The organism is Chloroflexota bacterium (genome assembly GCA_020850535.1).
GTDB lineage: Bacteria > Chloroflexota > UBA6077 > UBA6077 > JACCZL01 > JADZEM01.
The window spans coordinates 1-88,367 of the sequence record JADZEM010000190.1 but is presented as its reverse complement, the minus strand read 5'-3'; the positions used below and the strand labels follow the sequence as shown (position 1 = coordinate 88,367).

General features: G+C 69.3%; 65 protein-coding genes and 1 rRNA gene. 38 read left to right on the top strand and 28 right to left on the bottom strand.

The window, feature by feature from the left end; genetic code table 11:
- Positions 1-219 precede the first annotated feature (219 nt).
- Entirely contained in the window at positions 220-1,935 is a 1,716-nt protein-coding gene (locus IT306_27685) for a molybdopterin-dependent oxidoreductase (GenBank protein ID MCC7372228.1), read from the bottom strand.
- Positions 1,936-2,289: 354 nt separating this feature from the next.
- Here IT306_27685 and IT306_27680 point away from each other — a divergent pair, with 354 nt between their 5' ends.
- Complete coding sequence (locus tag IT306_27680) at positions 2,290-4,425, top strand: DEAD/DEAH box helicase (GenBank protein ID MCC7372227.1); 2,136 nt, start codon at positions 2,290-2,292, stop codon at positions 4,423-4,425.
- Positions 4,426-4,616: 191 nt separating this feature from the next.
- Positions 4,617-5,234 (top strand): MBL fold metallo-hydrolase, encoded by a 618-nt coding sequence (locus tag IT306_27675; protein ID MCC7372226.1) that lies wholly within the window; start codon positions 4,617-4,619, stop codon positions 5,232-5,234.
- Positions 5,235-5,316: 82 nt separating this feature from the next.
- On the opposite strand, the gene IT306_27670 is transcribed toward IT306_27675, so the two are convergent.
- The gene (locus IT306_27670) at positions 5,317-6,378 is read right to left on the bottom strand and encodes an Ldh family oxidoreductase (protein ID MCC7372225.1); all 1,062 of its coding nucleotides are present in this window, start codon (positions 6,376-6,378) and stop codon (positions 5,317-5,319) included.
- A gap of 418 nt (positions 6,379-6,796) precedes the next feature.
- Between IT306_27670 and IT306_27665 the strand changes: the two genes are divergently transcribed.
- The 3 genes from IT306_27665 (at position 6,797) to IT306_27655 (ending at position 11,727) form a co-directional block, all read left to right on the top strand.
- Positions 6,797-7,909 carry a copper oxidase gene (locus IT306_27665; GenBank protein ID MCC7372224.1) on the top strand — a complete coding sequence of 371 codons (1,113 nt, stop codon included), beginning with the start codon at positions 6,797-6,799 and terminating at the stop codon, positions 7,907-7,909.
- Between the two features lie 117 nt (positions 7,910-8,026).
- The gene (locus tag IT306_27660) at positions 8,027-9,376 is read left to right on the top strand and encodes a hypothetical protein (GenBank protein MCC7372223.1); all 1,350 of its coding nucleotides are present in this window, start codon (positions 8,027-8,029) and stop codon (positions 9,374-9,376) included.
- A 197-nt stretch (positions 9,377-9,573) separates the two neighbouring features.
- Complete coding sequence (locus IT306_27655) at positions 9,574-11,727, top strand: GAF domain-containing protein (GenBank protein ID MCC7372222.1); 2,154 nt, start codon at positions 9,574-9,576, stop codon at positions 11,725-11,727.
- A 542-nt stretch (positions 11,728-12,269) separates the two neighbouring features.
- Here IT306_27655 and IT306_27650 read toward each other — a convergent pair.
- Positions 12,270-13,265 (bottom strand): CoA ester lyase, encoded by a 996-nt coding sequence (locus IT306_27650; GenBank protein ID MCC7372221.1) that lies wholly within the window; start codon positions 13,263-13,265, stop codon positions 12,270-12,272.
- Between the two features lie 99 nt (positions 13,266-13,364).
- On the opposite strand from IT306_27650, the gene IT306_27645 reads away from it, so the two are divergent.
- The gene (locus IT306_27645; protein ID MCC7372220.1) at positions 13,365-13,784 is read left to right on the top strand and encodes a RidA family protein; all 420 of its coding nucleotides are present in this window, start codon (positions 13,365-13,367) and stop codon (positions 13,782-13,784) included.
- Between the two features lie 162 nt (positions 13,785-13,946).
- Here the strand turns inward: IT306_27645 and IT306_27640 are convergent, their stop codons facing one another.
- Positions 13,947-14,990, bottom strand: a complete 1,044-nt coding sequence (locus tag IT306_27640) for a kelch-like protein (protein MCC7372219.1) — start codon at positions 14,988-14,990, stop codon at positions 13,947-13,949.
- 387 nt (positions 14,991-15,377) lie between these two features.
- On the opposite strand from IT306_27640, the gene IT306_27635 reads away from it, so the two are divergent.
- From IT306_27635 to IT306_27620, 4 genes are all read left to right on the top strand, one after another.
- A complete protein-coding gene (locus tag IT306_27635; GenBank protein ID MCC7372218.1) occupies positions 15,378-16,466 on the top strand; it encodes an acetyl-CoA carboxylase carboxyltransferase subunit beta in 1,089 nt (362 codons plus the stop codon).
- 68 nt (positions 16,467-16,534) lie between these two features.
- The gene (locus IT306_27630) at positions 16,535-17,389 is read left to right on the top strand and encodes an acetyl-CoA carboxylase carboxyltransferase subunit alpha (protein MCC7372217.1); all 855 of its coding nucleotides are present in this window, start codon (positions 16,535-16,537) and stop codon (positions 17,387-17,389) included.
- Positions 17,390-17,392: 3 nt separating this feature from the next.
- Positions 17,393-18,787 (top strand): SH3 domain-containing protein, encoded by a 1,395-nt coding sequence (locus IT306_27625; GenBank protein MCC7372216.1) that lies wholly within the window; start codon positions 17,393-17,395, stop codon positions 18,785-18,787.
- Positions 18,788-18,959: 172 nt separating this feature from the next.
- Positions 18,960-19,463 carry a DUF4149 domain-containing protein gene (locus IT306_27620; protein MCC7372215.1) on the top strand — a complete coding sequence of 168 codons (504 nt, stop codon included), beginning with the start codon at positions 18,960-18,962 and terminating at the stop codon, positions 19,461-19,463.
- Between the two features lie 357 nt (positions 19,464-19,820).
- Here the strand turns inward: IT306_27620 and IT306_27615 are convergent, their stop codons facing one another.
- Positions 19,821-20,678: a GPP34 family phosphoprotein gene (locus tag IT306_27615; GenBank protein MCC7372214.1), complete on the bottom strand. Its 858-nt coding sequence runs from the start codon at positions 20,676-20,678 to the stop codon at positions 19,821-19,823.
- A gap of 192 nt (positions 20,679-20,870) precedes the next feature.
- On the opposite strand from IT306_27615, the gene IT306_27610 reads away from it, so the two are divergent.
- From IT306_27610 to IT306_27600, 3 genes are read left to right on the top strand one after another with little or no spacing between them, the layout of a single operon-like run.
- Complete coding sequence (locus IT306_27610) at positions 20,871-23,300, top strand: hypothetical protein (protein ID MCC7372213.1); 2,430 nt, start codon at positions 20,871-20,873, stop codon at positions 23,298-23,300.
- Entirely contained in the window at positions 23,300-24,385 is a 1,086-nt protein-coding gene (locus IT306_27605) for an ABC transporter ATP-binding protein (protein MCC7372212.1), read from the top strand. Before IT306_27610 ends, IT306_27605 begins: the two co-directional genes overlap by 1 nt.
- 51 nt (positions 24,386-24,436) lie before the next feature.
- Positions 24,437-25,450: an ABC transporter permease subunit gene (locus IT306_27600; protein ID MCC7372211.1), complete on the top strand. Its 1,014-nt coding sequence runs from the start codon at positions 24,437-24,439 to the stop codon at positions 25,448-25,450.
- Between the two features lie 142 nt (positions 25,451-25,592).
- On the opposite strand, the gene IT306_27595 is transcribed toward IT306_27600, so the two are convergent.
- The 3 genes from IT306_27595 to ltaE all read right to left on the bottom strand — a co-directional run bounded on the left by IT306_27595 (position 25,593) and on the right by ltaE (position 29,666).
- Positions 25,593-27,143, bottom strand: a complete 1,551-nt coding sequence (locus IT306_27595) for an SH3 domain-containing protein (GenBank protein MCC7372210.1) — start codon at positions 27,141-27,143, stop codon at positions 25,593-25,595.
- A 149-nt stretch (positions 27,144-27,292) separates the two neighbouring features.
- Complete coding sequence (locus IT306_27590; GenBank protein MCC7372209.1) at positions 27,293-28,306, bottom strand: D-2-hydroxyacid dehydrogenase family protein; 1,014 nt, start codon at positions 28,304-28,306, stop codon at positions 27,293-27,295.
- Positions 28,307-28,601: 295 nt separating this feature from the next.
- Complete coding sequence (gene ltaE, locus IT306_27585) at positions 28,602-29,666, bottom strand: low-specificity L-threonine aldolase (protein MCC7372208.1); 1,065 nt, start codon at positions 29,664-29,666, stop codon at positions 28,602-28,604.
- 247 nt (positions 29,667-29,913) lie between these two features.
- Here ltaE and IT306_27580 point away from each other — a divergent pair, with 247 nt between their 5' ends.
- The 7 genes from IT306_27580 to IT306_27550 all read left to right on the top strand — a co-directional run bounded on the left by IT306_27580 (position 29,914) and on the right by IT306_27550 (position 37,575).
- Positions 29,914-31,149 carry a LacI family DNA-binding transcriptional regulator gene (locus IT306_27580; GenBank protein MCC7372207.1) on the top strand — a complete coding sequence of 412 codons (1,236 nt, stop codon included), beginning with the start codon at positions 29,914-29,916 and terminating at the stop codon, positions 31,147-31,149.
- A gap of 73 nt (positions 31,150-31,222) precedes the next feature.
- A complete protein-coding gene (locus IT306_27575) occupies positions 31,223-32,782 on the top strand; it encodes a hypothetical protein (protein MCC7372206.1) in 1,560 nt (519 codons plus the stop codon).
- A gap of 149 nt (positions 32,783-32,931) precedes the next feature.
- Positions 32,932-33,897, top strand: coding sequence for a sugar ABC transporter permease (locus tag IT306_27570; GenBank protein MCC7372205.1), 966 nt, complete (start codon positions 32,932-32,934; stop codon positions 33,895-33,897).
- Between the two features lie 52 nt (positions 33,898-33,949).
- On the top strand, positions 33,950-34,852 hold the full coding sequence (locus IT306_27565; GenBank protein ID MCC7372204.1) for a carbohydrate ABC transporter permease: 903 nt from the start codon (positions 33,950-33,952) through the stop codon (positions 34,850-34,852).
- 144 nt (positions 34,853-34,996) lie between these two features.
- Positions 34,997-36,277, top strand: coding sequence for a flagellin lysine-N-methylase (gene fliB / locus IT306_27560; protein MCC7372203.1), 1,281 nt, complete (start codon positions 34,997-34,999; stop codon positions 36,275-36,277).
- 84 nt (positions 36,278-36,361) lie between these two features.
- Positions 36,362-36,922: a Uma2 family endonuclease gene (locus tag IT306_27555; protein MCC7372202.1), complete on the top strand. Its 561-nt coding sequence runs from the start codon at positions 36,362-36,364 to the stop codon at positions 36,920-36,922.
- A 41-nt stretch (positions 36,923-36,963) separates the two neighbouring features.
- Entirely contained in the window at positions 36,964-37,575 is a 612-nt protein-coding gene (locus IT306_27550) for a Uma2 family endonuclease (protein MCC7372201.1), read from the top strand.
- Between the two features lie 34 nt (positions 37,576-37,609).
- Here IT306_27550 and IT306_27545 read toward each other — a convergent pair whose 3' ends face one another.
- Complete coding sequence (locus IT306_27545; GenBank protein ID MCC7372200.1) at positions 37,610-38,467, bottom strand: PhzF family phenazine biosynthesis protein; 858 nt, start codon at positions 38,465-38,467, stop codon at positions 37,610-37,612.
- Between the two features lie 279 nt (positions 38,468-38,746).
- Between IT306_27545 and IT306_27540 the strand changes: the two genes are divergently transcribed.
- From IT306_27540 to IT306_27530, 3 genes are all read left to right on the top strand, one after another.
- Entirely contained in the window at positions 38,747-41,848 is a 3,102-nt protein-coding gene (locus IT306_27540; GenBank protein ID MCC7372199.1) for a GAF domain-containing protein, read from the top strand.
- Positions 41,835-42,203, top strand: coding sequence for a response regulator (locus IT306_27535; GenBank protein ID MCC7372198.1), 369 nt, complete (start codon positions 41,835-41,837; stop codon positions 42,201-42,203). The genes IT306_27540 and IT306_27535 overlap by 14 nt, the downstream gene beginning before the upstream one ends.
- A gap of 162 nt (positions 42,204-42,365) precedes the next feature.
- A complete protein-coding gene (locus tag IT306_27530; GenBank protein ID MCC7372197.1) occupies positions 42,366-42,593 on the top strand; it encodes a cold shock domain-containing protein in 228 nt (75 codons plus the stop codon).
- A 322-nt stretch (positions 42,594-42,915) separates the two neighbouring features.
- Here IT306_27530 and IT306_27525 read toward each other — a convergent pair whose 3' ends face one another.
- From IT306_27525 to IT306_27515, 3 genes are all read right to left on the bottom strand, one after another.
- A complete protein-coding gene (locus tag IT306_27525; protein MCC7372196.1) occupies positions 42,916-43,530 on the bottom strand; it encodes a bifunctional nuclease family protein in 615 nt (204 codons plus the stop codon).
- A gap of 175 nt (positions 43,531-43,705) precedes the next feature.
- Positions 43,706-45,184, bottom strand: coding sequence for a hypothetical protein (locus IT306_27520; GenBank protein ID MCC7372195.1), 1,479 nt, complete (start codon positions 45,182-45,184; stop codon positions 43,706-43,708).
- Positions 45,185-45,331: 147 nt separating this feature from the next.
- Positions 45,332-46,063 (bottom strand): class I SAM-dependent methyltransferase, encoded by a 732-nt coding sequence (locus IT306_27515; GenBank protein ID MCC7372194.1) that lies wholly within the window; start codon positions 46,061-46,063, stop codon positions 45,332-45,334.
- Positions 46,064-46,426: 363 nt separating this feature from the next.
- Between IT306_27515 and IT306_27510 the strand changes: the two genes are divergently transcribed.
- Positions 46,427-48,403, top strand: a complete 1,977-nt coding sequence (locus tag IT306_27510) for a TetM/TetW/TetO/TetS family tetracycline resistance ribosomal protection protein (GenBank protein MCC7372193.1) — start codon at positions 46,427-46,429, stop codon at positions 48,401-48,403.
- A gap of 431 nt (positions 48,404-48,834) precedes the next feature.
- Positions 48,835-50,607, top strand: a complete 1,773-nt coding sequence (locus IT306_27505; protein ID MCC7372192.1) for a threonine--tRNA ligase — start codon at positions 48,835-48,837, stop codon at positions 50,605-50,607.
- Between the two features lie 446 nt (positions 50,608-51,053).
- Here the strand turns inward: IT306_27505 and IT306_27500 are convergent, their stop codons facing one another.
- Positions 51,054-51,962 carry a GNAT family N-acetyltransferase gene (locus IT306_27500; GenBank protein MCC7372191.1) on the bottom strand — a complete coding sequence of 303 codons (909 nt, stop codon included), beginning with the start codon at positions 51,960-51,962 and terminating at the stop codon, positions 51,054-51,056.
- 142 nt (positions 51,963-52,104) lie between these two features.
- Entirely contained in the window at positions 52,105-52,632 is a 528-nt protein-coding gene (locus IT306_27495; protein ID MCC7372190.1) for a hypothetical protein, read from the bottom strand.
- Positions 52,633-52,947: 315 nt separating this feature from the next.
- Here IT306_27495 and IT306_27490 point away from each other — a divergent pair, with 315 nt between their 5' ends.
- The gene (locus tag IT306_27490; protein MCC7372189.1) at positions 52,948-53,382 is read left to right on the top strand and encodes a TIGR03668 family PPOX class F420-dependent oxidoreductase; all 435 of its coding nucleotides are present in this window, start codon (positions 52,948-52,950) and stop codon (positions 53,380-53,382) included.
- Between the two features lie 50 nt (positions 53,383-53,432).
- On the opposite strand, the gene IT306_27485 is transcribed toward IT306_27490, so the two are convergent.
- From IT306_27485 to IT306_27460, 6 genes are all read right to left on the bottom strand, one after another.
- Complete coding sequence (locus tag IT306_27485) at positions 53,433-54,392, bottom strand: ABC transporter permease (protein ID MCC7372188.1); 960 nt, start codon at positions 54,390-54,392, stop codon at positions 53,433-53,435.
- Positions 54,393-54,439: 47 nt separating this feature from the next.
- A complete protein-coding gene (locus IT306_27480) occupies positions 54,440-55,390 on the bottom strand; it encodes an ABC transporter permease (protein ID MCC7372187.1) in 951 nt (316 codons plus the stop codon).
- 341 nt (positions 55,391-55,731) lie between these two features.
- Positions 55,732-57,528: an ABC transporter substrate-binding protein gene (locus IT306_27475; GenBank protein MCC7372186.1), complete on the bottom strand. Its 1,797-nt coding sequence runs from the start codon at positions 57,526-57,528 to the stop codon at positions 55,732-55,734.
- A gap of 227 nt (positions 57,529-57,755) precedes the next feature.
- On the bottom strand, positions 57,756-59,522 hold the full coding sequence (locus IT306_27470) for an ABC transporter substrate-binding protein (GenBank protein ID MCC7372185.1): 1,767 nt from the start codon (positions 59,520-59,522) through the stop codon (positions 57,756-57,758).
- 203 nt (positions 59,523-59,725) lie between these two features.
- Positions 59,726-61,978 (bottom strand): ATP-binding protein, encoded by a 2,253-nt coding sequence (locus IT306_27465; GenBank protein MCC7372184.1) that lies wholly within the window; start codon positions 61,976-61,978, stop codon positions 59,726-59,728.
- A 20-nt stretch (positions 61,979-61,998) separates the two neighbouring features.
- Complete coding sequence (locus IT306_27460) at positions 61,999-62,814, bottom strand: response regulator transcription factor (protein MCC7372183.1); 816 nt, start codon at positions 62,812-62,814, stop codon at positions 61,999-62,001.
- Positions 62,815-62,970: 156 nt separating this feature from the next.
- On the opposite strand from IT306_27460, the gene IT306_27455 reads away from it, so the two are divergent.
- The 7 genes from IT306_27455 (at position 62,971) to IT306_27425 (ending at position 70,784) form a co-directional block, all read left to right on the top strand.
- Positions 62,971-64,968, top strand: coding sequence for a B12-binding domain-containing radical SAM protein (locus tag IT306_27455; GenBank protein ID MCC7372182.1), 1,998 nt, complete (start codon positions 62,971-62,973; stop codon positions 64,966-64,968).
- 124 nt (positions 64,969-65,092) lie between these two features.
- On the top strand, positions 65,093-65,887 hold the full coding sequence (locus IT306_27450; GenBank protein ID MCC7372181.1) for an alpha/beta hydrolase: 795 nt from the start codon (positions 65,093-65,095) through the stop codon (positions 65,885-65,887).
- 388 nt (positions 65,888-66,275) lie between these two features.
- Complete coding sequence (locus tag IT306_27445; protein MCC7372180.1) at positions 66,276-67,757, top strand: phage portal protein; 1,482 nt, start codon at positions 66,276-66,278, stop codon at positions 67,755-67,757.
- A complete protein-coding gene (locus IT306_27440) occupies positions 67,754-68,422 on the top strand; it encodes a hypothetical protein (GenBank protein ID MCC7372179.1) in 669 nt (222 codons plus the stop codon). The genes IT306_27445 and IT306_27440 overlap by 4 nt, the downstream gene beginning before the upstream one ends.
- 247 nt (positions 68,423-68,669) lie before the next feature.
- Positions 68,670-69,119, top strand: coding sequence for a hypothetical protein (locus IT306_27435; GenBank protein ID MCC7372178.1), 450 nt, complete (start codon positions 68,670-68,672; stop codon positions 69,117-69,119).
- Positions 69,120-69,508: 389 nt separating this feature from the next.
- Complete coding sequence (locus IT306_27430; GenBank protein ID MCC7372177.1) at positions 69,509-70,375, top strand: phage major capsid protein; 867 nt, start codon at positions 69,509-69,511, stop codon at positions 70,373-70,375.
- Positions 70,376-70,487: 112 nt separating this feature from the next.
- Positions 70,488-70,784 carry a hypothetical protein gene (locus tag IT306_27425; protein ID MCC7372176.1) on the top strand — a complete coding sequence of 99 codons (297 nt, stop codon included), beginning with the start codon at positions 70,488-70,490 and terminating at the stop codon, positions 70,782-70,784.
- A 132-nt stretch (positions 70,785-70,916) separates the two neighbouring features.
- Here IT306_27425 and IT306_27420 read toward each other — a convergent pair whose 3' ends face one another.
- Positions 70,917-72,104 carry a hypothetical protein gene (locus IT306_27420; GenBank protein MCC7372175.1) on the bottom strand — a complete coding sequence of 396 codons (1,188 nt, stop codon included), beginning with the start codon at positions 72,102-72,104 and terminating at the stop codon, positions 70,917-70,919.
- 486 nt (positions 72,105-72,590) lie between these two features.
- Here IT306_27420 and IT306_27415 point away from each other — a divergent pair, with 486 nt between their 5' ends.
- The gene (locus IT306_27415; GenBank protein ID MCC7372174.1) at positions 72,591-73,682 is read left to right on the top strand and encodes an LLM class flavin-dependent oxidoreductase; all 1,092 of its coding nucleotides are present in this window, start codon (positions 72,591-72,593) and stop codon (positions 73,680-73,682) included.
- Positions 73,683-73,743: 61 nt separating this feature from the next.
- Here IT306_27415 and IT306_27410 read toward each other — a convergent pair whose 3' ends face one another.
- The 5 genes from IT306_27410 to IT306_27390 all read right to left on the bottom strand — a co-directional run bounded on the left by IT306_27410 (position 73,744) and on the right by IT306_27390 (position 79,211).
- Positions 73,744-75,000: a DUF1501 domain-containing protein gene (locus tag IT306_27410; GenBank protein MCC7372173.1), complete on the bottom strand. Its 1,257-nt coding sequence runs from the start codon at positions 74,998-75,000 to the stop codon at positions 73,744-73,746.
- A 90-nt stretch (positions 75,001-75,090) separates the two neighbouring features.
- Positions 75,091-76,359: a DUF1800 domain-containing protein gene (locus tag IT306_27405; GenBank protein ID MCC7372172.1), complete on the bottom strand. Its 1,269-nt coding sequence runs from the start codon at positions 76,357-76,359 to the stop codon at positions 75,091-75,093.
- Positions 76,343-77,191 (bottom strand): hypothetical protein, encoded by an 849-nt coding sequence (locus IT306_27400; GenBank protein MCC7372171.1) that lies wholly within the window; start codon positions 77,189-77,191, stop codon positions 76,343-76,345. Before IT306_27400 ends, IT306_27405 begins: the two co-directional genes overlap by 17 nt.
- A 206-nt stretch (positions 77,192-77,397) precedes the next feature.
- Positions 77,398-77,835 carry an SH3 domain-containing protein gene (locus IT306_27395; protein MCC7372170.1) on the bottom strand — a complete coding sequence of 146 codons (438 nt, stop codon included), beginning with the start codon at positions 77,833-77,835 and terminating at the stop codon, positions 77,398-77,400.
- Positions 77,836-77,975: 140 nt separating this feature from the next.
- On the bottom strand, positions 77,976-79,211 hold the full coding sequence (locus tag IT306_27390) for an MFS transporter (protein ID MCC7372169.1): 1,236 nt from the start codon (positions 79,209-79,211) through the stop codon (positions 77,976-77,978).
- 292 nt (positions 79,212-79,503) lie between these two features.
- On the opposite strand from IT306_27390, the gene IT306_27385 reads away from it, so the two are divergent.
- Genes IT306_27385 through IT306_27375 form a run of 3 tightly spaced genes read left to right on the top strand, consistent with a single transcriptional unit; the run spans position 79,504 to position 83,680 of the window.
- Positions 79,504-80,688 carry a c-type cytochrome gene (locus IT306_27385; GenBank protein ID MCC7372168.1) on the top strand — a complete coding sequence of 395 codons (1,185 nt, stop codon included), beginning with the start codon at positions 79,504-79,506 and terminating at the stop codon, positions 80,686-80,688.
- Positions 80,685-83,276: a cbb3-type cytochrome c oxidase subunit I gene (locus IT306_27380; GenBank protein MCC7372167.1), complete on the top strand. Its 2,592-nt coding sequence runs from the start codon at positions 80,685-80,687 to the stop codon at positions 83,274-83,276. Before IT306_27385 ends, IT306_27380 begins: the two co-directional genes overlap by 4 nt.
- A 44-nt stretch (positions 83,277-83,320) precedes the next feature.
- Positions 83,321-83,680, top strand: a complete 360-nt coding sequence (locus IT306_27375; protein ID MCC7372166.1) for a hypothetical protein — start codon at positions 83,321-83,323, stop codon at positions 83,678-83,680.
- Positions 83,681-83,772: 92 nt separating this feature from the next.
- Here IT306_27375 and IT306_27370 read toward each other — a convergent pair whose 3' ends face one another.
- Together IT306_27370 and IT306_27365 are read right to left on the bottom strand one after the other, a co-directional pair.
- The gene (locus IT306_27370) at positions 83,773-85,647 is read right to left on the bottom strand and encodes an SH3 domain-containing protein (protein ID MCC7372165.1); all 1,875 of its coding nucleotides are present in this window, start codon (positions 85,645-85,647) and stop codon (positions 83,773-83,775) included.
- A 145-nt stretch (positions 85,648-85,792) separates the two neighbouring features.
- A complete protein-coding gene (locus tag IT306_27365; protein ID MCC7372164.1) occupies positions 85,793-86,875 on the bottom strand; it encodes a hypothetical protein in 1,083 nt (360 codons plus the stop codon).
- 555 nt (positions 86,876-87,430) lie between these two features.
- Here IT306_27365 and IT306_27360 point away from each other — a divergent pair.
- Positions 87,431-88,367: ribosomal RNA gene (locus IT306_27360) — 16S ribosomal RNA — on the top strand; the annotation flags it as partial.

Sequence of the window (88,367 nt, the reverse complement as noted above, 5' to 3'; positions counted from 1 at the left end):
TCAGGGCGATTGCATGACGAGCACGTCCTGCGACCTCGTCGGGGACTGAAGTCCCCGCCTACAGTCATTCCGTCGCTGCGCGACGGAGACCGGGAACAGCCGTCGTCCGGTGAGACTGGAGCGTCGCGCAGCGACTGCAGGATCGTAGGCGGGGCTTTCAAGCCCCGACGCGGGGGCACGACGACATCAACATGCAATCGCCCTGCGTGTGGACGGTCGTCAGCCGACGCGCAGCAGGATCGTGTGGTAGCCGGTCGAGCCGGAGGGGAACGGCTCGGCCTCGCTCTGGATCTGCGGCTCGCCAGTGCCGTCGATGGCGCGTGCCTTCACCGTGTAGGTGCCCGGACCAAGCTGCTTGCGGAAGATCCAGAGGTTCCAGGAGTTGAGCGCCAGGGCGGGCTTCACCTGGGCCTGTTCCCAGGTCTTGCCGTCGTCCAGGCTGATCTCGACCCTGTCCACGCCCCGGAAGCCGGCGAACGTCACCCCGCCGACGACCACGTCGCCGGGCGGCAGCTGCGCGCGGGTCGCCGGAAAGTCGATGCGCGTGGCCGTCTGATAGGGGGCACGGTCGTCCCAGCCCTGCTTCGCCCAGAACCCCTTGTAGTCGTTGTCCACCAGCTCGATGCGGGTGATCCACTTGACGTTCTTCATGCCGTAGATGCCGGGGATCAGCAAGCGGGCCGGGTAGCCATGCTCGCGCGGAAGCTGCTCGCCGTTCATCTCGTAGGCCAGGAGTGTGTCTGGGCGCGTCGCGACCTCCAGCGGGATGCTGTCGGTGTAGCCGTCGTCGGCATGGAAGACCACGTCTCGCACGCCCGGCTTGAGGGCCGCCCGGCTCAGGATCTCGACCAGCCGCACGCCCTTCCAGTGGGCGTTGCCCCAGAGGTCGCCGCCCACCGTGTCGCTGATGCAGTGGAGCGTGTAGTAGTCGCTGAACGCCGGCAACGCCTTGATGTCGGCGTAGAGGTAGGTGGCAGGGTTCTCCACCAGCCCGTCAACCTTCAGCGACCACGTGCTCATGTCTACCGTCGGATCGATCAGGTTCTTGGAGACGGTGTAGAACTCCTTCGCAGCCGTGACCTCGGGGCTGAGGTTTGGCACGTCGAAGGGGGCCGGGGCGGGCGTCTTCGGTTGGACCGTCATCGGGACGGGCGGCGCGTCCGGTCGGGGAGCCGCGCGGACCGGCGCGCTGCCAGCGGCGGCCGGCGCGGGCGGCTGCTCGGCCACGGCGGCCGGCGGGCTGGCGCTCGGCGCAGCGTCGACAGACTCTGATGCTGGCCCGCCCGGCGCGGCCGTCTCCGTCCCGACGGTGCTGGTCGGTGCGCGCCCACCCAGCAGCTGCCGCCAGGCTGTGCCCACCGCCGCCACGGCCATCAGGCCGGCCAGCATCCCGAGGATCGCGGCCCGGCGCTCGGCCATCACGACCCCCGGGCGCGTATCCGGCTCCAGCGCGCGCAGCAGGAGCAGCAGCGACCCGCCGAAGCTCCCGAACACGAGGGCAAGCTGCACGGCCATCGTGACGGTGCCCGCTCGGGGGTTGGTGCCGAAGACGCCGAGACCCAGCAGCGGCAGGACGGCCAGGCCGAAGATCGCCCAGATGGCGGTAGCGAGGGCCAGCGCCCGCCTCCAGGTCAGCGGGCCGTATGCGAAGCCCCGCCCCAGCAGCCCGCCGACCAGCAGCGTCCCGATCAGGATGCCGACGTAGAGCGTCGGCTTGGCGGCCGTACGCAGCGCTTCGAGAATGGCCGAGAAGACGGCTGCCGGCATCAGGCTGATGAACGCCTCGCCGATGACCTCCGGGAGGGAGGGAACCGCCGTTGCGACGCGCAGGACGACCATCGCCACGGTCATCGCGACGGCTGCGCCGACGCCGGCCAGGAAGCCGCGTCGCCGCCGCTGGCGTGGTTCGCGCCCAGCACCCATCTGCATGCTCATACGAAGGCTCCTACCGGCTGGATGCTCGGCGCACGGTTCAGGATGGTCGCAGCACGGTCCCTGCGCGCAAGCGTACCGCGCTGGGCATCCCGTTGTCTGAAGATTCCTACGTTCCTATGACGTGAGCAGATCGGTCGAATGTGCGCCAAACCCGTACGGAAACGGACCGGACTGCGCCATGCGGACCAGGGAGAGCAGGGATCGTGCAGGTCGCGGTATACTGGAAGCGACCTTGAAACGTTTGCAGAGAAGCTTGACAGAGAGCACGTCACGCGAGAGCGCCAGCAAGAGGGGCACGAAGCGATAGGGCTTCGTCGCCCCTTTTTCGTGTGCGCCGGAGGAAATGTCCGCACTATGCAGCTCGTAGAGACCCCACCAGATCCCGAGCAGGCGACGAAGCGCCGCCGCGCCAGCACGCGTGCGCAGGCCGTCGCCGTGCCCGCCGAGACCCCGGCGACCGAGATCGCCGCCCGCCCCGTGGCGGCCGCGCCGAAGCCGCGCCGCACCCGCAAGAGCACCGCCGCCGTCGCAGCAGAGGCCGAGGCCATTTCGGCGACGCCGGTGGCTCCCGCTGTTGAGGCGGTTGCGCCGCCTGTGGAAGCGGTGTCAACCCCTGAGGCGGCGGAAGCGGTGTCAACCCCTGAGGCGGCGCCGGAAACGCCCGGGAAGTCGCGCCGAACCCGCAAGTCAGGTACCGCGTCGGCAGCATCGTCCACGCCCGAAGCGACTCCCACATCAGCGGCTGCGCCCGAAGCCCCGGCTCCAAAGCCGCGCCGCACACGCAAGGCCGCTGCCACCGTCGAAGCTGTGCCCACTGCCGAGGCATCGTCTGCGCCTACTGCGGCCGACCTGACGACGTCGGCTATGACGGAGCCGGCGTCCGCGCCGGCGAAGCCGCGTCGCACTCGCAAGACCAGGGTGACCCCGGTCGCCGAGGCCGCGGCATCCGCGCCGGTCCAGCCTGCCCCCGCGCCGGTCCAGGTCGCCCCTGAGCCGGCGGCAGCCCCGGCAAAGCCGCGACGGACCCGTCAGGCGGCCCGCGAGGCGGCCGCCGCCCGTGCAGCCGAGGCGGCGGCCGCTGTGGCAATGCCTGCCGAAGCGGCAGCAGCTGCCGAGCCAGCCGTTGCGCCCGCGCCGGCCGCTGCGCCCGCGCTAGCCGCTGCGCCCGTGCCAGCCGTTGTCGACGACTGGGTGCCCACCGTCACCCGGGTCCGCATCGTGGATGGCCGCGAGGAGCGCTACGAGGTTCCCGTTGGCAGCGATGGCCCGCGCAAGCGCCGCAAGGTGCGCCGGGTCCGTCCTGCTGCCGAGGCTGACACCTACGCCGGCCCCACGCCGCTCGATCCTGGCCCGTCCCCCGACGAGCCGAAGGTGCTCGCGTTCGGCGGCGTCCTGATGACGGCCCAGACGGCCCGTTCGCTGGCCGACATGGGCTTCGTCAACCCGACCGAGATCCAGCAGAAGACGATTCCCCTCCTGCTGGAAGGCCAGGACGTGGTGGGGCAGGCCCAGACGGGCACTGGCAAGACCGCCGCGTTCGGCATCCCGCTGGTCGAGCGCATCGACCCCTCGATGCTGGTTGTGCAGGCGCTGGTCCTCGCGCCGACCCGCGAGCTTGCCAGCCAGATCTCCGACGAGCTGACGCGCATCGGGCGGTGGCGTGGCGTCCACGTCGCTGCGATCTACGGCGGCGCGAGCATGGGCAACCAGCTGCGCGACCTGAAGCGCGGCGCACAGGTGGTGGTCGGCACGCCCGGCCGCATCCTCGACCATCTCAAGCGGGGAACGCTCTCCTTCGAGAGCGTCTCGTACCTTGTGCTCGACGAGGCCGACCGGATGCTCGACATGGGCTTCATGCCCGACGTGGAGCGCATCCTCCGACGGACGCCGCGCAACCGCCAGACGGCGCTCTTCTCGGCCACGGTCCCGACGGTGGTGCGGATCATCTCGCGGCGGCACATGCGCGACGCCGTGACTGTCCAGTGCAAGCCGGAGCAGCCGACGGTCGCCGCCGTCGATCAGGTCTACTACGAGGTGGCCGAGCGCGACAAGCCCGAGGCGTTGCGGACTGTCCTGCTTGAAGAGCAGCCCGAGCGGGCGATGATCTTCTGCCGGACCCAGGTGGCCGTCGACCGGCTGACCCGGATCCTCCGTCGGGACGGCATCCCGGTCGAGGCGATCCACGGCAGTCTCGGTCAGAACCAGCGCGAGCGCGTCCTGGCGGACTTCCGCAGCGGGGCGATCACCCTGCTGATCGCCACGAACCTCGCGGCGCGCGGCCTCGACATCCCCGAAGTCAGCCACGTGATCAACTACGACATCCCCGAAGAGAGCGAGTCCTACGTCCACCGCATCGGGCGGACGGCGCGGATGGGCCGCGAGGGGAAGGCGATCACGTTCGTGGCTGAGTGGGACGAGAAGTCGCTGAGCGAGATCAAGAAGGTCACCAACGGCGCCCTGCGCGAGGAGCGGCTCAGCCTCTACGCGTAGGCGTGGGCCGTGGGCGTGGGCCGTAGATCGTCGGTGTTGGGGCGCCAGCGCCGACTGTCCGGCTGCTGCGGCCTTCGAGTGTGTAGAGTTGTAGGGGTGCGGTGGAGTGCGGTGGCTGCTCCACCCCCATGACCCACGATCTACGACTTACCACCTACGATCTACAACCTAACACCCACGCAGGAGGGCGCATGGCTGGCTGGCAGCGCGTCACGGCGAACGGCGCAGACTTCGAGCTGAAGACGCTCCAGGTCGGGACGTTCGAGAACGTCGTCTACATCGTCCGTGACCCCAACACCAAAGAGGGGTACGTCATCGACGCGGGCTGGGAGCCTGACAAGATCGCCGCGGCCGTCGAGGACACGAAGGTCAAGGCGATCCTGATCACGCACGGCCACTGGGACCACCACGATCAGCTCGACCCGCTTAAGGCGACGCTCGGCGTGCCGGCTGCCATCGGGGAGCTGGATCAGGGGATGTTGAAGTCGCCGCCAGAGCAGACGCTCGTGGACCGGCAGGAGCTGCCGTTCGGCAAGAACGTGCTGACGGCGATCCACACGCCCGGCCACACGCCCGGCAGCACCTGCTTCACGGTGGGCAACCTGCTGTTCAGCGGCGACACGCTCTTCCCGGGCGGCGTCGGCAACACCAAGAACGAGACCGGGCACTTCTACACGATCATCCGGAGCGTCGAGTACAAGCTGCTCTCGCTGCCCGACGACACCGTGATCTACCCTGGGCACGGCAAGTCCTCGACCATCGGAGCCGAGAAGCCGAGCCTGCAGGAGTGGAAGGATCGCGGCTGGTAGTGCCGGTCGAGAGCGGCCCTCACTTCCGACCGAGGGAGGGCCTCCCTCGGTCGGAAGTGAGCGCGTCTCTCTGCTCCCGTCTCTACGGGAAGCTGATGCCCAGCTCGGCCGCCGTCTCCTCGAACTCGCGGCGCACGCCGTCCGGGATCGGGATGCCCTCCACCAGCCGGTGGGCCTTCTTGGTGGCCTCGATCTCGCCGGGCGCGTAGATGGCCGTGGCGCCGGCCGCCAGTGGCGTCGCCTTGACCTCGCGGATCATCTGCGCCAGCCGCTCCTTGAAGCTCGGCAGCGGGATCATCTTGTCGATGTCCAGCACGCCGAACAGATGGCCGATGTCCTGCTTCGTGTCCAGCTTGCCGTAGAGCGGCCCGATGTGCGTTCCGAACGACGCGCCCGTCAGGGCGCCGCTCAGGATGTCGATCATCATCGAGATGACCGCGCCCTTGTAGCCGGCCATCGGCATCACGGTGCCGGCCAGGGCCTCCTGCGTGTCCGTCGTCGGGCGGCCCTCCTTGTCGAGCGCCCAGCCCGGCGGGATCGTCTTGTCGCCGCGCGTGGAGGCCAGCAGGATGTGGCCCCGCGCCACGACGCTGGTGGCCATGTCCATGATGACCGGCCCTTCCTCGCTCGGCACGGCGATCGAGAACGGGTTGGTGGACATGTACGCCTTCGCGCCGCCCCAGGGGGCCATCGCGGCCGGACCGTTGGTCATGCCCAGGCCGACCATGCCCGCCTCAGCCGCCATCGTCGTGAAGTACGCCGTGGCGCCGAAATGATTACTGTTGCGCACCCCGGCCCAGCAGGAGCCGGTCTCGCGGGCGCGCTTGATCGCCTCGCGCATGGCGTAGGTGGCCACCACCGAGCCGAGACCGTTGTCGCCATCCACCACGATGGCCGAAGGCGCATCCGAGACGACCTCGATCTTCGGGCGCGGGTTGGTGATGCCGACCTTCAGCCGCTTGACGTAGATCGCCAGCAGCCGGGTGATCCCATGGGTGTCAACGCCGCGCAGGTTTGCCTCGATCAGGTTGTCGGTGACAATCGCGGCGTCCTCGTCCGGCACGCCGGCGGTGGTGAAGGCGCGCAAGGTGAACGCGCGCAACTGTTCGACGGGGTAAAGGGTTCCCCCGGCATCCTCTGCCATGTGGACTCTCCCTGGTGGGTCTGGCCGGCCAGGTCTGGCCACCCTGGCCTGGCCGGCCGACGGCTGGCCGAATCGTCGTCGATCCTGCGAATCGCCTGCGGGAGAGTGTGACACCCCCGGCCGGGACAAACAAGCACCGCTGCTGAATATCGCACACAGGCGCTGACCAGGGGAGTATAGGCTGTTCAACCTACCCGCCAGGGTAGGCAGGCGGCGGCATGCTGTCCTACCCATTCACGGAACGCGCCCGCCATGTTTGGGACACCTGCCCCAGCCGCGACGGGGCGTCGCCCGTCGATGATTCTCTCTGTGGCGAGGCTGGCTGACTGCTCTGAGGCGGGGCGCTTGTGTGCTGCGCCCAGAGTTCCGATTCGGGTCTCGTGCTGCTGTGAGGATTTTTTCGGAGGACCCGTTTTCGATGCGTGGGATGTTCATTGCGCTGATGGTTATGGGGGCCGTCTGGACGGGCGGACTCGTCTGGTCGGTCCTTGGTGGCATGGTCCTGGTGCCCTCAGCAACCGTGATCAGTATCGGCAGCGGGCGGACGACCGCGCCGTCCGGACCGGCCGCGGCGGCCCCTGCGTCCGCACAGTCACAGGCGGCCAAGCCCGTTGGGACGGCCGCGGCACAGACACAGGCGGCGGCGCAGGCCGCGGCCAGCACCGCGCCGGCCTCCAGCCATGAGGGCCATGCGGTCTCGCATGCAGACATCGTCCCGACGTCCACCAAGGGCAATCAGGTCCTTGAGCCGCGCATCGTGGACGGCGTCAAGGTGTTCGACATCACGGCATCCGTGGTGAAGTGGGAGATCGCGCCGGGCGAGTTCATGGACGCCTGGGCTTACAACGGGATGGTGCCCGGCCCGCTGCTGCGCGCCACCGAAGGCGACCGCATCCGCATCAACCTGAAGAACGAGCTGCCCGAGCCGACGGTCATCCACGTCCACGGCCCGATGCTCCCGAACGCGATGGACGGCGTGCCGGACGTGACCCAGCCCGTCGTGCAGCCTGGCGACAGCTTCAGCTACGAGTTCGAGGCCAAGCCGTCGGGGACGTTCCTCTACCACACGCACCACAACTCGGTCTCGCAGAAGTCGAAGGGCCTGTTCGGGGTCATGCAGATCGACCCGAAGGGCTTCGTGCCGACCTTCGACCGCGAGTACTTCCAGGTGGTTGGCGAGCTGAACGGCTTCTTCGTCATCAACGGCAAGGCGTTCCCGGCCACCGAGCCGCTGGCGGCCAAGCTCGGCGAGCGCGTCCGCATCCACCTGGTCAACCTCGGCGAGATGATCCACCCGATGCACAGCCACGGCTTCGCGACGAAGATCGTGGGGACGGACGGCCACGTCGTGCCGGATGGCGCACAGATCACCAAGGACACGATCACGATCGGCCCTGGCGAGCGCTACGACCTGGACTTTGTGGCGGACAACCTCGGCAACTGGGTCTACCACTGCCACATCCTGAGCCACGTGCAGAACAAGGGCGTCGAGCCGGGCGGCATGATCTCGGTCATCGCGGTCACCGAGTAGGCGAGCGGCCACGCGCAAGACCTGAACGGGGGTGGCTCAGTACGGGCCGCCCCCGTTGGCATACTACAGAGGCAGAACACACGCTTTGAAGCAGACCGTATCGTTGGAGAGCGTGCGATGACGACGACGGCCCCTCCTCGTCTCTTTGTGCCGGCGCCCCCGTTTCCGCCCGCATACGGCCGCGCCGCGAGCATCGCGCTCGGACTGGGGCTGTTCGGCGGCTTCCTGACGGGGTTGTACGCGCTGGGCGCGCCGGCCTTCGGGTGGCCAGGGCAGGCGTACGCGCCGCTGGTGCAGGCGCACGGGCAGATCCAGACCCTCGGCTTCGCCGGGCTGCTGATCGTTGGCGTCGGCGGGCTGATCCTGCCGGGCTTCTGGCGCGCGAAGCTGGCGCACCCTGAGGCGCTCTCGGTGGCCGGCTGGCTGGTGGGCATCGGGTTGCTGGCGCAGCTTGTCGGGCAGCCGCTGCCGTCGAGCATCGTGCGCTCGGGGCTGCTGATCGTGGCGGCGCTGCTGCCGCCGCTGGGGTTCGCCTGGGCCGGGCGGCAGCTGGTGGCCGCGCGGCCAGCGTCGGCGGGGCGTCCTGCTCCCTGGGAGTGCCTGCTGCTGGTGGGAGCCTTTTCCCTGGTGGGCGCGCTGCTGGTGCGGGCAATCTCGCTGATCGGGCTGGCGCAAACGGGGATGCCGGCGGACTACGGCCTGCCGCATCAACTGCTGGTGCTGCTGGAGGTGGACGGCTTCCTGCTGGCGGCCACATCTGCCGTGCAGCTTCGGCTGCTGCCGCCGCTGGCGCGCGTCCGCCCCGTGAGTCAGGCTCTGCCGTGGCTCGGCATTGGCGGGCTGGCGCTGGCGTTGCTGGCGCGGGTGGCCGGTCTGGTGCTGGACGCCCCGCTGCTCGCGGTTCTCGGCATCTGGCTGAGCGCCCTGGCCGTCCTGGCGCTCTTCATCGCGCTGGGCCTCTGGCGGCCGGGCGTCCCGCCCACGGTCGAGGCCCCGGCCACGCTCCTGCCGGGCCGCACGCGCGTGGTGCTGCGTGTCTGCTGGGCGGGCTTGCTCATCAGTCAGTGGGGCCGTGCGCTTGGGGTGCTGCCGTCGGACGCCATCACCCACGCCTTCACGGCGGTCTATCTCGTGCCGCTGATCGTGGCGATCGGCATTCGGATGCTCCCGCGCGTCTCGGCCTACCCGATCCGGTTCCCGGGGCTGTCAGGGGCGCTGGTCTGGGCGGCGGTGGCCGGCGGCCTCCTGCGCGCGTTCGGGCTGGTGATCGGCGGGCTGCTGGCGGACGGCTCGGCAGGCGTGGCGCTGGGGGCGCAGCTTGGCTGGCTGGGCGGCGGGCTGCTCACGACGGTCATGGTGGTGTTCGTGGTGCTGGCGTGGTCGCCGTGGGGCGTTCCGACCGGGCCGCAGCGGTCGGAGATCATGCAGATCGAGGTGCCGGGCAAAGCGCCGCGCCGCGCCTGCTGACCGGGCTGCTGCCGTTATACTGGCACGCGAAGGCGGTGGCTGGCGCGCCGTGGCGGCGGGGCGTTGCAGTGCCTCTCCGGAGGGCTATCGCCGGGTGACACCCTGGCTGGGATGGCGAGCGGCTCATGGCAATTCCGAGCGAGCGAATTCGAAAGCCGAAACCCGTAGGCGCGCGCTCGCGCGTCTCTGAGACACTGGTGGCCTTGAGCGACGCGCTGGCAGTACTCGCTGCCGAGCGCTCGATCAACCGGGTGCTCCAGCGCATCGTCGATCTCGCCCGCGAAGTGCTGGGCGCGAAGTACGCTGCTCTGGGTCTGGCGGACGCCGATGGCCGCATTTTTGAGTTCATCACCAGCGGCCTGACCCCCCAGGAGCGCGCCGCGATCGGGCCGCTGCCGCGCGGGCACGGGCTGCTCGGCGTGCTGATCCGCGAGGGCCGTCCCGTCCGCACGAACAGTATCGGGCGTGACCCGCGCTCGTCCGGGTTCCCGCCGAACCACCCGCCCATGACCTCGCTGCTCGGCGTCCCCATCAAGCTGGGCGACCGGGTGCTTGGCGATCTCTACCTGACCGAGAAGATGAGCGGCGAGGAGCTGGACCCGGCCGGCTTCGACGAGACGGACGAGCAGCTCGCCCTGCTGCTGGCCCGCCATGCAGCCGTGGCGATCGAGAACGCCAACCTCAACGACGAGCTGGAGCGGCGGCTCAACCAGGTCTCGACGCTCCGCGAGCTGGGGCAGGTCATCGGGCAGGAGCTGGACATCGAGCGCGTGTTCCAGCTTGTCGTGGAGCGGTCGGCTGAGCTGCTGGGGGCCGCCCTCGTCGCCATCGCGCTGAAGGATCCCGTCAGCGACGTCTACACCTTCGAGGCAGCGGCCGGCCGGCGGGCCCGCCGGCTGCTTGGCCTGCGCGAGCTTGGCGGCGCGAGCATGATCGGCTGGGTGGCCGCCGCCGGCCACGGCGAGATCGTCGAGGACGTGGCGCACGACTCGCGCGTCAGCCTGCGCGTCCTCGAGGCCGTTGGCGGTCGCAGCGGCATCTGGGCGCCGCTGATGCGCGGCTCTCGCGTTGTCGGCTGCCTGATGGCGTTCGACCGGCAGGCCGGCGGCGTCTTCGGCGAGGCCGATCTCCGGCTGGCCGAGGCGCTCGGTCAGCAGGCGGCCGCGGCCATCGAGAACGCCCGCCTCTACGAGAGCGCCCGCCACGAGGCCAGCACCTCCCGAGCGCTCTTGCGTGTGACCCGGGCGATGAACGCCTCGATCCGCCTGGAGGAGATCCTCCAGTTGATCGTCGATTCGTTGTCGGAGCTGATCGGGACGCCGGCCGTCGCCGTGTCGCTGCTGGCGCCGGATGGCGTCCATTTCGAGCTGGCGGCGACGCGCGCCCTGGCGGCGACGGTGGACGAAGCCGGCGACGAGCTCGACCCGCGCGTGAGCAGCCTCGCGCCGCTGGTGCTCGGCGGCGAAGGCCCCAGCGTGGTCGCCGACACCCGTGACCGCCCAGACCTCGAGTTTCCGACTTTGCGAGATGGCACCGTGCCGCGCTCGGTGGCCGTCTCCCCGATCCGCCTCGGGGAGCGCATCCTCGGCGTGGTCGAAGCGTACTCCACCGAGCCGAACCACTTCAGCTCCGACGACACGACGCTGCTCTCGGCCTTCGCGGATCAGGCGGCGACGGCCATCGAGACGGCCCGCCTCTTCGGACAGACCCGCGAGCTGGCGCTGCTCCAGGAACGCGACCGCATCGCCAAGGAGCTGCACGACGGCATCATCCAGACCATCTACGCCGTGGGTCTGAATCTCGAATATTGCCGCCTTGCCGTGCACGAGAACCCCGCCGAGGTGGAGGCGCGCATCGGGGATGCCACCGCCGGCCTCAACCGGGCCATCTCCGACATCCGCAACTACGTGCTGGATCTGACCCACCGCGTCAGCGGCATCGCCGGCCTGCGGGAGACGGCCCTCGGGCTGGCCAACGAGTACGGGCAGCCCTCCGCGCCCGGCGAGATCGCCGTGGCGATCACCGTGGACATCACAGACGAGGCCTCCACGGTCGCGCCGCCCGAGCGCCGCTCCGAACTGGCCCAGGTGCTCCGCGAAGCGATCGCGAACGCGATGCGCCATGCCCGCGCCTCGAGCGTTGTGATCACCGGCGCGGTCGAGCACGGGCGGCTCGTGCTGACCGTGGCGGATAACGGCGTCGGGTTCGACGTGTCGGCCGGCTCGACGGAGGAGCACCACGGGCTGCGGAACATGGCGAACCGGGCGCGGATGCTGGACGCCAACCTGAACATCGACAGCACACGTGGGCGCGGCACGACGATCACGCTGTCGGTGCCGATCACCAGTTAGGGCAGCCACGTCAGCGGCGTACTCGTGCTCCGCGAGCAGAAGACTTTCGGTTCCCCGACCAGGACCGCATATTCTCGCGCCGAACGTTGCACTTGTTTCAGCGCGGCCGAATGAGATGCTTTGCGTGTCGGCCCGCGGTCCTCAGGAATCGGCCTGCTCGATCCTACTACGTTGAGGAGTCCCGACAGTCAGATCCCAGGTCGAGCCCTCGAAATACAACTCGGCGAGCGCTTCGACGACCGGAGGGCTCCTGTACCGTCGCCGTACGCTCATCATCGGTCACATCCTCGCCAGCCTGGCATGTTCATGCCGCCTGGCCCCCATGCCTGGCCCCCATGACGACTGATGCCACTGCACGGTCACCATGCTCCGATGCGGTCTTGACGACCATCGTCCCGCAGCATCTCAGCCCGTAAACCAGTGTAACGAGTTAGCCCGTAAGCCAGTGTAACGAGAAGAGCTCAGGTGCTGAACACTTCCATGCGCGTCAGCAGTCCACGCCCATGCTTATGGCTGCACCCAATCGTCCACACCGCCAACGGTCAGCTCTCGCCGGCGGCCGCCAGCGCCGCCCGAGTGCGCGCCTCGCGGGCCGCAATCGCCTCAGCGCGTGCCAGCAGCGTCTGCGCCCGCTCGACAATCGGGATGTCGATCATCTTGCCGTCCAGCGCGATGGAGGCCCGGCCGGACGCCTCAGCCTCGGCGTAAATCTCGATCACCCGACGAGCGTACAGGACCTCAGCCTCGCTCGGGCCGTAGCAACGGTTCAAGATCGCTACCTGCGTCGGGTGGATGCAGCTTGCGCCCCGGAAGCCGAGCGCCCGCGCCCGCGCTGCCGAGCGCTCCAGCCCGGCCAGATCGGCGTAGTCCGCCAGGGTGCTGCTCAGGCCGTGTGGCTGAATGCCGGCCAGCCGCGCCGCCACGATGACCATGCCCTTGCCGTAGGCCTGCTCCTCGCCCGCTGCCGAGGGGGAGACGCCGATGTCGCGGGTGAAATCCTCAGCGCCCAGGCTCAGCGCCACGACACGCGGGCTGGCACAGGCGATCTCGGCCATGTGCTGCACGCCGAGCGCCGACTCGACCAGCACCGAGACGTCGATGCCGCCGACGGGCAGGCCGCGCGCCAGCTCGCGCTCGGCGATCAGCCGGTCGACGATGTGGACCTCGATGGCCGACTCGACCTTCGGGAAGACGATGCCGGTCAGCCCGGGCCAGATCGCTGCGTCGAGGTCGGCAATCGCCAGCGCGAACGGCTTATTGATGCGGACCAGGACATCGGCGCCGCCCCGGCCGGCCAGGCCAATCGCTTCCTGCACCAGCGTGCGGGCTGCCGCCTTCTCGCTCGGTGGGATGCTGTCCTCCAGGTCGAGCACGATGGCGTCTGCGCGGCGCGTGTAGGCCCGCTCGACGAACCGGCGGACGTTGACGGGCAGGATCAGCGACGAGCGGCGCACGAGCGTGCCCGTCCGAGCCGCTTGCTGCTCCCGAGACGGCGTGACGAACCAGCCATCGGCGTTGGTGGTGTGGACGAAGCTCACCCTGGGCCTCCCGCTGCTGCATGCCGTCGGCACGGCGCAGGGGGAGGATACTGTGCCTGCGGCGCGGCCTTGCAGGGCCGCGCCCGGGAGAGCAGCATCATGGCCTTTGAGAGCGTCCCGTTCGGCCGGGCGGCCGGCCAGAACGCGATGGGTATGCCAGTCGCGTTCTGCAACGCCATCGCCTTTGACCTGACTGATGTTCGGCGGCTGGTCTACGTCTCGGGGCAGCTTGCCGTGGACGCGGACGACCAGTTGATCGGCGTCGGCGATGTCGGGGCGCAGACGGAGCAGGTGCTCAAGAACATCGAGCGCTCGCTGGCGCAGCTGGGCGGCTCGCTGGCGGATGTGGTGCAGGTGACGGTCTTCGTGAAGGAGATGACGGACCTGAAGGCGATCCACGAGGTGCGGCTGCGGATGTTCAGCCCGCCCTACCCGACCAGCACGCTGGTGGCGGTCTCGGCGTTCGTGCACCCTGACGCGCTGATCGAGATCAACGCGGTGGCAGCGCTGCGCGGCTGACGAGTGCCCCGTGCAGTCACTCCGATCATATCGTCGGTACCGGGAGATGACCCGGTGCGCTGCGCGGCTGACGAGCGCCCCGTGCAGTTACCCGGCGCGGCGGGAGCACATGGGCGCCCCGCCGTGCAGGCCGGCTGCCGTCAGCCGCGGTGCGCTCGGGGGTCAGCCGCAGCTACGTTCGACCGTCAGCGTTTGCAGCTTCAGCGTCACGTCCTGGCCGCTCACCCCACGTCGGGTCGCGCCGCCGGGCACGTAGATCAGGCCGTCCAGAAACGCCGCGCCCGTGATGCCGTGCATCGCCGTTGGGAGGGGCGGCAAGCTGTGCCAACTGTTGGTGGCAGGGTCGTACAGCTCGGCGCGGTCGAAGACGCCCATCGGGTGCGCGTCGTTGCCCTCGCCGCCGATCAGGTAGACGCAGCCGTTGGCCTCCACCGACGTGACGCCCGCGCGCGGGGCCAGCAGCGGCGCACCCTCCGACCAGCTGTTGGTGGCTGGATCGTAGATCTCCAGGCGATCCGTCATCTCGCTGCCGACGCCGCCGCCGAAGCGTCCGCCCGCCACGTACAGCTTGCCGTTGACGGCTACCACGCCCAGGTGGTTGCGCTGGGTGGGGATGTTCGGCAGCTCCGTCCAGGTATCCGACGCGGGATCGTAGACGGCGAGGTCGTGGCCGCGCGGCGGGCGTCCGCCGGCGACGTAGATCTTGCCGTCGATGACCGCCGAGCCGCCGCCGCTGCGGGCCGTCGGCATCGGCGCGCGGGCGATCCACTGCCCGGCCTGCTCGTCCAGCATGTAGACGCCGTTCTGGAAGACCGACTCGCCGGGCGTCGGGTTCCCGCCCTCGCCGCCGATGATGTAGAGCCGGTCGTTCACCACCGAGGCCATCGTGTGGTGCAGGGGGACCGGCAACGGCGGACCCAGCTCCCAGGTGTCCGTCTTCGTGTCGTAGACCTGGACCGAGTCCGACGTGATCCGCGCGCCCGGGTAGCCGCCCAGGAAGTAGACCTTGCCGTTCAGCTCCGCGACGGACGCTTCGGAGCGCGGCAGGAGCATCGGCGCGCGCTCGCCCCACGGGCTGGCGCTCTGGGCCTGGACGGCGGCCGGCAGCAGGCCCGTCGTCAGCAGGCCGGTTGCCAGCGCCGCCGCGAGCATGAGGCATTCGCGCACGAGCCGCTCGACGCGTGTATGCCTGGACAGGTGTCGCATGCTGACCCTCCTCACGCAGCAGGCATGGCCCTGGCGGCGTCTGCGGCGCAGGCCGGGCAGGGGCAGCAGTCTATACCACGTTGGTGTCGTGCGGTTCATGACTTTCCGGCACTGCTGTCGCGCGACCTCGACGGGCTGCTGACGAGAAATGTCACCCCGGGCACCCCCATCTGCTTGACCGTCCTCGGAGACGGCTGGTAGACTCCCACCAGCCCCGATGCCGTGGTCTTGTTGACGCGCGCCCGGTCGCCGCTGTGTCGGCCCGTTGGGGGTGGATCCGATGCCTCACCCGATCTGGCCCCGCAGGATGGTGGGGCTCCTTGCAGCAGACCACCAGCCGGTGGCCAGGCGCATGCAGCGTCGTCCAGGCGTCCTGTGTCGTCGGGTATGCGTGCAACTGGCCGCTCCTGCGAGCACCCGGCCGACGAACGACGCTATGGCCTGAAGGGCCGAGGGAAGAGACCGCCCGTGCCGATTCGTGACCTCTTTCGCCGCGAACACCGTGAAGACGGGCTTGCACCTGCCGAGGCCGCCCCGGTCACGGCGCCGGCCCCTGCGAACGGCGCGGTCGAGGCCGACGCGCCTCCTCCTCCACCGCCGCCGCCGCATCGGTCGCGGTTCTCGCCCCGCTCGTGGATCGGGCCGAAGGAGATTCCGGCCAACCTCTGGGTGCGCTGCGGCAACGACCGCTGCAAGGAGCTGATCTACACCCGCGAGTTCGAGAAGAATCTGCGGGTCTGCCAGAAGTGCCAGTTCCACGCCCGGCTCTCGGCGCGGCAGCGCATCGAGCAGCTGCTGGACGAAGGCTCGTTCCAGGAAGAGGACCGCACGTTGCGGCCGGGCGATCCGCTCGGCTTTGTGAGCGCCGGCCAGAAGTACCTGGATAAGCTCGAAGAGACCCAGGGGAAGACGGGCCTGAGCGAGGCGATCACCTGTGGCACGGGCGCTATCGAGGGGGCCAGTCTCCGGATCGCCGTGGCGGATTTCAGCTTCATGGGCGCGAGCATGGGCTCGGTCGTGGGCGAGAAGGTGACGCGGGCCATTGAGCGCTCGATCGAGGACCGGCAGCCGTTCCTGGCCGTCTGCTCGTCGGGCGGGGCGCGCATGCACGAGGGCATCTTCTCGTTGATGCAGATGGCGAAGACCTCGGCAGCCCTGGCCCGCCTGAGCGACGCCCGCGTGCCGTTCATCTGCCTGCTGACCGATCCGACGACGGGCGGCGTGACGGCGAGCTTCGCCGGCCTGGGCGACGTGATGCTGGCCGAGCCGGGCGCGCTGGTCGGGTTTGCCGGGCCGCGCGTCATCGAGCAGATCACCAAGCAGAAGCTGCCGCCCGGCACCCAGCGCGCCGAGTTTCAGCTCGAGCACGGCATGATCGACAAGGTGGTTTCACGGCGTGACCTGCGCCCGACCATCGCCCGCCTCGTGCGGCTCTACTCCGGCCTGCCGTCCGCGGCCGCCTGGAAGGGGGCCTGACCCTGGCAAGCACCGAGGAGCGCATCACCAACTTCGATCCCCTGAGCGAGCCGCCGGCGACGCCAGCGCTGGTCCCGGCCGACAGTGCGTCGGAGTCGGCGGCGCTGTCGGCGTGGCAGCGGGTCCAGCTGGCCCGCCATCCGCAGCGGCCGTACACCCTGGACTACGTCGGCGCGATCTTCGAGGAGCACATCGAGCTGCACGGCGACCGGCTCTTTGCCGACGACGCCGCGCTGGTGGCCGGCCCGGCCCGCCTGGATGGGCGGCCGGTCATGCTGATCGGCCACCAGAAGGGGCGCGACGCCAAGGAGAACGCCGTCCGCCGCTTCGGGATGCCGAAGCCGGAGGGGTATCGCAAAGCCCTGCGCCTGATGAAGCAGGCGGAGAAGTTCGGCCTGCCGATCATCACGCTGGTGGACACGCCCGGGGCCGATCCAACGCTGCCATCTGAGGAGCGCGGACAGGCCATCGCCATCGCCACGAATCTGCTGGAGATGGCCCGCCTGCGAACGCCGGTCATCAGCGCGATCATCGGCGAGGGTGGCAGCGGTGGCGCGCTGGCCATTGCGATGGCCGACCGTGTCTTAATGCTTGAGAACGCCGTCTACTCTGTCGTATCACCCGAGGGCTGCGCGTCGATTCTCTGGAACGATGCCGGCCTCGTGGCGGAGGCTGCGACCGCCATGAAGATCACGGCAGAGGACGTCTGGCGGTTCGGCATCGCCGATCAGATCGTCCCCGAGCCGGCGGGTGGCGCCCATACCGACCCGGTGGGGGCAGCAGCCGCGCTCGGAAACGCGCTCCGTGCGACCCTGAGCGACCTTGATCGTTGCTATGGGTACGGCGAGGCATTGGATGCTGATCGCCTGCTTCACGATCGGTTCGCGAAGTACCGACGTATCGGAGTCTTCGACGAGGCGTAGAACATGATCCGCCCACTGATGACCGCCTGGCGTGTGCTGACGCTGGCGATGGTGCTGACGCTCGGCATCAGCACGGTAGCAAACACCTTCTCGCCAGGGGTGGCGCTGGCGCAGAGCGACCTCTCGGTTGAGCCGAAGGCCGTCACCCCCGCCGCGAATGAGCTGCGGGGCGGCTTCCAGTTCGTCCCCGAGAAGAGCGAGCAGCGCGAGCCGGTGCCTGGCATCGTCGTGTACGAAGCGGACTTCGTGCGGGACCAGACGCCGAAGAATTTTGCTGACGGCCCCATCGAGATCAAGACGCTCGTCGCGAAGACGGCCAACGCCCAGCAGGCCGCCGAGCAGTTCACCTCCTCGCGGCAGGCGTTGACGACCGCGTCGCCGCCATGGGCCGAGTCGAAGGTCGCGAAGCTTGGCGACGAGGCGGCGGGCCTGACGATGGAGGGCCAGTCGGCGGATGGGCAGCCAGCCGTGGCTCACCTGTTCCTCTTCCGCCGCGGTGCGATGGTCGTCGGGATCACCGTCGCCGGCTTGACCAAGCCGACGCGGATGGCCGAGGCCGAGTCCATCGCGGCCATCGTCCTGCGGAAGATCGACCCTGGCTACAAGTCCCAGACGGCGCCGTCTGCGCCGCGCAATCTGAACACCCAGCGGCCGGGGCCCACGGTGTCCTCGGGCGCGGGTACCAGCGGCTCGACCCAGCCGATGAACGCCACGACGAACAGCGGCGGTCAGAAGGTGCGGGTGGCGAACACCGGCGGGACCGGCGTGCGGCTGCGCGCTGAGCCGTCCTTGAAGGGCGCGATCGCGGCGCGGCTGGCAGACGGCACGGTGCTGGAGATCGTGGGCGAGGATCGGAAGGCGGACGGCCTGACGTGGCGGAACGTCCGCGCGCCGGGCGACGGTCGTGGTTGGGTTGCGGCTGACTACCTGGTGTCGGTCTCGGGCGGCAGCACCCCGCCCGCCCAGGCGAGCGCCCCCGCTCCCGCTGCGCCACCCGCTCAGGCAAGTGCGTCTGCCGCGCCGGCTCCCTCCACGACCACGGCGCAGAGCCAGCCGACGACCGGCACGAGCAGCAATGCGTCTTCTGGGGCGGCGGCCAGCGGCGACTTCTTGAAGGTGGACGTCAGCGTCAAGCAGTCCAAGATCAAGGGCGACGAGCAGACCGTCAGCATCACGGTGACGAAGAACGGGCAGCCGGTCCAGGGCGCGACGGTGACGGTGAAGACCAGCCCGACCGGTGAGACGCCAGAGGCTCCCGCGACCGATGGCAGTGGCAAGTCCAGTGTGAGCTGGAAGCCGACAGGCAGCCCCGGGTTCATCGGGGTGGGCGTCAGCGCGCTGGCTCCTGATGGCAGCGCCGGCGTCGGCGGGGCGTCGTTCGAGATCGTCAAGCCGTAGCCTGACCTCGCAGCAGGGGACGTACCGGGGCCAGACTGTGACGGTCTGGCCCTTCTGGTTCCTGGCTCTTCTGGTTGCTCGGGGAATGCTCAAGCTGTCCCACGGGGCGCTCTGCGACAATGACCGGTGGTGTCCTGGCGCCCTTTTTCATCACACGCTGTCAGGTGTTCGCATGGTGCTGTATCAGCTCAGCGTCTTTCTCCACATCCTGAGTGCCATTATCTGGATCGGCGGGATGTTCTTTCTGGCCCTGGTGGTGGTGCCCGTCACGCGCCCGTTGCCCCAGCAGCAGCGGGCAATGCTGTTTGGGGCGGTCGGACGGCGCTTCCGCACGGTCGGCTGGGTCTGTATCGGGCTGCTGCTGGTGACGGGCACGATCAATGCTGTGTACCGTGGCGTCAGTTGGAGCAACCTGTTCAGCAGCGAGCTGTGGGGCAGCCCGTTCGGCACGACCCTCGCCCTGAAGCTGGGAGTCGTGGCGCTGATGCTGGCGCTGAGCTTCTACCACGACTTCGTGATGGGACCGCACAGCGTGCGCGTTGCGGAGGCCGGCGGCGCGCCCGCCGAGTCCGAGCGGCTGCGGAAGACGGCCTCGATGCTCGGGCGGCTGGAAGCGATCCTGGCGCTGGTGGTGGTGGCGCTGGCGATTATGCTGGTGCGGGGCATGCCGTTCTAGCTGGGCCGTGGAGCGAGGGCCGAGGGCCGAGGGCCGTGGGTCGTGGTGAAAGCATGCAAGCTGCAGTTGTCATCCTGAGCGCAGCGAAGGACCTCACCCGCTGACCGTCAACGCTCGTGCCACCCGCTGACCGTCAACGTTCGCGTCACCCGCTGACCGTCAATGTTCGCGTCAGCGGGTGAGGTCCTTCGCTGCGCTCAGGATGACATGGGGAGTTGCGTGTTTGCTACGACACAGCAGCGCGCGTCAGCAAGCATGCTTCCACGATCCACGATCCACGATCCACGATCCACGATCCACGATCCACGATCCACGATCCACGATCCACGATCCACGATCCACGATCCACGATCCACGCTAGTCGCTGCTGCCGCTGCTGTCTCCGCCGTCGCCGAAGTCGCTCCCGCCGGAGTCGCCGGGGCTGTCCCAACTGCTGTCGTCGTTCGACGAGGACGGATCGCTCCAGTTGGTGTCCCAGGTCATGGTGGTAGTGCTGCCTCCACTGTCCGATGCGAACGTGGTGAAGCTCCAGCCGTCGTCAAAGTCTGCGGGCTGGTTCATGGCGTGGTAGGTGTAGAGGATCGTCGAGCCGAGGAGGGTGGCCATCAGGGCGGCTTCGAGGCCAGATCCAAAGACGGTGCTCTGGGCAGCCTCTTCGCTGGTCAGCTCGGAGACGCGGCGGTTGGCGTGCGCGCGCTCGTGCGGGGCGAAGATCTCGTTGGTCAGGTTGCAGGCGCGGACCAGCCCGATGAGCGCGGAGGTGCGCTGGTCTGGCTGCGCGTCTTCGAGGATCACGGCGCGGATGCGGTCGCGGGCCTGCTGCTCGGCGGCGGCATCGGCCAGGGGGAAGCTGCGCGAGGGAAAGACCCAGAGGATGCGCCGCTCGCGCTGGTCCAGCACCCCGCGTGAGACCAGCCCTTCCAGGAGCCGATCTTTCAGGCGGGGCATGGTGCCGGCCAGCCGCCCGACCCAGTAGCTCGGCGCGCGCGGGCTGTCGGCGTCGGCCATGCGCCCAAGCACTTCGTCCAGCAGGAGGTCGCCGGTCGGGTGGGGGTCTACCAGCAGCATCCCATTCGCCTGCTGCTCCAGGCGACCCATCAGGGCCAGCTCCATCAGGATCGCGCCGATGAGCGCGCCATTGAGGGCCATCGCGGCGGCCGGAATGACCGAGCCTTTCTCGTCGTGCAGCGCGAGCAGCAACAGCGTATCAGGCAAACTGACCTGCATTGTGGTGTCCCCTTCAGGCCCCTCTACTTCTCGCCGGCCCAGAGTGCTGCGGCCAGTGTCTGCCTGTCTCTCGGAAAATGATGCGGGGGATTGCGTGCGCGGGCAAGGAAATCCAGGGTACATTCGCGGGTGGCGCTCGGCGTCGTGGAACGTTGTTGTGGTTGCAAGCCTCTGTACTGCATGGTGCTGAACCGCGTGCGCGCCCTCGCGCGGCTGGCAGGCCGCCGGGCTGGTCTGGCGTTGGTATTGACGTTGCTGGCGACGCTGGCCCTGCCGGCGCGGACGGGCGTCGCGGCGCTCGTGCTCCCGGCGGTCGCGGGCGAGCGCGGCCAGCAGCAGACGACGCAGCGCGGCGATCAGGGCGATCCGGCATTCTTGCCGGAGCTGTCGGCGGGGTTTGAGGGGATCTCGAAGGCTGGCCGCTGGTTGACGGTGCGGGCCGTGGTGGCGAACGAGGGGCCGCCCCTCGACGGCGAGCTGCGCCTCTCGATGCGGACCGGCGGCGAGACGGCCATCTACACCCAGCCCATCGAACTGGCGCAGCGCGCGCGCAAGCAGGCCGTCTTCCAGGTGCCCGGCTCGATCGGCCTGCCCGACCTGCGGCTGACCCTCCGCGCCGACGAGACCGAGATCGTCACCCGCGAGGTGCCGCTGCGGACGCTCAGCCCGAACGAGTTCCTGGTCGGCGTGCTCTCGGATGATGGCCTGACGCCGACCGGGCTGGCGTCCGTGCGGCGCGGCGGCAGCCCGGTCGTGGTGGCGCGGCTGACCCCGACCGACGTGCCGACCGATCCACTGCCGTTCCAGTCCCTGGATGCGCTGGTCGTGCGGCAGGCCTCGTCAGATCGGCTGACCGCCGAGCAGCGCGCCGCCTTGCAGACCTGGATCGAGCAGGGGGGACAGCTAATCGTGGCGGGCGGCCCGGGCTGGCGGCGCTCGGTGGAGGGGCTGGACGAGCTGCTGCCGGTGTTCGGACTGTGGACGCGCCCGGTCAAGCATCTGCGGTCGTTTGCGCGGTACGCGGGCGTGACGCCGCCAGACGGCGATGTGCTGGTGACGCTCGGCTCGCCGATCGAGGGTGCGCGGGTGATCCTGACCCAGGAGAGTATCCCGCTGCTGGTGGAGCGGTGGCTCGGACTCGGGCGGGTGACCTTCCTGGGCGTCGATCCGTCGATTGAGCCGTTCCGCTCGTGGCCGGCTGCCGAAAGCGTCTGGCAGCGGGTGCTGGTGGGCGGTCGGCCCGGCCTGCCGATCCTCAACGAGGCGTCCTCGGGGTTGTACCCGCTGCGCTCGGCCCTCGCCGACATGCTGAACCTGGGGCTGCCAGCGGCCGGCTGGGTGATCGGGTTTCTGGTCGCGTACCTGGTGGTGGCGGGACCGGGCCAGTACTTCCTGCTGCGGCGGCTCGACCGGCGCGAGTGGGGGTGGATCGGGTTTCCGAGCGTGGCGCTGCTGGCGGCAGGGGGGCTGATCGGCTCGGCCTGGTGGCTGCGCGGTCCGGACGTCCGGCTGGCGGCGATCTCGACGGTGCGGGTGGCCGTGGACGCGAAGACGGCCCCGGTTGACACGTATGTCGGGCTGGTTGCGCCGATACGTGGCAGTTACGATCTGACGTTTCCTGATGCGCCGGTCCCGCGCCCGCTCGGCTCGTCGGGCGTGCAGACGCCGACGGTGATCGCGGCCGGGCTGCCGGGGCTGATGCCGACGGCGTTGCCGGGGTTGCGGATGGAGGGGCGCTCGCCGCAGTTGTTGCAGTGGCGCACCGTGACGATGGCCCCGACGCCGATCCTCTCCGAGCTGAAGACGGCGAACGGCCGGCTGGAAGGGACGGTCCGGAACGTCGGGCCGGACCGGCTGGAGGACGTGTTCGTGCTGGCGGCCGGCGAGGGCGTGGGCCTGGGGGATCTCGGGCCGAACGAGACGCGGCCGGTGTCGATCTCGCTGCCGACGAGCCGGGCGGCCGGCGCGTGGCAGAACGGCCCGCCGCCGTGGTCGGCGTCGGCTGGGGGGCGCGGCGGCAGCGCCGTGGAGCGCCGGCGGGCGCTGATCGCGCAGTTGGAGCAGGCCGGGCGCGGCAACGACGGCGAGACGGGCGGGGGCGCGATGCTGCTGGCCTGGGTTGCGACCACCGCGCCGCGCCTGACGCTCGGGGAGGGCGCTGTCGAAGGGACGTCGCGGACGCTGATCGAGCAGGCGTTGCCGGTCGACTATGGCCGCGAGGACGTGACGATCCCGCCCGGGCTGCTGGCGCGCAGCGTGCTGGACGGTGCGGCCCTGACGCGCGGGAGCGGGCGCTCGTTCCTGGCGCGCGGCCCGATTGTCTTTCAGTTCGACCTGCCGCCCGGGCTGGAGCTGGCGCGCATCGACCGCCTGAGCGTCCACCTGGCGGTGCCGAGCGCCAACCGGAACGCCGGACCGCCGCGCGCGTCGCTGTACCGTTGGGCGGATCGGACGTGGATCGATGTGCCGCTGAGCGGGACCGGCGTGGCGAATATGCCGTTCGGGGCGTCGTTCGTGGACGGTGGGGCACTGCGTGTGCGCCTGGAACCGCCGGGGAACGAACTCACGGTGGAGCAGCTCGACCTGTCGCTGGACGGGGTGCGGGACTGATGAGCGACGAGCCGTTCGGGCTGCCGCCCGCTCAGGATGAGGACGCCCGCCCGCCCCAGGCCGGGGAGGCCCTCGCCCTCGCGGCGCGCGGTCTCTTCAAGCGCTTTGGCAGCACCATTGCCGTGCAGGATTTCACGCTCAGCGTGCAGCCGGGGGCCATCTACGGGCTGATCGGGCCGAACGGGGCCGGCAAGACGACCTCGATGCGGATGCTGGCGACGCTTCTGACGCCGGACGGCGGGGATGCCTGGGTGGGCGGGGCGTCGGTGCGGACGGACCAGGACGGCGTCCGGCGGCAGCTCGGCTACATGCCCGACTTCTTTGGCGTGTATCCCGAGCTGAAGGTCTCCGAGTACCTCGACTTCTACGCTGCCTGCCACGGTGTGCCGTCCGACCGGCGCGCTGGCGTGGCCGCCGACCTCCTGGCGCTGGTGGATCTGACCCACAAGCGCGACAGCTACGTGGCCGGTCTCTCACGGGGGATGCAGCAGCGGCTGGGGCTGGCGCGAGCGCTGGTGCACGATCCGGCCGTGTTGCTGCTGGACGAGCCGGCCTCCGGACTCGATCCGCGCGCCCGCCTCGAACTGCGGGAGATCGTGCGGGAGCTGGGCCGCATGGGCAAGGCCGTCCTGGTCTCGTCGCACATCCTGGCCGAGCTGTCGGACCTCTGCACCCACATCGCGATTGTGGACGGTGGGAAGGTGCTGGCGTCTGGGCCGGTGGACGAGGTCACGCGACGGCTGCACGGCGGGCGCTCGGTACGGGTCCAGGTGCTGGGGGCTGGTGCGGGCGTGCGGCTGCGGGGCGCGCTGCTGAACCGGCCCGGGGTGCACGCCGTGACGGTCGACACGGACGAGACGGCGGCGGATGGGGCGGAACCGGTCTCGACCGCGCGCTTCGTGCTGGATGGCGACGAGCATCAGTTGCGGACGCTGCTGGCCGATCTGGTGACGGCCGGCCTGCCGATCTTCAGCTTTGGACAGGATGTGGGCGGGCTTGAAGACCTCTTCCTGCGGGTGACGCGGCGGCTGGGTGAGGCGTCAGACCAGCTGGCCGAGAGCGGGACGCGCAGCAATGGCCGCTGACGGCACCGGGGGGCGTGACCGTGGCCGCTGACGGCACCGGGGGGCGTGACCGTGGCCGTTGACGCCGCCGGGCTGCGACCGCTTGCGCGGCGGGCGGGGCAGCGGGCGTTCGGCTGGCTGGCGAATCCGCTGGCTGGCAAGGAGCTGTTGGCCCGCATGCGTGGGCCGCGCACCTACGTCATCGCCATGCTGGAGCTGATCCCGCTGGCGGCCATCGCGGCGGGGCTCTACCTGATGGTGGCGAACGCCTCGGCCGCCGACAGCACGTCGAGCGCTCCGATTGGCCGCCTGTTCTTCGCGGCCATCACAGCCGTCGAGCTGGGGCTGATCTGCCTGCTCGCGCCGGCCCTGACCGCCGACCTGATCTCCGGCGAGCGCGAGCGCCAGACGCTCGACCTGCTCCTGGTGACGCCGCTCTCGCGCCGGCAGATCGTGATCGGGAAGCTGGTGGCGGCCCTTGGCTCGTTGCTGCTGCTGATCGTGCTGGCGTTGCCGATCCAGGCGGTGGCAGTGCTGATCGGCGGCGTGGGGCTGGAGGAGCTGGCGCTCGGGCAGATGATCCTGCTGCTCACGGCGACAACCTACGGCTGTGTGGGGTTGTACTGGTCAGCACGGCTGCACACCACCCGCGCTGCAATGCTGTTTTCCTACGTGACGATGCTGCTGGGAACGGGCGGGCTGCCGCTGCTGATCGTGCTGCTGGCGATTGCGGATGGGCTGTTCGGCCTGGACATGGACGAGACGATCTGGCCGCTGGTCTGGCTGATCAATGGGGCGGAATCGACGACGCGCCGCATGGTGGGCGATGGGCAGTCGGTTGATGCGGCGCTGCTGCATGCCGAGGCGGGGTTGGGGCAGCTCCTGGCGGCCAGCAATCCGCTGATCGCGGGGATCACCAGCGCGGCCGGGCAGATCGCCGGTCGTCCACTGGTGGCGTTCGAGCAGGTGGCCGGCGTTGAGCTGCTGTACGTCGCGCCGTGGCTGGTGTTCGCGGTGCTGCACCTGCTGGCCGCGCTGGTGCTGATCTGGCAGACCAGCCGCGTCCTGCGGCGCGCATCCGCCTGAGGTGCTCTCACAACCCGGGCCGGCTGGCCTCACCACGGGGCGGGCCGCATACTGGCCGCGCCGCGCTCGGGCAAGGATGGCGCGGGCGGTGGCGGCCCGCTGACCATCGACGAGGCGACCCCGGCAGCGGGGCCTCGGGGGGCTATTCGGGGCCGGGGGACGGTGACGGCGCGGCTGGCGGGTCCGCCGCGCGGTAGCCGGACGCCTGGGCGCGGCTGACGTTGTCGAAGCAGCGGACTCGCTGCCGCAGGCCGGCGTACTCCGGGTGGTCCGGCGGGTAGTAGACGCCGGTGCCGAAATCGCCCTTCAACTGGCCGGGGCGGCAGGGGGTGGCCGCTCGCTGCTCCTCGCTGAGCTCATCGTCGGGGAGGGATTCGTCCACGATGGGTGCGCCGATGCCCGGCGCGCCCGGCCGGGGGGTGGGCGTCGGGATGACGAGCGGCCGGACGGTCTCGACGGCCAGCCAGCCCTTCGTGCCGTCCTCCATCTGCACGTTGCGCCAGATGATGCCGTCGGCAACTTGATCCTCGCCGATGATGGTCAGCACCGCGCCGTCTGGAACGCTCCGCAGCACCGATCCGCTCCGGCCGGGGCGGGCGCGGAGGTTCGCGCCGGTGGTGCCGGTGTCGTAGACCTCGACGCGCTGTGGCTCGGGCGTCGGCTCCTCGGCAGGGGCATCTTCGGCCGGCGACGGCGCGCCCGCGCTGCTCGTGGTGGGCGTGCTGGCCGTGGGCGTGCCGATGGTCGGCGTGCTCGCGGCGGCGGGGGTGCTGCTGGCGGTCGATTCGGGAGGTGGGCTGATGGTTGGCGTGGCGCTCGTGGCCGCCGCTTCCTGGGCGCCTGGTGGGGCCGTTGGCGTGGGCGTGAGGGTGATGGCCGGCGTCGGCTCGGCCAGCGGCTGGGTCGAGTCGGCCGCCACCCAGCCGGTCGTGCCGCCCTGGCCGCGCACGTTGCGCCAGGTGCGCCCGCCGACCTCACGGTCTGGCCCGACGATGGTCAACTGGGTGCCGTCTGGGATGGTCTGGAGGATGCGGGCGCTGGTGCCCGGCTCGGCGCGGAGGTTCGCGCCGCCGCCACCGGTGCCGGTGATCTCGATACGCTCTGGCGCGGGCGTGCCGGCCGGCGTGGCGCTGCCGCCGCTGGTTGGCGAGGGGGTCGCGGCGGCTGCCGTCCCGGTCAGCTCACGGGTAGCGGTGGCGGCCGTCGTGGCCGTGGCGCTCGGCGTGACGGTGGCGCTCGGCGTGATAGTGGGCGTCGGCTGCGAGCGCAGGGCGGTCGAGACGATCCAGCCGACATCGTCGCCATCGCGGACGTTGCGCCAGATGCGCCCGTTCTCGTCACGATCCACCCCGGCGATCGTGACCTCGGCGCCGTCGCGCAGCGACTTGACCACGGGGGCGTTGGTGCCGGGCTCCCGCCGCATGTTGACGGCTGAGCCGTTCTCGCCGGAGACGCGCACGCGCTCGGGCTGCGGCGTGGGCGTCGGCGTTGTCGTGGAGGTTGGGGCCGGGGTGGCCGTGAGCGTGGCGGAGGGGGCCGGCGTCAGCGTCGGCTCGGCCGTGGGCGGCGAAGGGACAACAGTATCAACAGTATCCGTCGGCGACGGCTCCGGCTCGGCCTGTACGACGACCTGCGGCGGCGGCTGGGTGCAGGCGACGAGTAGGAGCAGCGTGAGGATGAGGATGCACCTCACCCCCCGCCGGCCTCGCCCACGCAGCGGGAGAGGCGGTGGCATGTCGGGGCGCCGGGATGTGCTCACCCTGGCCGCGCCGGAGCGCGGGCTGAGGGGGGCGTGTCGTGTGTGGGTGGGGGAAGGGGATACGGGAAGCAGCGGGGTACGCCTCAGCCGGATGAGCGCGCCTCGAGTACCTCGGGGTTCACCATCCGGGGGATCGGCTGGCCGTCGAGGTACGCGGTGACGTTCTCGACGATGCCCTCAAAGAATGCCATGTAGCTGTCCTCGGCGACCCATCCCACATGGGGGGTGAGCACGACATTCGGGAGCGAGAACAGGGGGTGATCGGCTGGCAGCGGCTCCTGCCCGAACACGTCGAGCGCCGCGCCCCAGAGCCGGCCCGTCTGGAGCCGTTCCAGCAACGCTGTCTCGTCTACGATCGGGCCGCGCGCCGTGTTGACGAGCAGAGCGGACGGCCTCATCATGGCCAGCCGCTCGCGGGTGATGAGGCCACGGCTCATCGGCGAGAGCTGCAGGTGGATCGAGAGCACGTCCACCTCGCTCATCATGGCGTCCAGTTCCATCGCCGTTACGTTGGCGGCGGCAGCGCGCTCGGGGGTGAGATTCGGGCTCCAGGCGACGACGTTCATGCCGATAGCCCTGGCGATCTGGGCGACCCGGCCGCCGATCCGCCCCAGCCCGACCACGCCGAGGGTGCGCCCGGCCAGCTCGCGCCCGACGAACTGGGACCAGCGACCAGCCCGGACCTCTGCATCACCGTAGGGGATGCGACGTGAGGCGGCGAGCATCAGCCCGATGGTCAGCTCGACCGTCGAGGCGGCAGCGTACGGGCTGGACCGGGCGTTCTTCGCGCCGCCGGTGCCGGCGATCAGGATGCCGTGGACGGTGGCGGCCGTCACGTCCAGGTGCGCGCCCCGCATGCCCGTCTGCGCGATGAGCTTGAGGGTCGGCACGCGGGTGAAGACCTCGGCGCTGAGTGGCGTGCGCTCCCGGTTGGCAACCACGATCTCGGCGTCTGCCAGCCTGGCGACCACATCATCGACCGAGCGGATCATGCCGGTGTGGATGGTGATGTCGCAGCGGCCCCGGAGCTGCGTGACAACGGGCGACGAGCTGTACTGATCGTTGTAGTCGTCTGGGATGACGAGCTTGACCCCCATGCGAGATCCCCTCCTCGTGGGTCGTGGGTCGTGGGTCGTGGGTCGTGGGAATAATGATGGGGTGAAAGCGTGCAAGCTGCCCATTGTCGTCCTGAGCGCAGCGAAGGACCTCACCCGCTGACCGTCAACGCTCGTGTCACGCGCCGACTATCGGCTTGTGCATCACCCGCTGACCGTCAGCGTCCGCGTCAGCGGGTGAGGTCCTTCGCTGCGCTCAGGACGACAATGGGCAGCTTGCACGTTTTCACCGACCGTTCCTTACTGCTTACTGCTTACTGCTTACTGCCTGCTGTCACTACGCTGTGACGGCGACCCCGGCCACGGCCGGCTGCGCCCCGAGCGCCTGCGCGAAGGCGTCAATGGCCCGGTCGATGTCGGCCCGCTCGATGCCGTAGTGCGTGACCAGCCGGATGATCGGGCTGCCGTCCTTCGCCGCGCCGCAGAGCACGCCCTTCTCCTTGACCCGGGCCGAAAGCTCCTTGGCGGAGGGAGCTGGATCGCTCAGGTGGATGAAGAACATGTTGGTGGTGACCTCGTCGCGGTCGATGGCGATGCCGGGGAGCCGCGCGAGGCCGGCCGCGAGCCGCTTTGCGTTGGCGTGGTCGTCGGCCAGACGCTCGATGTTGTTGTTGAGCGCGTAGAGGCCGCCCGCCGCGATGACGCCGGCCTGCCGCATCGCGCCGCCGATCAGCTTGCGGCCTCGGTAGGCCTTGGCGATGAACGCCTTCGAGCCGACGAGCGCCGAGCCGACGGGCGCGGCCAGCCCCTTGGAGAAGCAGAACATGACCGAATCGACATGCTTTGCGATCTCTGAGGCGTCCACGCCGAGCGCGATGGCCGCGTTGAAGATGCGCGCGCCGTCCATGTGGACGGGAATGTTGTGCTCGCGGGCGAGCCTGGAGATGGCGGCCAGCTCGTCGAGCGGCATCACCCAGCCGTTGCAGGGCTGCTCGACCCAGATCAGCGTGGTGCGCGGGAAGTGGGGATCGTCGCCGCGAATGGTGCGGCGGATGGCGTCGATGTCGAGGCTGGCGCGGTTCTGGGGGACGGTCCGCAGCTGGGTCTGAGCGACGCGGGCGGCGTTGGCCTGCTCGGAATTCAGGGTGTGGTGCTTCTCGCCGCAGATGACCTCGTCGCCGGCGTTGCACCACGCGATGTGCGCGATCAGGTTGCCCATGGTGCCGCTGGAGACGAAGAGGGCGGCCTCCTTGCCGAGCAGCTCGGCGGCCTTCTCCTGGAGGGCGTTGACGGTCGTGTCCTCGCCGTAGACGTCGTCGCCGACCTCCGCTTCGTTGATGAAGCGACGCATCTCAGGGGATGGCAGGGTGACAGTGTCGCTCCGCAGGTCGATGACGTTCATGCTGCCTCCAGGTGGCCCGGCTGTGTTCCCGGGAGTGTACGCGTGTCGTGCCGGCAGTCGCCAGAAGCTCGACTGCACGGCCAGTTCGGCTCGTCGCCTCCCGTGCGCGAGAGCGAGACCGCGGGGCAGCCAATGATCCCGGCGGATTGACGACCAGGAACGTAGCTGCTATTCTCAGCGCGCTAAACCGTTCCACGCAGATCGTTTCTGGGTCTGAACGGGATCACCACTGAGGATGCCCGGCGTGATGACGCGCCAACCTGTCCCCAAAAGCACGGCGCCGCTCGCTGACGGAGTGCACGCGGATGCACTTTCGGCCGCTGGCGTCCTGGCGCGGCCCTCCACCATCCTCGACGTTGCCCGGGAGGCTGGCGTCTCCAAGGCCACCGTGTCGCTTGTCCTCAACGGACGCAGCGGGACACTCCGCATCTCCGATGTCACCCGCGCCGCTGTCCTCGCCGCTGCTGTGCGCCTGAACTACACCCCGAATCACGCTGCCCGCAGCCTTCGCAGCCGGCGAACCGGTGCGATCATGCTCGTCGTTTCACGGATCGCGAACCCGTACTACGGTGAGATCGCCACGGCCGCGCTCAAGGCGGCCCGCGCCCGCGGCTACCAGCTGGACGTTGCCGAGGCCGGCACCGCGGACGACGAGGTGATTGCACTGGCGAATCTCCGGAGCGGCCGGGTGGACGGCGTGGTGGTAGCGACGGCCCGCCCGGCCGGCGACGGGGATCAGCAGCAGACCCTGCGGGTTGCCGCTCGTCGCGATCTCTCACAGCGTGGTCTGCCGATCGTCGTTCTCCTCAGCGGCAGTCCTGCTCCCACCATTCCGGCGATCCGGATCGACGATGAAGATGGCGCGTACCTCGCCACCCGCCACCTGCTGGATCTCGGCCACCGGCGAATCGGGCATGTCAGCTACGGCAAGCTCCCGCCATCGACCGCCGAGTACGCCGCCTCAGCCGACCGGTTCCGTGGCTACTTGCGAGCGCTCGACGAGCACGGCCTGCGGCCGGACGATTCGTGGCTGATCGGCGATGCACGCGCGATGCGTGGTGGCCGAGACGCCGCCTCCGAGTGGCTCGCGCGGCCGGGGCCGCGCCCGACCGCGATGTTTGCCGCGACAGACACCACCGCCATCGGCCTGCTTCGTGGGTTTCACGATCTCGGCGTCCGCGTGCCCGACGATGTCGCCATCGTCGGGTTTGACGGGGTCGAGGTCGGCGTGTACAGCGTGCCTGCACTCACGACCATCGAGCATCCGCGCGACGACCTCGGCCGGATCGGCGTTGAGGCGCTGCTCGATGCGATTGAGGGCGCTGCGGACGGTACGTCACCGGTGGCGGTTGAGCGGGTGCTGCCGGTCCGCCTCGTGGTCCGCGAATCGTGCGGAGCCGCGCCGCAGAAACCGGTTGCCAGCCCGCTCACGCCGCCGGTACCGCCATCCGGCCAGGGGGGATCGCCGCTCAGCGTCGAATGAGCGACCGCACGGTTTGTTGCCCCGCACGGAATCCGAACGTCCGAGCACTGGACAGAAGAGGGAGGATCTCGCAATGTCGCGTCTTGCACTGAGTCGACGTCGGCTCCTCGGTATGCTGAGTGTTACTGTTGCTGCGCCGGTGCTGGCGGCCTGTGGCGCGCCGCCGCCGCCGCCCGTTGCGCCAACACCCGCCGCAAAGGCGGCTGACAAGCCGGCCGCCGCCGCTCAGCCAGCAGCACCCGCCGCCCAGCCGGCTGCGCCTGCAGCCCAGGCAGCCGCGACGCAGGCCCCGGCGGCAGCCGCTGCGACGGCTACGCCGGCAACGGCCCAGGCGCCGGCCGCCCCGGCCCCAACGTCCACGCCGCCTCCGCCTCAACTGGCGGCCGGCCAGAAGCTCGTCACCTTCATGTACAACCGGACCGAGATCTCGGAGCAGGAGCAGGCCGCGTTCACCCAGAAGAACCCGAACATCCAGACCTACCTCGTGACCTCGGACCTCGTCGCACTGATGGCGATGACCGCTGCCGGTACGCCGCCAGACTTCTACCGGGTGCAGGCGCCTGATGTCCCGACCTTCATCCTCCGCAAGCTCGCGAAGGATCTGACCGACAGCTTCAAGGGCTCGTCCGTCATCAAGGTGGACGATCTGTCAGACGCCAACAAGAACTACATGTTCGACGAGAAGCTCAACGTCGGGACCGGCAAGATCTACGGCATGGTCAAGGACTGGTCTCCTGACCTCTCGCTGTTCTTGAACAAGAAGGCGTTCCAGGCTGCCGGTGTCGCCGTGCCCACCGATGACACGATCCTCTCCTACGAGCAAGTGATCGATCTGGCGCGCAAGACGCAGAAGAAGTCCGGCGACCGGGTCGAAGTGCTCGGCATCGGTGGCGCGATGAACAACTGGTTCGACCGCGTGGTCGAGGTCCAGCTGAACCAGGCCGGCACCAGCCTCTGGGATGCGGACTTTGGCAAGGTCAACTTGCAGACACCAGAGGCGAAGAAGGCGCTCCAGTTCTGGTACGACGCCTCCAAGGAGAACCTGACCTTCAGCCCGCTGAACCCGATCACCACCGGCTCGCCAAGCGACTACTTCGTGCGCGGTCAGATCGCCATTGCCCAGTACGGCTACTGGTTCAGCGGTCGGATCAACGGCACGGACGCTGTCCGCGACGATTGCATCATGCTCCAGGCGCCGAAGTGGGGCGACAAGTACATGTCGCCGACCGTCACGGCGACGGGCGCACTGATGCACACGGGCACCAAGGTCTTTGACGAAGCCTGGAAGATGTACGAGTGGTTCCACGGTGGTGAGCAGGCCGTCATCCGGGCGCGCAGCGGTTGGGGCGTCCCGGGCCTCAAGTCGCTGTACAAGGAGATGCCGACCACCACGCCGTTCCAGCAGCAGGTGCAGAAGATTCTGGCGAAGGAGCTGGCCATCTCCAGCACAACGGTTCGCTACAACCCGTACATCAACCAGAGTCAGCAGGTTGCCCTGAACAGCTTCACCGGCCCCTGGAACAAGTACCTGGAGCAGGTGATGCGGAACCAGATGACCTTCGATCAGCTGTTGACGAACCTCGAGAAGGACGTCAACACGGCGATCAAGGAAGGCAAGGAGCGCCTCAGCTAGATGCGTAGGCCGTAGGCGGTACGCGGCAGGCAGTGGAGCGAACGGCCTGGACACCTCGAAAGGCGCAGCCTGTTCTGATCGCTGCCCATCGCCCATCGCCCATCGCCTGCCGCCTACTGCCCTCTGCCTACGAGTGACGGGTGAGACCTATGACTTTCGCAGCGACCAGTGTGCCCCGCGCAACACCGAGGCGGCGCTTCCAGGGGCGGGCCTGGCGTGAGACCGTCTCGTTCTACCTCTTTATCTCGCCGTGGCTGCTGGGCTTCCTGGCGCTGAGTGTCGTACCGCTCGCGCTCGGGTTCGCCGCCTCGCTCACCAACTACGACGGCTACAACCTGGACAGCCTGCGCTTCCGCGGGTTCGACAACTACCTGCGTGCCTTCGACGATCCAGACGTCCTGCATTCGCTCTGGCGGACATTCGTGTTCTCGGTCATGAACGTCCCGCTCAGCATCGGGCTGGCGCTGTTCCTGGCCATCCTGCTGAACGGCGCGATCCCGGCGCGTGGGGTCTTCCGCACCCTCTTTTACCTGCCGCACATCGTGCCGATTGTGGCCGTGGTCTGGATCTGGCGCATCTTCGTCGATCAGAACTACGGCCTGGTCAACGGCATTCTCTCCTGGTTCTGGCCAGACACCGCGATTCGCTGGACGGTGGACTTCCCGACACAGGTGCTCACCGCACTGACCGTCTGGACGGGTATCGGCGGTGGCATGGTCATCTTCCTGGCCGGCCTCCAGGGCGTCCCCAACGAACTGAAGGACGCCGCGCGCATCGACGGCGCGACCACCCCGCAGCTGTACCGGGCCGTCATCATCCCACTGCTCACGCCGGTCATCTTCTTCGAGCTGGTCCTGACTATGATCCGCTCGCTCCAGACGCTCGTCGCGCCGATGCTGCTGGCGGGCGATCAGCTCGCCTCGATTCCGGTCCGCGACAACTATCTGTTTCTGGTGCACGCCTACCAGCAGGTGTTTGCGCAGCAGCGGTACGGGTACGGGCTGGCACTGATCTGGATGTTCCTGGTGGTCATCGTGGCGCTCACCTACGCCGTCTTCAAGACGTCGAAGTACTGGGTGTACTACGAGGTCGACCAGGACGGAGGGTCACGATGAGCCCGTCACTCCCTGCGAGGTCAGTATCGAGATCAGTATCGAGGTCAGCATCATGGCGATAGTCGACCGCTCGGCGGCCGCCCCGCCTGGCTCGTCGGCCGGCCGCCTGGCAGCCTCCAGGCCGCTGGCCGCCCGCCTCGACGGCGCCTGGACGCTTGCCGCCGTCGTCGGGCTGGCGATCCTCTTCTCGCTGCCCACCGTCTGGCTGGTGCTGATCTCCTTCAAGAAGGAGTCCGAGTGGGTCTCCTACCCGATCCAGATCCTGCCCTCGACGGCCGAGATCTACAACTACTACTTCGCGGTGACCATGTTCCCGTACCTGCGGTATTTCATGAACTCGGTCATCCTCTCCACGATGTACACGGCGCTGGTGGTGTTCTCCAGTGCAGCGGCCGGCTTCGGCTTTGCGCGGCATCCAGGCGCGCCCGGCCGGAGCTTCCTGTTCGGGCTGGTCATGGGCATGATGATGGTCCCGTGGCTGGTGACCGTCGTCCCGCAGTACATCGTGTTCTCGAAGCTGGGATTGCTGAACAGCTACTGGCCGTGGGTGCTGTGGGGCATCTCCGGAAGCCCGTTCCATATCTTCCTCTTCCGCCAGTTCTTCGCCAGCATCCCGCGAGACCTGGATGACGCGGCCGAGGTGGACGGCTGCGGCAGGTTCCGTCTGTTCTGGCAGATCTACCTGCCGAACTCGCTGCCGGCCGTCGCCGCATCCGCCATCTTCGCGTTCACCTGGGTCTGGGGCGACTGGCTCTTCCCGAAGCTGTTCCTCCACGACCAGATCACCACGCTGGCCGTGAAGCTCCAGACGGCGTACGTTGACCCGTACAACCAGCCGCTGATCACGATCACGATGGCCGGCGTGGTCTTGTACGTCCTGCCGATGATCCTGGTGTTCTTCGTGGCGCAGCGGCTGATCATCCAGGGCGTGGTGACGACGGGGCTGAAAGGCTGACGCTGGGTCGAGGGTCGAGGGTCGAGGGTCGAGGGTCGAGGGTCGAGGGCAACCCTTCCCCATGACCCACGACCCATGGCCCACGACCCATCACCCACGACCCAACGCCCCCGACTGGTATCCTCGGGGGGTGAGGGTGTCAGCGTGAGTTTGCCGCCGGTCCGGGCGCCGCGTTACCTCGGGCGCTTCCAGTGCATCGGCTCGGCTTGCGAGGATCACTGCTGCGGTGGCTGGGGCGGTATCGACGTGGACCCGCCGACGGCCGAGGCGTACCGCCAGTTGATCGCGGACGGGGACCGGCGGGTTGTCGAGCTGCGGATGGCCGAGACGCTCCAGCCGAATCCTGAGGCGTGGCCCGACGAAGGCTGGCCCGCCGCGTTGATCCCGCTGGAGACGGGCGCATCCTGCCCGTTCTTGAGCGCCGAGCACCTGTGCCGGGTGCAGGGGCTGCTGGGCGAGGGGCTGCTCTCCTCGACCTGCGACACGTTTCCGCGCCAGGCGACCCTGCTGGATGGGCAGATCGACCTGGCCGGGCGGCTCTCCTGTCCGGAGATCGCGCGGCTGGCCCTGCTGGCCGACGATGCGATGCTGCTGGAGACGGCGCCGGCCGACCGCCGTCTCAGCGAGCGCGGCCGGTTCTGGATCGATCGTCCGTGGACTGACCAGCCGGCGGAGGACGATCCGCGCCGCCACTATCATCTTGTCCGTGCCCGCACCATGGCCCTGGTGCAGCGTCGGGACGTTTCATTTGGGGCGCGGATGCTGACGCTGGGGCTGGCGCTCGGGACGCTCGACGGGACCGGGTTTCGGGCGGCGGAGGTGGAGGGCACCTTCGTGCAGGCCGAGGGGCAACTGGCAGCGGTGGCGGCCTGGCTGGACGAGAGCGGGTTGGGGACGCCAGACGGGCCGGCCGGGCCGCACCGGCTGCTGCTGCGGCGGCTGCGGCGGTGGATCGCGATGCCGGAGCTGCCGGGGCGGCTGCGCCGCTGTGTGGACCGCGTGAAGGTCGGACTGGGCCTCCCCGCCGACCCGTCGACGCCGCTGGAGGGGCCACTCGGCGAGCGCGTGTCAGCGGCGTATGGACGGGCGGTGTCGCGCCATCTCGGGCCGTACCTCGCGGGCAGGCCGTTCCTGCTGGAGAACCTGACGCTCAATCAGGTTTGGCTGGGGACGTTCCCGTACCACCCCGAGCGCTCGTTCGCGGACGAGCATGCGATCCTGGCGTTCCGGATCGGGCTGATGCGGCTGATGCTGGCCGGCGCGGCGGCGGCCGAGGGCGGCCTGACGGATGCGCTTGTCGTCGAGACGGTGCAGGCGTTCGACAAGTACGTGGATGGGCACCAGTTCTGGGATCGCACGATCAAGATGCTGCGCGGGGAGCACGCGCAGGATCCGCCGAGCATCGCGGCGCTGCTGCTGGCCTGACTCGGCGGCCGGATCGCTGGGGGTGTGATCCCGGTGCGGCGTGTGCGCGGTACACTGAGACATGGCCCGACGTGGAGGCTTCCGGTGGCAGTAACCAGACCGCTGACCCTCGACGAGTTCCTGCTCCGGCCGGAAGAGCAACCGGCGCTGGAGTACGAGCGGGGGGTGGTGACGCAGAAGATGTCGCCGATGGCGAAGCATGGAACCCTTGAGGGCGAGCTGTACTTCCGCTTTCGCATGCATCAGTATCCGCGCGTCGCCGTCAAGTCTATGACGGAGACGCGCGTGACCTGGCTGACCGAAGGCATCTCCTACGTCCCTGATGTGATTGCGTACCGTGTGGAGCGGGTGCCGTCTGGTGTGGATCGCGAAATCCTGGATCGGCTTGTCGTACCGCCCGATGTGGCGGTCGAGATCCCGTCGCCCGGGCAGACGCTGGATTCGCAGGTGGAGCGCTGCCGCTGGTACGTGCAGCATGGGGTGAAGGCGGCGTTGCTCGTTCACCCGGGGCGTAAGGCGGTCTGGGTGTTCCGTGCGGGCGCGGAGACCGGTCCCCTCACCGGCGACGCGGTGGTTGACCTTGGGGACGTGTTCGATGGGTTCTCGTTTGTCGTGGCAGAGCTCTTCGTGTCACTCCTGGTCTGAGGACTGGATCTGCTCACTGCGGGTGTGATCCGGGCGCGGGTGTGCGCGGCACACCGAGGCATGGCCCGACGTGGAGGCTTCCGGTGGCAGTAACCAGACCGCTGACCCTCGACGAGTTCCTGCTCCGGCCGGAAGAGCAACCGGCGCTGGAGTATGAGCGAGGGGCGATCACACAGAAGATGTCGCCGAAGATGCGCCATGGCGCCCTACAGATGGCGTTGTGCCTGCGGTTCGAATCGTCGGGCATGCCTGAACAGCATGCACGGGCGTTTCCCGAGACACGCGTCACCTGGCCGGCCGAGGGTGTGTCGTACGTGCCTGATGTCATTGCCTATCGTCTGGAACGCGTGCCGACCGATTCGTACGGCGATCTGCCTGACGACGTTCTCGTGCCGCCCGATGTTGCCGTCGAGACCCCCTCGCCAGGACAGGGGTTCGACGCTCAACGGGAACGATGCTGGTGGTATGTCAAGCACGGGGTGCGCGTGTCGTTGCTGGTACACGCCGACCGCCGGGTGGTCTGGGTGTTTCGCCCAGGGGCGGAGACCGGGCCGCTCACGGATCGCGCGGTCGTGGATCTCTCGGACGTACTCGACGGCTGCTCGTTCGTCGTTTCCGAGTTGTTCGAGGCGCTCCGCGCCCGTCCTTTGTGACCGCCTGCCAGATACCGGGCGAGCCACTCGGACCTCAGTCTGCTGGGGGTGGGACCAGGGAGCCGCTCATGACGGTGATGGCGCGGCCACAGAGGGTCACGCGGGGGCCGTTGACCTGGACCCGGACGGTGCCGCCGCGCGCTGAGGCCTGATAGCCGACCAGCGCGTCCCGGCCAAGCTTTCTTTGCCAGTACGGCCCGAGCAGGCAGTGCGCCGAGCCAGTCACGGCATCCTCGTCGATGCCGACGCGCGGCGCGAAGAACCGCGAGACGAAATCAACAGGCTGGCCATTCGGCGCATGGCCCATGGTGGGCTGGCTCAGGGTCTGCTGGCCGTCTGCTGCCGCTGTGACGATGATGCCCCGCGCATCGATCTGCCTGAGGCGGCTGAAGTCAGGCTGGATCGCCCTGACGGCTGCCTCCGACTCGACTTCTACCAGCAGATCGAACGTTCCCCGGGCGAGTGCCCGCGCCTCGACGCCGAGCGCCTCCAGCAGCCCGTCCGGCGGATCAAGCGGCTGGACCGGCTCAGCGGGGAAGTCCAGGGCGATGGCATCGGCATCGCGGCGGGCGGACAACAGGCCGCTGGCCGTCTGAAACTGGGCCGGCGCATCAGGCCAGAGCTGCCCGGCCTCCCAGAGGACATGCGCGGCGGCCAGCGTGCCGTGTCCGCACAACTGGAGCTCTCGGCCCGGCACAAACCAGCGGAGCCCAAACCCCTCACCCTGCTCGTAGACAAAGGCCGTGGCAGCTTGCTGGAGCTCTCCAGCGACGGCGGCCATCCAGCCAGGATCGGCTGGGGCGTCCAGCAGGCAGACGGCGGCAGCGTTGCCGGCAAACGGACGATCGGCGAAGGCATCGACGAGGAACAGCGGTAGCGGGGACGAGGGCATAGGCGCACCTGGGGTGCTGTGGGTGACGCAGCAGACTTCTCCGCAGCATACCGATTCCGCGGTGGCGGATCTGTCCCGTCCGGAACAGTGCGTCCGGACGGACCGTATTTGCGGAAGGGCCACCGGCAGCGCACAGCCTCAGATGGTGAGGCGGTCAGGCACGGATCGTGCAATAGGGGGCCGTTTGAGTTCGGTGGGGCGGAGTTTCACTGCATGGAGTGGGGCGGGACACCGGCAGCAACCGTGCACGGCGTCCCGGATGGGGTGCGAGATGGGCGTGTGGCGGCGGTCGAGCCGCAGGTAGAGCGTCCGGCGAGGCGGGGCGGATTTGCGCTGCGCCTCGGGCTGCTGCAGTGGGCCGCCGGCGCGTTCTGTGGCGTCGTCGGCGCGCTGACGTTTGTCACGCCGCATCAGTTCGTCGGACCATCGTACCGGCTCCTGCGGCCATACCTCCCATGGTGGGGGCTGCTGTGCCTGCTGGGTGCCGCGGCGCTGCTGGCCGTCGCGCTGCTGGCCCCGCGCAAGCGCACCCTGTTTTTGGCGCATCTGCTGGCCGCCGTCCCGATTCTGCTGCTGGGCCTGAGCGCGGGCGCTGCCGGCGGCTGGACCGGCCTGACGGTCTACTCGATCCTCGCTGCCGGCATCGTCGTCGCGCCGCTGGTGTGCCCGCCGGCCGACCGGCCCTCCTCGACGGCCGATCTGTTTGCCGTGGTGGTCGGCGCCTCGGCCATGGTCAATGGCAGCATCATGCTGCTGCTGCCGGAGCAGTACGGCTCGCCGATCTTCAACCCGATTCGCCCGTATCTGCTGCTGTACGGCCTCGGGTTCTTCGTCGGTGGGGCTGGCGTCGTGTGGGCGCAACTGCGCCCTGGCACGCCGCGTCACGTGTTCTGGGGGGCGCACCTGCTCCTGGGGCTGGCGCTCTCGGCGTTCGGGCCGCCGGTGGCCTGGCCCAACCGCGCGTTCACGACGATTGCCTACTACAATGGCTTCGGGCTGGTGGTGGGGCTGCTGCCGTGGCTGCGTCCGCGCTTGCGCCGCTCGGACCCTGGCTCGTTGCAGACGCGGCTGGCGCTGGCATTCGGGCTGGCAGTCTCGGTGCCACTGGTCATCACGATGGCGCTGGTCACCAACGAGGTGGAGCGCTCCGGGCGCAAAGAGGCGTCATCGCGCACGCAGGTGATCGCCGAGACGCTCAGCCAGGGCGTGTCCGACTACATGAGCCTGCACCGGGCGGCAGTGGCCGCGCTGGCTGGACAGCCGGGCCTGCTCGCCGCGCCCCCCGACGCCCAGCAGCGGATTCTGCGGGCATTTGACGACACGCACCCGGACGTTCTCAACTTCGTGCTGTACGGTGCGGACGGCCGGATACTGGCGCAGAGCCGCGAGCAGTCCGTGAACGCGGCGCCGCCGCAGCGCTCGGCGCTTTTTGACGAGGTCCGCCAGTCGGGCGTCTCCGACGTGCGGGTGATCTCGCCGGTGCTGGGCCAGCCGGTGGTCGCGATGGGCCTGCCGATCCAGGATGCTGAGGGGCGGTTCGCCGGCGTGGTGGCCGTGGTGCTGGAGTCAACCCGGCTGGCGGATGTGGCGCAGCGGGCAGCAACCGAGCCGGGCGGCCGGGTCTTGATCGTGGACGAGCGCGGACGGCTGATCGCGGCGTCGGGGGATGCGGAGCTTGCCCCCGTGACCGATCTTTCGACCAATCCGGCGGTGGCAACGATGCTCCGCGGCCGGGGGACCGGCTCGCTGAGCTATGAGGTAGCAGGGGCCGAGCGGTTCGCGGGATATTCCGTCGTGCAGTCGCTCGGCTGGGGCATTGTCGTCGAGCGGCCGGTGGTGCTGGCCCTGGCCGGCGCGCAGGCCGGGCGCGATCTGGCGTTTGCAGTCTTCCTGCTGGTGCTGGCCTGCGCCTCGGTGGCGGGCTGGATCGCGGCTCGGCGGCTGGCGGCGCCGTTGGTGGAGCTGGCGCGGGCGGTGGACGCGCTGGCGTTTGGGAACGAGCCGGTGGCGGTGCCTCGCAGCGGCGTGACCGAGGTTGCGCGGCTGGCGGCGGTCTTCGGCGACCTGCGAGACCGGCTCCTGGTTCGCACCCAGGAGCGCGAGCGGGCTGAGCGCCGCCTGCGCTTCCTGGCCGATGCGAGCAGCCATCTTGCTGGATCGCTCGACTACGACACGACGCTGGAGCGGGTTGCGTGGCTGGCCGTTCCGATGCTGGCCGAGTGGTGCCTGGTGGACGTGCTGGAGGACAGCGGCGAGATTCGACGGGTGGAGGTGGCTCACGCCGATGCAGCCCAGGCCCCGGAGGCCGACCTGCTCCGCAAGTATCCGCCGGACCGCCGGGCTGAGGAAGGCATTGCGCGGGTGCTGCGGACGGGCGTGCCGGAGCTGATCCGCGAGTTCACGGACAGCCGCTTGCCGGCCATCACGCGGGATGCCCAGCACCAGGCGATTACGCAGGCGCTGGGCATCCAGTCGGTGATGCGGGTGCCGCTGCTGGCGCGGGGGCGGACGCTGGGGGTGATCTCGCTGCTGGCGACCGATCCGAGCCGGCGCTACGCGGCTACCGATCTGGCGCTGGCTGAGGAGCTGGGGCGGCGGTGTGCCGTGGCGGTGGACAACGCGCGCCTGTACGCCGAAGCCCAGCAGGCGATTCGTGCTCGCGATGAGTTCCTCTCGATCGCGTCGCACGAGCTGCGGACGCCGTTGACGGGTATCAAGGGGTACGCGCAGATCTTGCGGCGTGCCCACGGACGCGGACAGCTTGACGATCAGCGGCTCGAACGGTCGCTGGCGACGATCGACGATGCCGCCGACCGGTTGTCGGCGCTCGTGGGCGACTTGCTGGACGTCTCGCGGATTCGTACGGGGCACTTGCCGCTGCGGTTGCTCACGGTGGACCTGGGGGAGGCCCTGCGCGCCGCCGCCGAGCGGTACCGCGATCACCTGGGGGAGCTGCACGAGCTGGCGGTTGACCTGCCGGCCACGCCAACCTACGCCGAGGTTGACCTGGACCGGCTGGAGCAGGTCGTGACCAACCTGCTGAGCAACGCCGTCAAGTACTCGCCTGGAGGCGGCATCGTGCGACTGTCGATGATCGGCGGCGAGGGCGGCTCGCTGGTCCAGGTGACGGACCCAGGTATCGGGCTGACCGCGGAGAGCCTTGAAGCGATCTTTCAGCCGTTTGGGCGTGCGCCGAACGCCACGGAGCGGAGCCTGCCGGGCATGGGCCTGGGCCTCTACATCTGCCGAACGCTGATCGAGCGCCAGGGTGGGCGAATCTGGGCGATGAGCGGCGGCGAAGACGCTGGCACGACGTTTGGCTTCTGGTTGCCGAAGGCGGAGGCCGTCGCGCTGGCGGAGCAGGTGCATGTTGGCGCGTGAGTCCCGCATCCTGGTGGTGGACGATGACCCGAGCATTCGCGGGTTTCTGGCCGAGGCGCTGGCGGATGAGGGGTACGACGTGAAGGTGGCTGGCAACGGCCAGGAGGCGTTGGCTGTTGCCAGCCAGTGGCAGCCAGACCTGATCTTGCTGGACTTGATGATGCCGGTACTGGATGGCTGGGGGTTCCGCGAGGCGCAGCGGCGCATCGAGCGGCTGGCCACGGTGCCGGTGATCGTGCTGTCGGCGACGCGAGACCTGCCGGCGCGGACTGAGCAGCTCGAGCCAGCCCGGGTGTTTCCCAAGCCGTTCGACCTGGATACGCTGCTGGCGACCATCCTCGAGATGACAGGCTAGCGGCGCGCTGGACGGGAGGGCCGCCGTTCTGAGCGAGCCGGGCGCCCCGGCAGACTCGTGTACAACTGCCCGCTTTCACCAAAAATGGACCTGAGACATGGCACGCATCGTGCATCAGCAGGTTGGTACGCCGAAAGGCGTTCTGCTTGGAGGTATCGTTCTATGCGGGGCACCGTTGTTCGGATGATCCGAGATCGTGGCTTCGGGTTTGTCCGTTGCGAGGATGGGGCCGAGGTTTTCTTTCATCATTCCTCCCTGCCGCGTGGGGTCTTCGACACGATCCAGGAAGGGCAGGAGATGGAGTTTGACATCGAGACGGACGCGCGGGGCCGTGGGCAGCGCGCGGCGAATGTCGAGCTGATCAACAGCGCCTACAACTCGCAGCGGTAGGCCCCGCGCCCGTGCGCGGCGGGTAAGGCGGGCGGGTTGTGCCCCCGGATGCGGGGCTGCTGCGTCCGGCAGGCCGACGACCGGGGCGAGGGTCGCCGCCGGTCTGCCTGCCCGTACTACGGCGTCATGCGTGAGGCCGCCCCAGCACCGCACATGTCGGTGTTGAGGCGGCCTCATGACGGCTGTCCCCTATGAGGGCTGTCCCCATGACGGCTGCGGGCCGGGGCGCGGACGCGAACGCCGGCGGCCGTATAGGGCGAGCCGGCAGCGCGGCCGTCGCTGAAGGCCCGACGCGCGTTTTCGGGCGTGACCTGAGCGAGGGTCAGGGGCGGCTACGGCCGGCCTGATCCAGGACGCTCGTCGCCGCGAAGATCGGCACGCGGGCGCGCAGGGCCAGGGCGATGGCGTCGCTCGGGCGGGACTCGACTTCCACCTGCCGCGAGTCGGTGTTCATGATCACCTTCGCGTAGTAGGTGTCGTTCGTGAGGCTGGTGACCACGACGCGGTTCACGGATGCCCCGAGCTCCTTCACGAGCGTACGCATCAGGTCGTAGGACGTGGGCGGCGGGACGCTCATGCGCTCACGCGGGACGCCGCCGTTCATGTCGGCGGCCACGGCCAACGCCTCGCTCGGCCCGACGTTCATGGTCAGCCGGCGGTTGCCGGCCTTCTCGCGCAGGATCAGCACCATCTGCGCTTGCTGGCTGTTACTGCTGCGGATCTCTTCGACGACCATCTCGCGGACTTCGCCGGTGGCGGCTGCTGCACCGCTGCTCGCGGCCGGCGACACGCCGGGCAGATTGATGAAGCCCTGGCTCGCAAGACCGTAGACGGTTCCTCCGACCATCACCAGGACCAACAGCGACGTGATCCAGCGGCGCACCATGCCAACCGCGACACCACGAACAAGACGCTTGACGACGTGGCCGACCTTCACGGCTGGACCCTCCGGATACCCGCGCGAACCCTGAGCAACCCCGCTGCGCGTTGGCGCGCAGAACGTGTACACAACAACGGAGATCGTACCATTCCAGGGCTGGATACGGGAGCGTTTGGCCGATATTGGCCGGTGGCGCTCCACGGTTGATCCGCGGACCGCTCCGGGCGGCGATTCACCGGGCGACGACGCGCTCCATGAGTCGGGTGGCGGCGGCATTGTGCGGATCGTGCAGGAACGCGCCCTCGCAGGTGGTGGCGGTCCAGCCGCGCATGGTGGCCCACTCGTCAGCGGTGATCATGCCGTCCAGACGGCGGCCGGCCAGGATGGCGTTGGCGAGGGTGGGACGGTCCGTCTCGGAGTCGAGCCAGCCCGTGAGAGTGGGCGGCGCTTGCCCAGAGCGCTCCATCAGCAGGGAGATCGCCATCCAGCCGCCCAGGACTTGCTCGGCTTGATCGGCGGTGAGGCGCGCGCTCCCTGGCCGGGTGGCGTCCACGTCCACGCCGTTCTCGCGGTAGCCGGCGGCGACCGCGCCGCGCGGATCGGCGAGGTTGAGGCCGGGGAAGCGGATCGAGGCATCCGAGCAGCGCGCCGGCAGGCCGTTGGCGACGCTGAGGGGGACGGTGGTGGCGGCGGGCGAGGCGCTGGCGGCTGACCGGCTGCCGCCACGGTCGGTCATGATGAGCAGGAAGGCAATGATGGCGGCTGCGCCGAAGGAGGCCAGCAGGAATGCGCCGATGGTGGTCGGCTGGAGGACGATCAAGCCGCTGGTGTTGAAGCGCCGGCCGGTGGCGGCTGGCTCCGGGTGCGGCGAGAGCGGTGATGGCCGCCGGCGGGCCGGCTCCGGCGGCAAGACGAACGGCGTGGCGGCCGGCTGGCCGGCGCGGGCCTGGGGCGCTGGCGACTGGGGCGCCGGCGCAGCGGACGCTGGGGACGTGCCAGCGGGGCCGCCAGGGCGGGCGGCGCGGGCGGTGGTGGCGGATGGGGCGGCCGGCCCGGGCGCGGCCGTTGGTGCGGCCGAAGCTGGCGGCGTGGCCGCGGCGGCCTGGAGGTTGGCCGCGTGGACGATGGCGGCGTAGGCGTGGCCGGCGGCGGCGCCGGGGCCAGTAGCCGTGACCGGGGGCGGCGTGGGTGCAGCGGGCGGGGCCGGCGGCGCTGGTTCTGGCTCGGGAGCTGGCGGGGTGCCAGCATCTGCCCCGGCCGGCCCGGCGCTCCGCAGGCGACGGGTGCGCCGCGCGGGCTGCTGTCCGAACTGCTGACCAGGTCCTCCGGGCTGGGCCGGGCCTGGGTTCTGTGTCGGGGCGGCTGGCCGCGGGTTGAAGACCTCGTCCAGCATCCGCTGCACGAGGGTCTCGGAGAGGCGGTCGCCGCGCTCCTGGTAGAGCGCGATCAGCCGCTCGTAGGAGCGCCGGTCGGCAGCGCGGGCCTGGACATTGGTCCAGTAGGCCTCTTCGGCATCGTCGGTGTGGCCGCGCGCTTCGAGGATCATGGCGATCTCGGTGCGCGCCTGGGCCTGCTGCTCGGGCTTGCCCTTGAGGAGGATGTCCAGCCACCCGAGGATGTCGCTGTTGGATGCGACGGTAGGCAGCCCCGAGCGTGACGGCTCGGGGGCCGCTGCTGGTGGGGTGTCTGGTCGCTCGCTGGGTACGGCCATGCGGTCCTCGGGCTGATCTGCGCGTCTCGGTCAGACGGTTACAGCGAAGGATACCGCGCCCGCCCGATGCAGGAACGAGCGTAGAAACGAAGCGGTGCGGCCGTGAGGGATGCCCGTCCGTGAGGCCGTGCGCGCGCGTGGCGAGCGCTAGCGCTTGCGCGCGACGACGAAGTGGCTGATTCCGAACGCGCGGAGCGGCGTCGCCTCGATCAGGTCGCGCGTCTTCTGGATCAGCCGCCCGAACGGCCCGTACCGCTCCGCGACGTTGTCGAGGCCGGGGAGGATGTGGGTGACGGCAGTGAAGTCCACCTGAAGCCCGTCGAAGAGGCGCAAGATCTCCCGGGCGGTGTAGACGCGCACGTGGGGGCAGAAGACGTCACGGATGGTGTGCGGCAGCCAGTTCACGAACGGCAGCAGCCGGAAGTAGTACTTGCCGAACAGGTAGAAGCCGTGCGTCTCGTAGGGGTACAGCCGGTTCGGGGCGTAGATGACGATGTGGCCGCCGGGCTTGAGGCAGCGGTACGCCTCACGGATGGTGAGGCGGTCGTCGTCGACGTGCTCGATGACCTCGTTGAGCAGGATGACGTCGAACTCGTTGTCGCCGAAGGGGAGGTGCTCGCCGGGCGAGACCTGGAGGTTGGGAAGCCACTCGCTGGCCTTGGCGATCTTGTCGGGATCGACGTCGACGCCGTAGACCTCGTCGCTGAAGCGGCGGAACTTGTCGACGTACATGCCCATGCCGCAGCCGATGTCGAGGATCTTGCGGCCTTCGAGCTTGACGTACTGGCGGATCTGGCTGAGGCGGCGGTCCTGGCCGCTGCGCCAGACGTAGCTCGGGTGTCCGAGCCGAATCGCCTTCACGTCTGCCGCTGCCACCATGGACCCTCCGGGGCGATGCTCTCGAGACCGGCGGCTGCCCTGAAGCACGAGACTCAAGCGCAAGCCAGCGGACCGGTCGTCGCCCGGCCGGAGCGGATGGTACCAGAAGCCTGGAAGCCGGGCAAGGCGTTATGCCGAGTTCGCCTGAGTCGAGAACGGCCGCCGGGCGCGTTTGGGGACCGATGTTCGGATGCGCGTTCCGCATGGTTTTGCGTAGCGTACGGAACAGGCGGTGAGCCGATGCGGCCCCCGTGTTGCTATATTCACGACATCTGCTTGAGACAAAGGAGAGCGACATGCGCCGAGCGTACATGTTCATCCACACCGGATTCTTCGCCGATGCAGTAGAGGACATGACGCTTCATGCACACGCTCAACCTCGGTATTCTGGCGCATGTAGACGCCGGTAAGACGAGCCTGACCGAGCGGCTGCTCTACGCCGCCGGGGTCATCGACGCGATCGGCAGCGTGGATGATGGCAGCACTCAGACCGATACCCTGGCGCTCGAACGGCAGCGTGGGATCACCATCAAATCCGCGGTGGTGTCGTTCGAGGTGAATGACATCACGGTCAACCTGATCGATACGCCCGGCCACCCGGATTTCATCGCCGAGGTGGAACGGGTGCTGAGCGTGCTGGACGGCGCGGTGCTGGTCGTGTCTGCCGTGGAACGCGTGCAGGCACAGACGCGCGTGCTGATGCGGGCGCTTCAGCGGCTCCGGATTCCAACCCTGCTCTTCGTGAACAAGATCGACCGGCCGGGCGCGGACGCTGCACGTGTCCTGGACGATATCGCCCAGAAGCTGACGCCCGCGATCGTCCCGATGGGCACGGTGTGTGGGCCTGGGACGCACGATCCGAGGTTCGAGCCATCCGGCGCCACTGACGTGGCGTTCGCCAGTCGGTTGGCTGAGCTTCTGGCCGATCGTGACGAGCGCCTGCTGGCAGCCTACCTCGACGGCGACGCGCTGATTCCTTACGGGCGGCTGCGGCATGCACTGGCGGAGCAGACCAGCCGGGCCGAGGTCTATCCCGTCTTCTTCGGGTCAGCCATCACCGGGGCGGGCATAGATGCACTCGTCGCGGCGCTCACCGAGCTGCTGCCGTCCACCGACGGCGATGCTGACGGCCCGCTGTCTGGCACGGTGTTCAAGATTGAGCGCGGACCGGCCGGGGAGAAGATCGCCTATGTCCGGCTGTTCTCCGGCAGGATCCAGACCCGAGATCGGCTCCTGGTTCGGTCAGGTCAGGAGCGCAAAGTCACCGCCATTCACGTCGTCGAGCGGGGTGCGGCGGCCCGGCGGCGGGTGGTCACGGCCGGGCAGATCGGCAAGCTGTGGGGACTCGGGGACGTCCAGATCGGCGATGTGCTGGGAACGGCCCGCGCAACCTCGGACGGACGCCATTTTGCTCCGCCGAGTCTGGAAGCGGCCGTCGTACCGCACCGAGCGTCCGACCGGAGCAGGCTGTACCGGGCGTTGACCCAGTTGGCTGAGCAGGATCCCCTCATCAACCTTCGGCAAGATGCGACCCGGCAAGGTCTCTACGTCTCACTGTACGGGGAGGTGCAGAAGGAGGTGATTCAGGCCACCCTGGCCAATGAATTCGGCGTGGAGGTGGAGTTCCAGGCGTCGACCACCATGTACATCGAGCGGCCGTCGGGCGTCGGCGCAGCAGTGGAGATCCTTGGCAGGGCTCCGAATCCGTTCTGTGCCACCGTCGGGCTCCGCATTGAGCCCGCTGCTCCGGGTTCGGGCGTGACGTTCAGGTTGGAGGCTGAGCTTGGGACGATCCCGATCTTCGTCTACAAGGCTGTCGATGAATTCCGACAGGCGATGGCTGCAACGATTCACACAGCGTTGCAGCAGGGGCTGTACGGCTGGCGGGTCACGGACTGCACCGTCACCATGACGGATGCCGGCTATATCTCGCCGATCAGCACGGCTGCTGACTTCCGCAAGCTGACACCGCTGGTGCTGATGAGCGCTCTGGAGCAGGCCGGCTCGGTCGTGTGCGAACCTCTTCACCATTTCCGCCTGGAGATTCCGGCAGATACGTTCGGTGCGGTGATGGCGATCCTGGCACGGCAACAGGCGGCGCCTCACACGCAGGCGCTGCGAGCAGCGGCGTACCTGCTGGAAGGTGAGATTCCGGCAGATCGGGTCCATGACCTTCAGCGACAGCTCCCGGGGCTCACGCGCGGCGAGGGTGTGCTGGAGTCCGCCTTTGAACGGTATGAGCCGATCGGCAGCGCGAGTGCAGTCCCCACCCGGCCACGGACGGACGACAATCCTCAGAACCGAGATGAGTACCTGCTGCACGTGCGGCGACGGGTCTAGCGCTGGATCGCTGGTGAGCGCGAGATCAGGGGGGGCTGTTGACGGGGGGCCAGGCTCTCCCTATCATTGAGGAACACGTCGCGTTGCGTTGCCAGCGCGGCTCGCTGACAGCACCCATACGATGGCGATGACCGGGACGAGTACCCGGGGCATCTCACCCCCAGAGAGCGAGGGTCACCGGCTGGAAGCCCTCGCGCGTGAGGCCCGGCGAACACCACCCGCGAGCTGGCCACGGAACGCAGTCCGCGCATCCCTGGTGTGCACGGCCTGTCAGTACGCTGGCACGGTGGCCCCGTTACCGGCCTAAGAAGCCCTGCTGGCGTCGTGCGGAGCGCGCGCCACGCGGCAGGGGAACCCCGGGTGGAACCACGAACGGCCCGCTCGTCCCGAGGACGGCAGGGCCGTTATTCGTTCCCGGAGAGGGGTATCCCATGTCTGACGAGGGCCAGAGCAAGCCGCAGTCTCCACTCGACATTTTGCGGCACAGCACCGCGCACGTCATGGCCAAGGCTGTACAACGTCTGTACCCTGGCGCGATGCTCGCGATTGGGCCGCCGATCGAGGACGGCTTCTACTACGACATCGACGTGCCGGCGAAGCAGCTTTCGACGGAGGATTTCGCGGCCATCGAGGCGGAGATGGGGAAGATCATCGCCGCCGACGAGCCGTTCGTCCGCCGCGAGGTCTCACGTGAGGCGGCGCTGGCCGAGAACCAGGTGCGCGGCGAGAAGTACAAGATCGAGATCCTCGAAGGGCTGCCAGCGGGCGAGGTCACCTCGTTCTACGACACGGGTTCGGACTGGACCGACCTCTGCCGTGGCCCGCACGTCCCGAGCACCAGCCACATCAAGGCGTTCAAGCTGCTCTCGGTGGCGGGCGCGTACTGGCGCGGCGACGAGAAGCGGCCGATGCTCCAGCGCATCTACGGCACCTCGTGGGAGTCGGCCCAGGATCTGGACGACTACCTGAACCGGCTGGAGGAGGCCCGCCGCCGCGACCACCGGCGGCTGGGGCGGGAGCTGGGGCTGTTCACCTTCTCCGACCTCGTCGGGCCGGGCCTGCCGCTCTGGCTGCCGAAGGGCGCGACGATCCGCCGGGAGCTTGAACGGTACGTCACCGATCTGGAGCTGCAGCGCGGCTACCAGCACGTGGTGACGCCCGACGTGGCGAAGGTCGATATGTACAAGACCTCGGGCCACTGGGCGCACTACAAGGACTCGATGTTCCCGGTGATGGAGTACGGCGAGGAGGAGATGGTCCTCCGGCCGATGAACTGTCCGCACCACATCCAGATCTACAAGCACGAGCAGCGCAGCTACCGCGAGCTGCCGCTCCGGCTGGCCGAGTTCGGGACGATGTGGCGGTACGAGAAGTCTGGCGAGCTGAGCGGCCTGAGCCGGGTCCGCCGGATGGATCTGAACGACGCCCACATCTTCTGCACGCCCGAGCAGATCCAGAACGAGATCGTCGGGGTGGTTCAGCTCATCGAGCACATCTACGACGTGCTGGGCATCAAGGACCACTGGTACCGGCTCTCGCTGTGGGATCCGAACGACAAGGAGAAGTACGTCGACAACCCGGAGATGTGGGCGCGCGGCGAGCGGTACCTCAAGGATGCGATGGAGAGCCTGGGACTGGAGTACGTCGAGGCGCCGGGCGAGGCCGCGTTCTACGGGCCGAAGATCGACATTCAGCTGCGCGACCCGCTGGGCCACAGTGAGACGATCTCCACCATCCAGGTCGACTTCCACCTGCCGAACCAGTTCCAACTGGAGTACGTGGGCGAGGACGGCCAGTTCCACCGCCCGGTGATGGTGCACCGGGGGGTCATCGGCACGCTGGTGCGGATGATCGCGTACCTGATCGAAAAGTACGGCGGGTCGTTCCCGCTCTGGCTGGCGCCGGTTCAGGTGCTGGCGATCCCGATTGCGGATCGGCACATCGAGTACGCGGAGCAGGTCAAGGGTGAGCTGATGAAGATCGGCATGCGGGCCGAGGTGGACACGCGCCGCGAGCGGATGCAGAACAAGATTCGGCAGGCCGAGCAGCAGCGCGTGCCGTACATTCTGGTCATGGGCGACCGTGACGTGCAGGGTGGGACGGTCTCGGTGCGGGAGCGCGGCGCTGGCGATCTCGGCGCGATGGAGCGGGCAGCGTTCGTGGAGCGGGTCCGGACGGAGCGCGACGAGCGGGTCGTGAAATAGGAGCGGGAGCGGGGCGGTTGATCGTGATGCGCCCGAGATGTCGCGGGCGCGCACGGTCGGCCGGGCGGTGGTAGGCTTCTGGTGGCCCGAGCAGTTGAGACCCGAATGACCTTCCGACGGTCCTCGTAGCGCGTGTCGGTCGACCGGCCTACCCCTGGTCATCGAGCGTGCTACCCAGGCATCGCGGACGTCGTGCGGGCAGGCTGCTCGGGCTTTTTCCTGTTTCAGATCTCCTACTTCGCCAGGCTGGATGTGAGGGGTTTGTCATCCCGACCCCATTCGGCAAGCGCAGGTCAAGCTACGCGAGGAACGAGCGAAGCGGAGGATCTTCGTCGCAGGGGTGTACAAGAAAAGATCCCTCGACTGCGCTCGCACGCTCGCTCCGCTCGGGATGACAGAGAGGACATCGCCTTTCGCGTGGTGGAATACTACGCTGATCGGCGTGTCTATCCCAGCTCCGGGCCGGCTGACGTGTAGACGCGCGCGAGATCGATGGCCGGGGGCGGCGCGCCGCGTGTCATCCTGATGAACGGCCGCACCAGCGTGAGATCGAGACGCTCGGATAGCTGGACGGCAGCGGCGTTGGGTGTGATGGCGTCCATGACGAGCTCGGCGGGGGGCGTGGCGGCGGCAAGCGACGCGCGGATCAACGCTTCGGCGGTCTCAGGGGCGTCGGCGGCGAGCGGCCCGAGGTGCCACGCGCGAGCGCCGGGGCGGCTCAGGGCGTAGCCCTGGATGGCTTCTTCAAGCTCGGCCACGAAGCAGGTTGCCGGGTGGCCGCCCACGAGCGCGCCGAGCACGTGCGCGCGGTCCACGCCGAACCGGCCTGCGTCGTAGGCTGCGAGCACTGGGAGATCAGCCACCTGGAGCGGGCGAACAACGGCGCTCCGTGAGCGGATGACCTCGGGGTCGGCTGTGCCGTGTGCAGCGTCAAGGCTTGCCGCTCCGGCGAGCGTCGGGAACGGGCCGCGCCAGCGTGCCAGCTCGAACTGCTCGGCGAAACCGAGGCGTTGGTAGAGCGGCTGGCCGGCCGGCGTGGAGTCCAGCGCGACGGTTTCGACGCCGAGGCGATCCAGGTAGGCCAGGGCGTGCGTGAGCAGCGCCTTGCCGATGCCCTGTCCACGGTGGGCCTCGTCCACCAGGACCATGCCGACCCAGGCGATGCGCTGTCCGTAGGTGGTGACGCTCGTGGTGCCGAGCACCTGCCCGTCACGCTCCGCGACCCAGCAGCCTTCTGGCTCCCAGGCCAGGAGCCGCTGCCAGTCGGCAGCGGTCTGGTTCCAGCCAGCCTGCGCGCGGAGTCGCTGGCCGGCCGGGATGTCGGCCGTTGTCAGGGCGCGGATTCGCACGACCATCCATCCTCCGAGCGCAGCGTAACAGCCGGCGGATTATGGCGTGGTGGGACGCCGGGGTGGCAGCGGAAACGGTCGCTCGCGGGGTACGCGAGCGACCGTCGAAGCGTCTGCCGCGCGGGCTGCGGGATGGAGTGTGCGGGGCTCAGCGGCCGGGACGGGTGTGGTAGTCGTGACCGTGGTGGCGCTGGAGCAGCTCGCGGACCTCTGACTCGCGGCCGGTGGCGTCGCGGACGATGACGACGGCTGCGCCGTGACTGACGCGCTCGTGATAGTAGCTGGCCTCGGCGTGGTGCAGTCCGTGATCGATCAGGTAGCCGATCAGACCGCCGGTCGCTGCGCCGATGCCGGCCCCGCCAAGCGCCCCGACGAGTGCCCCGGCCGCGACCAGCGCCCCCAGGCCGGGCACGGCGACGGTTGAGGCGGCCAGGAGCCAGCCGGCGACCCCCCCGAGCAGGCCGCCGGCGAGGATGCCGGAGGTCTCGTCGACGCGGGTGGCGCGCCGCTCAGTCGGGGCGCGCGTGACGGCTGTCGACTCGGGCGTTTCGAGTACGGCGACGTCGATCTGGGTTGGCGAGAGGCCTTCCTCTCGGAGCGCCATCAGGGCGTGCTCGGCATCGACACGGTCGTCAAACACGCCGACGACGATGCTCTTGCCGTGGGTGCGTTGCATGGTTCCTGCCTCCGATCCGGTCTCCCGATCGTGCAGCCATCGTCGCCGCGGGTATGCGGACGGCGGGTGGCGTTCAGGCCTTCTGCAAGAACTATGCGCTCCGTCGCGGGGCAGGGCAATGGTCACCTGTCATGCGGAAGCCATGACGAAGCGCCGCACACTACGATAGGAGGCGGTCCGCACCGTGTGGGGCGTGTGGCAGCGCTGACGTCACGTCTTCTGTGACGGTTGCGCCTCTGACCACGAGGGTGCTCTGTGCATCATCAACTGACCGTGGTGGACACGAGTCACGCACGAGGGGGACGTGAAGACATGATCTCCGAGGCGCAGGCGGCGTTTCTCGAACGGCAGCGCGCCGGCCGGTTCGCGACCGTCGATCCGAACGGCCAGCCGCACGCGGTGCCGATCTGCTACGCCCTGCTGGACGGCGTCATCTACACGCCGATTGACGAGAAGCCGAAGTCGGGCGATCCTCGCGACCTGCGGCGCGTCCGGAACATCCTCGCCAACCCGCGCGTCTGCCTGGTCGTCGATCACTACGAGGATGAGGACTGGACGCGGTTAGCCTGGCTCCAGGTGCGGGGCGTGGCGGGCCTGGTGGAGGATGCCGACGAGCGCACGCGCGCACTGGCGGCGCTGCGGGTGCGCTACCGGCAGTACCGGGCTATGGCGCTGGAAGAGCTGCCGCTGCTGCGAATCGCCCCGACGCGGCTGGTGGGCTGGAGCTGGAACGGGGGGCCTGGGTCGTAGATCGTGGGTCGCGGGGGCAAAACTCCACGACCCACGGCTCACGATCCAGACTACGTTTCGCGGCGCAGGCGCGGGTCCAGGATGTCGCGGATGCCGTCGCCGAGGGTGTTCAGGCCGAAGACGGTCACCATCAGCGCCGCGCCCGGCGCGACCATCGTCCAGGGGGCCTGAGCCAGGAAGTTGCGGGCGTCGCCAAGCATCTGGCCCCAGGACGGGATGTCCGGCGGGGTGCCGACGCCCAGGAAGCTGAGGCCCGCTTCGCCGAGCACGGCGTCTGCGAAGACGAAGGTGGACTGCACGATCATCGGCGAGAGGCAGTTCGGGAGGATGTGCCGCAGCATGATGCGGGCATTGCCGATCCCGAGGGCGTGCGCCGCCTCGATGTACTGCAGCTCGCGGATCGTCAGCACGACGCTCCGCACCACGCGGGCGAAGCGCGGCGTGTAGACGATGCTGAGCGCCAGGATCACGTTGCCGACGCTCGGGCCGCGCACGGACATGATGGCCAGGGCCAGGATGACGCCCGGAAACGCCATCATGCTGTCCATCAGGCGCATCAGCGGGCTGTCAAGCTTCTTGAAGAAGCCAGCCAGCAAGCCGATGAACGTGCCGGCCAGGACGGTGGCCAGGGAGACGCCGAGACCCACCAGCAGCGAGACCTGGCTGCCTTTGATGACGCGGCTGTAGATGTCCCGTCCGAGGTTGTCGGTGCCGAGGATGTAGGCGCCAGTGGCCGGCGCTGCTGCCTGGGCCATCGGGGCCTGGAAGCGGGCCTGCGGCGTGGCGAGCGTCGGATCGTGGTTCATGAGCAGGCCGAACTGCGCGAGGACGGCCACGACCGCCACGACGATCAGGATGCCGGCGCCGATCACCCCGCTCCGATGGCGCAGGAACCGGGTGAGGAAGGTCTGCTTGCGGCGAACCCGCCCGGCGGTGGTGACGGGCGTCTCCGTGGGCGAAGGCGGCTCCGTTGCCACGCCAGCCTGGGATGATGTCTGTGCTTGCGCCATCGGTTACGCCCTGCTCTCTGTCTGCGTTGCATCCATCACGATCCGCCTCACGCCCTGGTCTGCCGCAGGCGCGGATCGAGCACGCCGTAGAGGATGTCGACCAGCAGGTTGATCATGACGTACATGAGCGCGATGATCAGCACGATCCCCTGCACGAGCGGATAGTCCCGTCGGCCAATGGCCTGGATCAGCAGCCGCCCGACGCCCGGGATGTTGAAGACCTGCTCGGTGATGACGGCGCCGCCCATCAGGACGGCGAAGCTCAGGCCGATGACGGTGACGAGGGGGATCATGGCGTTGCGGAGGGCGTGCTTGATGACGACGGCCGGCTTGTTGAGGCCCTTGGCGCGGGCGGTCCGCACGTAATCCTCGCCGAGGGTCTCCAGCATCATCGAACGGGTCATGCGGGCGAGCAGCGCCCCCTGGGCCAGCCCCAGCGTGACGGCCGGCATGATCAGGTAGCGGATCGTCTCCTGCGGACCCTGATCCAGCCCCTGGTAGCCCGCCAGCGGCAGCCAGCGCAGCGAGACAGCGAAGACGTAGATCAGGTTGAGGCCGAGCCAGAAGGTCGGCATGGAGACGCCGACGATGGCGACGAGCATCACGAGGGTATCGACGGCGCGGCCCCGGCCGAGCGCGGCGATGATCCCCGTTGGCAGGCCGATGAGCAGGGCCACCAACAGGGCCAGCGTCGTCAGCAACAGGGTTGGCTCGGCGCGGTCCATGATGGCGCGGGCCACGGGCTGATTCAGGAACAGGGAGTTCCCGAGATCACCCTGGAAGAGCTTGCCGTACCAGCGCAGCATCTGGACGTAGAACGGATCGTCCAGGCCGAGCCGGCCGCGTAGCTCAGCGATGCGCTCGGGCGTGGCGTCTGGGCCGAGGATCACGCCGGCAGGGTCGCCGGGGGTGAGATACAGCAGGGTGAAGACCGCCGCTGTGACGACGAGCATGACGGGGACGGCAGAGAGGATGCGCCGAATCACATATCGGAACACGGACGCCTACCCAAGGGGGATCCGGGGGAGCGCAGTGTACGGCAGATTGCCCAAACTGCGCCGCCGGGGCAGGAAATTCGGCGACGATGCCGAGGTTGGGGGAGTATACCGCGCCCCCCGCGGCACAGACGCGGTGTCTGTGCCCAGGGGTGCGCGGCGAAGTTCGTGCACGGAGCACAAGCATGAAGTAGCCCTCACCCCCCCAGCCCCCTCCGCTGCGCGGCGCGAACATCGGCCACGCCGACGTCCCTGTGCGCGGGAGAGGGGAGCAAGACGCCGCCTGCATGCGTCTCCCCTCTCCCCTTGGGGGAGAGGGGATGGGGGTGAGGGGTAGTCGACGGCTACTCGATCCAGGCGTTCCAGAAGTACGGGTCGGAGGGATTGATGGTGCCCTTGACCTTGCTGGAGCGCGCGCGGAGCACGAAGTACTCGCCGTACTTGACGCCGGGGACGTCTTCGTAGAAGAGCTTCTGCAACTGCTTGATCTGGTCCATCTGCCTGGCGGTGTCGGTCTCGGCCATGATCTTGGCCGCGAGCTCGTTCTTGGCGGGGAGGGTCCACCAGCCCGGCCAGATGTCGCCCATGAAGGGCTGCAGGACCGGGTGGGCGTACGACTCGTGGGCCGTCACGAAGATGTCGTACTCCTTGGAGTCCGAGCGCCGCTTGACCAGGGTGGCCCAGTCCATCACCTGGAGATCGACCTTGAAGCCGACCGCCTCCAGCTGTTGCTTGAAGACGACGCCAGCGTTGTAGTTGTAGAAGTACTCCTTGGTGGACATCCAACGGATCGGCGTGCCGTCGTAGTTGGCTTCCTTGAGGAGGGCTTTGGCCTTCTCGGCGTCGGCCTTGTTGAAGAGCTCTTTGCCCTCGTCCGTGAACCAGGGAGTCTCGGGGGCGGCGATGCCGGGATCGATGCGATAGAACTCCGGCACGCCGAACGCGGCGGCGGCGATGGGCTCGATCTTGATGGCCGCGAGGACGGCCTGTCGCAGCTTCACGTTGGTGAAGAGGCCTTCCTTCTTGTTCATGTGGGCGACGGCCCAGTAGTACGGCTTGCCGATGTCGGCCTCGACGTTCGGGACGCCCTTGACGCGGGCGTAGCTGTCGGGAGCGAGCGAGTCGCCGTAGTGGTACTCGCCGGTGCCGACGCCGTCCGCGCGGACGGACTCTTCGGGGACGGGGATGTACTGGATCTCGTCGATGTAGGCGACCTTCTTGCCGGCCGGGCCGTCGGCGGGATCCTCACGGGCGACGTACTTGTCGAACCGCTGCATGCGGACCATCCGGTCTGGCAGGTGCTCGACGAACTTGTACGGCCCGGTGCCGATGGGCGCGGTGTTCTTCTCCTTCCCGTACTTCGCGACGTCTTCGGCGGGCATGACGGCCGCCGCGATGCGCGAGAGGAAGACCGGCAGGATGCCCGCGCGCGGCTCCTTGAAGCTCAATTCGACGGTGTACTTGTCGGGGACGGTCATGGTGTCGAGCGAGGAGAAGACCAGCTTGCCAGACGCCTGGATGTCGGCGTAGCGCTTGAGCGAGGCTTCGACGTCGGCGGAGGTCAGCTCCTTGTCGTTGTGGAAGAGCACGCCCTTCCGCAGCGTCATGGTGACCTTCTTGCCGTCGCTGCTCGGCTCGTACTTCTCAAGCAGGTCCATCTTGGGGCCGTTCTTCGAGTCGCGGGTGAACAGCCCCTCGAAGACGTGCCAGCCGAAGTTGGCCGTGACGGTCGCGGTGGTGAAGACGGGGTCGAGGGCCGGCGGCTCGCCGATGACGGCCCACTTGAGGGTGCCACCCTTCTTCGGCTCGCCGGCTGGCTTGGCGGCGGCGGCTGCCGGCTTCGCAGCCTCGGCGGGCTTGGCGGCCTCGGCGGGCTTCGCTTCGGTCTTCGGGGCGGCCGTTGGGGCAGCGGCTGCCGGGGCGGCTGGGGCGGTCGTGGCGGCTGGCGCGGCCGGCTTGGTCTCGGCCGGCTTGCTCTCGGCAGGCTTGGCCGCCGGCGCTTGCTGGCCGCAGGCGGCGGCTAACGGCGCAACGGCGCCCACCGCCATCAGCGCAGTGAGCCCCTTGAGGAGCGAACGGCGCGATGTCACCCGACGCACAGCGTGCGGGGTGGCCTCGCTGAAGCCAGAGGACGACTCCATGACGGACCTCCTTCGTGTCGACCTTCCCAGCGCCGGCAACCGACAGCCGGCCCCGAGATGTGGCGGCGAGTATATCAGCGCGTTTCCGCTGCGTACAGCCCTGAATTGCACAAGATGTACGGGCCAGCTTGCTGCATCGTTTCATCATGCTGAACAACAAGACAGGCCCCCGGAATGATTCCGGGGGCCTGTCGCGGTTCGAGAACGTTTGGTGAGCGCTCCTACGGTCAGCTCAGCCAGGCGTTCCACATGAATGGATCTGGCGGATTGATGGTGCCCTGCAGTTTGGTGGAGCGGGCGCGCAGGCCGAAGTACTCGCCGTACTTGTGGCAGGGGACGTCCTGGTAGACCAGTTCCTGGAGCTTGACGATCAGCTCCTGCTGCTTCTTCGGATCGGTCTCCGTCATGACCCTGGCGGCGACTTCGTTCTTCTCCGGCAGGGCCCACCAGCCCGGCCAGCCTTCGCCGAAGATGTTCTGCAAGATCGGGTGGGTGTAGGAGCTGGTGCCGGTGATGAAGACGTCGTACTCCTTCGGATCGGAGCGGCGCTTGATCAGGGTGGCCCAGTCCATCACCTGGAGATCGACCTTGAAGCCGACGGCCTCAAGCTGCTGCTTGTAGACCACGGCCGCGTTGTAGTTGTAGAAGTACTCTTTCGTGGAGAGCCAGCGGATCGGCGTGCCGTCGTAGCCAGCTTCCTTGATGAGCGCCTTCGCCTTTTCCAGATCGGGCTTGTTCCAGACGTCCTTGCCGACGTCCGAGAACCAGGGCGTCTCCGGCGCGGCCATGCTCGGATCGATGCGGTAGAACTCGGGGATGCCGAAGGCGGCGGCGGCGACTGGCTCGACCGAGACGGCCCACTGGAGCGCCTGGCGCAGCTTGACGTTGGAGAAGACGCCTTCCTTCTTGTTGAAGAAGGCGGCAGCCCAGTAGTACGGCTTGCCGATGTCGGCCTCGACGTTCGGGACGCCCTTGAGGCGGGCGTAGCTGTCGGGGGCCAGCGAATCGCCGTAGTGGTACTCGCCGGTGCCGACGCCGTCCGCGCGGACGGACTCCTCGGGCACGGGGATGAACTGGATCTCGTCGAGGTAGGCGACCTTCTTGCCCGACGGGCCGTCGGCCTTCTCGTCACGGGCGGCGTACTTGTCGAACCGGCCGATCTTCACATGGCGATCCGGCTGGTGCTCGACGAACTTGTACGGGCCGGTGCCGATGAACTCGGTCGCCTTGTCCTTGCCGGCCTTCTGGGCGATCTCGGCGGGCATGATGAGGGCTTCGGGCCGCGAGAGGAAGATCGGGAGGATCGTCGCGCGGGGTTCCTTGAAGCTCATGGTGACGGTGTACTTGTCCGGCGCGTCGATGGACTCCATCACGGCGAAGATGCCCTTGCCGCGCGCCGTGATCTCGCCGTACCGCTTGAGCGAGGCGACGGCATCCGCCGAGGTCATCTCCTTGTCGTTGTGGAAAGGGACGCCCTTCCGCAACGTCATGGTGACCTTCTTGCCGTCGGTGCTGCCCTCATACTTCTCAAGCAGGTCCATCTTGGGCGCCTGGGCCGCGTTCACGGTGAACAGGCCTTCCCAGATGTGCCAGCCGATGTTGGCCGTCACGGTGGCGGTGGTGAACTGCACGTCGAGGGCTGGCGGCTCGCCGATGATGGCCCACTTGAGGGTGCCGCCCTTCTTCGGCTCGCCGGCGGCCGGCTTGGCCGGCGCAGCAGCGGCGGTCGGCTTGGACTCGGCTGGCTTGGCCTCCGTCTTGGGCGCTGCCGTGGGCGCAGCCGCGGCCGGGGCGGCTGGAGCCGTCGTGGCGGCGGGAGCGGCTGGCTTGGTCTCGGCGGGCTTGGCCGGAGCGGCTGGCTGGCCGCAGGCTGCCGCCAATGGGGCCACCGCGCCGACAGCCATCAGCGCCGTCAGTCCCTTCAGCAGCGAGCGGCGGGACGTGACGCGCCGCGCTGCACGCGACGTGTCCGGGAATCCACCACCGGAATCCATATCGCACCTCCTCAGGTGTGGGAAAGGGGGGTGAGGTGGCTGAGCGCCGGCAAGATACATCCGGCACCCCAGCCTGGCCTGCCGGCCAGTATATCGAGAACGTCGGGACGATGCGTCGTCGGGTGTGCTCAGGATCGGGCAGTTGTCAGGAAGCATGCTCGCCGGCATGGCGGCGTAACCTGCTTGCCAGGACCGGAGGACGATCAGTCGGCTGCGGTGGGTGCTGACGGAGTGGCCGGCATCCGGATGGTGACGCGCGCGCCCTGGCCGGGGCCACTCTCGACGGTCAGGGAGCCGCCGAGGACGGTGACCAGGGTGCTGTGCAGCAGCAGCCCCTGGCCGCTGCCGGCCGTGGCGGCGAGATTGGGTGCGGCGAGGGGCGGACCATCCGGCGCGACGCCGACGCCGTCATCCTGGATCCGGATCAGGAGGTCTGGCGGCGCATGCTGGACGGCGATCCAGACGTGCAGCGGTCGGGCGACCGCTCCGGCGCGTCCGTGGCGGACGGCGTTCCGGATCGCCTCGCGGACGGCCCCGAACACGACCTCGGCGGTGAGCGGGGGCAGGGTGGCGAGGGCGGCCTCGCCGGCGGGGTCAAGCTGCCACTCGACGCCGTCGAGCGCCGCGCCGTGGTCGGCGACCAGTCGGCGCAGCGCTCCGAGCAGGCCGCCTCGCGTCGCATCAAGGGCGAGGACCGGCGGCAGCTCGGCCAGGAGCGCGGCGATGCGCCGGTGGGCGTCCACCAGGAGGGCGGCCGGGGACTCGACGGCGTCTGGCGTTGGTGCGCTGGCCGGCTGGGCGCTCAGCGTCAGCAGGGCGGTGTGCAGCAGTGGCAGCACGTCGTCGTGGAGGGCGCGGCGGACGCGGACGTCCTGGAGATAGTCGTCGGCGAGGCGGGTGCGCTGCACGAGGAGCAGGCGGCGGGCAAGCTCGCGGGCGGCGCGAGCGTCTAGCAGTCGCTCGCCGGCCGCGCGGGCGATCTCCAGCTCTTCCTGGGTGTAGAGGCTGCCGTCTTGCTTCTCGCCGAGCAGGAGCAGGCCGACAAGGCCGCGCTCGCTCCAGAGGGCGACGGCCCAGGCTGCGCCGTTGTGCTGGGCTGGATCGATCGGCAGGCAGAGCGGCCGGCCGACGGCGATCTGGGCAGCCAGCTTCGCGAGCAGGCGTGCGTCTGGAGGGGGTGCGGATGGTGGGGCGCTGATCGGGCCGCCGGCCAGCTCGGCCTGGGGGCCAAGCGGGACGAGGTAGCCGACGCGCGCGCCGAGGAGATCGTTGCAGAGGGCGACGAATGGATCGGGGCGCGCGGCCTCTCGCGCCGCCCGTTCTCTCATCCCAGCTCTCTCGTTCGTCGCCGGCGGAGACCTCACCTCTGCCTGCTCCCAGGGGGAGCGGGGGCCGGATGCGGGGGCCACGAGGTCTGCGAGCAGGTGCTCGCTGGCGACGAACGGCCGGAGCTGCTCCAGGCTGCGCTCACGTTCCACGAACGACCGCCAGCTCAGGAGGGCGTAGAACACGGCCACGACCACGAGCGCCAGGGTGAGCCGGTACGACTGGTCGAGCGGCAGGCCGAGGCTGACCGCCATCACGCCGCCGAAGCCGCCCGCCAGGATCAGGGCGCTGCGCCAGTAGCGAGCCAGTCCACGCCGGGGCAGCACCTTGCCGGTGAACACTTCGTAGGAGACGATGGCCTGTCCCATGAGCGCGACGTGCGCGGCCAGCAGCAGCCCGCCGAGGAGGTCCACCAGCAGCGGGGTGAGCAGGGGGACGCCGGCCACGCCGATCCCCACGACCACGCTCAGGGCGAACGCCACCAGCGAGGTCATGGTGAGCCAGGGGCGCGCGCGGCGGGCGGCAAGCTCGCCCATGAAACGGTCTCGGCTGAGGGGGCGGTAGAGCGCGCGCAAGCCGTACAGGATGCAGAGTCCGCTGAACGTCAGGTAGGCGGCCAGGGCGATATACCCATCGCCGGGCGCGGACGGGACGGACAGCCCGCCGATGGGCAGGGCGGTGGCAAGGCTGGCGTCCGCCGGCCGCGCGGTCACCAGTTGCAGGAGGGTCCAGAGGCCGAGCAGGGACAGACCAGCGACGCTGAGGCGGTCGCGATCTCGGTGGAGGCGGCCAGCGTACCAGGAGAGCACGACCGACCAGAGGTAGGCCGCCCCCGCGAACGGCAGCCAGCTCAGACGCCACCAGAGGTCTGGCGGTACAGCGGCGACGGGGTCTGCCAGGAGGGATTCGCCGGGAAGCGTGGCCTGGGCGGCGGCGCGGAGGATGGAGCAGACGCCGCCGAGCAGGAGGCCGCCGCCGGCCAGCCAGGCGCCGGGCGGGCGGCGCTCGGCGTTGAGGAGGACGGTCAGGCCGAGCCAGAGGAGCACCAGGACGTTGAAGAACGCCAGGGCGCGGGCGGCCCAGCTGAGGCCGGCCAGCAGCGGATCTGCCTGCGGGATGCCGGAAAGCATGGGGAGATGGTAGCGGTCAGCTACTCACGAGGTTGCCACTCGCCACGCTCGTCCAGCGCGTAGGTCTGGCCGGCGTCGTCCCAGCGCAGCAGCCGGCCAGCCTGCATGATGATGATGGCGCGGGCGCGGGCGATCTTCTCGTCGGTGGTGCTCTCGGCGAGGCCCCAGGCGGCGTAGATCTGGCCGTTGGTGCGGCTGATGGTGCGCTTGTCGCGGAAGCCGAGGCGCGCGGCGATCTGCTCGTTGCTGAGGCCCTGCGCCAGCAGCCGGGCGACCGTCTGCTCGTTTGGCTCCAGCAACGCGAGGGGGTCGCCGGCATCTTTGCGCTGGACCTCTTCGACGCGGGTCGCGATCTCGGGGTCCACGAAGCCGAGGCCGGCGACGGCGTCGTGCAGCAGGGGCAGGAGCATCTCGGGCAGCAGGTAGTTGGACTTGCGGATGTAGGCGTAGTGGGTGAGGATGCCCGCCCGCCGGAACGCCCGGAAGTAGGCGTCGTCATCCTGGATCGAGTAGAAGATGACGGGCAGGCGCGGCAGCTCGCGGCGCAGGGCCATGGCGGCGGCGATGCCGTCGGTCGGGCCGGCCAACTGCACGTCCATCAGCACGGCGTCTGGGCGGGTCTCCAGCCCGAGATCGAGGGCGTCCTCGCCGCTGGCAGTCTGGCCGACGACGGTGATGGCGCCCGTGGCCGCGAGGCCGGCTGCCAGGGCTGGCCGCAGGCGGGCGTTGTCCTCGACGAGCAGCAGCCTCAGCACCGTGCTTCTCCCACCTTTGCCCAATGATGCATGACAGCTTGGGCTGCTCTCTTCCCCCGAAACCTGACACCCAGAACCCATCACTCTCGAACAGGATACGCCGTCAAGCACTCAGGTGCGTGGAGATCGGCCCTCAGAACGTCGAGGCAGGAGGATGCGCCTGCGTAGGCTGGGATGAGGGAGGCCGGCAGGGCAAGACACTCAGCCGCCCCCAGATCTCGCCAGGAGCGTAACCGGGTGCGCGTGAAGATGATCCTACCCGCGCTGACCGAGGCCAGGAGCCCGTTCTTCCGGCCGATCAAGTACTCGCTGTTCCCGCCGCTGGGGCTGGCGCAGCTTGCGGCGTACTTTGGCCCAGACGACGAGATCAGGTTGCAGGATGAGCACGTCGAGACGCTCGACCTGGACGACTCGCCAGACCTTGTGGTGATCCAGGTGTACATCACCTCGGCGTACCGCTCGTATCAACTGGCGGATCACTACCGGGCGCGCGGGGCGTACGTCTGCCTGGGAGGGTTGCACGTCACGTCGCTGCCCGACGAGGCGGCCGCTCACGCCGACACGATCTTCCTCGGCCCGGGCGAGGACACCTGGCCGCAGTTCCTGGCCGACTATCGGGCAGGGCGGCCGGGGCCACGGTACCAGTCTACGGTGCGGACGCTGATCGGCGCGCCGCCGTTTCGCCGCGACCTGATCAAGCGACATCTCTATCTGGTGCCGAACTCGATTGTGGTCTCCAGAGGGTGCCCGCACGCCTGCGACTTCTGCTACAAGGAGGCCTTCTTCGAGGGGGGCACGTCGTTCTACACGCTGGCCGTGGACGACGCCCTGGCGGAGATCGACCGGCTGCCGGGCAAGCACCTGTACTTCCTGGACGATCATCTCTTCGGCCATCCTCGGTTTGCAGCCGCCCTGTTCGAGGGCATGAAGGGGATGGGCAGGCTGTGGCAGGCGGCCGGGACCGTCAAGTCGGTGTTGCAGCCAGACCTGCTGGAGAAGGCTGTCGCGTGTGGGCTGCGGAGCCTGTTCGTCGGGTTTGAGACGCTCAGCCCGGCCAACCTCCAGGAGCACCATAAGTATCAGAACCTGGATCGCGACTACTCGGCGGCGATCCGGCGGCTGCACGACCTGGGGGTGATGGTCAACGGCAGCTTCGTGTTCGGGATGGACGGCGACGACCCGTCGGTGTTCGAGCGGACGGTTGACTGGGCCATCGGGCAGGGCATCGAGACGGCGACCTTCCACATCCTGACGCCGTACCCCGGCACGGGCCTGCACAGGCGGATGCAGGCCGAGGGACGGATCACCTCCGAGAACTGGGACCGGTACGACACGCGCCACGTGGTGTACCGGCCGGCCCGCCTGACGCCTGAGGAGCTGGAGGCGGGGTACTGGCGGGCCTACCGCGACTTCTACCGTTGGGGCTCGATCTTCCGGGGGGCGGCCACGAAGGATCGCTGGCTGGACCGGGCGCGGCACGTAGCGTACGCGGGCGGCTGGAAGAAGTTGGAGCCGATGTGGGACGCGATCATCCGCGCGAAACGGGCGACAGGGATGCTGCCAGTGCTGGAATCGGTGCTGAGCGGGTTCGGGCAGTACCGGGCGGGCCGCGAGACGCCGGTGCATTTCCCCTCACCCCCGACCCCTCTCCCTCAAGGGGAGAGGGGAGTTGCGACAGGGACGCCGCCTCCGACCCCTCTCCCTCAAGGAGAGAGGGGAGTTGCGACAGGGATGCCGCCTGGGCCGCCGCCAGGGACGCCGCCCCCGACCCCTCTCCCTCAGGGGGAGAGGGGGGTTGCGACCGTCCGTTCCGTGCCTCCCGCGCGCAGGTCAGGTGGCCCGACCGGGTTGGGGAGTGAGGGGGCCTCTGAACATCTGCCACTGGAACTGACGGTTGCTGCTGCGCCGGCTGGCGAGGGCCGGCCGACGTTCGTGCCGCTGGCGCTGGCGATCGACCTGGGGATGACGGACCCGGTCGGGACGATCAAAACGCGGAGCGTGCTGCTGGGGACGTCAGGCATGGTGCAGCCGCGCATCTCGCCGACAGCGCCGGCGCGTGCTGCCAGCAAGCCGGTGGCCGGGCGCGGAAGGCGGCTGATTCGCGGCCCGTGGACGGCCCCGACGATCCCGCCGATGGACGCGCCGGCGGCTCGAAAGCCAGCGGCCCGAGGGTCTGCGACGCCACCGCCGCCGGGGCGCCCGAAGCTGACGCTGCTGCCGGGTCTGCCGGACTGAGCGACGGTGTGGCTCGTGCGATCTGCGATTGTCCTGATGGTCGGAGCGCTCAGCTTGACAGCCGGCCGGCCGTCAGCCACAGTGTCCCGCGCCGGCCGGGGTGACGGCCAGCGGGAGGGGACCGATGCAGACGATCTCGCGGGACGGCGTGCGGCTGGCGTACACGGAGCAGGGGCAGGGCCACCCGCCGCTGGTGTTCGTGCATGGGTGGTCGTGCGATCACCGCTACTTCGCGCGGCAGGTCGAGGCGTTCAGTCCGCGGCATCGGACGGTGTCCGTAGACCTGCGTGGGCACGGGGTCAGCGATGCGCCGCACCAGGACTACACGATGGCCGGCTTCGCGGATGACGTGGTCTGGCTGTGCGGGCAACTGCGCGTCGAGAAGCCGATCATCGTCGGGCACAGTATGGGCGCGGTGGTGGCGCTGGAGATCGCCGCGCACTACCCGGACGTGCCGGCCGGCATCATCATGGTGGACGGCGGCACGCGGACCATCGCCACGCCGGCCGGCACCGATCCGACAGCCGCCCTGGCCCAGGTGATGCGCGACGACCCCGATCCCGCGCCGATCCGCGAGGCCATCGACGGCATGTTCCTCCCCGCGAGCGACCTGGAGCTGCGGGCCTGGATCACCGAGGCGATGCTCTCCCGACCGCGACACGTCATGGCCTCAGCCTGGGAGCAGCTGCGGCTGGTCAACGGGGTCGAGTCCGCGAAAGCGTGCAAGGTGCCGGTCATGCACATCCAGGCGGCGAAGCCGAAGCCGGAGCTCGCGCGGTTCCAGGAGCTGTGCCCGCAGGCGATGCTCGGGCAGACGGTCGGCGCGGGTCACTTCAACATGCTGGAAGTGCCGGAGCAGGTCAACGCGATGATCGCGCGGTTCCTGGCGCTGCTGCCGAAGGCAGAACGGCGCCGTTGATACATAACCGCCTGGAGCCAGAAGCGTTCTCGGTGAAACTCTGCGACTCGCAATTGTCATCCTTCGCTGCGCTCAGGATGACATGGAAACTTGCAATGATGCACTGAAACCGCATCGCCCATTTGCCAGTTCCTTTCCACGATCCACGATCCACGATCCACGATCCACGATCCACGATCCACGATCCACGATCCACGATCCACGATCCACGATCCACGACCCACGACCCACGACCCAGCCCCATGGCGGGCCGTGGTGTGGCCGCCGATCCCACCCGCGAGTAGCCTGAGATAGAGAACATACGTTCTATATCTTGATGGTCGAGCGCGCATTCTGCCCCCTTCTCGGCAGCTGAGCTGCGCGCCGACCGGTCTGCGGGGTGGGTGGCGTGGTGATCCAGCTCCAGGCGGGGGTGACCCCGGCCGGCGATGCGGTGGACCGGCTGCGGTCGGTGGCCGGCGCGCGGCTGCGGCGATATCGCCAGTATCAGGAGTTCTACGAGGGCCGGCACTTCGAGCGGGCGCGCAACGGCCGCTCGAATCTGGTGCTCAACTACGCGCGCGTGGTGGTGGACAAGGGGATCGCGTACCTGCTCGGGCGGGGCGTCGGGTTCTCGGTGCTGCCGGCCCACGAGGCGAGCGCGCGCGAGCGGCGGCGGGCCGAGGCGGCCGAGCAGCTGCTGTACGACGTCGGCTGGCAGAACGACGTCGAGGGCGTCGATCTCCAGGTGGCGCAGAATGCGGCGGTCCTGGGCGATGGCGTCTACAAGGTCGTCTGGGAGCCGGCGACGGAGCGTGTCCGCATCCTGAGCGTGGACCCTCGGACGTTCTTCGCGACGTGGGCCGGCGACGATCCGGCCACGCTGCGGCGCGTCGAGGTGGCGTACAGCCTGGCTGCGGAAGACCTTGCGCTTGGCGGGTACGGCCTGACGGCGAGCGAGGCCGAGGGGCTGTGCGGCTCCGATGGCGTGGCCGAGGTGGTGGAGCGCTGGACGCCGGCCGAGCTGCAGGTGACGGTCGGCCGGACCGTCACGCGGCAGGGGCCGAACCCGTACGGCGCGATCCCGTTCGTGCATGTGCCGAACCTGCCGCTGGCGAACGAGTCGTGGGGCCAGTCCGACCTGGTGGACGTCATCCCGATCAACCGGGAGATCGATGAGCGGGTCTCGGACCAGGCGGATGTGATCCGCTTCCATGCTGACCCGCCCATCGTCTTTCGCGGGGTGACGGATCACGCGGATCTGGCGGTCGGGCCGGGGACGGTCTGGGACATCCCGTCCGACGCCGACGTCAAGCTGCTGGAGTGGCAGGGGCAGGCCGTCGCCGTTGGCGAGCACATCGAGCGGCTGTACCGGACGCTCTACGAGGTGACGGAGACGCCGCGAGCCGCCTTCGGGGACAGCGGTCGGCTGCTCTCCGGGGTGGCGCTGGAGACGGAGCTGCGGCCCATCGTGCAGCGGACGCTGCGGAAGCGGGCGTGGTGGACGCGGGCGCTTCGGCAGCGCACGCGGCTGGTGCTGCGGCTGGCGCGACAGTTCGGGGTGGGCCGGCTGGGCGTGTCCGCGCCGGCGAGCGTGCCCGTGAGCGGGCGGCTGGATGGCCCGCAGCGGGGCGCGGACGACGACCGCGTGCGGGTACTCTGGCCGCCGATGCTCCCGAAGGACGACGTGGCCGAGGTGCAGAACCAGGTCCGGCTGGTGGCAGCCGGGCTACGCAGCCACCGCACGGCGATGGACGACCTGGGGACGGAGAGCCCTGAGGAAGAGCTGGCGCGTGTCCAGGCCGACCGCGCAGCCCTGGGCGAACGATCCGACCTCAGCCCCCGACCTTCTCTCCGGCGCGGAGAGGGGGCGAGAGGAGACGCGCCATGACGACCCGCGCGGACATCCGCACGAGGGTACGCGATGAGCTGAACGACACCGGCGCGACGAAGCTGTGGTCGGACGGGCTGCTCGATCGGTGGATCGGGGAGGGGATTCGCGAGTGGTCGCGGGTGGCTCCGCGTGACCGTACCTGGCAGACCATCTCGGCGGCGAACGATCCGACCTACCTCCTGCCGAACGACGTGCTGGAGATCGTGCGGGTAGAGCATCCGGCCGGCCTGTTCCGCGCGCGGGGCGGCCTGCGCGACGGCGACATCTCACCGTCGGCGGACCTGGGGATGCTGGGTGGGTGGACGGGCCTGAAGCCGGCCCAACTGACCTGGGAGCAGTGGGCCGGCGATCTGGTGCTGATCCCGGCCCCTGGCGCGACCGGAGAGACCATCGAGGTCCGCTACAAGGGCGCGTACACCGTGCCAGCCGACGACGTGTCGGCGCTCGATCTGCTGGCTGAAGACGAGGATGCCCTGGTGTCCTACGTTTGCGCGCGGGCGCTCGGGTGGGTGGCGACCGACGAGGCGAAGCGGCAGCGCTTCGAGCGGCAGCGGGGCGCGGATCCGGTCAGCGCGCGGCTGCACTACCAGGGGGCGTTCGAGCAGCGGGCGCGGCGACGGCGTGGCGGGGTCAGGCCGCGCCGGCTGGTGGCCCGCGAGTGATGTGCCCGGGCGTGGGTCTTGGGTCGTGGATCGTGGGTCATGGGGGGCGAGACTTGGGTGTTCGGCTGTGGGGCGCGGGTGACGGGGACGAGAACGAGGTGATTGAGGCGCGTGACGCCCCTCGGCCTGCCAGCCGTGAGGAAGAGGTGTGTGATGGAGACGAGTGCGAGCCAGACGCTGTCGCCCGCTGAGCACCGAGAACTGCTTGCTGATGGCTGACCACTGACAACTGAGAACTGGAGGACACATGGAGATCGACGAGGCGTTGGCGCGGATTGCCGAGCTGGAAGGCCAGCTCTCCACACTGACGGTCGAGCGGGACGGGGCGGCCGGGCAACTGGCCGAGACGACAGGTCGGCTGGCGGACCTGACGGCGCAGTTGGGCGAGGCGACCTCGGCGCGGGACGCCCTGGCCGGGGAGTTGACGACGGCCCAGGCGGCCGGGCTGGCCGCGCTGCGACGGGCGCTGCTGGCCGAGCAGGCCGGGCAGATCGTCCCGGAGCTGGTGAGCGGGGAGACTGAGGAAGCGCTGCTGGCGAGCGTGGACGTGGCGAAAGGGGCGTACACGCGAGCGCTGGAGACGGCGCGGGCGGCGTTGGCGCGGCAGTCGGTGCCGGCCGGCGCGCCGTCTGCGCGCACAACGCCGGTGGCGGGACTGTCGCCGCTGGCGCTGATCGAGACGGGCCTGAGGAAGTAGGGCGTGGGTTGTGGGGCGTGGGTCGTGGGAGGAGTTCGGTGGAAACGTGCGACTCACAGTTGTCGTCCTGAGCGCAGCGAAGGACCTCACCCGCTGACGCGAACGTTGACGGTCAGCGAGTGGTGACGCGAGCGTTGACGGTCAGCGAGTGGTGACGCGAACGTTGACGGTCAGCGAGTGGTGACGCGAACGTTGACGGTCTGCGGGTGGTGACGCGAACGTTGACGGTCTGCGGGTGAGGTCCTTCGCTGCGCTCAGGACGACAACTGTGAGTCGCACGTTTCCACCGAACTCCTCCCACGATCCACGACCCACGCCCCGCGACCCACAACGAAGGAGGGACCATCGTGCCACTGTTGCTGGCTGAGAGCGCTAAGCTCTCCACTGATATGGTGCAGCGCGGAGTGATCGAGACGATCCTCGAAGAGAGCCCGATGCTGCGGGTGATGCCGTTCCTGGAGGTGGAGGGGAACAGCTTCAAGTTCACGCAGGAGAACACGCTCGGCGGGGCGTCGTTCTACCCGGTCAACGGGGTCTGGTCGGAGGCGGCGGCCACGTTCACGCAGAAGACGGTGAACCTGGCGATCCTCGGCGGCGATGCCGACGTGGACAATTTCGTGCAGCGGGCGCGCTCGAACGTCAACGACCAGCGCGCCATCCAGACGATGCTCAAGGCGAAGGACGTGGCCCGCAAGTGGGAGCAGACGGTCATCTCGGGCGATGCCACGGCCGACCCGAACGCCTTCGACGGCTTGAAGGTCTTGTACCCGAGCACCGGTTCGAGCGGGCAGGTGCTGACGCCGGCCGCTGCCGGCGGATCCTTGACGCTGGCGCTGCTCGACCAACTGATCGATCTCGTCAAGGGCGGCAAGCCGGACGTGCTGCTGATGAGCAAGCGGACGCGCCGTAAGCTGAAGGGCCTGCTCTCGGCCTCGACGCACTACGTGGAGACGGGCGAGTCGAGCTTCGGGCGGCAGGTGTTGCTGTACGACGGCATCCCGGTGCTCGTCTCGGACTTCATCTCCGACGCGGAGGCAGCTGACAACGGCTCGGGCAGCACCTTCTCCTCGATCTACGCGATCCACTTCAGCCCGGCTGATGGACTGGTGGGACTGACGAACGGCGGCGTCGAGGCGATTGACGTGGGGCCGCTGGAGACGAAGGACGCGAGCCGGGTGCGGATTCGCTGGTACGTGGGGATGGCGGTCCTGCGGGACTCGGCCATCGCCCGGATGAACGGCGTCAGCGCCAGTTGACGCTGCCGCGTCGGTCGTGGGTCGTAGATCGTGGGTGGTGGGGATCTCCCTCGGCTCCTCCCTACCATCCACGATCCATGGCCCACGACCGCCCGACGAAGGAGGGCACACCATGCCAGTGGCGGAGTTTGGCGGGACGGTCTACACGAGCGGGTTCAGCTTCACGGCCACGGTTGACCCGGCGAACCACACGGCGGTGGCGAGCGTGGACACGGACGTGACGAGCACGCTGGTCAAGAGCGGGGACGTGGTGCTGGCGACGCCGCCGGCCACGCTGGAGGCGGGCATCGCGGTGCAGGGCTGCCACACGGTGGCGAACGGCTCGTTCAAGCTGCGGACGACGAACGCCTCGGCGGGCGCGATCAACCCGGCCTCGGCAACCTGGACGTTCGTGGTGCTGCGGCGGTAGGCTCGGCCAGCAGCTAGCCAGGATGATGAAGAGGCGGCCCCTTGCATCGAAGGGGCCGCCTCTTCATGTGCCAATGCCGCGACGTACTCACTCGGACGCGCCGTGTTCAGTGCGGGCCGGAGTGCCTTCTGCTTACGAGCGGCCCGTCAGCTCGAAGATGTAGAGCCCTCCCGCGTAGCGGTCGCTGACGTAGATCAGCCCGTCCTGGTCCACGATCAGGTCGTTGAACTGGATGCTCGTGCGTCCGGGCGGCGCTTCGGGCACGAAGTAGGCGATCTCGCGCGGGGCGGCCGGGTCCGTCACGTCGTGGACGCGCAGCCCGCCGTTGAAGTAGGTCAGGTAGATCGTGTTCGGATCGCTCAGCGTGCCCGGGCGCATCTCGTGGATGTTGTGCGGCCCGAACCGCCCGCCCCGCGAGCAGAAGTCGGCCTCGTCCGGCACCGAGAACAGGCTGAGCACCTTCGGGGCGCGGTCGTCGGCGATGTCCACCACCCGGACCTGCTTTGGGACGCCCTGGCAGTCGTTGTGGACGCACTCGTCCGTCACCACCAGGATGTCGCGGCCCGGGAGCGGGCACGCCGTGTGCGTCGCGCCGCTCACGTCGGCCCCGAAGTCGAGGTGGCTCACCAGCGTCGGGCGCGTCACATCCGAGATGTCGAGGATCACCAGCCCCTGGTCCCACCAGCCGCAGTAGGCACGATTCCCCCGCACGATGGCATGGTGCAGCTTCGACGAGCGGCCCGGGGGCAGGTTCAACTGCTCGCCGCCGGCCGCGTGCATGCCCGGCATCCACCACCGCCCGACCTCGCGCGGCTGTGTCGGATCGGACAGATCGACGACGATCAGGAACTGGTCCGTCCAACCCTCGTCGCTGCCGGCGAGGTACGCGTACGGCGGCTCCCAGTAGGTCATCCGATGGACGCCCTTGCCCGTCATCGGCAGGAACCCGATCTCGCGCGGCCCGGTCACCGTCGAGACGTCGAAGACTTTGAGCCCGACGGGGGCGTCGCCCTTGCCCATCCGCTCGTAGTTGATGAGCAGGATGTCGTCCACGATCTGGACCTTGTGCGAATGGACGCCCGGCGGGACCATCAACTGCTTCACGAGGCGCGGCTGCGACGGATCGCGGACGTCGACGATGGAGGTGCCGATGCCGTTCTCGCCCATGTGCGCGAAGAAGGCGTGCCCATCCTTCAGGTTGATGTGCATGCCATCGCCGCGCCCGTCCATCGGACAGTGGCCGACGAGCCGCAGATTGCGCGCCTGTGGCTCGCCGTGCGCGTCGAGCGCCGCGCCCCGGGTGTCCGCCGATGCTGCCATGCCGTGCCTCCTTGCAAACCGTGCCGACCGTGCAGCGCACCTCGGATCGGGGGCGCGCCGCGCAGACGGCGTCCACCATGACCCGCACCCCAGTGTAGTGCGTCGGTCCATCGGCCCCAGGGCGATTGCCTGTTCATTGGTGTCCCCGAAGCATCATGGAACGGGCGGTCGGGGGTTGAAACCCCCGCCTACACGCATTCAGTCGCTGCGCGACGGCCGTCGGGAACGGCAGGCACTGGTGCGACTGGAGCGTCGCGCAGCGACTGAATGACTGTAGGCGGGGCTTTCAAGCCCCGACGAGGCGGCACGACGACATCAACATGCAATCGCCCTGCCATCGGCCCGTCGGCTCGTGCATGCAGCGCAGACGAGCCGATAGCATGGACGTGGCGCCGGTCGCCCTGCCTGCATGCGCGCCCGGATCGGCCAGCGTGGGTCAGCCAGCGTGGGCCACCTCGCGATCCCCAGCGGAGAGGATCCTCGACCATGCGTGTCGGCACCTACTACTTTGTCCAGGCGACGCCAGACCGGCCAGCGGACGCGATCCTGACCGAGGAAGTCGATCAGATGGTGCTCTCGGAGCAGCTTGGGTTTGACTCGATCTGGCTCACCGAGCACCACTACTCGGACTACGGCCTGTCGTCGGCTCCGAGCGTCCTGCTCTCGTCCGTCGCCGCGCGTACCGAGCGGATCACCCTCGGCATGGCCGTCTACGTGCTGCCGTTCCACCATCCGCTGCGGCTGGCCGAGGAGACGGCCACCCTGGACATCCTGAGCGGCGGCCGGCTGGTGGTCGGGCTGGGGCGCGGCAACCGCCCCATCGAGTTTCTCGGGCACGGCGTCCCGCAGGACGAGAGCCGTACGCGGATGGAAGAGGGCGTCGAGGTGTTGCTGCGCGCCTGGACCGAGGAGCGCGTCAGCTTCCAGGGGCGGCACTGGCAGATCGACGGCATCCCCGTCTACCCGAAGCCGCGCACCCGCCCCCATCCGCCGCTGGCATTCGCCGTGACCAGCACTGAGAGCCTGGCCTGGGCCGGCCAGCACGGCTACGCCATCATGAGCTCGGGCCTGTTCACGCCGATCGACCCGGTGCTTCGCCAGCGCGAGACGTACGTGACGGCGCTCCGCCAGGGCGGCCAGACCGAGGCCCAGATCGCCAGCCTGCTCGCGCGGTGGATCGTCACCAAGCACGTCTACGTCGCGCCGACCGACGAGCAGGCCCGTGCCGAGGCCGAGGCTGCCGAGCGCTGGTACCTGGATGCCTACGCTCGCTCGATCAGCCCCGACGGGCTGCGTGGCCTGAGCGAGCCGGTCCGGGCGGCGGCGGCAGCCTCGGCGGAACGCGTCTCGGCGCTGCGGTGGGAGGATCTGGTAGACACCTGCCTGCTGGTCGGCTCGCCGGAGACGGTCCGGCGCAAGGCGCTGGAGCTGCGCGCGGCCGGCGTGGGCGAGCTGGTCTGCTGGATGAACTTCGGCGGGATCTCGGCTGAGGGCGCGCGCCGCTCGATGCGCCTGTTCGCCGACGAGGTGATGCCAGCCTTGCGGGAGCCGGCGCTGCCGGGCGGCGGGCGCGGCTGACCCGCCCGGCCTGGGGCACAGATTTGGGTATACAGCACAGCCCCCTGGGAGCGCCTGCCTGTCAGGCCACCACCGGCAGCTTCCCGAACGTCCCGCCCAGGATCGCGTCGGGCGCGACGCTCAGCCAGTCCTGGAGCACCGAGCTGTAGACGGTGCGGAAGTCGGTGGTGTGCTTCAGGTCGAAGCGGTCCAGGTCCGAGAGGCTCGGGTAGCGGCCGTGCAGCCCGCCCTTGACCCCGCCGCCGACCATGAACAGCGGCTCGGCGGTGCCGTGGTCGGTGCCGTTGCTGGCGTTCTCGTTGACCCGCCGCCCGAACTCCGAGAACGTCATCAGCAGCACGTCGTCCTGGCGCTGGAGCCGCTCGACGTCCTGCATGAACGCCTCAATCGAACCGTCAAGCTCGGTCAGGAGCCGCTGCTGCGTGGCGCTCTGGTTGGCGTGAGTGTCGAAGCCGCCCAGCGTGGCGAAGAAGACCCGCGTGCCGACGTCCCCCGCGATGACCTGGGCAATCGTCTTGAGGCTCTCGCCGATGGGGCTCTGCGGGTAGTCCACACTGGTCTGGTAGCCCTGCGCCACCTGCCCGAGCGTGTCGGCGTCGTCCAGGGCGATCTGGGTCGCCTGCCGCAGAAACTCCTCCTCCGGCCGGCCCCGTGACTGGCCGATCGCGCGCCGCAGGGCCTCGACCTCGTAGGACCGCGCGGCCGGGTTGGCGCGCGGCCCGCCGAACTGGAACGCCGCGAGGTTCGAGATGGCCGGGACCAGCGTCAGCTCGGTCCAGAACGACTTCTGGACCGTCGTGCCGACGGAGATGCCCTCCAGGTGCTTGTCGGTGCCGCAGCCGCACGTCTGGAGGTAGCGTCCGAGCCAGCCGGTCGGCTCGATGCGGTCTGGGACGGCCGTCTGCCAGATGTCCATCGCGCGGAAGTGGGACCGGTTCGGGTTCGGGTAGCCGACGCCCTGCACCACGGCGACCTGGCCCCGGTCGTAGCGCGCCTTCAGGTTCTTGAGCGCCGGGCTCAGCCCAACGCGGTCGTCCAGCTTCAAGACCTGCTCGCGGGGGACCGCGATGGAGGGGCGGCCCTGGTAGTAGAGCGGATCGCCGTACGGGACCAGCGTGTTGATGCCGTCGTTGCCGCCGGCCAGCAGCACGACGACCAGGATCTTGCGGGAGGGATCTCCGGCACGCGTAGCTGCCTGGGCGACCGAGACGCCCCCGTCAAGGAAGCGCGCCGTCTCCGCCAGGAAGGACGGCACGACGAGGCCAGCCGTCACCAGCCCGACCCCGTGCTTCAAGAACTCGCGTCGCTCCACGATCATGGCGTGTGTCCTCCGAAATGCCCCTCACCCCCCGCCGCGCAGCGGGCCGGGGGGTGAGGGGGTGAAACTCCATGTGGCCGTGCACCAGCATCAATTGAGCTGATACGCCGGCAGCGTCAGCGCGACCCGGAACAGCCCCTTGAGCTGCTCCGGTCGGCGGGCCTGGTCGGCGTAGGCCAGGAGGGCGTCGCGCTCGTCGGGGGCGGCCTCGCCGTCCAGCAGCAAGTCGAGCACGCGCTGGACGCGGTCGGCCGGGCTGGTCGCGTTGCCGAACAGGGTCGGGACGGGCTGGCCGCCGAGGTTCGGGTTGCCGAGACCGGTGGCCAGCGTGCCGAGGACGTTGAAGCGCCCCAGCAGCGTGCTGGCGTTGATCCAGCTGCGGTGCCCGAACCAGCCGGCCACGTTCGGCGGGTTGAACAGCTCCTGGCCGAGCAGGCGCATCGTCTGGACGGCCTGAGGCGGCACGCTCTCCGCGCCGAGCGCTCGCAGCGCGCCCACCACCAGCTCGGTCGGGCTCTTGATGAGGGCGCGGTACGCCCGCTCCGAGACAAACTCCGGCGAGCGGAAGATCGCTTCGACCACGGCCTCGATCGAGCCGCTCGACTGCCTGTAGACGGCGGCCAGCCGGTCGATGACCTCCGGCTCGGGAGATGGATACGCGAAGAACCGGAACAGCTTCGTGGAAATGAAGCGGGCCGTCTGCGGGTGGGCGGCCAGTATGTCGCTGACAGCGTCGCCGTCGAAGGGGCCGGTCTGCCCGAGGATCGTCTTGACGCCAGCATCGTGCTGGTTGGGGAGGAACTGGAAGCGACCATCAGGCGTGGCCGACCAGCCGGTGAACGCCCGCGCGATCTCGTCCACGTCATCTTCGGTGTAGTTGCCGATGCCCAGCGTGAACAGCTCCAGCAGCTCGCGGGCGTAGTTCTCGTTCGGGGCGCCCTTGCGGTTGGTTTGCAGATCGAGCCAGCGGATCATCGCGCCGTCGCGCGAGATCGCCCGGAGCAGGGGGCCATACTGCCCCAGCGCGTGCGTCCGCAGCAGGTGGTTCTGGGCCTGCATCGCGTTCGGATCTTTGACCTTCTGGATGCCCGAGGTCAGCAGCCCGTGCCAGAACAGCGTCATCTTCTCCTGGAGCGGGCGGCTGGTGTGCAGCATCTTGCTGAGCCACCAGACCTGCAGCCCGACCTCCTCGGCCAGGACGCGGTCCGGGGTCTCCGGGATCGACTCGTAGTCCACCAGCCGTCTCACCGCGCCGTCGAAGCCGAGGGCGGTGTACTCGGTCAGGTCGCGCTCGCTCGGGCCGAAGCCGGCTCGGCGCAGGAGATGGGCGATGCGTGCGCGCTCACTGTCCAGTGCCATGGCTCCCCCCGTGTGTCTGGCTGGTGATCGGTTGGCTGGTCGTTGGTTGCCCGTTTGCGCCGAGGCCCGGCGTTGGGGAGGCGACTGGAGCCGGCCGATTTCGCTGGCCGCTCCCGCTCTGCCCGCCGGACTTCTTCCCGCCGCCCGGCCGGGCAGGCTCGCCGGCCGGGTGAACCATCACCGTGCGGGCAGCCGTCTCGCCGCTGGCCTGGGCGGCGCGGATGGCGGCGCGTGGGTTCGCGACCGCACCCTGGCCCTGGCCCGCGCGCGGCTTCGGGCTGGCAGGCTGGCCCTGCCCGGGCGTCCGGCCGGATGGCTCGGCGGTCTGCGGACCTTGCTTCTTGCCCTGTCCGCCGGTCGCCACGCTGACCGTGTCGCCCACCTTCAGCAGATCGAAGCGATACGGCCGGTCACGCCCGGCCGCGAAGACGGTGGTCTGGAGGACGCGGTAGGTCTGCGTCTCGCCGGCCGCCGTGCGGATCGTGAAGCTGGCCGGCTCCTGCGAGATCGCCGTGACCTCGCCAGCCGGGCGGCGCGAGTTCGGGTTAGCGGCCGGCGTCGCGGCTGGTCTCGTCGCCGGGCGGGCCGGCTGTCCTGGGACCGGCGACGCGGCCGGCGACACGGTGAGCGGCAGCGTCTGTGTGGTGGCCGTTGGCGGCTCCGGCGTGGGAACCGCTGTCAGGGTGACGGCGACCTCCTGCGCGAGGACGCCGCGTGTCAGATCCGGCGCGGCGGTGTGCGCGTAGGCGTACCAGCCGCCCGTGAGCAGGAGCCCCCCGCCGAGGCCCACGGCCGCCAGCCGCCGCCATCCGTGCGCATGAAGCTGGTGCATGGTACGGACTCCCGTCCGGACCGGGCCGCGTCAGATGACCGTGCTGGCAGGCGAGCAGATCGGGCCAGGCGCGTTCGGGCAGGCTCGGTCAAGTGTCTTGAGATAACCGTACCGAGCCGGCCGCCTGCAGGTATTGACAACCTGTAAACAGTCTTCAGAGGCTTTGCTAACGCCCGCTGGACACCTGGACCCGGCGCATCAAGGTGTCAGCGGCGGCGCACCACCACGGCCACGACCCAGCCGTCGCGTCCGTTGGCGCGGATCTGCTGCCACGCGCGGCCCCCCTCGTTGACCGGCTGCCCGAGCGTCTCGACGGGCGTCCCCTCGGCCAGCGTGGTGATGACCCGTGCGCTGGTGGACGGTCCCTCGCGCATGTTTGCACCGGCGCCGTCCGTCGCCACGATGACGAAGCCGCCGACGCTGACCGGCGACGGCGATGGCGACGCCGACGGCGAGGCCAGTGGGCCCGGCGACGCATTGTTGGGCGAGACGGTTGGCGGCACGGCATCCGCGGCCGGGCTGCCGTCTGGCCGCGCAGCGCCGCCGCCGACCGGTGCGCCTTCGAGCGGGCGCTGGACCGGCCCCGGCGAGCAGGCGGCCAGGAGCGCCAGCATGAGCGCGAGTGCGATGATTCGAGCGGTCACATGATCCTCAACGGCGTCAAGAAAGATACCGTGTTGTGCGCGGACTGGGCGCATGTTGTTGGACGGGAGCGCGGCCGGCCCGCTATCCGACAACGTGCGACGGTCCGGGCGGGTGCGCTCAGGCGGCCGGGCGGGTGCGCTCAGGCGGTGGCCGACGCCGATGCCGTCTCGGCCCGTGCTGCCCACCGTGCGTGCAGCACCAGTGCCACCCCCACCAGCATCGCGCTGGCCGCTCCCATCCCGACGGCGGCGCGCGGCGAAAACTGGTCGGTGACAAATCCCACCAGCAGCCCGCCGAGCGGCGTGGTGCCCATCGAGCCGAGGGTGAACAGGCTCATCATCCGCCCGACCATCTCACGGGGGGCGTGTCGCTGCACCAGCGATTGCGCCGTTGCCGTGTAGCAGACAACCGCCGCGCCGAAGAACGGCATGCTGGCAATGAAGAGCCACGGCGTCGGCGCGACGGCCACCCAGGCGAGCGTCCCGCCGAGCGCCGCGCAGGCCACGCCGACCGTCACGCGGGTCGGGGTGTGGAGAAAGCGAGCCAGCAGCAGGCCGGCCAGCACCGCCGTCACCGCGTTGACGCTCTCGGCGATCCCGAACAGCTGCGGCTGGCCGAAGGTGAGCGTTGAGAGCGTCGCGAAGAAGGTCGGGAAGTTGAACGCGAACAGTCCGACGACGGCGTTCCCGAGCAGGATCGTCCAGAGGGCGGGGATGCTCCAGGCGTAGCGCAGTGCATCCCGGAGCTGGCCGCGTTGGGCCGGCCGGCGCTCACGGGGGAACATCGCGCTGGTGCGGAGCAGCAGCAGCGCCGCGACGACCAGCAGGTACGAGGCGGCGTTGACGCCAAAGACCAGCCCGGGGCCAAGCCACGCGTAGAGGACGGCGGCGAGGGCCGGCCCCCCGAGCCTGCCGAACGCCTGCACCGAGCTGGCGAGGCTGACGGCCCGGTGGATCTGCTCGCGCGGGACGATCTCCCCCAGAAACGCCTGCACGGCCGGCCGGTCGAAGACCTGGACGCAGCCAAGCACCAGGGCCAGCCCGATGACCCAGGGCATGCTGATCTGGTTCGTGAAGGCCAGCACCGAGAGCGTGGCCGCCTGGAGCAGGCCGACGAGCGCCGTGACCAGCATCAGCCGGCGCAGCGGAACGCGGTCCAGCAGCGGGCCGGCCCAGGGGCTGAGCAGCAACTGCGGCACGGCCTGCACGCTCATGGTCGCGCCGAGGGCCAGGCCGCTGTCGCTCAGGTCGAGGACGAGCAGGGAGAGCGCCACCACCTGGGAGAACGTCCCGATATTCGAGAGGCCCTGTCCGGCAAGGTAGATGCCGAGGTTCTGGTAGACGCGGCGCGAGGATCGTGGGTCCGTGACAATCAACCGGTGTGCTGCTCCGACGCGTCGTCTGGCCCGCGGGCCATCAGGCCGATTATACGGCGCGACCGTACAAACCGAATGTGGGGCGCGCACGGCCCCCTGGGAGTGCGCCTCCTGGGAGCGCGGACATCTTGTCCGCCCCAGTCATGGTCACGTTACGGGGGCGGCGAGAGCCTGCCCTGCGCGGAGCGAAGGGATCGCCGCGCTCCCAGGGGGTGGCGCAGAACCTGACCCAAAGTTCAGGTCCGAAACTTGCGTATGCCGCAGCCCGGCACAGCTACCTGGGAGTGCAGGCGTGGCGGCTTGGTGGACCCGTGTCAGGTCTGGCGTCGGCGTCCTCGTTCGTGGCCCCGTGTGGGGGCTGACGTGGGGCCTGGCGCTGGGGCTGACCGGCTGCGTCGGCGCGCCGTCCCCGCTCGATCCGCGCACCGAGGCTGCCGCGCGCATCGCCGAGCTTGGCTGGATGATGATCGCCCTGGCGACTGTCGTCTGCATCGCCGTGTTCGGCGGGCTGCTGGCGGCGCTGCGAACCATGCCCCGCCAGCCCGTCGAACTCCAACGGCGCTCGGCGGCGACGGCCCGCTCGGAACAGGCTGAGCGGGCCGTCCTGCTCGGCGGGCTGATCCTCCCTGCCGCCATCCTGGTCTTCACGTTCGGCTACACCGTGTATACCCTCAGGCAGGTGGCGGGGGTGGCCGGGTCCGGCGGCGCATCCGGCTTCGCGGCGCATGACGACCACGCGCCGTCCCTGGCCGTGCCCCAGCCTCGGCCGCCGGGGACGCCGCCGCCCTCGGGCGCGCTCGGGGCGCCGGCCGCGCTGCTGGCCTCGGTGGGCGGGCGGCCGGGCATCGAGGTCCAACTGATCGGCCACCAGTGGTGGTGGGAGATCGTCTACCCCGTGACGGGCGTGGTGACGGCCAACGAGCTGCACATCCCGTCTGGCGTCCCGATCTCGCTGACCGTCACCTCGGCGGACGTGATCCACAGCTTCTGGGTGCCCCAGGTCACCGGCAAGGTCGACTTGATCCCCGGCAAGGCGAACACGCTGACGCTCCGGGCCGAGCAGCCGGGCGTCTACCGGGGGATGTGCAGCGAGTTCTGCGGCCTCCAGCACGCCATGATGCACCTGCGGCTGGTGGTCCAGACGCCGGAGACGTTCGCCGCGTGGCTGCAGGCGCAGCAGCAGGCAGCAGCCATCCCGGCCTCGCCGGCCGCCGCCCAGGGGCAGCAGGTCTTCGCCGCGCGCTGCGCCGAGTGCCACACCGTACGTGGCCTGACGGACGGCACGCGCGGCCCAGACTTGACCCACGTTGCCAGCCGGAGCACGCTCGGGGCGGGCATCCATGAGAACACCCGCGCCAATCTGACGGGCTGGACCCGCGACGCCCAGACCATGAAGCCCGGCAACAAGATGGCGAGCATCCCCCTGTCGGACGACGATCTGACCGCCCTGCTGGCGTACCTGGAGGGGCTGCGATGAGCCGGATCGCCTGGATTCTCTCGAAGATACCAGGGCGGGCGCGTGAGGTTGGGTTGCTGCCCTCAGAGGAGGAGCCGCCGCGGAAGGATCCGCTCCTCCGCACCTGGCACGATCCAGACCGGCTCTGGGGCTGGCTGACGACCGTCCAGAACGGCCCGGTCGTCAACCGCTACATGTTCGCGGCGTTCGCGCTGTTCGTCATCGGCGGGCTGGAAGCGCTGATGATGCGTACCCAGCTCGCTGTGCCCAACAACGACTGGGTCGGGCCGTCGCACTACAACCAGCTCTTCACGATGCACGGCTCGATCATGATGTTCCTGGTGACCGTGCCGTTGATGGAGGGGCTGGCGAGCTTCGCGCTGCCGGTCCTGCTGGGTGCGCGGGAGCTGCCGTTCCCGCGCATGACGGCCTTCGGGTTCTGGACGTTCCTGTTCGGCGCGATCTTGCTCTACACCAGCCGGGCCTTCGCGCAGGTGCCGGAGGTCGGCTGGACCGCCTACGTGCCGCTGGCGAACCTGGAGCACTCGCCAGATCTGGGCGTCGATTTCTGGCTGCTCGGGCTGAGCGTGGCCGAGGTGGCGGCGCTCGGGGCCGGCATCGAGCTGGCCATCGCCGTGCTCAAGATGCGCGCGCCGGGCATGACCCTCAGCCGGACGCCGGTCTACGCCTGGTCGATCCTGGTCACGGCCTACGCGATGCTCTGCGGGTTCACGCCGCTGCTCGTCGCGACGACCCTGCTGGAGCTGGAGCGGAAGCTCGGCACCCGCTTCTTCGACGTCGCCGCCGGCGGCGACCCGCTGCTCTGGCAGCATCTGTTCTGGATCTTCGGGCACCCGGACGTCTACATCCAGTTCATCCCGGCCACCGGCATCATCTCGCTGGTGATCGCGGCGTTCGCGCGCCGGCCTCTTGTCTCCGAGAACCTGATCGTGGCATCGCTGATCGCCACCGCGATTGTCAGCTTCGGGCTGTGGGTGCATCACCTGTTCAGCGCCGGCCTGTCGGTGCTCGGCATGAGCTTCTTCGCGGCCGCCAGCATGGCCATCGCCGTGCCGAGCGGCATCCAGGTCGTCGCCTGGATCGCGACGCTCTGGCTCGGGCGGCCGGTCTTCACCACGGCGCTGCTGTTCGCGCTCGGGTTCATCGTGACGTTCGTGGCCGGCGGCGTGACCGGGGTGATGGTCGCGGCGATCCCGTTCGACTGGCAGGTGCACGACACTCACTTCGTGGTGGCGCACTTCCACTACGTGCTGGTCGGCGGCGTGGTGTTCCCGATCTTCGCCGGCTTCTACTACTGGATGCCGAAAATGGTCGGGCGGCTGCTCGACGAGCGGCTGGGGCGCTGGAACTTCTGGCTGATGTTTCTCGGGTTCCAGTTGACGTTCTTCCCGATGCACATCACCGGACTGCTGGGGATGCCGCGCCGGTCGTACACCTACCAGCCGGGGCTGGGCTGGGAGATCCCGAACCTGATCTCGACGGTCGGGGCGTTCGTCATGGGGCTGGGCATCCTGATCTTCATGTGGAACGTGATCCAGAGTGTGCTGCTCGGGCGCGGCGAGCGGCCAGACGACAACCCCTGGGACGCTGGCACCCTCGACTGGGCCACCCCGACGCCCCCGCCCGACGAGGGGTACCGGGTGATCCCGCTGGTGCAGAGCCGCTACCCGCTCTGGGAGCAGAAGTCCATCGAACGGGGCGACCCCGACCACGAGCGCGTGGTGCGCGGGCTGGCTCAGACCCCGCACGCGTGGCGGGCACAGCTCATCACCAGCGTCATCGCGGCCGAGCCGCAGGCCATCGCCCACCTGGCCGGGCCATCGTTGTGGCCGCTGCTGGCCGGCATCGCGCTGACGCTCAACTTCGTGGCGACCCTCTTCGACCTGTACTGGCTGCTGGCGTTTTCAACTGTGGCAACTGTTGGAGCGACCATCGGCTGGCTCTGGCCGAGCAAGCTCGAGCGCGAGCGGCGGCTGGCGGGCGACGGCGACTCGCTGCACGGCTTGCCCGTCTACACCTCGGGGACCAGCGCCCTCGGCTGGTGGACGATGATCCACATCGTGCTGGTGATGGCGGTGGCGACCGCCTGCCTGATCTTCAGCTACTACTACCTGCACTCGAAGGCCCCGGCCTGGCCGCCGGCCGGCTACGACCGGCCGGAGCTGCTGTTGCCCTCGCTGGCGACGGGCGCGCTGGCCCTCGGCGGTGGCATGACGTACCTCGCCCTCCGTGCGATTCGTGCCGGCTCGCAGGGCGGGCTACGGGGCTGGCTGACCGGGGCGTTGCTCGCCGGCGGCGCGTTTCTCTGGCTGACCTACCTGGGCTGGCAGCAGGAGGGGCTGTCGCTCTCGGGGCACGCCTACGCGTCGCTCTTCCTGACGCTCGGCTGGTACCAGGTGATCCTGGTGGTCGGCGGCCTGATCGTGCTGGGCGTGGTGCTGGTGCAGGCGTTGCTCGGGTACTTCGACCACCGCCGATTCCTGGCGATCCAGAACGCGGCCATCTACAGCGCGGCGTCGGTCGTCAACTGGGTCGTGCTGTACGGCGTCGTGTACCTGACGCCGTACCTGAGCCGGTCGCAGGTGTAGGCTTGAGGTCTCGGGTGGCCGGGAGCGTGAGGGAGAGCGGGACGATGGGGCGCATCGGCTGGGCGCTGATCCTCGGCAACGCGGCATGGTCGGTGCATCTGGTGGCGAGCTACTACCTCGCCTGGGCCGACTGCCTCTACGACGATCCCCGGCTGCTGATGCTGCGGCATCTGGCCACGGCGGTGGCCCTGACCGTTGCGCTGCTGGCATGGTGGCTGGCGCAGCGGGCGGCGGCAGCGTCAGGCCCTGACCCTGAGGGTGTGGCCGACGGCGATGGACCGTCCCGGACGCTGGCCGGCGAGCAGGGCTTCCTGGGCCGGGTGACGGCGCTGCTCAGCATCGTGTTCGTGCTGGCGGTGGTGCTGACGGGCGCGGCGAACCTCTTCCTGTTCCCCTGCGTGTAGCCCAGCGCCACCCTGAGAACCCCAGGCCGCTCCTGCCTGAATGACCTCACCCCTCGGCCGCGGCAGCGTGCAACGTGCGGTGTGGATTCGGTTCAGCCCGTCGTCACGAAGCTCGCGGCGACCCACCCCTCAGCGCCGTTCGGCGAGCGCACGTTGCGCCACGTCGTGCCGTCCACAATCCGATCCTGCCCGATGACCACCAGCGGCGTGTACTCGGGGATGACCGTGATGATCGGGCCGTTGCTGCCGGGCTGCGAGCGCAGGCGCGCCCCGGAGCCGCCCGTCCCCCGCACCACGACGATCTGGCCGGGGATGGTGGCCGTCGAGCCGGGCGGCGGGGCCGGCGGCGCGGTTGGCTGAGGCGGCGTCGGGGTAGGCAGCGGTGGCGCCAGCGAGAACGGGGTCGGCGTGGGCTGGCCGGCCGGCGGCTGCCCGGCTGAGGGCTGGCCCGCCGGGGTCTGGGCGGATGGCTGCTGCGCCGTTGGCGAGGACGCGCCCGTCGTCGGCTGCTGGACCAGCGTCGGCTTGGGGGCCGGGATCGCCAGCGTCGGCGGCGCGGCCTGGGCCGGCGTCGGCGACCCGACCAGGGCCGGCTTCGGCGTAGGCAGGCGTGACTCCGGCCCGGCGGGCGCGAGGCTGCCAGGAACCAGATACGGCCCGATCACGAAGAGCCCGAGGGCGATACCGATGTGGCCGACCGTCGCGCTGAAGATCGAGCCGGTCTTGAGCGTCACGAAGGAGAGCAGCAGGCCGATGGCGAAGGTGAGCCCGACGCCGAGCAGGCTGCCGCCGCTGACCAGCCCGGCCGGCAGGACCGGGGCGTAGAGCAGGGCGGTGTAGAGGACGCCGAGCGAGGAGCCGAGCACACTGGTGACGGCGCGCTGCAGCACACCGCGAAAGACGATCTCCTCCACGATGCCGGGGTTGAGCACGACGATGAACGCGACGACGCTCACGCTCCAGAGCGCCAGCTCGCGCCCGAGTGCGCGCGGGTCCAGCAGCATGAACAGGATCACGCCGATAGCCAGCCCGACCGGGGCCATGAAGATCGCCACGGGGATATCCCGAGGCCGAGGGATCAGCCCGCACTCGCGCGCGGTGAGGCCCGGGACGCGCATCGCCACGATGCCGGCCACCACCATCGGAATCGCCGTGAACGCCCACCAGATCACCGGCGGCGCACCCGCGTACGGCTGCGCCAGCCCGTAGATGCGGGTCAGAGGCGCGAGGCAGAACGTCCAGAAGAAGGTCCGCTCTGGCCCCGGCGGCACGTTCGCGCCGTGGAACAGGGCCGCCAGCAGCAGGCCGCCCTGCACCACCAGCCCGAGGCGCGGATCGAGCGCCGCCAGCACCTCGGCCGCGAGGTAGATCCCAAGGTAGGCCAGCCCGATGGCGGCGGTGCCCGTCTGCAGCTGCGCGATCAGCTCCGACCAGAACGGCGGTTTCGGCGGCTCGGCGGGCGCGCGGGGCGCGCGTACCGCCGTCCCGCCCTGGAGCCGGCCGTGCGGCCCATAGGTCGGGGCAGACCGGACAGGATCGTCCTCGGGGAGGTACGGATCGTCGTAGGGCTGCTCGGCCTCGGCCTCCTCGTCCACGAACGACGCCGGCAGGAAGGAGAACACCAGCTGCTCGACCTGTTCGAGCGGGGCCTCCGGTGGGAGGTAGAAGTCCGGCGCCGTCGTGGGGGCGGCGTCGGCCTGCGAGCGGTCATGCGCGGTGAAGATGACCGGCACGGCAGCGCCGGGGGCCGTCGACCGCAGGCGGCCGTAGAGCCGGAAGACCTCGCGGCCCGGCAGGCTGCCGTCCACCACCACGACGTCTGGCACGCCGGCCGAGACGTGGTCGAGCGCCTCCTTCGCGGAGGCCGCCACCAGGACGTCAAGATCGGGATCCCGCAGGCGAACGGCCAGGCCACGGACAGGCGCGGTGGGGGCGGCCACCAGCAAGATCCGCACGCGCTCCATCATCTGATGGCCGCCACCCTCACCTGGAGTGTGCCCACGGTGGCCCACACGAGCCACCGTGGATAGTCGAACAGCGCCGGTCGCGCCGGTCTCGTCTCCGTCTCACCACCGGCCACTGGCCGGGCACTCGGATGCACCGACGCCGGGGCTAGCTGCAGTGGAACGTCGCGCGGTCGGCCTCGACGCTCTCCAGCTCGAGCAAGACAGCCGTCGACGTGGCGACCAGCTGCTCGGCGAGGGCGTCCAGGTCCGTCGCCTGCACGTTCAACACCAGCTGGCCGCGCTCGAAGTCGAGGATGTCCACCTCGCCATCTGGGACCAGGTCGTCCACGGCCCGTTCGAGCGCCGAGGCCTGCTGGTAGCCGGGCACGCCGTCGAAGACCAGCTCAACCAGCCGCCGTTGCTGCGCGCGCGCCGCCGAGACAGGTGCTGGCGCAGATGGCGCGGGGGCGGGGGGCGCGGCGACGACCGGTGGCGGCGGCGCTGGCGTGAACGGGTGACTGGGCGTAGCGGCCGTCGGCGGCTCGTCCTCGTCCTCGTCGACGTCGTCCACCAGCTCAGCCTCGTCCTCGACGAACGCGCTCTCAGCGACCTCGTCCTCGTCGTCATCCTCATCAACTGAGGGCGTCGGCGTGACGGGCGCTGGCGGCGTCGCGCCAGCCCGCTCGAAGGTGGCCGGTGTGAAGTCGCGCGAGGGCGCAGCGGCGGCAGCAGCAGGCGCGGAGGGCGTCGGCGCTGGCGTGGTCGGGATGGGGGCGGCCGGCGCCGCTGGCGTCACCGTCGCCGGGGCCGCGGCCCCGGGGGGGGCGTCGCTCGGCGCGGTGGTCTGGCCGAAGAGGTCGCGGATCTGCCCTTCGATGCCGCGGAGCCGTTGCTCCATCATGCGCGTCTCGCGGAGGAGCTGCTCGCGCTCGCGCTCGGCGGCCTCGACGATCTCGCGGGCCTGGACGTTCGCATCCGCGACGATGGACTCGCGCTCCTGCTCGACTTCGCGGCGGAAGCGCTGGCGCTCAGCCGTCGAAAGCGAGATCTCGTTCTCGAGCGCACGCTTGGACTTGCGGTACTCCTCAAGCATGCTCTCGGTATCGCGGCGGAGCTTCGACTTGAGGTCTTCAGCGGCAGTTACCATCGCCGTGAGCGTCCTCAGTACGAGGGCATCAGTCTGACGCTCGATCTCGGCCTGCTCTCGTGCCCAGCGGCGCAGGCTCTCCTCTTCGTGCTGTTCAGTCACGGCGTCTCACTCGCACGATGCTTGATGCTCAATGCTCCGGTGCCAGCGGCCACATCTGAGAGGACGTGGCTGGTCCCGGACCCTGCCCACTCTAGCACGAAATGCGCCGACAGTCCATTCGGGATCCTGACCGATTTTGTCCCGATGCGGCGGCCTGCCGGGCGGACGTTCTTGTAGGCAGAGGCGTGCGCGCGGGGTGTCACAGCCAGATCGAGGCGGGAAAGGGCCCAGGGCAGCTGGCCCGCGGGGCGATTGCCTGCTGGCCCGAAGAACCCGTGCAGCGGCCAGGAGCCGGTGTGTATAGTGCCGCTCGCGGTAGGGAGCGGCCAGCGGAGAACGGCTGAGATGACAAGGGCGCAAAAATGGCCCTTGACACGCAGCAAAACGCCTTGGTAAGATGTCCTTCCGTGCCCAGGGGGCGGTGATCGAAACCGACGCCTGAGGCGCAGAGCCCGAGCACTTTGACAAACGAAGAGTGGTGGGGAGCGTGACGATCTATTGAGAGATCGTTGGAGAAGCCATTTGTCCTGTAAGGGAGGATGGACTCTGACAATTCCGATGGAGAGTTTGATCCTGGCTCAGGATAAACGCTGGCGGCGTGCCTAAAACATGCAAGTCGAACGGATCCCTTCGGGGGTCAGTGGCGAACGGCTGAGTAACACGTGGGTGACCTGCCTTCGAGCGGGGGATAACTGCCCGAAAGGGTGGCTAATACCGCAGATGTCGCGGATTCGGTTCTGTGACTGAACTTGAGGGGTTCGAAGAGGGGCCTGCGTCCGATTAGCTGGTTGGTGGGGTAACGGCCTACCAAGGCGACGATCGGTAGCTGGTCTGAGAGGATGATCAGCCAGACTGGGACTGCGAGACGGCCCAGACTCCTACGGGAGGCAGCAGTTAGGAATTTTGGGCAATGGGCGGAAGCCTGACCCAGCAACGCCGCGTGGGTGACGAAGGCCCTCGGGTCGTAAAGCCCTTTTCCCAGGGAAGATAGTGACGGTACCTGGGGAATCAGCCCCGGCTAACTACGTGCCAGCAGCCGCGGTAATACGTAGGGGGCAAGCGTTGTCCGGATTTATTGGGCGTAAAGCGCTCGCAGGTGGTTCGTTGCGTCGTGCGTGAAAGGCCCCGGCTCAACTGGGGAGGGTCGTGCGAAACGGGCGGACTAGAGGCCAGTAGGGGGATGCGGAATTCCGGGTGTAGTGGTGGAATGCGTAGAGATCCGGAGGAACACCAGCGGCGAAGGCGGCATCCTGGACTGGTCCTGACACTCAGGAGCGAAAGCGTGGGGAGCGATCCGGATTAGATACCCGGGTAGTCCACGCTGTAAACGATGAGTACTAGGTGTTGGGGGTATCGACCCCCTCAGTGCCGAAGCTAACGCGATAAGTACTCCGCCTGGGGACTACGGCCGCAAGGCTAAAACTCAAAGGAATTGACGGGGGCCCGCACAAGCAGCGGAGCGTGTGGTTTAATTCGATGATACGCGAAGAAC

Bases quoted from the DNA above. Each gene is read 5' to 3' on its own strand.
- IT306_27470 (MCC7372185.1), bottom strand. From the start codon at position 59,522: ATGGATTCCGGTGGTGGATTCCCGGACACGTCGCGTGCAGCGCGGCGC.
- IT306_27575 (MCC7372206.1), top strand. From the start codon at position 31,223: ATGTCGCGTCTTGCACTGAGTCGACGTCGGCTCCTCGGTATGCTGAGT.
- IT306_27565 (MCC7372204.1), top strand. From the start codon at position 33,950: ATGGCGATAGTCGACCGCTCGGCGGCCGCCCCGCCTGGCTCGTCGGCC.
- IT306_27570 (MCC7372205.1), top strand. From the start codon at position 32,932: ATGACTTTCGCAGCGACCAGTGTGCCCCGCGCAACACCGAGGCGGCGC.
- IT306_27670 (MCC7372225.1), bottom strand. From the start codon at position 6,378: ATGGCAGAGGATGCCGGGGGAACCCTTTACCCCGTCGAACAGTTGCGC.
- IT306_27590 (MCC7372209.1), bottom strand. From the start codon at position 28,306: ATGGGGGTCAAGCTCGTCATCCCAGACGACTACAACGATCAGTACAGC.
- IT306_27530 (MCC7372197.1), top strand. From the start codon at position 42,366: ATGCGGGGCACCGTTGTTCGGATGATCCGAGATCGTGGCTTCGGGTTT.
- IT306_27425 (MCC7372176.1), top strand. From the start codon at position 70,488: ATGCCAGTGGCGGAGTTTGGCGGGACGGTCTACACGAGCGGGTTCAGC.
- IT306_27460 (MCC7372183.1), bottom strand. From the start codon at position 62,814: ATGGGTTCTGGGTGTCAGGTTTCGGGGGAAGAGAGCAGCCCAAGCTGT.
- IT306_27400 (MCC7372171.1), bottom strand. From the start codon at position 77,191: ATGCACCAGCTTCATGCGCACGGATGGCGGCGGCTGGCGGCCGTGGGC.
- IT306_27410 (MCC7372173.1), bottom strand. From the start codon at position 75,000: ATGATCGTGGAGCGACGCGAGTTCTTGAAGCACGGGGTCGGGCTGGTG.
- IT306_27440 (MCC7372179.1), top strand. From the start codon at position 67,754: ATGACGACCCGCGCGGACATCCGCACGAGGGTACGCGATGAGCTGAAC.
- IT306_27510 (MCC7372193.1), top strand. From the start codon at position 46,427: ATGCACACGCTCAACCTCGGTATTCTGGCGCATGTAGACGCCGGTAAG.
- IT306_27430 (MCC7372177.1), top strand. From the start codon at position 69,509: ATGGTGCAGCGCGGAGTGATCGAGACGATCCTCGAAGAGAGCCCGATG.
- IT306_27610 (MCC7372213.1), top strand. From the start codon at position 20,871: ATGGTGCTGAACCGCGTGCGCGCCCTCGCGCGGCTGGCAGGCCGCCGG.
- IT306_27660 (MCC7372223.1), top strand. From the start codon at position 8,027: ATGACGACGACGGCCCCTCCTCGTCTCTTTGTGCCGGCGCCCCCGTTT.
- IT306_27495 (MCC7372190.1), bottom strand. From the start codon at position 52,632: ATGCAACGCACCCACGGCAAGAGCATCGTCGTCGGCGTGTTTGACGAC.
- IT306_27620 (MCC7372215.1), top strand. From the start codon at position 18,960: ATGGTGCTGTATCAGCTCAGCGTCTTTCTCCACATCCTGAGTGCCATT.
- IT306_27665 (MCC7372224.1), top strand. From the start codon at position 6,797: ATGCGTGGGATGTTCATTGCGCTGATGGTTATGGGGGCCGTCTGGACG.
- IT306_27645 (MCC7372220.1), top strand. From the start codon at position 13,365: ATGGCCTTTGAGAGCGTCCCGTTCGGCCGGGCGGCCGGCCAGAACGCG.
- IT306_27685 (MCC7372228.1), bottom strand. From the start codon at position 1,935: ATGAGCATGCAGATGGGTGCTGGGCGCGAACCACGCCAGCGGCGGCGA.
- IT306_27535 (MCC7372198.1), top strand. From the start codon at position 41,835: ATGTTGGCGCGTGAGTCCCGCATCCTGGTGGTGGACGATGACCCGAGC.
- IT306_27640 (MCC7372219.1), bottom strand. From the start codon at position 14,990: ATGCGACACCTGTCCAGGCATACACGCGTCGAGCGGCTCGTGCGCGAA.
- IT306_27450 (MCC7372181.1), top strand. From the start codon at position 65,093: ATGCAGACGATCTCGCGGGACGGCGTGCGGCTGGCGTACACGGAGCAG.
- IT306_27465 (MCC7372184.1), bottom strand. From the start codon at position 61,978: ATGCTTTCCGGCATCCCGCAGGCAGATCCGCTGCTGGCCGGCCTCAGC.
- IT306_27515 (MCC7372194.1), bottom strand. From the start codon at position 46,063: ATGGTGGCAGCGGCAGACGTGAAGGCGATTCGGCTCGGACACCCGAGC.
- IT306_27605 (MCC7372212.1), top strand. From the start codon at position 23,300: ATGAGCGACGAGCCGTTCGGGCTGCCGCCCGCTCAGGATGAGGACGCC.
- IT306_27675 (MCC7372226.1), top strand. From the start codon at position 4,617: ATGGCTGGCTGGCAGCGCGTCACGGCGAACGGCGCAGACTTCGAGCTG.
- IT306_27545 (MCC7372200.1), bottom strand. From the start codon at position 38,467: ATGCCCTCGTCCCCGCTACCGCTGTTCCTCGTCGATGCCTTCGCCGAT.
- IT306_27375 (MCC7372166.1), top strand. From the start codon at position 83,321: ATGGGGCGCATCGGCTGGGCGCTGATCCTCGGCAACGCGGCATGGTCG.
- IT306_27370 (MCC7372165.1), bottom strand. From the start codon at position 85,647: ATGATGGAGCGCGTGCGGATCTTGCTGGTGGCCGCCCCCACCGCGCCT.
- IT306_27580 (MCC7372207.1), top strand. From the start codon at position 29,914: ATGACGCGCCAACCTGTCCCCAAAAGCACGGCGCCGCTCGCTGACGGA.
- ltaE (MCC7372208.1), bottom strand. From the start codon at position 29,666: ATGAACGTCATCGACCTGCGGAGCGACACTGTCACCCTGCCATCCCCT.
- IT306_27420 (MCC7372175.1), bottom strand. From the start codon at position 72,104: ATGGCAGCATCGGCGGACACCCGGGGCGCGGCGCTCGACGCGCACGGC.
- IT306_27405 (MCC7372172.1), bottom strand. From the start codon at position 76,359: ATGGCACTGGACAGTGAGCGCGCACGCATCGCCCATCTCCTGCGCCGA.
- IT306_27625 (MCC7372216.1), top strand. From the start codon at position 17,393: ATGATCCGCCCACTGATGACCGCCTGGCGTGTGCTGACGCTGGCGATG.
- IT306_27415 (MCC7372174.1), top strand. From the start codon at position 72,591: ATGCGTGTCGGCACCTACTACTTTGTCCAGGCGACGCCAGACCGGCCA.
- IT306_27435 (MCC7372178.1), top strand. From the start codon at position 68,670: ATGGAGATCGACGAGGCGTTGGCGCGGATTGCCGAGCTGGAAGGCCAG.
- IT306_27500 (MCC7372191.1), bottom strand. From the start codon at position 51,962: ATGGTCGTGCGAATCCGCGCCCTGACAACGGCCGACATCCCGGCCGGC.
- IT306_27475 (MCC7372186.1), bottom strand. From the start codon at position 57,528: ATGGAGTCGTCCTCTGGCTTCAGCGAGGCCACCCCGCACGCTGTGCGT.
- IT306_27380 (MCC7372167.1), top strand. From the start codon at position 80,685: ATGAGCCGGATCGCCTGGATTCTCTCGAAGATACCAGGGCGGGCGCGT.
- IT306_27680 (MCC7372227.1), top strand. From the start codon at position 2,290: ATGCAGCTCGTAGAGACCCCACCAGATCCCGAGCAGGCGACGAAGCGC.
- IT306_27520 (MCC7372195.1), bottom strand. From the start codon at position 45,184: ATGGCCGTACCCAGCGAGCGACCAGACACCCCACCAGCAGCGGCCCCC.
- IT306_27505 (MCC7372192.1), top strand. From the start codon at position 48,835: ATGTCTGACGAGGGCCAGAGCAAGCCGCAGTCTCCACTCGACATTTTG.
- IT306_27485 (MCC7372188.1), bottom strand. From the start codon at position 54,392: ATGGCGCAAGCACAGACATCATCCCAGGCTGGCGTGGCAACGGAGCCG.
- IT306_27635 (MCC7372218.1), top strand. From the start codon at position 15,378: ATGCGTGCAACTGGCCGCTCCTGCGAGCACCCGGCCGACGAACGACGC.